The 113,588-nt window shown below is 67.3% G+C and carries 101 protein-coding genes, 4 tRNA genes and 1 pseudogene; 57 read left to right on the top strand and 49 right to left on the bottom strand.

Annotated features, from left to right (window positions below; translation table 11 throughout):
• The first annotated feature begins 340 nt into the window (after window positions 1-340).
• Window positions 341-414, top strand: a tRNA-Gly gene (locus VJ673_RS20400).
• Window positions 415-563: 149 nt separating this feature from the next.
• Here VJ673_RS20400 and VJ673_RS20395 read toward each other — a convergent pair.
• The 11 genes from VJ673_RS20395 to VJ673_RS20345 all read right to left on the bottom strand — a co-directional run bounded on the left by VJ673_RS20395 (window position 564) and on the right by VJ673_RS20345 (window position 7,346).
• Window positions 564-640, bottom strand: a tRNA-Val gene (locus VJ673_RS20395).
• Window positions 641-652: 12 nt separating this feature from the next.
• Window positions 653-729: transfer RNA gene (locus VJ673_RS20390), tRNA-Met, on the bottom strand.
• Window positions 730-765: 36 nt separating this feature from the next.
• Window positions 766-841: transfer RNA gene (locus VJ673_RS20385), tRNA-Gly, on the bottom strand.
• Window positions 842-990: 149 nt separating this feature from the next.
• Window positions 991-1,362 (bottom strand): hypothetical protein, encoded by a 372-nt coding sequence (locus VJ673_RS20380; RefSeq protein WP_324128002.1) that lies wholly within the window; start codon window positions 1,360-1,362, stop codon window positions 991-993.
• Window positions 1,363-1,533: 171 nt separating this feature from the next.
• The gene (locus VJ673_RS20375) at window positions 1,534-2,055 is read right to left on the bottom strand and encodes a superoxide dismutase family protein (RefSeq protein WP_324128001.1); all 522 of its coding nucleotides are present in this window, start codon (window positions 2,053-2,055) and stop codon (window positions 1,534-1,536) included.
• A gap of 130 nt (window positions 2,056-2,185) precedes the next feature.
• Window positions 2,186-2,689 (bottom strand): cytochrome C, encoded by a 504-nt coding sequence (locus VJ673_RS20370; protein WP_324128000.1) that lies wholly within the window; start codon window positions 2,687-2,689, stop codon window positions 2,186-2,188.
• Window positions 2,690-2,796: 107 nt separating this feature from the next.
• On the bottom strand, window positions 2,797-3,768 hold the full coding sequence (locus VJ673_RS20365; RefSeq protein ID WP_324127999.1) for an alpha-ketoacid dehydrogenase subunit beta: 972 nt from the start codon (window positions 3,766-3,768) through the stop codon (window positions 2,797-2,799).
• Between the two features lie 11 nt (window positions 3,769-3,779).
• The gene (locus VJ673_RS20360) at window positions 3,780-4,745 is read right to left on the bottom strand and encodes a thiamine pyrophosphate-dependent dehydrogenase E1 component subunit alpha (protein ID WP_324127998.1); all 966 of its coding nucleotides are present in this window, start codon (window positions 4,743-4,745) and stop codon (window positions 3,780-3,782) included.
• Window positions 4,746-4,862: 117 nt separating this feature from the next.
• Window positions 4,863-6,209, bottom strand: coding sequence for a GAF domain-containing protein (locus tag VJ673_RS20355; protein ID WP_324127997.1), 1,347 nt, complete (start codon window positions 6,207-6,209; stop codon window positions 4,863-4,865).
• A complete protein-coding gene (locus VJ673_RS20350; RefSeq protein WP_324127996.1) occupies window positions 6,206-6,718 on the bottom strand; it encodes a pyridoxamine 5'-phosphate oxidase family protein in 513 nt (170 codons plus the stop codon). Before VJ673_RS20350 ends, VJ673_RS20355 begins: the two co-directional genes overlap by 4 nt.
• A gap of 124 nt (window positions 6,719-6,842) precedes the next feature.
• On the bottom strand, window positions 6,843-7,346 hold the full coding sequence (locus tag VJ673_RS20345; protein WP_324127995.1) for a flavin reductase family protein: 504 nt from the start codon (window positions 7,344-7,346) through the stop codon (window positions 6,843-6,845).
• A 66-nt stretch (window positions 7,347-7,412) separates the two neighbouring features.
• Between VJ673_RS20345 and mutY the strand changes: the two genes are divergently transcribed.
• The gene (gene mutY, locus VJ673_RS20340; RefSeq protein WP_324127994.1) at window positions 7,413-8,513 is read left to right on the top strand and encodes an A/G-specific adenine glycosylase; all 1,101 of its coding nucleotides are present in this window, start codon (window positions 7,413-7,415) and stop codon (window positions 8,511-8,513) included.
• An 11-nt stretch (window positions 8,514-8,524) separates the two neighbouring features.
• Here the strand turns inward: mutY and VJ673_RS20335 are convergent, their stop codons facing one another.
• The 5 genes from VJ673_RS20335 to VJ673_RS20315 are packed head-to-tail and all read right to left on the bottom strand — an operon-like array spanning window position 8,525 to window position 12,891.
• On the bottom strand, window positions 8,525-9,124 hold the full coding sequence (locus VJ673_RS20335) for an LON peptidase substrate-binding domain-containing protein (protein WP_324127993.1): 600 nt from the start codon (window positions 9,122-9,124) through the stop codon (window positions 8,525-8,527).
• On the bottom strand, window positions 9,121-9,765 hold the full coding sequence (locus VJ673_RS20330; protein WP_324127992.1) for a flavin prenyltransferase UbiX: 645 nt from the start codon (window positions 9,763-9,765) through the stop codon (window positions 9,121-9,123). The genes VJ673_RS20335 and VJ673_RS20330 overlap by 4 nt, the downstream gene beginning before the upstream one ends.
• Window positions 9,766-9,781: 16 nt before the next feature.
• The gene (locus tag VJ673_RS20325; RefSeq protein WP_324127991.1) at window positions 9,782-10,954 is read right to left on the bottom strand and encodes an ABC transporter substrate-binding protein; all 1,173 of its coding nucleotides are present in this window, start codon (window positions 10,952-10,954) and stop codon (window positions 9,782-9,784) included.
• A 51-nt stretch (window positions 10,955-11,005) separates the two neighbouring features.
• Window positions 11,006-12,013, bottom strand: a complete 1,008-nt coding sequence (locus VJ673_RS20320) for a branched-chain amino acid ABC transporter permease (RefSeq protein ID WP_324127990.1) — start codon at window positions 12,011-12,013, stop codon at window positions 11,006-11,008.
• Complete coding sequence (locus VJ673_RS20315; RefSeq protein WP_324127989.1) at window positions 12,010-12,891, bottom strand: branched-chain amino acid ABC transporter permease; 882 nt, start codon at window positions 12,889-12,891, stop codon at window positions 12,010-12,012. Before VJ673_RS20315 ends, VJ673_RS20320 begins: the two co-directional genes overlap by 4 nt.
• A gap of 157 nt (window positions 12,892-13,048) precedes the next feature.
• On the opposite strand from VJ673_RS20315, the gene VJ673_RS20310 reads away from it, so the two are divergent.
• Together VJ673_RS20310 and mscL are read left to right on the top strand one after the other, a co-directional pair.
• Window positions 13,049-13,681, top strand: coding sequence for a trimeric intracellular cation channel family protein (locus VJ673_RS20310; protein WP_324127988.1), 633 nt, complete (start codon window positions 13,049-13,051; stop codon window positions 13,679-13,681).
• Between the two features lie 140 nt (window positions 13,682-13,821).
• Window positions 13,822-14,256 carry a large conductance mechanosensitive channel protein MscL gene (mscL, locus tag VJ673_RS20305; RefSeq protein ID WP_324127987.1) on the top strand — a complete coding sequence of 145 codons (435 nt, stop codon included), beginning with the start codon at window positions 13,822-13,824 and terminating at the stop codon, window positions 14,254-14,256.
• A gap of 19 nt (window positions 14,257-14,275) precedes the next feature.
• On the opposite strand, the gene VJ673_RS20300 is transcribed toward mscL, so the two are convergent.
• From VJ673_RS20300 to VJ673_RS20260, 9 genes are all read right to left on the bottom strand, one after another.
• A complete protein-coding gene (locus VJ673_RS20300) occupies window positions 14,276-14,980 on the bottom strand; it encodes a response regulator transcription factor (protein ID WP_324127986.1) in 705 nt (234 codons plus the stop codon).
• Window positions 14,981-15,048: 68 nt separating this feature from the next.
• Complete coding sequence (locus tag VJ673_RS20295) at window positions 15,049-15,690, bottom strand: MBL fold metallo-hydrolase (RefSeq protein WP_324127985.1); 642 nt, start codon at window positions 15,688-15,690, stop codon at window positions 15,049-15,051.
• Window positions 15,691-15,817: 127 nt separating this feature from the next.
• Window positions 15,818-16,918, bottom strand: a complete 1,101-nt coding sequence (gene modC, locus VJ673_RS20290; RefSeq protein ID WP_324127984.1) for a molybdenum ABC transporter ATP-binding protein — start codon at window positions 16,916-16,918, stop codon at window positions 15,818-15,820.
• Window positions 16,915-17,583 (bottom strand): molybdate ABC transporter permease subunit, encoded by a 669-nt coding sequence (gene modB, locus VJ673_RS20285; RefSeq protein ID WP_324127983.1) that lies wholly within the window; start codon window positions 17,581-17,583, stop codon window positions 16,915-16,917. Before modB ends, modC begins: the two co-directional genes overlap by 4 nt.
• 180 nt (window positions 17,584-17,763) lie before the next feature.
• Window positions 17,764-19,290, bottom strand: coding sequence for a methyl-accepting chemotaxis protein (locus VJ673_RS20280; protein ID WP_324127982.1), 1,527 nt, complete (start codon window positions 19,288-19,290; stop codon window positions 17,764-17,766).
• 103 nt (window positions 19,291-19,393) lie between these two features.
• Window positions 19,394-20,149, bottom strand: a complete 756-nt coding sequence (locus VJ673_RS20275; RefSeq protein ID WP_324127981.1) for a substrate-binding periplasmic protein — start codon at window positions 20,147-20,149, stop codon at window positions 19,394-19,396.
• Between the two features lie 169 nt (window positions 20,150-20,318).
• The gene (gene modA / locus VJ673_RS20270) at window positions 20,319-21,077 is read right to left on the bottom strand and encodes a molybdate ABC transporter substrate-binding protein (RefSeq protein ID WP_324127980.1); all 759 of its coding nucleotides are present in this window, start codon (window positions 21,075-21,077) and stop codon (window positions 20,319-20,321) included.
• An 82-nt stretch (window positions 21,078-21,159) separates the two neighbouring features.
• Complete coding sequence (locus tag VJ673_RS20265; RefSeq protein ID WP_324127979.1) at window positions 21,160-21,528, bottom strand: hypothetical protein; 369 nt, start codon at window positions 21,526-21,528, stop codon at window positions 21,160-21,162.
• A gap of 125 nt (window positions 21,529-21,653) precedes the next feature.
• Window positions 21,654-23,261: a methyl-accepting chemotaxis protein gene (locus VJ673_RS20260; RefSeq protein ID WP_324127978.1), complete on the bottom strand. Its 1,608-nt coding sequence runs from the start codon at window positions 23,259-23,261 to the stop codon at window positions 21,654-21,656.
• 237 nt (window positions 23,262-23,498) lie between these two features.
• Between VJ673_RS20260 and VJ673_RS20255 the strand changes: the two genes are divergently transcribed.
• The 9 genes from VJ673_RS20255 (at window position 23,499) to VJ673_RS20215 (ending at window position 33,658) form a co-directional block, all read left to right on the top strand.
• The gene (locus VJ673_RS20255; protein ID WP_324127977.1) at window positions 23,499-23,816 is read left to right on the top strand and encodes a cupredoxin domain-containing protein; all 318 of its coding nucleotides are present in this window, start codon (window positions 23,499-23,501) and stop codon (window positions 23,814-23,816) included.
• A 6-nt stretch (window positions 23,817-23,822) separates the two neighbouring features.
• Window positions 23,823-24,653 (top strand): FTR1 family iron permease, encoded by an 831-nt coding sequence (locus VJ673_RS20250; protein ID WP_324127976.1) that lies wholly within the window; start codon window positions 23,823-23,825, stop codon window positions 24,651-24,653.
• A gap of 108 nt (window positions 24,654-24,761) precedes the next feature.
• The gene (locus VJ673_RS20245) at window positions 24,762-25,493 is read left to right on the top strand and encodes a hypothetical protein (RefSeq protein WP_324127975.1); all 732 of its coding nucleotides are present in this window, start codon (window positions 24,762-24,764) and stop codon (window positions 25,491-25,493) included.
• Window positions 25,494-25,784: 291 nt separating this feature from the next.
• Window positions 25,785-26,621 carry a PhnD/SsuA/transferrin family substrate-binding protein gene (locus VJ673_RS20240; RefSeq protein WP_324127974.1) on the top strand — a complete coding sequence of 279 codons (837 nt, stop codon included), beginning with the start codon at window positions 25,785-25,787 and terminating at the stop codon, window positions 26,619-26,621.
• A 15-nt stretch (window positions 26,622-26,636) separates the two neighbouring features.
• Complete coding sequence (locus tag VJ673_RS20235) at window positions 26,637-28,709, top strand: putative bifunctional diguanylate cyclase/phosphodiesterase (protein WP_324127973.1); 2,073 nt, start codon at window positions 26,637-26,639, stop codon at window positions 28,707-28,709.
• Window positions 28,702-29,280, top strand: coding sequence for a hypothetical protein (locus VJ673_RS20230; RefSeq protein ID WP_324127972.1), 579 nt, complete (start codon window positions 28,702-28,704; stop codon window positions 29,278-29,280). Before VJ673_RS20235 ends, VJ673_RS20230 begins: the two co-directional genes overlap by 8 nt.
• Window positions 29,277-30,374, top strand: a complete 1,098-nt coding sequence (locus VJ673_RS20225; RefSeq protein ID WP_324127971.1) for a c-type cytochrome — start codon at window positions 29,277-29,279, stop codon at window positions 30,372-30,374. Before VJ673_RS20230 ends, VJ673_RS20225 begins: the two co-directional genes overlap by 4 nt.
• Window positions 30,371-31,951 carry a SulP family inorganic anion transporter gene (locus VJ673_RS20220; protein WP_324127970.1) on the top strand — a complete coding sequence of 527 codons (1,581 nt, stop codon included), beginning with the start codon at window positions 30,371-30,373 and terminating at the stop codon, window positions 31,949-31,951. The genes VJ673_RS20225 and VJ673_RS20220 overlap by 4 nt, the downstream gene beginning before the upstream one ends.
• Window positions 31,952-32,017: 66 nt before the next feature.
• The gene (locus VJ673_RS20215; protein ID WP_324127969.1) at window positions 32,018-33,658 is read left to right on the top strand and encodes an ATP-binding domain-containing protein; all 1,641 of its coding nucleotides are present in this window, start codon (window positions 32,018-32,020) and stop codon (window positions 33,656-33,658) included.
• Here the strand turns inward: VJ673_RS20215 and VJ673_RS20210 are convergent.
• The 3 genes from VJ673_RS20210 to VJ673_RS20200 form a co-directional block, all read right to left on the bottom strand.
• Window positions 33,655-34,137: a ProQ/FinO family protein gene (locus tag VJ673_RS20210; RefSeq protein WP_324127968.1), complete on the bottom strand. Its 483-nt coding sequence runs from the start codon at window positions 34,135-34,137 to the stop codon at window positions 33,655-33,657. The genes VJ673_RS20215 and VJ673_RS20210 overlap by 4 nt on opposite strands.
• 215 nt (window positions 34,138-34,352) lie before the next feature.
• Window positions 34,353-37,313: a formate dehydrogenase subunit alpha gene (fdhF, locus tag VJ673_RS20205; RefSeq protein WP_324127967.1), complete on the bottom strand. Its 2,961-nt coding sequence runs from the start codon at window positions 37,311-37,313 to the stop codon at window positions 34,353-34,355.
• On the bottom strand, window positions 37,310-39,103 hold the full coding sequence (locus VJ673_RS20200) for an NAD(P)H-dependent oxidoreductase subunit E (RefSeq protein ID WP_324127966.1): 1,794 nt from the start codon (window positions 39,101-39,103) through the stop codon (window positions 37,310-37,312). Before VJ673_RS20200 ends, fdhF begins: the two co-directional genes overlap by 4 nt.
• 529 nt (window positions 39,104-39,632) lie before the next feature.
• On the opposite strand from VJ673_RS20200, the gene VJ673_RS20195 reads away from it, so the two are divergent.
• A complete protein-coding gene (locus VJ673_RS20195) occupies window positions 39,633-40,577 on the top strand; it encodes a LysR family transcriptional regulator (protein ID WP_324127965.1) in 945 nt (314 codons plus the stop codon).
• Between the two features lie 18 nt (window positions 40,578-40,595).
• On the opposite strand, the gene VJ673_RS20190 is transcribed toward VJ673_RS20195, so the two are convergent.
• From VJ673_RS20190 to VJ673_RS20100, 19 genes are all read right to left on the bottom strand, one after another.
• Window positions 40,596-41,171 carry a chalcone isomerase family protein gene (locus VJ673_RS20190; RefSeq protein ID WP_324127964.1) on the bottom strand — a complete coding sequence of 192 codons (576 nt, stop codon included), beginning with the start codon at window positions 41,169-41,171 and terminating at the stop codon, window positions 40,596-40,598.
• Window positions 41,172-41,320: 149 nt separating this feature from the next.
• Window positions 41,321-43,741, bottom strand: coding sequence for a SulP family inorganic anion transporter (locus VJ673_RS20185; protein WP_324127963.1), 2,421 nt, complete (start codon window positions 43,739-43,741; stop codon window positions 41,321-41,323).
• Complete coding sequence (locus tag VJ673_RS20180) at window positions 43,653-45,149, bottom strand: M48 family metalloprotease (RefSeq protein ID WP_324127962.1); 1,497 nt, start codon at window positions 45,147-45,149, stop codon at window positions 43,653-43,655. The genes VJ673_RS20185 and VJ673_RS20180 overlap by 89 nt, the downstream gene beginning before the upstream one ends.
• The gene (locus VJ673_RS20175; RefSeq protein WP_324127961.1) at window positions 45,146-45,499 is read right to left on the bottom strand and encodes a hypothetical protein; all 354 of its coding nucleotides are present in this window, start codon (window positions 45,497-45,499) and stop codon (window positions 45,146-45,148) included. Before VJ673_RS20175 ends, VJ673_RS20180 begins: the two co-directional genes overlap by 4 nt.
• Window positions 45,496-46,896 carry a CHASE2 domain-containing protein gene (locus VJ673_RS20170; RefSeq protein WP_324127960.1) on the bottom strand — a complete coding sequence of 467 codons (1,401 nt, stop codon included), beginning with the start codon at window positions 46,894-46,896 and terminating at the stop codon, window positions 45,496-45,498. The genes VJ673_RS20175 and VJ673_RS20170 overlap by 4 nt, the downstream gene beginning before the upstream one ends.
• Window positions 46,897-47,045: 149 nt before the next feature.
• A complete protein-coding gene (locus VJ673_RS20165; protein ID WP_324127959.1) occupies window positions 47,046-47,333 on the bottom strand; it encodes a hypothetical protein in 288 nt (95 codons plus the stop codon).
• Between the two features lie 459 nt (window positions 47,334-47,792).
• Entirely contained in the window at window positions 47,793-49,340 is a 1,548-nt protein-coding gene (gene paaH, locus VJ673_RS20160) for a 3-hydroxyacyl-CoA dehydrogenase PaaH (RefSeq protein ID WP_324127958.1), read from the bottom strand.
• A 10-nt stretch (window positions 49,341-49,350) separates the two neighbouring features.
• A complete protein-coding gene (locus tag VJ673_RS20155) occupies window positions 49,351-49,524 on the bottom strand; it encodes a rubredoxin (RefSeq protein ID WP_324127957.1) in 174 nt (57 codons plus the stop codon).
• 152 nt (window positions 49,525-49,676) lie between these two features.
• Window positions 49,677-50,480, bottom strand: a complete 804-nt coding sequence (locus VJ673_RS20150; RefSeq protein WP_324127956.1) for an enoyl-CoA hydratase/isomerase family protein — start codon at window positions 50,478-50,480, stop codon at window positions 49,677-49,679.
• A gap of 16 nt (window positions 50,481-50,496) precedes the next feature.
• Complete coding sequence (locus VJ673_RS20145) at window positions 50,497-50,919, bottom strand: acyl-CoA thioesterase (protein WP_324127955.1); 423 nt, start codon at window positions 50,917-50,919, stop codon at window positions 50,497-50,499.
• 9 nt (window positions 50,920-50,928) lie between these two features.
• Window positions 50,929-51,699, bottom strand: a complete 771-nt coding sequence (locus tag VJ673_RS20140; RefSeq protein ID WP_324127954.1) for an alpha/beta fold hydrolase — start codon at window positions 51,697-51,699, stop codon at window positions 50,929-50,931.
• Window positions 51,700-52,491 carry an ABC transporter ATP-binding protein gene (locus tag VJ673_RS20135; protein WP_324127953.1) on the bottom strand — a complete coding sequence of 264 codons (792 nt, stop codon included), beginning with the start codon at window positions 52,489-52,491 and terminating at the stop codon, window positions 51,700-51,702.
• Window positions 52,484-53,242: an ABC transporter ATP-binding protein gene (locus VJ673_RS20130; RefSeq protein WP_324127952.1), complete on the bottom strand. Its 759-nt coding sequence runs from the start codon at window positions 53,240-53,242 to the stop codon at window positions 52,484-52,486. The genes VJ673_RS20135 and VJ673_RS20130 overlap by 8 nt, the downstream gene beginning before the upstream one ends.
• Entirely contained in the window at window positions 53,235-54,203 is a 969-nt protein-coding gene (locus VJ673_RS20125) for a branched-chain amino acid ABC transporter permease (RefSeq protein ID WP_324127951.1), read from the bottom strand. The genes VJ673_RS20130 and VJ673_RS20125 overlap by 8 nt, the downstream gene beginning before the upstream one ends.
• 13 nt (window positions 54,204-54,216) lie before the next feature.
• Window positions 54,217-55,083, bottom strand: a complete 867-nt coding sequence (locus VJ673_RS20120; RefSeq protein ID WP_324127950.1) for a branched-chain amino acid ABC transporter permease — start codon at window positions 55,081-55,083, stop codon at window positions 54,217-54,219.
• 78 nt (window positions 55,084-55,161) lie between these two features.
• Window positions 55,162-56,316, bottom strand: coding sequence for an ABC transporter substrate-binding protein (locus VJ673_RS20115; protein ID WP_324128003.1), 1,155 nt, complete (start codon window positions 56,314-56,316; stop codon window positions 55,162-55,164).
• 86 nt (window positions 56,317-56,402) lie between these two features.
• Complete coding sequence (locus VJ673_RS20110) at window positions 56,403-57,992, bottom strand: benzoate-CoA ligase family protein (RefSeq protein ID WP_324127949.1); 1,590 nt, start codon at window positions 57,990-57,992, stop codon at window positions 56,403-56,405.
• Window positions 57,993-58,202: 210 nt separating this feature from the next.
• On the bottom strand, window positions 58,203-58,670 hold the full coding sequence (locus VJ673_RS20105; RefSeq protein WP_324127948.1) for a DUF4863 family protein: 468 nt from the start codon (window positions 58,668-58,670) through the stop codon (window positions 58,203-58,205).
• A 42-nt stretch (window positions 58,671-58,712) separates the two neighbouring features.
• Window positions 58,713-60,290, bottom strand: coding sequence for a 3,4-dehydroadipyl-CoA semialdehyde dehydrogenase (locus tag VJ673_RS20100; RefSeq protein ID WP_324127947.1), 1,578 nt, complete (start codon window positions 60,288-60,290; stop codon window positions 58,713-58,715).
• Between the two features lie 324 nt (window positions 60,291-60,614).
• Here VJ673_RS20100 and VJ673_RS20095 point away from each other — a divergent pair, with 324 nt between their 5' ends.
• The 11 genes from VJ673_RS20095 to trhP all read left to right on the top strand — a co-directional run bounded on the left by VJ673_RS20095 (window position 60,615) and on the right by trhP (window position 75,119).
• Window positions 60,615-61,529, top strand: coding sequence for a helix-turn-helix transcriptional regulator (locus VJ673_RS20095; protein ID WP_324127946.1), 915 nt, complete (start codon window positions 60,615-60,617; stop codon window positions 61,527-61,529).
• A 34-nt stretch (window positions 61,530-61,563) separates the two neighbouring features.
• The gene (gene boxC / locus VJ673_RS20090) at window positions 61,564-63,231 is read left to right on the top strand and encodes a 2,3-epoxybenzoyl-CoA dihydrolase (RefSeq protein WP_324127945.1); all 1,668 of its coding nucleotides are present in this window, start codon (window positions 61,564-61,566) and stop codon (window positions 63,229-63,231) included.
• Between the two features lie 145 nt (window positions 63,232-63,376).
• Window positions 63,377-64,798, top strand: coding sequence for a benzoyl-CoA 2,3-epoxidase subunit BoxB (gene boxB / locus VJ673_RS20085; protein ID WP_324127944.1), 1,422 nt, complete (start codon window positions 63,377-63,379; stop codon window positions 64,796-64,798).
• 64 nt (window positions 64,799-64,862) lie between these two features.
• Entirely contained in the window at window positions 64,863-66,107 is a 1,245-nt protein-coding gene (boxA, locus tag VJ673_RS20080; protein ID WP_324127943.1) for a benzoyl-CoA 2,3-epoxidase subunit BoxA, read from the top strand.
• Window positions 66,108-66,296: 189 nt separating this feature from the next.
• The gene (pcaF, locus tag VJ673_RS20075) at window positions 66,297-67,505 is read left to right on the top strand and encodes a 3-oxoadipyl-CoA thiolase (protein WP_324127942.1); all 1,209 of its coding nucleotides are present in this window, start codon (window positions 66,297-66,299) and stop codon (window positions 67,503-67,505) included.
• Between the two features lie 67 nt (window positions 67,506-67,572).
• Window positions 67,573-68,154 carry a hemerythrin domain-containing protein gene (locus tag VJ673_RS20070; RefSeq protein WP_324127941.1) on the top strand — a complete coding sequence of 194 codons (582 nt, stop codon included), beginning with the start codon at window positions 67,573-67,575 and terminating at the stop codon, window positions 68,152-68,154.
• A gap of 636 nt (window positions 68,155-68,790) precedes the next feature.
• Window positions 68,791-70,659: a hypothetical protein gene (locus VJ673_RS20065; RefSeq protein ID WP_324127940.1), complete on the top strand. Its 1,869-nt coding sequence runs from the start codon at window positions 68,791-68,793 to the stop codon at window positions 70,657-70,659.
• A gap of 304 nt (window positions 70,660-70,963) precedes the next feature.
• The gene (locus VJ673_RS20060; protein ID WP_324127939.1) at window positions 70,964-72,145 is read left to right on the top strand and encodes an FIST signal transduction protein; all 1,182 of its coding nucleotides are present in this window, start codon (window positions 70,964-70,966) and stop codon (window positions 72,143-72,145) included.
• A 20-nt stretch (window positions 72,146-72,165) separates the two neighbouring features.
• The gene (locus tag VJ673_RS20055; RefSeq protein WP_324127938.1) at window positions 72,166-72,840 is read left to right on the top strand and encodes an esterase/lipase family protein; all 675 of its coding nucleotides are present in this window, start codon (window positions 72,166-72,168) and stop codon (window positions 72,838-72,840) included.
• 165 nt (window positions 72,841-73,005) lie between these two features.
• The gene (locus VJ673_RS20050) at window positions 73,006-73,557 is read left to right on the top strand and encodes a phasin family protein (protein ID WP_324127937.1); all 552 of its coding nucleotides are present in this window, start codon (window positions 73,006-73,008) and stop codon (window positions 73,555-73,557) included.
• Between the two features lie 179 nt (window positions 73,558-73,736).
• Complete coding sequence (trhP, locus tag VJ673_RS20045; RefSeq protein ID WP_324127936.1) at window positions 73,737-75,119, top strand: prephenate-dependent tRNA uridine(34) hydroxylase TrhP; 1,383 nt, start codon at window positions 73,737-73,739, stop codon at window positions 75,117-75,119.
• 12 nt (window positions 75,120-75,131) lie between these two features.
• Here the strand turns inward: trhP and VJ673_RS20040 are convergent, their stop codons facing one another.
• Window positions 75,132-75,692 carry a DUF3592 domain-containing protein gene (locus tag VJ673_RS20040; protein ID WP_324127935.1) on the bottom strand — a complete coding sequence of 187 codons (561 nt, stop codon included), beginning with the start codon at window positions 75,690-75,692 and terminating at the stop codon, window positions 75,132-75,134.
• 140 nt (window positions 75,693-75,832) lie between these two features.
• Here VJ673_RS20040 and VJ673_RS20035 point away from each other — a divergent pair, with 140 nt between their 5' ends.
• The 12 genes from VJ673_RS20035 (at window position 75,833) to metW (ending at window position 88,585) form a co-directional block, all read left to right on the top strand.
• Entirely contained in the window at window positions 75,833-77,458 is a 1,626-nt protein-coding gene (locus VJ673_RS20035; RefSeq protein WP_324127934.1) for an ABC-F family ATPase, read from the top strand.
• A 192-nt stretch (window positions 77,459-77,650) separates the two neighbouring features.
• Entirely contained in the window at window positions 77,651-78,061 is a 411-nt protein-coding gene (locus VJ673_RS20030) for a hypothetical protein (protein WP_324127933.1), read from the top strand.
• 109 nt (window positions 78,062-78,170) lie between these two features.
• On the top strand, window positions 78,171-80,156 hold the full coding sequence (locus VJ673_RS20025) for an AsmA family protein (protein WP_324127932.1): 1,986 nt from the start codon (window positions 78,171-78,173) through the stop codon (window positions 80,154-80,156).
• A gap of 96 nt (window positions 80,157-80,252) precedes the next feature.
• On the top strand, window positions 80,253-80,636 hold the full coding sequence (locus VJ673_RS20020; RefSeq protein WP_324127931.1) for a PTS sugar transporter subunit IIA: 384 nt from the start codon (window positions 80,253-80,255) through the stop codon (window positions 80,634-80,636).
• 126 nt (window positions 80,637-80,762) lie between these two features.
• Window positions 80,763-81,032 (top strand): HPr family phosphocarrier protein, encoded by a 270-nt coding sequence (locus VJ673_RS20015; protein ID WP_324127930.1) that lies wholly within the window; start codon window positions 80,763-80,765, stop codon window positions 81,030-81,032.
• A gap of 3 nt (window positions 81,033-81,035) precedes the next feature.
• Complete coding sequence (gene ptsP / locus VJ673_RS20010) at window positions 81,036-82,763, top strand: phosphoenolpyruvate--protein phosphotransferase (protein ID WP_324127929.1); 1,728 nt, start codon at window positions 81,036-81,038, stop codon at window positions 82,761-82,763.
• A gap of 13 nt (window positions 82,764-82,776) precedes the next feature.
• A complete protein-coding gene (gene siaA, locus VJ673_RS20005) occupies window positions 82,777-84,801 on the top strand; it encodes a biofilm regulation protein phosphatase SiaA (protein WP_324127928.1) in 2,025 nt (674 codons plus the stop codon).
• Window positions 84,802-84,803: 2 nt separating this feature from the next.
• Window positions 84,804-85,346 carry a biofilm regulation protein kinase SiaB gene (siaB, locus tag VJ673_RS20000; protein WP_324127927.1) on the top strand — a complete coding sequence of 181 codons (543 nt, stop codon included), beginning with the start codon at window positions 84,804-84,806 and terminating at the stop codon, window positions 85,344-85,346.
• 164 nt (window positions 85,347-85,510) lie between these two features.
• Complete coding sequence (gene siaC, locus VJ673_RS19995; RefSeq protein ID WP_324127926.1) at window positions 85,511-85,891, top strand: biofilm regulation phosphoprotein SiaC; 381 nt, start codon at window positions 85,511-85,513, stop codon at window positions 85,889-85,891.
• A 1-nt stretch (window position 85,892) separates the two neighbouring features.
• Entirely contained in the window at window positions 85,893-86,738 is an 846-nt protein-coding gene (siaD, locus tag VJ673_RS19990) for a biofilm regulation diguanylate cyclase SiaD (RefSeq protein ID WP_324127925.1), read from the top strand.
• 126 nt (window positions 86,739-86,864) lie between these two features.
• A complete protein-coding gene (gene metX / locus VJ673_RS19985; RefSeq protein WP_324127924.1) occupies window positions 86,865-87,992 on the top strand; it encodes a homoserine O-succinyltransferase MetX in 1,128 nt (375 codons plus the stop codon).
• A gap of 2 nt (window positions 87,993-87,994) precedes the next feature.
• A complete protein-coding gene (gene metW / locus VJ673_RS19980; RefSeq protein WP_324127923.1) occupies window positions 87,995-88,585 on the top strand; it encodes a methionine biosynthesis protein MetW in 591 nt (196 codons plus the stop codon).
• Window positions 88,586-88,652: 67 nt separating this feature from the next.
• Here metW and VJ673_RS19975 read toward each other — a convergent pair whose 3' ends face one another.
• Entirely contained in the window at window positions 88,653-88,970 is a 318-nt protein-coding gene (locus VJ673_RS19975) for a hypothetical protein (protein ID WP_324127922.1), read from the bottom strand.
• A gap of 224 nt (window positions 88,971-89,194) precedes the next feature.
• Here VJ673_RS19975 and VJ673_RS19970 point away from each other — a divergent pair, with 224 nt between their 5' ends.
• The 20 genes and pseudogenes from VJ673_RS19970 to VJ673_RS19875 form a co-directional block, all read left to right on the top strand.
• Window positions 89,195-91,879, top strand: coding sequence for an EAL domain-containing protein (locus VJ673_RS19970; protein ID WP_324127921.1), 2,685 nt, complete (start codon window positions 89,195-89,197; stop codon window positions 91,877-91,879).
• Between the two features lie 94 nt (window positions 91,880-91,973).
• Window positions 91,974-93,287 (top strand): AmpG family muropeptide MFS transporter, encoded by a 1,314-nt coding sequence (locus VJ673_RS19965; RefSeq protein WP_324127920.1) that lies wholly within the window; start codon window positions 91,974-91,976, stop codon window positions 93,285-93,287.
• Window positions 93,288-93,300: 13 nt separating this feature from the next.
• Window positions 93,301-94,026: a uracil-DNA glycosylase family protein gene (locus tag VJ673_RS19960; RefSeq protein WP_324127919.1), complete on the top strand. Its 726-nt coding sequence runs from the start codon at window positions 93,301-93,303 to the stop codon at window positions 94,024-94,026.
• Between the two features lie 284 nt (window positions 94,027-94,310).
• Window positions 94,311-94,904 carry a Pvc16 family protein gene (locus VJ673_RS19955; RefSeq protein WP_324127918.1) on the top strand — a complete coding sequence of 198 codons (594 nt, stop codon included), beginning with the start codon at window positions 94,311-94,313 and terminating at the stop codon, window positions 94,902-94,904.
• Window positions 94,901-95,662, top strand: coding sequence for a hypothetical protein (locus VJ673_RS19950; protein ID WP_324127917.1), 762 nt, complete (start codon window positions 94,901-94,903; stop codon window positions 95,660-95,662). The genes VJ673_RS19955 and VJ673_RS19950 overlap by 4 nt, the downstream gene beginning before the upstream one ends.
• Window positions 95,663-95,805: 143 nt before the next feature.
• Window positions 95,806-97,986 carry a phage tail sheath family protein gene (locus VJ673_RS19945; protein ID WP_324127916.1) on the top strand — a complete coding sequence of 727 codons (2,181 nt, stop codon included), beginning with the start codon at window positions 95,806-95,808 and terminating at the stop codon, window positions 97,984-97,986.
• A gap of 16 nt (window positions 97,987-98,002) precedes the next feature.
• Window positions 98,003-98,464: a phage tail protein gene (locus VJ673_RS19940; RefSeq protein ID WP_324127915.1), complete on the top strand. Its 462-nt coding sequence runs from the start codon at window positions 98,003-98,005 to the stop codon at window positions 98,462-98,464.
• Window positions 98,465-98,469: 5 nt separating this feature from the next.
• On the top strand, window positions 98,470-100,053 hold the full coding sequence (locus VJ673_RS19935; protein ID WP_324127914.1) for a hypothetical protein: 1,584 nt from the start codon (window positions 98,470-98,472) through the stop codon (window positions 100,051-100,053).
• The gene (locus tag VJ673_RS19930; protein WP_324127913.1) at window positions 100,046-100,519 is read left to right on the top strand and encodes a phage tail protein; all 474 of its coding nucleotides are present in this window, start codon (window positions 100,046-100,048) and stop codon (window positions 100,517-100,519) included. Before VJ673_RS19935 ends, VJ673_RS19930 begins: the two co-directional genes overlap by 8 nt.
• Window positions 100,520-100,531: 12 nt before the next feature.
• A complete protein-coding gene (locus tag VJ673_RS19925; protein WP_324127912.1) occupies window positions 100,532-101,251 on the top strand; it encodes a CIS tube protein in 720 nt (239 codons plus the stop codon).
• The gene (locus VJ673_RS19920; RefSeq protein ID WP_324127911.1) at window positions 101,251-101,415 is read left to right on the top strand and encodes a hypothetical protein; all 165 of its coding nucleotides are present in this window, start codon (window positions 101,251-101,253) and stop codon (window positions 101,413-101,415) included. Before VJ673_RS19925 ends, VJ673_RS19920 begins: the two co-directional genes overlap by 1 nt.
• Complete coding sequence (locus VJ673_RS19915; protein WP_324127910.1) at window positions 101,402-102,454, top strand: phage late control D family protein; 1,053 nt, start codon at window positions 101,402-101,404, stop codon at window positions 102,452-102,454. Before VJ673_RS19920 ends, VJ673_RS19915 begins: the two co-directional genes overlap by 14 nt.
• Window positions 102,451-103,095, top strand: a complete 645-nt coding sequence (locus VJ673_RS19910; RefSeq protein ID WP_324127909.1) for a phage baseplate assembly protein V — start codon at window positions 102,451-102,453, stop codon at window positions 103,093-103,095. The genes VJ673_RS19915 and VJ673_RS19910 overlap by 4 nt, the downstream gene beginning before the upstream one ends.
• Window positions 103,089-104,753: a hypothetical protein gene (locus VJ673_RS19905; RefSeq protein ID WP_324127908.1), complete on the top strand. Its 1,665-nt coding sequence runs from the start codon at window positions 103,089-103,091 to the stop codon at window positions 104,751-104,753. Before VJ673_RS19910 ends, VJ673_RS19905 begins: the two co-directional genes overlap by 7 nt.
• A 56-nt stretch (window positions 104,754-104,809) precedes the next feature.
• Window positions 104,810-105,199 carry a GPW/gp25 family protein gene (locus VJ673_RS19900; RefSeq protein ID WP_324127907.1) on the top strand — a complete coding sequence of 130 codons (390 nt, stop codon included), beginning with the start codon at window positions 104,810-104,812 and terminating at the stop codon, window positions 105,197-105,199.
• Window positions 105,200-105,219: 20 nt separating this feature from the next.
• The gene (locus tag VJ673_RS19895; protein ID WP_324127906.1) at window positions 105,220-107,436 is read left to right on the top strand and encodes a putative baseplate assembly protein; all 2,217 of its coding nucleotides are present in this window, start codon (window positions 105,220-105,222) and stop codon (window positions 107,434-107,436) included.
• A gap of 10 nt (window positions 107,437-107,446) precedes the next feature.
• Window positions 107,447-109,894: a phage tail protein gene (locus tag VJ673_RS19890; protein ID WP_324127905.1), complete on the top strand. Its 2,448-nt coding sequence runs from the start codon at window positions 107,447-107,449 to the stop codon at window positions 109,892-109,894.
• Window positions 109,891-110,829 (top strand): hypothetical protein, encoded by a 939-nt coding sequence (locus tag VJ673_RS19885; protein ID WP_324127904.1) that lies wholly within the window; start codon window positions 109,891-109,893, stop codon window positions 110,827-110,829. The genes VJ673_RS19890 and VJ673_RS19885 overlap by 4 nt, the downstream gene beginning before the upstream one ends.
• Window positions 110,830-110,838: 9 nt before the next feature.
• Window positions 110,839-113,355, top strand: a complete 2,517-nt coding sequence (locus VJ673_RS19880) for a coiled-coil domain-containing protein (RefSeq protein WP_324127903.1) — start codon at window positions 110,839-110,841, stop codon at window positions 113,353-113,355.
• A gap of 18 nt (window positions 113,356-113,373) precedes the next feature.
• Window positions 113,374-113,588 (top strand): annotated as a pseudogene (locus VJ673_RS19875) (hypothetical protein); the annotation flags it as partial.

Raw genomic sequence — 113,588 nt, 5'->3', positions numbered from 1 at the left:
CGCTCAGCCCTTCGTCGAGCGATTCGTTCTGACCGTTGATGGTGACCTGGATCATGCGCGTGCCGGAAAATGCGTAAACGGCCTTGAAGTTTAGCATGTGCGCAGCCGGCGATTCCGCTCCGCTAGTGCCCTCGCGGGCGGTGACATGCTTGCCGGATCCCGGGTTCCGGTCCAGCCAGCGGGCGGAGCCGAAAGACCGGGCGGCGGGTGCCCAAGTGTGCGGACGGTCCCGACTGTCCTCGGCCGGCTCGGCAAACGGCGCCGGCCGAGCGCCCGTCGTTGCGCAACGCCCTGCCTGTCATTAGAATGGCGCCCTGCCCGATGCAAATCGGGCCTCCGAGCGGGCGTCGTATAATGGTAATACCCTAGCTTCCCAAGCTAGAGCCGTGGGTTCGATTCCCATCGCCCGCTCCAGTCGAATTCAGTGAAAAAGCCAGCCTTCGGTGCTGGCTTTTTTCGTTTTCGGCCCTGGAAGATGTCGACACGGTCCACGAGATCGCGCATTTCCGGGCAGGAAACGCCGGATGGGACGGGATGCGATCGAAGGGGAGAATGGCAAATGCTGGTGCGTCCTGACGGATTCGAACCGCCGACCTCCACGATGTCAACGTGGCGCTCTAACCAACTGAGCTAAGGACGCACGTGCAGGAATTGGTTGCGGGGGCAGGATTTGAACCTGCGACCTTCGGGTTATGAGCCCGACGAGCTGCCAGACTGCTCCACCCCGCGTCCGTGAGTGCTGCTGCATGCCGGTTCATTGCTGAATGGAGCGGGAAACGAGTCTCGAACTCGCGACCTCAACCTTGGCAAGGTTGCGCTCTACCAACTGAGCTATTCCCGCTTTTCCGGCTACCGATCGTTCTGGCACAAGCGATCAGTGAAGGGGGCGCATTATAAGGCCCCGGCGCCGCTTTGCAACACCCTTTTGAGAACTGGATGAAAAAAGCCGCCCCGTGGGGCGGCTTTTCGTTCGGCGCGCGGCAGTCTGACTTACTTGGTCGCCGGCGCCGCCGAGCCGGCCTTGGTATCGGACTTGGCGCCCATCTCCGAGTCAGTCTTCGCGGCCGAGTGCTTCTTCGTGGACTTCTTGACGTGCGAGGTGGTCTTGCCGGTATCCGGCTTGGACATCGGGGTTTCGCTGGCCGAGGACGGAGTAGCGGGAGTGGCCTTCTCGGCGGGGGTCGCCTTCACCGCCGGTGTCGCGGGAGTGGCCCTTTCGCCGGCGCCTGCCGGGGCGGCGGGGGTGGCCGGAGTCGCCTTCATGGCCGGCGTGGCGGGGGTGGCGGGCGTGGCGCCCTGCTGCGCGAAGGACGCCGTCGCAAAACCGGTGACGATGGCCAGGGCAATGATCTTCTTCAGCATGTCGGTACTCCTCGATGAACGGTGGGTCGATCAGGGGGCGTTCCAATCGTGCCCCTGAGCGAATAACGCGCGGCAGGTCGAGGAGTTATCGGCCCGAGTGTAAGCCAGGATGAATTTGTAACGGGCGAGACATATGGCGGCGGGCGCCGGAGCGCCACGCTACCGCGGAATTCACTTGGAGATCACGCCGCACGCGACGCGGGCGCCGGAGTTGCCGGTGGGCTGGGTCGTGAAGTCGTCGGGCGCCGCGTGGACGATGACGGCGCGGCCGACGATGTTGCCGTTGCCCTTCGAGGTCAGCGACAGGCCATCGACGGTGGTGCTGAGCTTGGCGTTGCCGGCGGCGTCGGCGACGAGCATCGGCAGGTCGCCCGCGTGATGTTCGGGTTTGTCCGGCTGGCCGTGCGGCATCCCGGTGGGGTTGAAGTGGCCCCCGGCGCTGGTGGCATCGGGCGCCGAGCAGTCGCCCTTCTCGTGGATGTGGAAGCCGTGGCCGCCCGGAGCCAGGCCGCTGAGGCGCGCTTCGACGATCACGCCGCCGTCGATTTCGGTGAAGCGGACCTGGCCGGTCGCGGTACTGCCTTGCGTGGGGACGAGGGGAACTTCGATCACGACGGGGCCCTTCGTCGATATGCTGCAGGAGGCGAGCAGGGCCGAGGCGAGGAGCAGCGGGGTCAGGGAGCGAGGGGTCATCGTTGTGCGTCCTTTGTCGGGTGGATGCAACACCGCGAGACGGCGAGGGTGCCAAGTCTCGCCGTTTGATCATGGCCTATGCCGTTGAGGATTGGAAGCGCAGCACGACACGCAAGGCACGCGAAGGCCGTCAGCGTGACAGCGCGCTCGTCGTGACCCGTTGCGGCGGCTGCGGCACGAAGACGAAATGCGGCGTCGGGATGGGCTCGCCGGGGGCGAGTGCCTGTGGCGCCGGTGTGCCGGCCGGGCCGAGCGCGCGCAGGTAGCGATAGACAGCAACGAGGTCGGCTTCACTCATCGCGCGCAGCGAGGACCAGGGCATCGGCGGGCGGCCTTCGCGCCGCACACGATCGAGCCAGCCGGCTTCGTCGAGGCTGCCGGCGACGAGACGGAGGTTGGACGGATAGGTGACGCCCCAGGGCCCGGCGAAGCCGACCGGGGAGCCGGTGAGACGCTCGGTCTCGGGGACCTTGCCGTCGCGCGGGATGTAGCCGTCGGTGTGACAGTCGTTGCAGCCGGCGACACTGGCGAGGTAGCGGCCGCGGGCGACCGGATCGGCGCCATCGTCGGCCGCAAGAACGCTGGCGCTGGCAGTGGCGAGGAGGATCAGCGGAAGAAGGAATGGGGGTTTCATGATTGCTCCGGAGGTGTGGGGCGACGACATCCGCAGCCTAGGCAGGGGGCGGAGGCGCCGCTCTTAAGGCTTCGCTCGCAAAATCCTAAAAAAGTGTTAAACCCGACTCATGCATACTCGCGCTGCTCGACGAGCGCGCGACCGGCAGCGGCGATGCCTTCGGCCTGCGGCACGAAAGCCTGTTCGAGCGGCCACGACGATGGCGCCGGAACATCCGGCCCGGTCAGGCGGCGCACGGGGGCCTTGAGCGCGGCGAAGGCATGCTCGGCGACCAGTGCGGCGACTTCGGCGCCGACACCGCACAGACGGCTCGCCTCATGCACGACGAGCACGCGGCCGGTTTTGCGCACGGAGGCGAGGATCGCGGCCTCGTCGAGGGGCTTGAGCGAGCGCAGGTCCAGCACTTCGGCCGAGATACCCTGCTGCGCGAGCGCGTCGGCGGCAGCGACGCAGTGCAGCGCGGTCTTCGCATAGCTGACGAGGGTCACGTCGCGGCCTTCGCGCAGCGTCGCGGCATGGCCGAGCGGGACGAGGTGCTCGCCTTCGGGGACCTCTCCCGCCTGGTAGCCGAGCGCGAGGTCCATGAAGAAGAGCACCGGGTTGTCGTCGCGGATCGCGGCTTTCAACAGGCCCTTGAAGTCGGCCGCCGAGGACGGCATGACGACCTTGAGGCCGGGGCTGTGCACGAACCAAGCTTCGAGGTTGTGGTTGTGCTGCGCGCCGACCGTCCAGCCGGCACCGGTCATCGCCAGCACGACCATCGGGAACTTGAACTGGCCGCCCGAGAGGTAGCGGAGCTTGCCGGCGCTATTGACGATCTCGTCCATCGCGAAGCACAGGAAGGGCGCGAAGAGGAGGTCGACGATCGGGCGCAAACCGCTCGCGGCGGCGCCGGCGGCCGTGCCGGCGATGATGCCTTCAGCGAGCGGGGTGTTCCGGACGCGGGCAGCGCCGAATTCGGCGACGAGGTTCGCGCGCTTGGTGGCGACGCCTTCGCCGAACATCAGCACGCTCGGGTCGCGACGCATTTCTTCGGCGAGCGCCTGGGTGATGGCTTCGTTGACGGTGATCACGGACATGGCGGGGCTCCTTACGCGTAGACGTCGGTGACGAGTTCGGACAGTTCGGGGTACGGCGAGGCGTTCGCGAAGGCGGCGGCTTCGTCGATCGCGGCCAGCACACGAGCCCGGATCTGCGCGAGGCGGAGGTCGTCGAGCGTGCCGGCGAGGCGCAGGCGGTTCGCGAGGAGTTCGATCGGATCGCGCGCTCGCCACGCGGCAAGCTCGCCCGGATCGACATAGGCCTGGTCGTCCGGCTCGTAATGGCCGCGTGTGCGGTAGGTCAGCGTCTCGAGGAAGGCGGGCTCACCGGTTTCGCGGATGCGGGCGGCGAGGCGCGAGGCGGCGGCGTGGACGGCTGCCACGTCGTTGCCGTCGACGGTCTCGGCGATGAGGCCGTGCGAGGCCGCCCAGTCGCGCACGTGGGCCATCGGCATCGTCTCGCGGCGATGGACGAAGGCCTGCCACTCGTTGTTTTCACAGACGTAGAGGATCGGCAGCTTCCACACGACGGCGAGGTTCAGCGATTCATGGAAGACGCCTTCGCAGGCCGCGCCGTCGCCGAAGAAGGTCGCGACGATGCCCTCGTCGCCGGGCGTCATAGTGCGGGCGAGCGCGACGCCGGGAGCGAGCGAGAGTTCGCCGCCGACGATGGTCGAGGTCAGCACGACGCCGAGTTCGGCCGCCGAGATGTGCAGCGAGCCGCTCTTGCCCTTGCAGTAGCCGGTGCGCTTGCCGAGGACTTCGGCGAGGAGCCGCCCGGGGTCCGCCCCGCGGGCGAGCAGGTGGCCGGCGCTGCGGTGATTGGTGAGGATGCGGTCCTCGTGGGCCAGCGCGCGGACGACGCCGACCGCCGCCGCTTCCTGCCCGACCGAGGTGCAGGTGCCGGGCGCGCTGCCGCCCGCGGCGATGCCGGCAACGGCCTCCTCGTAGGCGCGGATGAGCATCATCGTCTCCAGCAGCGCGAGCGGGGACGGGTCGTGGGGGGTGGGTTGCATGAGTCGCCTCCAGGTGTCGATGGACGACCCGGCGGGGCCGGGCTTGATCGCACTGTAGGCGTCGAAAAGGCCGTCGGAAGCGGCTTAAGGGACTCTTAGGGTTCGCTGAGGGAAGATTTAGGAAGGACCGACTTCGACGAGCGTCAGCGGCCGCGTCGCGGTGAGTTGCAGCCGCCCTCGCCCGGCCTTGTCGAGACGCACGCAGGCGCCGCGTTCGTTGAGGCGGCGGCGCAGCAGGATCAGGCGCGCTTCGAGGTTGTCGCTCAGGTCCGGCAGGCGGATGCGCGAATCGAGGCGCAGTTCGCGGTTGCTGAAAGTGTTGCGGCCGGTCTCGACGTGGTCGCGCACGAGCGCCCAGAAGATCGACCCGGCAACGCCCTTGATCAGGTAGTCGTCGTCGAGGAAGACGCTGTCGTCCGCGGCGTAGTGACGCACGACGACCGGGGCGCTGTCGGCGCAGCCGGCGGCGGGCTCGGGCGCCGGGATGTCCTCACCCGCGTCGGCCCCCTGCAGGGCGAGCATCGCGGCGCCGAGCTGGCCGCCGAGGGCGACGAGCGCGTCCTCGTCGTCGTAGCCGAAGCGCAGGTTCTGCGTGCTCTCGACGTAGAGCACGCCGAGAAGCCGCCCGGCGGCGCGGATCGGCACCGCGAGCTGGCTCGCGGATTCGGCGAGGCCGGGCAGCGGGATCTCGGTCTCCAGCGCCGCGGCGAGCCCATTCGCAGCGGCGGCGGCGCGGATCGCACGGCCGTAGGTGTACTCGAGGGTCATGTAGCCGATGCGGATCGGCGTCGCCTCACGCGCGGCGACGCCGATCACACCCTGCCCGAGCGGGATCTCGGAGCCGACGCCGGACTGCGCGTAACCGCGGCTCGCGATCGTGTAGAGGTGCGAGCCCGAACCGTCGAGCAGCAGGAGCATGGCGTGACGGACGTCGAACTGGCTTTCGAGACACGCGAGCGTCTCGTTGAAGAGCGCGTCGAGGTCACGACAGGACGCGAGACGCGTCGCGGTCGCACGCAAGGCCGCGAGCAGGTTCGCACGCGGCGGCGGCGACGGTGCGAGGGCGACACCGGGCACGCGTTCGACGTCGAACACCCGATAGACGTCGGACCCGAGCAGCCGAAACACGCCGCTCATGCCGGTATGCGAGGCGATGCCGGCGAGCTTCGCCTTCATCCGTTCGAAGAGCGGCCCGGCGGTCTCGGTGCGCAGGTAGCGCAGTTGCAGCCGATAGCGCTCGGCGGTGTGCGGATGCGTGACGACCAGCCGCGCATTCGGGTTTTCGAGGATGTTGCGCCGCGTGGTGTTGAAGAACTGGTAGGAGAGCGCCACGTGCTGGCCGTCGACGTATTCGGTCTGCGACAGGTAGGCGACGTTGGGCGTGCCGTCGGCCGAGCAGGTCGCCATGATCGCCGGCACGACCCCTTCGAGGCAGTCGCGGATCGCGTCGAGGCGCTGGCTCATCGCAGGTCTCCGAGCGGCGTGCCGGCTTTCGGGCCGGGCGTCTGCGAGAAGGCGGCGGCGGGCGTGAAACTCACGGCGACGACTTCGCCGCCGCTGCAATCGAGCAAGGTGCGCGTAAAGAGCGGGCTGTAGCCGAGCGCACCGAGTTCGGCCGTGAAGGCATCGCGATAGCGTTCGATGTGCCGCAGGTCGCCGTCGATCAAGGCTTCGGCGACGGCGTCCTCGCCCTTCAGCTGGACGGTGCGGTGAGTGTGCGGCTCGCTGAAGGCGACGGCGATGCGGCTGTTGGCGCGAAGGTCGTCGAGCACTTCGCGCGATTGGGCGACGACGACAAAGACCGTGACGCGCGAGCGGTCGTCGGCGACGCGGCAACCGATTGCGCGCGTGACACTGGGGAGGCGCTCTGCGTTGCAGGCACCGACGCTGATCGACACGCCGGCGGTCGCGAGGAAGGCCGCATGCTCGGCATCGATCAGCGCACCGCGGGCGGAACGGGAATCTTCGGGCATCGGCGCACGCTGGGGTTGGGGACCGGGAGCTCGTCCGCTCGGGCGGACGATGCATGCCGGTCGCACGCCGGCATTCCAGATCAGTATAGCCGCTCGCTGTGCCGGTGCGAGGGCTCGCGCGCGATCAGAGGGGAGCGAGGCGGCGGTAGGCGCCGCTGTGATAGATCAGCGGCGAGCGCTCGGAAACGCGGTCGAAGCGGACGACTTCGGAGATGAACACGAGGTGGTCGCCGCCCGCGTGGCGCGTCGTGTTGCGGCATTCGAAGCGCGCGCAGCAGTCCTTCAGCAACGGCACGCCATACAGGCCGTCGTCGATCTCGATGCCGGCGAACTTGTCGTCGGAGCGGGTCGCGAAGAGCTGCGACAGGTGTTGCTGATCTTCCGCCAGCACGTTCACGGCGTAGTATTCGCAGGCTTCGAACACCGGCAGACTCGCGAGGTGGCGCGACAAGCTCCACACAATGAGCGGCGGATCGAGCGACACCGAGTTGAAGGAATTGACCGTCAGGCCGATCGCCTCGCCGTTGGGCGCGCGCGTCGTGATGACCGCGATACCGGTGGCGAACATGCCGAGGGCGTCGCGGAAGGCGCGGGTGAAGTCCTGGTGGGAGAGAGGCGGCTGGGACATGGGCAGGTCAAGATGGATGTAATCGCGAATTATCGCTGCGCAAACGCCATCGGGCAACGAATCGGGATGCAAAAAGAGATGCAGATCATGGACACGGGCAAGGATTTTGCGGTAAGGCTCGCCGAATGGCACCGCGCGCACGGACGGCACGACCTGCCCTGGCAGAACACGCGCGACGCATACCGCATCTGGCTGTCCGAGATCATGTTGCAGCAGACGCAGGTCGACACGGTGATTCCCTACTACGCGCGTTTCCTCGCGCGCTTTCCCGACCTCGCGAGTCTCGCCGCGGCGCCCGTCGACGACGTGCTCGCGCTATGGAGCGGGCTGGGCTACTACGCCCGTGCGAGAAACCTGCACAAGGCCGCACAGGCGGTGATGGCCGAGTGCGGCGGCGAATTCCCGCGCTGTCCCGAGGCGATCGCGGAACTCCCGGGGATCGGGCGCTCGACCGCGGCGGCGATCGCGGACTTCGCCTTCGGCGCGCGCGCGGCGATCCTCGACGGCAACGTGAAGCGCGTGCTGTGCCGAGTCTTCGGCATCGACGGTTTTCCGGGCGAACGTGCAGTCGAGCAGCAGCTGTGGGCGCTCGCCGAAGCACTGCTGCCGGCGCAGGACGTCGGCACCTACATCCAGGCGCAGATGGACCTCGGCGCGACGGTATGCACGCGCGGCCGGGCGGCCTGCGAGCGCTGCCCGATGGCCGACATCTGCGTGGCGCGTCGCGAGGACCGCGTCGGCGAGCTGCCGGCGGCGCGGCCGCGCAAGGCGGTCCCGCAGCGTCAGGTGCGCGTCGCTGTGATCCATGCCGGCGGGCGCGTGTTGCTCGAACGGCGTCCGCCGATTGGCATCTGGGGCGGCCTGCTCGCACTGCCGGAGATCCCCGAGGGCGAAGCGGACGCCGCGCGCTGGCTCGGGACGCGTTTCGGCCTCGCGGCGCGCGATGCGATCACGCTCGCGCCCTTCAACCACACCTTCACCCATTTCCGGCTGGAGATCACGCCGATCCTCCTCGATGTCGGCGACGCGGCGCAGGCGGCAGCCGACGCGGACCATCGCTGGCTCGCACTCGGCGAACGGGACGCGGCCGGGCTACCGACGCCGGTGCGGCGTATCCTCGACGCGCTCGCCGACGGGAATCTTGAAGGGGATCTTTTCAGCCGCTGAGGGTGAGCGCTTCAGGCGCCAAACACGCCGCGCTGGTCGAGGTACTGGCGGATGACGTCGAGCCGACCGAGCGTATCGTCGTATTCGAGCAGCGCCTGCTTGGCCTTGAAGGGGATTGGCAGCAGCTCGGCGAATCGGTTGCCGACCCACTCGGCGTCGTCGAAGTGATGCGGGGGCGGCAGGCGCTCCTCGCCGACCTCCGCGAAAATCGCCTGCAGCAACGCAACGAGCGGCGCGTACGCTTCGGGCAGCGGCACGGCCGCGACCTCCGGGAGCCACTCGACCTCGCCCAACAGCAATCCGTTGGGGCCGGTTTCGGTGCGCAGGATGCGGTAGCGGCGCTCGCCGCGCGTGACGAGGTCGAGCACGCCGGTCTGCGGCATGTCCCAGTCGACGATGCGCGCGCTGACACCGATCGAATGCGGCACGGCCGGCGCGCCGACCTCGCTGCCCTCGGCGATCAGGTTCACGCCGAACACCGCGTCGTCCTTGAGGCATTGGCTCGCCAGGTCCATGTAGCGCGCCTCGAACACATGCAGGGGCAGCACGCCGCCGGGGAACAGCACCGTCTGCAAGGGAAAGAGCGGGAGCAGGCCCGTCGGATCGCTCATGATTGTCCTTGCACGTCCGCGTCGCCCTCACCCCAGCGCTGCATCAGCCGGTGCGGCACGCGGATCTGGTCAAGGACGCGCGCGACGACGAAATCGACGAGGTCGTCGACCGTCTGCGGATGGTTGTAGAAGCCGGGGCTCGGCGGCAGGATCACGACACCGAGGCGTGCGAGCTTGAGCATGTTCTCGAGGTGGATCGGCGAGAACGGCGTCTCGCGCGGCACGAGCACGAGCTTGCGGCCTTCCTTGATCGCGACGTCGGCCGCGCGCTCAATGAGGTTCTGGCTCAGTCCCGCCGCGATCGCCGCGAGCGTGCCCATCGTGCAGGGACAGACGACCATCGCGTCCGCCGGATTCGAGCCCGACGCGAGCGGCGCGAACCATTCCTCGCGCCCGAAGACGCGCAACTGCCCGGGCGCGGCCTTGAAACGCTCGATCAGCGCCGCTTCGACCTCGGCGGGGCGCGACGGCAGCTCGAGGTTCATTTCCTGCCGCGCGACGATCTGCGCGACCTGCGAGTACAGCAGCCACACCTTGCACCCGCCCGCGAGCAGGCAATCCACGAGGCGCAGGCCGTAGGGCATGCCCGAGGCGCCGGTGAAGGCGACGGCGACGGTCTGCGGCTGGACGGAGGCGGTCATCGGGCTCAGATCTCTATCATTTCAGATAATCAGTGAGGATCACCCAGCGCCCGTTCTGGATCTGCGCGATGCGGCCGAAACGGTTGCCGAGGTGGTCTTCGCGGCTGAAACGATACTCCGGACTGCCGAAGAAGTCGCGCGGGGTGTGCAGCGATTCCATCGCCGCGGTAAAGCGCTCTACCGTCAGATCGGGACCGGCTTTGTCGGCGGCCTTCACGAAGAGGTCGGCGACGCTGTAGCCCATCGCACTCCAGACGTTCGGCGCCGTGCCGAAGCGTTCGCGGTAGCGCTTGATCCAGTCGGCAAGCTGGCGGTTCGCGCCCTCCTCATAGGGGTGCGGCAGCACGCTCACGCCGTACAGGCCCTCGACCGCCTTGCCGCCCAGCTCGTGCGTCTGCGACGAATAGCCGGACGCGGTGACGAGCATGTCCACGTTCCAGCCGATCTTGCGCGCCTCCGAAACCGCCGCGACGGTTTCGCGCACGACAGTCGCGAGCACGACGAAGTCGCAGTCGGCCGCGCGCAGCCGCGCGACCTGACTGGATAGGTCCGTAGCGCCGCGCTTGTAGCTCGTCTTCTCGACCAGCGGCTGCTTCAACTTCGCGAGCCCCGCCTCGACGCCCTTCATCACTTCGAGCCCGTAGTCGTCGTCCTGGTAGAGCAGGCAGGTCTTCTTGTAGCCGCGCGTCTGCACCATGTTGCGGGTGGCCGCTTCCATATAGTCCTGGTAAGGCGCGAACATCTGGAACTTGAGCGGATGGACCGGCGAATAGGTCGATTCGTGGGGCGAGAACGGGAAGAGATGCGGACGGCCGGCCTCGATGACGATCGGCATGGTCGCCATCACGACCGGCGTACCGAGGTCGGCCAGGAAGGCGAAGACCTTGTCGCGCTGGATCAACTTTCTCGCCGCCAGCACGCCCTTCTTCGGGTCGTAGCCGGAATCCTCGACCACCAGCCTGAGCTTGCGGCCATGCACGCCGCCCGCGGCATTGGCGTCCTCGAAGCGCAGCAGCATGCCGTCGCGCACCGGCGCGCCGAGCAGCGCGATCGGGCCGGACAGATCCTGGATGCTGCCGACGAGGATCTCGTTGCGGCTCACGCCCGGCGTCTCCGCGGCAGCGACGGTGCCGCCAGCACCGGCGATGGCGAGACCGAGCACGGCGAGAAAGCGGCGGATGGGCGTCATGGGCAGGACCTCGGACAAATGCGGAAGACCCCGATTATCGCGAATAATCGATCAGGCGGTGTCGGTCAGGTCCGGGTCTTCGCCTCGCGTCCGTGACGCCGTCAGGCCGCCCGGTCGCAACAGGATGAGGGCTACGACAACGGCCCCGAAAAGCAAGGACTCGAGCCCGGCCGGCGTCGCGGTGCCGGCCGGCAGCAGCTCGGTCAGGACCGAGATCGCCTGCGGCAGCGCCACGACGACGAGTGCGCCCCACAGGGCCCCCGCGAGCTCGCGTGCGCCGCCGATGAAAGCGAGCATCAGCAGCTCGAAGGACAACATCAGCCCGAACTGCTCCGGACTGACGAAGCCGATCCAGTGCGCGTACAGCGCGCCGGCGAGCCCCGACAAGGCGCCACCGAACGCGAAGGCCGCGCGTTTGGCGCGCGCAACGTCAACGCCACACGCGGCCGCCGCCGCCTCGTCCTCGCGCACCGCATGCCAGCTGCGTCCGAGGCGGGACGCGACACAGCGGCGGGCTGCGATCCACGCCAGCGCGAGTGCGAGCGCAGCGGCGAGCGCCTGCGACCACGACGCGTCGACGGGAAAGCCCGCCAACACGAGCGTCGGCACGGCCAGGCCTGCCGCGCCGTGCGTCAACGCTTCGGCGCGCACCAGGGCCTCCTCGACGATCAGCGCGAAGGCGAGTGTGCTCATGGCGAAATAGAGGCCCCCGAGGCGGCGCGCCGGGAGGCTCGCGAGCCAGCCACCGGCAGTCCCGGCCGCGACCGCCACGGCCATCGCGAGCGGTGCGGGCACGCCGCGCACCACGAGCAAGGCCTCGACGTAGGCACCGAGCCCGAGCAGCGCCCCCTGCCCCAGCGAGATCTGTCCGCACTGGCCGACGATGACGATCATGCCGAGCCCGGCGATCGCATAGGTCGCAACGAAAGCGGCCTGCGAGAGCGCATAGTCGGCGCCGAGCACGAAGACCGCCACGGCGGCAACGAGTGCACCCGCCGACAGCGTCCGAAGCCTCCTCGCGACGGCGGCTGCGTGCTGTGGCGACGCCTGACCGCTCATCGCCGCCTCCGCCAGCCGGCCGCGAGCCCGTCCGGGAAGACGAGCAGCGCAGCCATCAGCAGCACGTAAGGCACGACGTCCTTCGCACCTTCGGGCAGCATCAGGCCGGCGAGCGACTCGACGACGCCGAGGAACACCCCCCCCGCGAGCGCGCCCGGCAGGCTCGCCATGCCGCCCAGCACCGCCGCGGGAAAGGCCTTCAGCGCGATCAGCCCCATGTTCAGATGTACGAAAGTCACCGGCGCGAGCAATAGGCCCGCCACCGCCGCCAGCCCCGCACCGAGCGCCCACGCAAAGGTATGCATGCGTGCGACCGACACGCCCATCAACTCGGCGGCCGCGGCGTTTTCGGAGCACGCGCGCAGCGCGAGGCCGGCGCGCGTGCCGCGGAAGAAGAGCGTCAGCGCCGCCCCGAGCAGCACGGTCGCACCGATCACGACGAGATGCTCGGCGGCGAGCACCAGCGCGCCGATCTGGAGCGTCTCGCCGGCGAAACCGACCGGCAGCCGATGCATCGAATGACTCGCCGCCGGCACCGAGGAGATCGCGCCGCGCAGCATCAGGCCGAGGCCGAAAGTCAGCAGCAACGCCGTCAGGTGCGACTGGCCCAGCGCGCGACGCAATACAGTGCGTTCGAGCGCCGCACCGAGCAGCACGAGCGCCGTGACACCGCCCGCCATCGCGAGCGGCAGCGGCCAGCCCGCCCCCTGATTGAGCGCGAGCGCGGCAAAGGCCCCGGCCATCAGCAGATCGCCCTGCATGAAGCTCACCGTCTCGGTCGCCTTGTAGATCAGCACGAAGGACAGTGCGACGAGCCCGTAGATGCAGCCGACAGCGATGCCGCTCGTCAGGACCTGGACGAGGACTAGCGCGGACACGGCAGGGGATGGGCCACCGGGCAGAGGTCGGGGCGGGGCGGGAAATAGGTCATCGGCAGATGGGGAAGTCTGGGCCCACCGATGCCGCCGGCAGGCGGCGCGGCGGGCACGACGGGCCCGCCATTATGCCAAGGCCGACGTGCAGCGCGCCGATGTTATGCTCGCCGCCATGCTCAACGTCGAACCCCTCCTCCATGGCATCGGACTCGCCGGCGTCGCGGCCCAGGCGGCCGCTGCGGTGCTCGAAACGGGACGCAAGCCCTTCGACATGTTCGGCATGGTCGTCGTCGCGCTCGCGGCGGCGCTCGGCGGCGGATCGCTGCGCGACCTGCTGCTCGACCGCACGGTGTTCTGGGTCGCCGACCAGTCCTACCTGATCGCCGCGATGGCCGCAGGGATCGGTGCCTTCGCGCTCGCGCGCGTGATATCGCTGCCCGCGCGCCTCTTCCTGCTGCCCGACGCGCTCGGGCTCGCGCTCTTCACCGTGAGCGGCACACAGGCTGCGCTCGCGCTCGATGCCCCCTGGCTCGTCGCGAGTTTGATGGGGGTCGTCACGGGGGCCTTCGGCGGCATCGTGCGCGACGTGCTGTGCAACGAGGTGCCGCTGATATTCTCGGGCGAGCTGTATGCGACCGCGTCGTGGGCCGGCGCGCTGCTCCTCGTCGCGCTGGCTGCACTCGACGTCCCCCCCGGCATGTCCGCATTGGCCGCGGGCGGTGTGGTGCTGGCGGTGCGTCTGGCGGCGATGCGGTTCGGCCTGCGCCTGCCGACCTTCATCGCGCGCGGCTGAGCACGCGGCATATCCTCTTGCCATTGGGAGGGGACTAGGCAGGACGCAAAACGTGGCACACTGGCGAGGCCCGCCGCAGCCGCGGATTTTCGCTGCCGCGGGCGCCGTCGACAACCAACAAGAATCGGGAGGTTCCGGAAATGAGCTTCTTACGCGAATTCAAAGAGTTCGCCATGCGCGGCAATGTCGTCGATCTCGCGGTCGGCGTGATCATCGGCGGCGCATTCGGCAAGATCGTCGAATCCTTCGTCAAGGACGTCGTGATGCCGCTGCTGGGCCGACTGCTCGGCCAGGTCGATTTCAAGCACCTCTACATCAACCTCGGCGACAAGACCTACGAGTCGCTCGAAGCCGCCGAGAAGGCCGGCGCACCGCTGGTGAAGTACGGCGCCTTCATCAACACCTGTGTCGACTTCATCATCGTCGCCTTCGCGATCTTCGTCGCAATCAAGGCGATCAACCGGCTCAAGCGCAGCGAGCCGCCGGCGCCCGAAGCGGAACCCGCACCGGCACCCGAAAGCGACGAAGTGAAGCTGCTGCGCGAAATCCGCGACACGCTGCGCGAACGCACGTAGCGTCCGGCCCCTCGGGGTTTCAGGCCGCTTCGCCCGCCTCGGCGCCGACGCGTTCGAGGCGGTAGCCGAAATTGTAGGCCGGCACGAGACGGTAGCCGCGCTCGGGGCGCAGTTCGAGCTTGGTGCGCACGCGACTGATGTGCGTGTCGACGGTGCGCGTCGCGACCGTCGGGCTGCGTCCCCACACGGCCTCCAGCATGTGGCCGCGCGACACCAGCCGTCCGAGGTTGCGGAAGAGGAAGACCGCGAGGTCGAACTCCTTGTCGGTCAGCTCGAGCCCGGCTCCGTCGAGTTGAGCCTGCTTGTGCGTCACGTCAAAACGGTAGGGGCCCACCTCGACGACCTGCTCATTGCCCTGCGAGCGGCCGCGCCGCAACACGGCGTCGACCCGGGCGAGCAGTTCCCAGCGGCGCACCGGTTTGACGATGTAGTCGTCGGCCCCGCCGCTGAGCGCCGCGACCACGTCCTCCTCGGCGTCGCGTGCGGTCACGAACACCACCGGCGTGTCGTTGTTCCGCTCCTTGCGCAACCACTCCAGCACTTCCTGCCCGCTCAGCTGCGGCAGGATGCTGTCGAGCAGGAAGAAATCGAAACTCTCGCGCGCGGCAATACGCATGAAGTCGCGCGCGTCGGCAAAGCAGTACACGTCGTGGCTGGCATCGCGCAGCCACAGGGCGAGCATCTCGCTTTGCAGCGTGTCGTCTTCGAGGATCGCAATTCTCACGTTTGCCTCCCGTACGTGGCTAGGGCGCGCCCTCCCGGCACGCCGGATTTCGACGGCTTGGGATCGACTCAGGCGTAATCGCCGACATAGGGGTTGGACTCGCGCTCGTCGCCGAAGGTCGACATCGGACCGTGTCCGGGGACGAAATTGACGTCGTCGCCGAGCGGAAAAAGTTTCTCGCGGATCGAGCGGATCAGCGCCGCATGGTCGCCGCGCGGGAAATCGGTGCGGCCGATCGAGCCCGCGAAGAGCACGTCGCCGACCAGCGCGAGGCGCGCTTCCGGGTGGAAGAACACGACGTGCCCGGGTGTGTGGCCGGGGGTGTGGATCACGCGCAGCGTCTCCTCGCCGACGGTCACCGTGTCGCCGTCGTGCAGCCAGCGGTCGGGCTCGAAGGACTCAACGTCGGGGAAGCCGAACATCTTGCTCTGCTGCGGCATGCCGACGATCCAGAAGCGGTCTTCCTCCTGCGGGCCTTCGATCGGCACCTTGAGCTCGCGCGCGAGTTTCGCCGTGCCGCCAGCGTGGTCGATGTGGCCGTGCGTGATCAGGATCTTCTCGACCGTCACGCCGAGCTCGGCGACGGCGGCATAGATGCGTCCGAGATCCCCGCCCGGGTCGACGACGGCCGCCTTGCGGCTGCGGTCGCACCACAGGATCGTGCAATTTTGCTCGAACGGAGTCACCGGGACGATACGCAACTGGATCATGACGAAAGGGACTGCATCTGGATTCGGTTAGGGGGACAGTGTAGCGCGGCTCGCTGCGCCGCGCAGATTGGCGTAAATCCCTATGCGGCTCGCTGACGCACACAGGCAGGCGGCGTGCCCGGGCCTCTCAGCGCAGCAGCGCGACGCCCTTCACCTGTGCGAAGAGTTCCATCCCCGGCGCGATCGCGAGCTGCACGGCAGACCGCTTGGTGATGCGCGCGAGGAGCGGCGCGCCGCGCAGATCGAGGCGTACCAGCACGCGACCCGGCGCGTCGTCATCGAGCGAGACAACACGCGCCGGCAGCACGTTGAGGATGCTCGAATCGTGACGTTCGGCGAGCGCGAGGCTCACGTCGCGCGCGAGCACCCTCGCACGCACCGTTGCACCGAGCCGGGAATCGAGCCCCGCCAGCCACAGCGGGAGGCCGGCGAATTCGAGCCGGGTCAGCGCGTAGGCCTCGTCGTGCGCGGCGACGGTCGCGTCGATCACGACGAAGGCGTCCTCGTCGCGCGCGAGCGGCAGGTCGAGGCGCGCCATCACCTCGCCGATCGGCCCGGCGGCGAGCACGCGGCCGCCATCGAGCAGCACGACGTGGTCGGCGAGCCTCGCGACTTCCTCGGGCGCATGGCTGACGTACACGACCGGGATGTCGAGCGTGTCGTGCAGGCGTTCGAGGTAGGGCAGGATCTCGGCCTTGCGCCGCAGGTCGAGCGCCGCGAGCGGCTCGTCCATCAGGAGGAGGCGCGGGCTGGTCGCGAGCGCGCGGGCGATCGCGACGCGTTGGCGCTCGCCGCCCGAGAGCTTGTCCGACATGCGTTCGAGCAGCGGTTCGATGCCGAGCAGCGCGATCGCGTGATCGAGCGACACCCTCCGCTCGGTCGTGGCAACGCGCTTCAGACCGAATTCGAGGTTGCGCCGCACCGACAGGTGGGGAAAGAGGCTCGCCTCCTGGAAGACGTAGCCGAGCGGCCGCCTGTGCGTAGGCATGAAGATGCCGCGCGCGTCGTCCTGCCACACCTCGCCGCGCACTGCGAGGTAACCGCCGGGCGCGCGTTCGAGCCCGGCGAGACAGCGCAGCAGCGTCGTCTTGCCCGAGCCGGAGGCGCCGAAGAGCGCGCTGACGCCGCGTCCGGGCAGCGCAAGTTCGGCCTGCAGCGAAAAACCGGGCCAGGTGATGCTGAATCGCGTATCGATCGCGTTTATGAGCGACACGTCCGTCGCACTCATCGCGCCACGCCCCGCCCGCGGCTGTACAGGACCCACAGCACCGCGAAGCTGAAAAGCAGCATCCCGGCCGACAGCCAGTGCGCCTCGGTGTATTCGAGCGCCTCGACATGGTCGTAGATCTGCACCGAGACGACGCGGGTACGCTCGGGAATGTTGCCGCCGATCATCAGCACGACGCCGAACTCGCCGACCGTATGCGCAAAGCCGAGCACCGCCGCGGTCAGGAAGCCGGGCCGCGCGAGCGGCAGGACGACGCTGACGAAGGTGTCCAGGGCGCCTGCGCGCAAGGTTGCCGCGACCTCCAGCGGGCGCTCGCCGATGGCCTCGAAAGCCTGTTGCAGCGGCTGCACGACGAAAGGCATCGAATAGAAGACCGAACCGACGACGAGGCCGGCGAAGCTGAACGGCAACAGGCCCAGCCCGAGCGCCTGCGTGAGCTGCCCGACCGGCCCCTGCGGCCCCAGCAGCAGGAGCAGGTAGAAGCCGATCACGGTCGGCGGCAGCACCAGCGGAAGCGCGACGACCGCGCCGATGACGGGCTTCAGGCGCGAACGTGTGCGCGCGAGCCACCACGCGATGGGCGTGCCGCCGACGAGCAGGATCGCCGTCGCCACGACCGCAAGCTCCAGCGTCAGCCGGATCGCGCCGAGGTCGCTCGGACTCACCGCGGCCTCCTTACGGAAAGGGGCGCGGCGACGAGCAGCAAGGAGAGGGCATGGATGGCGGGCAAAGGCGGTGCTCCTGACATCGGCAACGGATGACGTTGCCGAAGCGAATAGCATGCCACGACTTCCGTCCGCCGGGACGCATCACGCGCATTGCCGCCGAACCGGCCGAGCCCGCCCTTACACGTGGAAGCGGTCGACGACCCCGTTGAGTTGCTCGGCCAGACGCGCGAGCGACTCGGATGCCTGCGCGGTCTGGTCCGACGCCGCAGCGGTGTCGCTCGCCACGTCGTTGATGCGCTGGATGTTGCGCGAGATGTTCTCGACCATCGTCTCCTGGCGTGCCGCCGAATCCGCGATGTCGCGATTGACCGCGCCGATGCGTTCGAAAGCCGACGCAATCGTGTAGATGGCCTGACCGGCGTCCTGCGCCTGGCGGCCGGCTTCGCTCGCGGTCTTCTTGCCCTGCTCCATCGCGTGCTCGGCCTTCTCGACGCCGGCGCGCAGTTGCGCGATCACGTTGCCGACCTCGACGGTCGACTCGTGGGTGCGCGTCGCGAGCTTGCGCACTTCGTCGGCGACGACCGCGAACCCTCGTCCCGCCTCGCCGGCACGCGCGGCTTCGATCGCCGCGTTGAGCGCCAGGAGGTTGGTCTGTCCGGCGATCTCCTTGATCACGCCGAGCACCGCGGCGATCTTGTCGCTGTCGCGCGTCAGCTCCTGGATCACGCCGCCGACGTTGTCGACCTCGTGCAGCAGCGCCTCCATCGAATGCACGGCCTGCAGCACCACGTCGTGTCCCTTGCCCGCCTCGGCCTGCGCGCTCGCCGTCGCCTCGGACGCCTCCACGGTGCTGCGCGAGATGTTGCGCGCATGGTCCGCGAAGGTCTCGACGGTCTGCGTCACCTCGCCGACCTGGTCGCGTTGCGCGCAAGCAGCCTGGTTGCTCTCCTCGGTCGTCCGGCTCGTCTGCTCCGCCGCCACGGCCAGCTCGGACGCCCCGGTGCGGACCTGACGGATCACCGACTGGATGTGTTCGACGAACACGTTGAACCAGTGCGCGACCTCGCCGATCTCGTCCTGGCGCGCTTCGTCGAGCCGGCGCGTGAGATCCGCGTTGCCGCGCGCGATCTCGCGCAGCGCGTCGGACACCGCGCGCAGCGGGCGCAGCACGAGCAGGCGCAGCGTCGCCGACAGGGCGAGCACGAGCACGAGGTCGAGCACCAGGATCTGGATCCCGAGCAGATAGATCTCGCGTTGCAACGCCTTTTCGACGTTCGCGTAGGAGACGTAGATACTGAGCCGGCCGACCTCGGTCTTCTTGCCGTGCTCCTCGAAATACAGGGTTTCCTCGCGCACTGCGTCGAAGCCGGCCTGCGGCTTGTCGCCGGGCACGAGCTTGCCCGCGCCGTCGCGCACCAGTCCGAGCGTACCCTCGGCATCGGTCTTCAGCGCGATGCCGCGGACGAATTCCGCCGCCATCTCGGCTTCCTGGATCTTCGTGACCAGCGGCTTATCGAAATTCCACACCGCGGCCGGCAGGCTGTAGCCGAGCCGTCCCATCACAGTGTCCACCTGGCCGTCCAGGTCGGTGACGAGCGTATCGCGGGTCAACTTATAGTTGATCGCCCCGAACACCAGCAAGAGCAGGGACACCACGACCAGGAACACCGCACTGATGCGGAAGCTGATGCTCTTCGTATTCATCGCAAATCTCTCCCGCGCTTCGCAACCCGGGTCACGAAAGAATTTCGTGCCGCCCGCAGGACAGCTTGCTGTCGAGCAGGCGACCCGTCCGCCATGGCGATAATCAGTTCGCCTTGACGTGGTACTTCTTCAGCACGTCCTGCCAGCCGGCATCCGTCTTCATCTCGGCGATCGCGGCATTGACCTGCTTGAGCAGCTCGGGGTTGCTCTTCGCGATCAGGATATGACGCGTATAGGAACTCTGTGGCGTACCGGAGAGGTGGAGCTTGCCTTCGATGCCGAGCTGCGGCACGAGGAAGTTCAGCGAGGAACCCGGCAGAAAGGTCACGTCGATCCGGCCTGCGACGATCTTCTTCAGGTTGACCTCTTCGCTCTGCGAATCCTGGCGCTCGATCTGTCCGGCCTTGACGAGATCGTCGATGCCGACGTAATTGTGCCCGAGCACTCCGCCGAAAGTCATACCCTTCAGCGACTCGGGGCTCGCGTACTCGACCTTCTTCGCAAGCGACGAAACAACGGCGTTCTCGTCCGAGAAGAGTGCATCCGACCAGCGGTAGGTCGTCTTGTCCTTGTCCTTGAACCAGGCCGGGAACACCCAGGGCACGGCGTCCTTGAAGTCCGCCGCGGCGACCGCCTGGTCGACGCGCGCGCGCGGCAGTACCGACACCTTCACGGTCAGCGCGCCTTTCGACTTCTTCGTCAGGTAATCCGCGAGTTCATAAGTCAGCCCCTTGCCGTCGGCCGTGACGAACGGGGGCTCGGAGTGGTAGGTGTAGAGCGTCAGGTCGGCCGCGAAGGCCGAGGCCATCGACATCGCAAACGCTCCCGCCGCAAAGGCGAGCTTCTTCAAACTGATCATGCGCACTCCTCGTCAGGAAAGAAATTCTTCACGCGAATCCGCGCGAGCACCTGAGTGAAGCACTCGAACTTGGCCGTGCGGCCAGGTCCGCGGGAAGAATTGTAAAATTATATTATCCCTTTAGTCATACCGGTCATGGCGGAATATACGGATGGCGCGTCAAATTCCGTTACAGGCCATAACCGTAGGACTTGATGATCGCCGCCGCCTTCGGGCCCCGCAGGTAATCGGCGAGCGCGCGCGCGGCCGGCTTGTCGCGCCCCGCGGCAAGGATCACGGCGTCCTGACGCAGCGGCTGGTGAAGCTCTGCAGGAATCTGCCACATCGAGCCGCCCGTCGGACGGCCGTCGGCCCACACCTGCGACAAGGCGACGAAGCCCAGTTCGGCGTTTCCGCTGGCCACAAATTGATACGCCTGAGCGATGTTTTCGCCGGTCACGAGCTTCGCGGCGAGCTGATCGGCGAGCCCGAGCCTGCGCAGCACGTCCATGGCGGCGGCGCCATAAGGAGCGGTCTTGGGATTGGCGATCGACAGGTGGGTGAAGGCACCGCGTTTGAGCACCTCGCCCTTGTCGTCGACGAAGCCGGGCTGCGCCGACCACAGTACGAGCCGGCCGATCGCGTAGGTGAAGCGGGTGCCGGCCACGGCGGCGCCCTCCTCCTCGAGCCTCAAAGGGGTCGCGTCGTCGGCGGCGAGCAGAACCTCGAAAGGCGCCCCGTTCTTGATCTGCGCGTAGAACTTGCCGGTCGCGCCGAACGCGAGCTGCGCCTTGTGGCCGGTGTCGCGCTCGAACTCGGCGGCAATCTTCTGCATCGGCGCGGTGAAGTTCGCTGCGACAGCGACACTGACTTCGGCGGCATGCCCTCCTCCGGCGACGGACAGCAAGGGCAACAGCAGGGCATAAACGAGACGTTCGCGTCGGGGCATCGCAACTCCTGGCATGGGATTTCTGCTTCACCGGAGCGAAGAGCATGCCACAAGCCGTAAGGGCGTTACGGCCGGCCGGCGTTTACTGCTTGGCGATCGTCGCGTCTTCGATCAACAGCGGATACAGGTAGCCCGAACCGAAATCGCGATCGAGCTGGACGCGGCCGGTGACGACGACTTCGTCGCCGACCACGGCGGTGTCCTTGCTGGTCACGATCAGGTTGTTGGTGCCCTGCTCGCCCGAGCCGTCGCGCACGTGCACGAAGTTGCGGCCCATGATGCCGTTGTTGACCTTCACGACCTTGCCCGAGACCTGCACCTGGCTGCCCGACAGCGCGGCCATTTCCTGGTGGACCGCCGCGACCGTGCGCACGGCCGGATCGGCGGCCGAAGCGAGGCCAGCGCCGAGGGCGAGGATGGCGGCAAATGCGAGGGCGCAAACTTTCTTCACGAGCAAACTCCTGCGGTAGGGTCCGGCGCCGGACCTATGAAAAGGGAATTTCAGTGAGCGCATTGTACGCCGCGCGCACCGCTATGCCGAAGGAATCACACCAGGAAGGTGCGCAGACCTCCGGGTCAGGCGAGGTGGAAACGGCCGGCTGTGACCTGCAGTTGCGACGCGACGGATTCGAGCTGCTGCGCGGCGGAGGAAGTCTCCTTCACGGCCGCGCTGTTCTCCTCGCTCATCTGCGCGGTCTGCTCGACGCGACGGGCGATTTCGTTGCTCGCGACCGACTGCTCGTGCAATGCGCTGGTGATGTCGACGATCGCCGACATGACGTTGCCCGATTGCGCGTTGACGGCGTCGATCGCATCGCCGACATCGCGCGAGAGCGCATTGAAATTGCCGATCTGCGTAACGACCTGCTCCATGCTCGCCACCGCGCCTTGGGTCACGCTCTGCACCTGGCCGATCATGCCCGTGATCTCCTGCGTCGAGCCGCTGGTGCGCTCGGCGAGCTTGCGCACTTCGTCGGCGACGACCGCGAAGCCGCGTCCCTGCTCGCCCGCGCGCGCCGCCTCGATCGCGGCGTTGAGGGCCAGGAGGTTGGTCTGGTCGGCGATCTCGCGGATCACGCCGACGATCGACGAGATGCCGTTCGACAGGCCGCCAAGCTCGCGGATCTGTCCCGCAGTGCGATCGACGGCGGCGGCGGTGACGCGGCTGTTGTCGAGCATCGCGGTCATCGTCGTTTGGCCGTGGGCCGCGTGCCGACCCGACTCGGCCGCGGCGACGCGCACCTCTTTGGCGTGATCGGAGACCTGCGCGATGCTCACCGACATCTCTTCGACGCTGGCCGCCATCGACGACGCAGCCTGGGACTGCATCTCGGTGGACGTCGCGAGCTCGGTCGTCGTCGCCGACAGTTGCTGGCTCATCGCCGCGAGCTGGTCGGAGTGCGTCTGCAGACTGCCTGCGATCTCGCGCAGGCTGTTCTGCATCGCGGCGCAGGAGCGCAGCAGTTCGGCGAATTCGTCGCTGCCCCGGACCTCGACGTCGCGGTTGAGGTCGCCCGCCGCAATCCGCCGCGCGACGGCCTGCGCAGCGGCGAGCGGGCGGACGATGGAGCGGACGACGAAGAGCGAATAGACGAAGAGGCCAAGCGCGCCCAGGAGCGAGATGACGATGACCGTCAGCAGCGTCTTCGTGCGCGCCGCGTCGAACTCCTCGTCGGCCTGCTTCGCCTCGCGCCCCATCGAATCGGCGACCTTCGCCAGTTCGTCGTGGACGCGCTGTACCGCGGCGTCCGCTTCGTCGTCGATGGCGTGGATGTCCGCGGGAAGCTCACTCTCAGCGCCGAGCTTGGGCAGGAGACGCTTCTCGAAGAGCTCGACGACCTTCTCGACGGACTTGCGCGCCTCGGCGATTGCCTGGCGCTCGTTGGGCGAATCGGCCTCGCGCTCGAGCTGCGCGAGATCGTTCAGCGCCTCGGTGCGGCGTTCGGCGAATTCCTTGCGGGCGTCGTCGAGGTTGCGGTTGATGATCGCGTCGGCGAAGACCTGATACAGCTGCGCGCCGAGCGAAGCGGCTTCGGCCGCATGAGCCTGACTCTGCGTCTTCGCGAAGCCGTCGTCCTGCAGACTGGCGAGACGGTTCATCGCGAACAGCGCGACGCCGATCAGGGCAACGAGTGTCGCGACGGAAATTGCCACAAAGGCCGCCAGCCGGAATTTGACGCTCATGGAAGCCTCTTGTTATGGATTTGAACGCCGAGGCTAATCCGTTTGACCGATAGCCACAATAAAACGATGGCCAATTTGGGGAGTCCGGTGAGGAGGCTGAAACGCCCGGCTCGCACGGGCTTCAGGGCCGGTCGAGCGCATCCGGGGAACTACGTAAAAGGTCGGTATTTTCCGAAGAACTCTTCCCAACAAGGAATGCGAATTGTTATCATTCATCAACCCTTCTCGGAGTGCGACATGAAACGACTGATTCTCGCCCTGCTGTGCCTGCCCGCCATCGCGCTTGCCGCCGGTCCCGAAGTGCAGCTCGTGATCAAGGATCATCGCTTCCAGCCCGAGGAGGTCCGCATTCCGGCCGGCCAGAAGGTCAAGCTGGTGATCCAGAACCAGGATTCGACGCCGGAAGAGTTCGAGAGCCACGAGCTCAACCGCGAAAAAGTGATTCCCGGCGGCACCACCGCCAGCGTCTTCATCGGTCCGCTGAACCCGGGCAAGTACCCGTTCTTCGGCGAATTCAACGAGAAAACCGCGCGCGGCGTGGTGATCGCGGAGTAATCGATCATGCTCGGCGCCGCCATCATCGTCTTTCGCGAATCACTGGAGGCGGCGCTGCTGGTCGGAATCGTCGCCGCTGCCGCTCGCACCCTGCCCCATCGTAATCGCTGGGTGGCCGGCGGCATCTTCGCGGGCATTCTGGGCTCGGTCGCGGTCGCGATGGCCGCCGGCACGATCGCCGAGATGGCCGACGGCATGGGGCAGGAGGTGCTCAACGCGATCGTCCTCGGGCTCGCCGTGACGATGCTCGGATGGCACAACATCTGGATGTCGCGCCATGCGCGTGAGATGGTGAGCGACGCGAAGAACGTGGTACGCGAGGTGGCCGAAGGTTCGCGCGAGCTGTCTGCGATCGCCGTGGTGATCGCGATGGCGGTGCTGCGCGAGGGTTCTGAGACCGTGCTCTTCCTGTTCGGCCTGATGTCGCAGGACCAGTCGCTCGGCCAAGTGCTGAGCGGTGGCGCCCTCGGGCTCGTGGCCGGCGTGCTGCTCGGCCTCAGCATGTATGCTGGGCTGCTGCGCGTGCCGGTGCGCTGGTTCTTCACGGTCACCGCCGGCCTGGTGCTGCTGCTCGCGGCGGGCATGGCCGGACAGATGGCCCACTTCCTGATCCAGGGCGACTTGCTCCCGGCGCTGGCGGATCCGTTGTGGGACACCTCCGCATGGCTGTCGGCGACTTCGGCGGCCGGGATCCTGCTGCACGTGCTGGCCGGCTACGACCCGCGTCCGAGCGCGATGCAGGCGATCTTCTACCTCGGCACGATCGCGTTGATCGCGGTCGGCATGTACCTGGTGCGCTCGCCCGCGACCGGCAACGGGCGCCCCGCGACGACCTGACTCTCCCTACCCCTAGATGAGACGCGCGATCCGGCCGGCCCTGCCGGCCCGGGAGGGTGTTCGCGCGCCGAAATTTCCGCCTCCCCGCAAAACTCCAAAGGAAACACGATGAAAAAACAGCTTATCGCTGCTGCGATTGCCGCCTTCGGCGCGAGCCTCGCGCACGCCGGCCCGGCCGACTACGTCTTCACGCCGAACGTCGAATACGGCGAGCGCGAGATCGAATTCAATGCCGGCTCCTTCCGCGACCACGGCAAGGAAGACGAGACGGCGGGCGTCCTGACCTTCGGCATGGGCGTGACGCAGTTCTGGTTCACCGAGATCGGCGTCGAGTACGAGCGTGAGCGCGGCGAGAGCTTCCGCCGTGAAGCCTTCGAATGGGAAAACAAGTTCCAGCTGACCGAGCCGGGCCAGTACTTCGTCGACCTCGGCGCGCTGGTCGAGATCGAGCGCCCGCGCGATCACGACGAAGGCTGGGAGCTGAAAGTCGGCCTGCTGACGCAGAAGGACTTCGGCATGTACCAGGTGAACTTCAACGTGCTGGCCGAGCGTCACTACGACTCGGCGGAGAAGAGCCGCACCGGGCTGGGTTACCAGTGGCAGGCGAAGTACCGCTGGCTGCCGCAATTCGAAGTCGGCCTGCAGGGCCTGGGCGAAGTGGGCGAATGGGGCAACTGGAACAGCGCGCACGACCAGGAGCACAGCGTCGGCCCGGCAATCTTCGGCAAGATCCAGACCGGCAACCACACGGCGATCAAGTACAACGCCGCCTACCTCGTCGGCCTGACGAAGCCGTCGCCCGACCACACGCTGCGCGCGACGGTCGAATTCGAGTTCTGACCCGCCACGACCGCGACGTTTTCGAAGCCCCGCCAGGCGCTGCCGGCGGGGCTTTTTCATTGTTGCGAGTCCCCGATCACGACAAGCCCGCGCGACGTCGTGTAAGCTTTAACGATTAGACACAAAAAACAGAATCGCGCGCCGTGACGTAACGGAGAAGCGGGTCGGCAGGGGACAAGCGGAATGAGTTTTAAGACCAAGGATATAGGGTCTGGGGGAGTTGTGCGCCCTCGCTGCGCAGGACCCGAGGGTGCACGCCGGCGCGTCCTGCTCGGATGGCTGGCAGGAGGATTGGGCCTCGCGCTCGCCGGGCGCGCGATCCCCGAGGCGCGGGCGTCGGAAGCGCCGCTGGTGATGGGCATCTTCCCGCGGCGTCAGGCGACGCTCACCAACGAGCTCTACGGGCCGCTCGCCGCCTATCTGAGCCGCGAACTCGGCCGCGAGCTGCGGCTCGTCACCGCGAAGGATTTCGACGCGTTCTGGGAAGGCGTCGAGCACCGCCGCTTCGATATCGTCCATTACAACCAGTTCCACTACGTCCGCTCCGCCGACAAGTACCGTGTGATCGCGCACAACGAGGAGTTCGGCACCGGCACCGTCGCCGGCGCGCTCTATGTGCGCAAGGACAGCGGCATCACTTCGATCAGCCAGTTGCGCGGGCGCAAGATCGTGTTCGGTGGGGGCACCGACGCGATGATGAGCTACATCCTGCCGAGCTACCTGCTGCTGCAGGCGGGGCTGAAGCCCGCGGACTATGAGACGGTGTTCTCGAAGAATCCGCCGAACTCGCTGATCTCGCTCTACCACAGCCAGGCCGATGCGAGCGGCGCTGGCGACATCCTGATCGATCTGCCGGTCGTGCGCGAGGCGATGGACACGAATACGGTCATGCATCTGGGCATGACCGAGCGCGTGAAGCACCTGCCCTGGGCGGTGCGCAAGGACATGCCGCAGGCGCTCGCGACGCGCATCCAGACGCTGCTGGTCGGACTGGGCAAGCACGACGAAGGGCGCGCGATCCTCGCCCGCGCGGAGATGACCGGTTTCGGCGCGGCGCGCGACGCGGACTACGATCCGCATCGCCGCATCATCCACAAGGTCATGCCGGATCTCGTCATTCCGCGCTGAGCACGGAGAAGCTTCTTGCGCCTCGCGAGCAAGTTCATCCTCATCGTGGCCGGGATCCTCTCGGTCACGCTGGCGCTGAATGCCTACTTCTTCCTGCAAAGCCAGAACCGCCTCCTCGAGCAACAGCTCGAGGAGCGCGGCCGCGTGCTGGGCCACCTGATCGCGTTGATCAGCCCGGAGGCGATCCTCGGGCTCGACTTCCTCAGCCTCGACGACTATGCGCGCGAGGTCAGCCGTCAGCGCGACGTGGTCTACGGCGTCATCGTCGACAACGACGACCAGCCGCTGACTTCCTATGTGAACGGCGACGACGCGCGGGTGCGCCGCGGCCTCGGCGTGGACGGCCCCGCGCCCGACCATCTACCGCCGCCGCGCATGCAGAAGCTCGTCAAGCGGCTCGCGGCGCTGCCCGACGTGATGCCGATCGAATTCCCGATCGTCCATGACGGGCACCAGCTCGGCCGCCTGCGGGTGGGCATCAGCCGCGCGGAACTCGCGGCGCAGGCCCGCGAGCAGCTCGTGCAGCAGTTCGCGATCTACGCAGCCATCATCCTGTTCCTGAGCGCGGCGATCTACCTCGTATTCAAGTTCAGCGTGATGCATCCGGTCAAGCGCCTGATCGAGGTGTCGCAGGACCTGGGCCGCGGCGAATATACGCTCGTGCCGGTGAATTCCCGCGACGAGTTGGGACGGCTCGGCGAGACCTTCAACGCGATGACGCTCGAGATCCAGCGCGAGCAGGCGAAGCTGCATTACCAGGCGAACTACGATCCGCTGACGGCGCAGCCGAACCGGATGCTGGCGATCGAGCGGCTGCAGCAGGAGATCCGCTCGGCCCACCGCCAGCAGCAGCGTTTCGCGCTGATGTTCATCGATCTCGACGACTTCAAGATCGTCAACGACACGATGGGGCATGCGGTGGGCGACCAGTTGCTCGCGCACGTCAGCGCCCACATCCGCTCGCGCCTGCGCGAGGAGGATACGCTCGCACGCCTCGGCGGCGACGAGTTCCTGGTCCTGCTGCCACGGCTCGCGCAGCCGAACGAGGCGCGGGAAGTCGCCCGCCGGCTGCTGGAGGCCGTCTCGGAACCGGTCTCGCTCGACGGGCACGAAGTGGTCGTCCATTGCAGCATCGGCATCGCCTTGTACCCCGACGACGGCGACACGGTCGAGTCGCTGATGGCCAACGCGGACAACGCGATGTACCAGGCGAAAAAACCCGGTCGGCCGCCGATCTGTTTCTTCACCGCCGAGATGAACGCGCAGGTGCGCGAGCGCCTGCAGCTCGAGCAGGAGCTGAACAAGGTGCTCGCGCGCGGCGGGCTGCAGCTCGCCTTCCAGCCGATCTTCCGCGCCGACGACGGCGCCTATGTCGGCGCCGAGGTGCTGCTACGCTGGCTGCATCCGGAACAAGGCTTCATCAGCCCGGCGACCTTCATCCCGCTCGCCGAGAGCACCGGGCAGATCGTCGCGATCGGCAAATGGGTGATGCGCGAGGCGGGGCGGCAGTTGCGCAGCTGGCTGGATACGGGACTGGGGCCGGGCTATCTGGCGGTCAATATCTCGCGCGTGCAGCTGCGCGAGGACCTGGAGCAGCTGGTGCATGAGGTGCTCGAGGACAACCGGCTGTCGCCGCACTCGCTGGAGCTGGAGATCACCGAGAACATCCTGCTCGACGACCATCAGCAGATCAACGATGTGCTGGGGCGGCTGCACGGGCGCGGACTCCGCCTGAGCCTCGACGACTTCGGCACGGGCTATTCCTCGCTCAGCTACCTGCGCCGCTTTTCGTTCGACACGCTGAAGATCGACCGCAGCTTCGTCTCGCCGCTGTGCGAGGACGCCGAGGCCGCCGCGCTGGTGCGCGCGATCGTCGCGATGGCGCACAGCCTCTCGCTCAAGGTGATCGCCGAGGGCGTCGAGAGCCGCGCACAGCTGGAGTTCCTGAAGGGTCTCGGCTGCGATTACCTGCAGGGCTACCTGCTGTCGCATCCACTCGACGCCGATCATTTCACCGCCTTCCTGAGCCGGATCGCGCACGAACCGGCTCCGTGGGGCGACTGCCCCCTGTCGCTGACCCATGGATAGGGCACCGGATGCCGCGCTTGCGAAGGTGCGCGAGCGGCGGAGAGCGGCGCGGCGGGCGCGCCTCGTCGTCGTGCTGCGCGGCACGCTGGGTGCCGCCGCCGTCATCGGCTTCGCGGTGTGGGCCCATCTCGGTTCCGGCCAGCCGGTGTTCTCGCCGCACGGCAAGCCCGAGGCCGGCTGGGAGGCGTTTCACGCGGCCTACGACGTCGACACCTTCGGCCGCGACGGCTATTTCGTCCGCGCGATCCAAAGCGGCTACAACCTGATCCACCACACCTACCGCTACGCCTGGCGTTTCACGCGCAAGGGCGCGCTCGATCGCCCGAACGCGTGCATCGACTGCCATAGCGAAACCGACCTCGCCTACGCCTTCGCGAGCGGCGACCGCTACGATGCTGCCCTCGGCCGCCGCATCTCTTTCGAGGAGCATGTGATGCGCTGCTACGCCACGCATCTGGACGGCTTCGTACCGACGATCTACGACCCGGCCGTGCGCGACATCCGGATCTTCGCGCGCATGGTCGCGCATCACCTGCAGCTCGGCGAAGGCGCGCGGGAGGCCCCGCAATGAGGCCGCTGCCGGCAGGATGGGCGAAGGCGCTGCGGCTCGCGCTGCTGTTCGGCGCACTGCTCGGGCTTTATGCGCTCGCTGTCGCGCGCCACGAGGAGCGCGCACAGATCCGCGAGCAGGCGGTGGTGCTGACGCCGAGCTGCGCCGACAAGCTCGACCGCTACGGCCTCGCGGCCGGCCCCGACTACGTCTCGACCTACATGCTCGCGCGCGGCTGGCACCCGGATCCGCGGCGCGGTTACAGCGAGCAGGACGTGCGCGCGATCCAGCGCGGCTGCAACATCATCGATGACCTGCAGGGGCAGCTCGCCACCGACCCGGGCCGCGAACGCTGGAATTCGACGCGCTTCGTGCGCGGCACCCACACGAGCTGCGACCACTGCCATCAGGGCATCGGGGACAAGCAGACGGCGGCCGGCGTGCCGCAGACCGGCTCGCTCAGCCTTGGCGCATCCTGGGTCATGGCCGACATGTACGACCAGTTCACCGGCATCCTGCTGCCCTTCGAGCTGCGCCAGATGCAGTGCTACATCAACTCGTCGAACGGCTACAAACCGAACGTCGCCGACGACCTGATCCGCGACGTCACCGCCTACAGCCGCTTTCTCGCCGCGGCGCTCGACCTGCGTTTCGGCAACCGTTACGCGGAACAGGGCATCGACGAGGTGACCGCTTCGTCGACCTTGAAGCGCGGCGACGACTATGTGCGCGGCGCTGCCTTGTTCAAGGAGAAATGCGCGCGCTGCCATGGCCCGCAGGGGCTGGGGACGGTCGTCGAGGGCAAGGTCGTGTATCCGGCGTTGGCGGGCCCGAACTCGTTCAACCATCAGTCGCGCAACAACTTCTCCTTCGTGTCGACGATCCTGCCCGGCTTCATCTGCCGCAACATGCCGCTCGGCGAGGAAGGCACGCTCTCCAACCAGGACTGCCGCGACATCGGCTTCTACGTCAGCAACCTGCCGCGTCCGGCCGGCGACAAGGAAGGGCCGCTGGCGGCGCTGTGGAACCAGTTGATGATGCGGGTGATGCCACCGATGATCCATGCCGTCGAGACCTGGCGCCACGCCGACACAAGCGGGGAAAGCGGGGCATGATCGCGCGCCTGTCCTCGTGGGCCTCGCTGGGGGGCCGTTCGCTCGGCAGCGAGCTGCTGATCGGGCTGACGCTCGCGGTCGTCGTGCTGCCGCAGGCGATCGCGTTCTCGACGACGCTCGCCGGGCTACCGTCCTACTTCGGCATCTACTGCGCGATCTGGGGCGTGCTGTCCTCCGCGCTGCTGAACCCGTCGCGCGTGTTCCACGGCGGGCCCAACAGCACGCAGTCGGCGGTCGTCGGCGTGACGCTGCTGCCGGTCGCGCCGCAGTTCGGGCCGGACTACATCGGCTGCGCGCTGACGCTCTTCCTGCTCGCCGGGCTGATCCAGCTGCTGTTCCTCGCGATCCGCCCGCTCGGCCGCATGCTCGACTTCGTCAGCGAGCCGGTCGCGAACGGCATGATCTGCGGCATCGGCGTGTACATGATCCTGAAGTCCTTCCCGACCTTCGCCGGCCTGCCGGTGAACACCCAGGTCGAATGGCGCCTGTGGATCGCGTGGCAGAGCTTCCTCTCGGTGCTCGAGATCGGCAACATGCACGCGATCCACATCGGCCTGATCACGCTCGTCGTCACGATCGTCGCGCGGCAGTTTCATGCGCTGCGCAACTGGGGGATCCTGCTCGGCATCCTCGCGGGGACGCTGTATTCGCAGTACCTGAACGCGCATTTCGGCCTCGGCGAGACGCTGGTCGAGCAGACGGCGAACATCTCGCCGGCGGGCTTCGTGTATCCGTCGCTGCCGCTCTTCGCGCAGGAGGCGATGCCCGACATCATCAGCATCATCCCGGGCGCGGTGACGCTCGCGCTGCTGGGCCTCTTTCAGACGGTCGCGGCGATGCGGATGATGAACCGCAAGAGCGGCCAGTTCGTCGATGCGCGCCACGGCATCTTCGCCGACGCGGTGAGCAACTGCGTGCTGCCCTTCATCTCCGCGCTGCCGACCTGCGCGTCGTTCAACCGCATGTCGCTGATGCAGGCGATGAATACCGGCAGCCGCGTTGCCGCCGCCTCGTCGGCGCTCTTCCTGCTCGCGCTGGTGAGTTTCTTCGGCGAGTACATCGCGATCATCCCGGTGCCGGCGATGGCAGCGATCATCATGGTCGTCGGCGCCAACATGATCGACTGGTCGGACATCCGCGCGCACTTCGAGCACCGGCCGGAAGCGATCGTGTTCAGCGCGTCCTTCCTGTCGGTGCATATCTTCGGCCTCTTCGGCGCGGTGATCTGCGGCTCGCTGCTGGCGCTCGCCTACGCGAAGTGGGAGAAGGCGCATCCGAACGTCGACCTCGAGGGCAATGTGCTGCGCATCCGCGGCAACATCTATTACGGATCGCTGCCGGTGATCGAGTCGCTCTACCACCGCGCCAACAACGACCCGCGTTTCGAGGAACTCGTCGTCGATTTTTCGGCCGTCCATCACATCGATCCGGAAGGCATCCGCTGGCTCGCCGAAGTGGGCAAGAACGGCAAGGTGCGCATGGCCGACCGCCGCAGCGGGCAGGACCGTCGCGGCGACCGGCGCGGACGTGTGGGCGGCCCGACTCGCAAGGACAGGCGCAAGCGGCAAGCGCTGTAGGCTCCCTGGCCCGCGCCCGTCCGCCGCGGGTTAATATGCCATCGGTCAGGATTTGCGGCGGTCAGGATGGCGCGGATACACCCCGATGGATGGCGGCAGTTGCCGGCGAGCGGTGCGCTCGCGCGCGAGCTGGAGACGCTGGCGACGCTCGCCGAGGGCTTGCCGGACGACCACACGGTCTATCACGGCGTGCATTGGACGCGCGTGAACCGCGATCACGCGGTGTTCGGCGAGATCGACTTCATCGTCGTCGGCCCGAGCGGCCGGCTGCTGCTGATTGAGCAGAAGTCGGGCTTCCTCGACGAGACGCCCGAAGGCCTCGTCAAGACCTACTCGAAGACGAAGAAGAACGTCAGCGTGCAGATGGCGCGCAGCGCGGACCACCTGCGCGAGCGCCTCGGCGTCTTCCTGAAGGGCCATCAGCCGCGCCTCGACGTACTGCTCTACTGCCCCGACTACACGGTGCGCCAGCCCGGGAGCGCCGGCCTCGATCCGGCGCGCATCGTCGATGCGACCCGTCGCCCGCATCTCGTGGCGATCGTGCAGAGCCTGTTGCGCGACGAGCTGCGCGACCGCGTCGTGCTCGACAACATCGAGCGCTTCCTCGTCGATCAGTTGGAGCTCGTCCCGGAGGTCAATGCGGTCGTCGGCCAGGCCGAGGCACTCTATACGCGGCTCGCCGGCGGGCTCGCCGAATGGGCCCGACGCATCGAGATGACACCTTTCCGGCTGCGCGTCACGGGCACCGCGGGCAGCGGCAAGACGCAGCTCGCGATGGCCGTCTTCCGCGACGCGCTCGCCGCCGGGCGCCGGCCACTCTACGTTTGCTACAACCGCCCGCTCGCGGACCATATCGCGCTGATCGCCCCGCCCGGCGGCGAGATCGCGACCTATCATCAGCTATGCGACCGCGTGCTGCGTGCGCACGGGCAGGCGCCCGATTTCGGGCGGCCGGACGCGTTCGCGCGCCTGGAGGAGGCGTTTCGCGCGCTGGATCCGGGCGACGCGTGGCATTTTGACGAGCTGATCGTCGACGAGGGGCAGGACTTCCGCGAGGAGTGGCGCGACGCCTTGCTGCGGCTGCTGCGGCCCGAGGGGCGTGCGTGGTGGTTGGAGGATCCGATGCAGAACCTGTACGGGCGGGCACCGGTGGATCTGCCGGGATGGGTGCGCATCACGAGCGGGCGCAATTACCGCAGCCCGGCCGACATCGTGGCCGCGCTCAACCGGATGCTGCCGCTCGCGGAGCCGGTGGAAGCCGGCAGCCCGCTTGTCGGGTCGGAGGTCGAGTTCCTGGTCTGGAAGGACGCGGCGCAGCTCGTCGAGGAGACCAAGCGGGCGATGACGCGCGCGATCGGCCTGGGTTTTCGCCGCGAGATGATCGCGACGATCACGTTCCGCGGGCGCGAGCATTCACGCTTTACGCCCTACGATCGGCTCGGCGCGCACCGCTTGAAGGCGTTCACCGGGCGCTACGATCTGCTCGGCAATCCGGTCTACTCGGACGGCGATTTCCTGATCGATTCGGTGTATCGCTTCAAGGGCCAGGCGGCGCCGTGCGTGATTTTCACCGAGATCGACTTCGAGACGCTCGACGAGCTGACGGTGCGCAAGCTCTTCGTGGGAGCGACGCGCGCGAGCATGAAGCTGATCCTCGTGCTGTCGGAGCGGGCGGCGGCGCAGTTGACCGCCGCGCTCGACGATTAGCGCTTGGAGAACTTGCCGACGAGCTGGGTGAGTTTCTCGGCCTTGCGGCGTTCGGCTTCTTCGGCTTCGCGCTGGGCCTTTTCCTGTTCGGCGGCGACCTTCTTGCGCTTGGCGACTTCAGCGAAGCGTTCCTTGAGGGTCTGGCTGGCGTGCTGGCGCTGTTCTTCGGTGACTTCGCCGCTTTCCTGACCGTCGAGGTCGAAGCGGGCGGTGGCCTTTTCGACAGCCTTCAAGTACTTGGTGGTCGCGGTGTGGATGCGCATCGCGTTGCGGATGACCTTGCGGTCGAGGTCCGGGAAGCGTTCGGCGATGGCTTTGTCGATCCGCAGCGCGAGCGGTTTGACTTCGCGGAAGGTGGGCGAGGTTTCCTGAAGCTTCAGCAGGAGGGCGCGGGCGTCGATGCCGGCGGGCTTCGCCTTGGCCGGGGTCTGCACTGCGGTTTCTTCGGCTTGGGCTTCGGGAGTGATTTCGGTAGTCATTTCGGGTAGCAACGGGAACTGCGGACGAAAAGAGGCATCATCGCATGAAATGCGGGGTTCGGGCGGGGATGTGGCTACTGCGCCACCGCTACCACGGCCAATGTGTGGCTGCTCGACCACGGGGGCGGGGGGCTGTTGCTGGGGTGTTGATGCAGCACCACGGCGGCGGGTGGCGGCAGGAAGCGCTGTTGCCTTCGCCCGCCGGTGAACGGGCTTCAGGTCTGGATGATTGTTTCTGGAGTCAGTTTTACCGCGCAATACTTGAATTCGGGGATTTTGCCGAAGGGGTCGAGGGCGGGCTGCGTCAGCAAGTTCGCCGCCGCTTCGACGTAGCAGAAGGGCATGAAGATCGAGCCGAGCTGCATGGCGCGGTCGGCGCGGGCCTCCAGGGTGATGGCGCCGCGGCGGGTTTCCAGTCGTACCAATGCGCCTGATCCGAGTCCCTTGGCTGCGAGGTCGTCGGGGTGGACGGAGCACCAGGGCTGGGGTTCGAGGGCATCGAGGACGTTGGCGCGGCGGGTCATGGAACCGGTGTGCCAGTGTTCGAGCACGCGGCCGGTGGTGAGGACCATCGGGTAGTCGGCGTCGGGGAGTTCCGCCGCGGGCAGCGGCGTGACGGGGACGAAGCGGGCGCGGCCGTCGGCGGTCGGGAAGTCTTGTTCGAAGAGCACCGGGTAGGACGGGCCGTCCTCGGTGAATTTCGGGGCGATGACCGCGCTGTCGCGCTCGAGCTGGGCCCAGGTGATGCCGGCGTAGCTGGGCATCGCGTGGCGCAGTTCGTCGAAGATTTCGGCGGGGCCGGCGTAGTTCCACGGCAGGCCCAGGCGCTGCGCCATCTGCTGGATGATCCACCAGTCGGGACGCGCGTCGCCGGGGAGCGGCAGCACGGGTTGCGAGAGCTGCACGAGGCGGTCGGTGTTGGTGAAGCTGCCGGTTTTCTCCATCAGGCTGGAGGCGGGCAGGATCACGTCGGCGAGCATCGCGGTCTCGGTGAGGAAGAGGTCCTGCACGACGAGGTGGTCGAGGCCGCCGAGCGCGGCGCGGGCGTGCGCGAGGTCGGGGTCGGACATCGCGGGGTTTTCGCCTTCGATGTACATGCCGCGGATCTGGCCGGCGAGCGCGGCGTCCATGATCTCGACGACCGTCAGGCCAGGCTTGTCGGAGAGCGGGGTGTCCCACAGCGTCTCGAACTTGGCACGGATCGCCGGATCACTGACGCGCTGGTAGTCGGGGAACATCATCGGGATGAGGCCCGCGTCGGACGCGCCCTGGACGTTGTTCTGGCCGCGCAGCGGGTGCAGGCCGGTGCCGCGGCGGCCGATCTGACCGGTCATCAGCGCGAGCGCGATGAGGCAGCGCGAGTTGTCGGTGCCGTGGATGTGCTGCGAGATGCCCATGCCCCAGAAGATCATGCTGTTGGGGCCCTTCGCGTAGAGGCGGGCGACTTCGCGGGCGGTTTCGGCCGGGATGCCGGTGATGGGTTCGACGCGTTCGGGCGGGAATGCGAGGGCTGCGCTGCGGAAGGCCTCGAAACCTTCGGTGCGCGCGGCGATGAAGGCTTCGTCGGTGAGCCCTTCTTCGATGATCACGCAGGCGAGCGACAAGAGCAGCGTGACGTCGGCGTCGGGGCGGAATTGCAGGAAGCGGTGGGCGTGGCGCGCGAGCGGGGTTTCGCGCGGGTCCATCAGGATCAGCTTCGCGCCCCGCTCTACTGCGTTCTTCATGAAGGACGCGGCGACCGGATGGTTCGCGGCGGGGTTCGCGCCGATGACGACGATCACGTCGGCGAATTCGACGTCGCGCACGGGGTTGGACACTGCGCCGGAGCCGATGCCTTCAAGGAGCGCCGCAACCGAGGAGGCGTGGCACAGGCGCGTGCAGTGATCGACGTTGTGCGTGCCGAAGCCGGTGCGGACGAGCTTCTGGAAGAGGTAGGCCTCTTCGTTGCTGCCTTTCGCGGAGCCGAAGCCGGCGAGGGCATGCGGGCCGTGAGCGGCCTTGATGCGGGCGAGGCCGGCGGCGGCGGCGTCGAGCGCTTCTTCCCAGCTCGCTTCACGGAAGGCGGCGAGGGGGTTAGACGGGTCGAGGTCGACGGACTTCGGAATGCCGGGCTTGCGGATCAGCGGTGTCGTCAGGCGGTGCGAATGGCGCGGGTAGCCGAAGCCGTAGCGGCCTTTGACGCACAGGCGGCCGGCGTTGGCGGGGCCGTCGCGGCCGACGACGTGGATGATCTTCGCCTGCTCGCCTTCGCCGGCGACGTGGTAGGTGGTCTGGCAGCCGACGCCGCAGTAGGGGCACAGCGAGTCGATTGCACGGGTTGCCGACGAGGCTTCACGAGCCGGTGCGATGCTCCCGGTCGCAGACCCGCTTGCATCCTCACCGGACAGCGACTTCGGGGCGAGCGCAGCCGAGGCTGCAGACGCCGTTCCGGCGCGGGATGTCGAGGTTCCGGTCGCGGTCAGTGCGCCGGATTCGTCAGTGACAGGTTCGTCTGCAAACACGCCACGCGACCGCGACGGCGTCGCGACCGGGACTCCCGGCGCGTCGACGAGCGCCGCAGGCAACAGCGCGCCGGTCGGACAGGCCTGCACGCATTCGCCGCAGCCGACACACGTCGATGTCCCCATGGGATCGTTGAAGTCGAACACGATCATCGTGTCGACGCCTCGGCGCGCGAGGCCGATCACGTCATTGACCTGCTCCTCGCGGCAGGCGCGCAGGCAGCGCGTGCATTGGATGCAGGCGGCGAGGTTGACGGCGATGCCGGGGTGGCTGCGGTCGGGCGCGGGGTTCTCGCGGCGGACGAAGCGGCTTTCCTTCACGCCGAGTTCGCCGCACCAGTGCGCGAGTTCGGAATCGGCCTTCTCGGTCTCGGCGGGCACGTCGGCGCGCAGCAGTTCCAGCACCATGCGTTGGGAAGCGCGCGCGCGTTCGCTCTCGGCCTTGGCCTTCATGCCGGGCTTGGGCGCGCGGCAGCACGAGGGCGCGAGTACGCGCTCGCCGTCGATCTCGACGACACAGGCGCGGCAGTTGCCGTCGGCGCGCAGGCCGTCGGTGTAGCACAGGTGCGGGATGTCGGTGCCGGCGCGGCGCGCGGCCTGCAGGATCGATTCGCCGGGTGCGGCGTCGATCTCGCGGCCGTCGAGTTCGAAGCGGATCATGTCGGCGGCGTTCATGCTGCGCCCTCCTCTTTCGCTGCACCCACTTCCTGCGGGAAGAAGCGCAGCACCGATTGCATCGGGTTCGGCGCGGCCTGGCCGAGACCGCAGATCGAGGCATCCATCATCGTGCGTCCGAGTTCCTTCAGGAGCCCGGCATCCCATTCCGGCGCCTTCATCAGCCCGGCCGCCTTCGCCGTGCCGACGCGACAGGGCGTGCATTGGCCGCAGGATTCGTGGGCGAAGAATTCCATCGCGTTTTCGGCCAGCAGGCGCGCCTGGTCGTGCTGCGAGAACACGACGATCGCCGCCGAGCCGATAAAGCAGCCGTAGGGCGCGAGGGTGTCGAAGTCGAGCGGAACGTTGGCGAGGCTCGCAGGCAGGATGCCGCCCGAGGCGCCGCCGGGGAAGTAGCCGTAGAGCTCGTGGCCGGGGAGCATGCCGCCGCAGTGTTCGTCGATGAGTTCGCGCAGCGTGATGCCGGCATCGGTGACGACCACACCGGGCTTCGCGACGCGGCCGCTGACGGAGAAACTCCTGAGGCCCTTGCGGCCGTTGCGGCCGTGGCTCGCGAACCAGTCGCCGCCGCGTTCCACAATATCCCTCACCCACCACAGCGTCTCGAGGTTGTGCTCGAGCGTCGGGCGGCCGAAGAGGCCCACTTCGGCGACGTAGGGCGGACGCAGCCGCGGCATGCCGCGTTTGCCTTCGATCGACTCGATCATCGCGGATTCTTCGCCGCAGACGTAGGCACCCGCGCCGCGTCGTAGCTCGATCGGAGGCAGATCCGGCCATTCGACGCGCACGCGGTCGAGCTCTTCGGCGAGCAGGCGCCGCAGCGCGGCGTATTCGTCGCGGATGTAGATCCAGATGCCCGCAATGCCCACGACGCGGGCGGCGATCAGCATCCCTTCGATGAAGCGGTGCGGATCGGTCGCGAGGTAGTGCCGGTCCTTGAAGGTGCCGGGTTCGCCCTCGTCGATGTTCACGGCCATGTTGCGCGGCGCGGGTTGGGCGGCGACCGTGCGCCACTTGCGCGCGGCGGGGAAGCCGGCGCCGCCGAGGCCTCGAAGTCCCGCTCCGTCGAGCGCAGTGATGATCGAATCGGCGTCACGCTCGCCGCTGCGCACTGCCTCCCACAGCGCGTAGCCGCCCGTGGCGCGATAGGCGTCGAAGCGGATCGCGTCCGGCAGCGCCTCCTCGCGCTCGCCGCTCGCGACGATTGCCGCGACTTTGTCGGCATCCGCACTGAGCACCGGCTTCTGCCCGACGACTGCGACGGGCGCACTGTCGCAGCGGCCGACACAGGGCACGCGCTGCACGCGCACTTCGGCGCCAAGGCGGGTCGCAAGCGACGCGGCCAATTCGGCGCCGCCCGCCATCGCACAGCCGAGCGAATCGCATACGCGCACGGTGAGCTTGGGCGGCGCTTCCGCGCCGGTCGGCACGAAGTCGAAATGGTGATAGAAGGTCGCGACCTCGAAGACTTCCGCGCGCGCGAATTTCAGCGCCTCGGCAAGCGCTGCGAGGTGGTCTGCGAAGAGGGCGCCGTGGGCGTCCTGCAGGCGGTGCAGGTATTCGATCAGACGGTCGGGGCGCGGAGTGACGCCGGCGTCGAGGTCGGGCGCGAGCGCCGCGGCGGCTGCGGCCAGTGCGGATTCGGGCAGCGGTTCGCGCTTGCGGCCACGCTCCCCGCCACCCTTTCCGGCTTTTCCACCACGACCTCCTCCTGAACCGTCACGGACGGCATCCGGGCGCTCGCCCTGCCCTGCCCGTCCCTTGCCTTGCTGATCCACGATGTTCGTCATGCCGTTCGCCATCTTTGCGGTTGCGTCGCGCGGCGGAGTGGAATGGAAGCCCACACTGCAACGCCACGGAAGGTCGACCGAACCATATTGCACCTCATTCGACAAGGAAAGCGGATTCTGCCGAAGGCCTGTTCGCTTTTTCTGAATGCCTCGCAAGGGCGCACGTGCGGGGTACGGCATGCGCTGGTCGGTTGGCTGGACGCGCTCGATCCGCTGCACCACCACGGCCTGCGCGGTTGGCACATGCCAGGACGGCGATCGAAAAGCATCGGGCCAACGCCGCGCGATGCGGGTTGGCTCGGGGTGGTTGCTCGCACGCCGGTGGGCGCAGCGTCCGACGGTGGCGGTTCCGGTAGGAACGCCGGGCCGAGGCATCCAGGCTGGGTGGGGCGGAAGCACCGTCGCTTGTGGCGTCGGCGGGATGTGTCGGCTGCGGATGGGTCCATTAGACGCCGGTACGTACGATCTGGAAAATACCGAATTCAGATCCAGCGATCTGTTATCCAGATACTTGGCTACAATCGGCGGCATGGAACTGCGCCAGCTGCGGTATTTCGTCGCCATCGCCAAGTTCGGCAGCCTGTCGAAGGCGGCCGAACAGGTCTACGTCGCGCAATCGGCGCTGAGCCATCAGCTCGCGCAGCTGGAGGACGAACTGGGCGCGCCGCTCTTCCATCGTTCGCGGCGGGGCGTGGAGCTGACGGAATCGGGGCGCATCTTCCTCGCGCACGCAACCGCGATCCTGCGCCAGGTGGAGGACGCGCGCGTGGCCGTGCAGGCGGTGCGCGGCGAGCCGACGGGCAAGGTGGTGTTCGGCATTCCCCACAGCGTCTCCGCGGCCCTGGCCCTGCCGCTGTTGCAGGCGGTGCGGCAGCTGCTGCCGAAAGTCGAGCTGGAGCTGACGGAGGAGCTCACCGGCAACCTCGTGCCGCAGTTGCGCGCCGGCCAACTGCACTTGGCGGTGCTCTTCGACGACGGCCTGATCGGCGAATTCACGCAGCAGCCGCTGCTCGACGAGCGCCTGATGCTGATTTCGCCCGCACAGGCACCGGACCGACCGCGCAAGAAGTCGATCACGTTGGGGGCAGCGCTCGCGCTGCCGCTGATCCTGCCCGCACCGCCGCACGGAGTGCGGCCGATCATCGAGCAGGCGGCCCGCGAACAGGGGCTGCCGCCACCGAATGTGGTGGCCGACATCAGTTCGATCAGCATCCTGCGCACCAGCTTGCTCGCCGGGCTGGGCCACACGCTATTGCCGCCGATGCCGCTGCGCCACGAGCTGGATGCGGGCCTGCTCACGGGCACGGAGGTGACACGGCCGGCGCTGAGCCGGCGCGTGGTGTTGTGCGCCTCGCGTCACCTGCCGCTTTCCGCGGCAGCGATGGCGGTGGCCGCGCTGACCGGGCCGCTGTGTCGCGATCTCGCCCATTCGGGGCGCTGGCAGGGGGCGATGCCGGTCGCCGCGCCGGATTGACGCGGGGCCGCTCGGCGCTCAGCCTCCGAGGAGGCTCTTCTTCAGATCCGCATCGGCGGGCTTGTCGCCCAGCCACACGCGCAACAAGGCCTTCGCGAAGGCGCCTCCCGCGATCTCCCCGCGCGCCTCACCATTCACGCTGACTGCGACGCCGTCGGTGCTGAAGTCGATCGCCACCACCGTCCCCTGGCGCACTTTTCCGATCGACTTCATGAGCGTGGCGAGCTGCCCCGCCGGCCCCTTCAGCGCCTCCAGCTCGGCGGCGCTCAGGTTGTTGCGCAGCCCCTCGTCGAGGGCCTCGTGCAAGGTTTGTGCATCGAGGTCGCGCAGCAGATGCAGGCTGATCCGCCGCGGCCCGGTAGCCTCATAGACGGCTTCGGGCGTCGTCGCCCGCGCCCCCGTGTAGAGCGCGCCGACATAGACCTTGAAGAACATCTTCGTGCGGATCCCCGCGCCGTTGAGCTGGAGTTCCTGGCTGCCGACCCGGATTCGGTCCTCCACGTGCACACCGGCCACCTCTGCCGCGTGCAACGTCGGTGTCGCGGACAGCGCGGCGATCAGGGCCGCCATGCGCATGCAATGCCGTGCTTTCATGTTCCTGTCCTCCTCCTGTGCCTGACTTGTGTCGGCGGCATTATTGTGACGCTCGCTGTCCGGCGATCAATCAGGGCGCCGTTATCCGCGGAATGCGTACCCGGAAAAAGTACGACGCAGCGGCGCCTGAGCCGCGCACAAGCCCCCTGTCAATGGTCAAGCATAGCCATCTCGGTTTGCAGCATCGAGTTCAGCGATGCGATGTAGTCCGCGAAGTAGGCCATGATTCTGGCGGTCTCGGCCGGCCGGTGTTCGATTGCCTGCGCAAGCCATTCGTCATCGACCGAGGTCAAGTCGCAGTCGGTTGCGATCTCCGCGTCGATGGCACGCATCCCCATGATTCGTCCACTGATCACGCCCCCGCAGCCGACCTCCGCGATGACCTTCTTCCACGCGACGTCGGCGACCGTCTGGCTCACGCGGTGGCGAAGCACGACCGTTCCGCGTCGAACAACCCAGAACCGCTCGGCACCGCTCGCTTGATCGAAACGCCGCGATGGAAGCGCCGTCAATGAAGCGAGAACAGGCGGCCAACCACGGACGTCGTTGCTCGCCCCTCCTTCCCGGAGAACCGCCTGATCCTCGACGTAGTTGATCGCACGCTCGGTGGTGTCGAACACGTGCTCCGACCGGATAAGCGTTTCACTCCTGCCTTTCCGCGGGCCATCGATGACGTGATCGAAGCGCAGCAGCTGTGCGAGCCCGGACTTGAGCAGTACGTAGCTGAGCAAGACCACAAAGCTATATTCCTGAAGCCGCTCGACCATCAGCTTGATCTCGTGGATTCCAGATTCGTCGAACTCATGCGCCATGTCGAAGTCGATGATCACGTACTGCCGGCCGTCGGACCGTGGCGGATGCGCGGCAACACGGGCCCGCACCTCGTCGACCATACTCATCGCCATCTTATGGGAGAGGAAGAAAAAATCCCCATGCAGCTTGATGATCTGGCACCGCTCGCGCGCGGCGCGGGCAATTGCCGCTTCGGCTGCCGGGCGCAGTTGCAGCGAGATGCGCTCGCTCGCCGAATAGCTGCGGTGTCGCTGCGACTGGCCGATCTTGAAGAGAAAGATGCTCATGCTGCAGAGCATCCCCACGGCAATCGCGCGCATCGGGTCGAATTGGTGGAGCGAGCAAGCCACCACGAGCACGGTCAGCCCGTTGAGGACCGTTTCTCCACCCCCTTCCTTCGGCCCCGGCGTGGCACGATGCGCCCGGAGCATGTCCCGCGCGGTTGCGGCGAAGGCCCGTGCATATCGCCCGAGTTCCGCCAACTGCGAAGACAGCAGCAGGATGGCAATGTGGAGCATCAAGCCGACCACGACCGCTTTCGGGAAATACTCCGACCAAACCAGCCACGGGCTCCCGACGAGCAGCGCCGAAAGCACCGCTGTATAGACCAGTCCTCCGACCCACGTCCGCCCGTCCGCAGCCAGCGCCGCCTCCGCCCGGGCGTCCGATGCAGCGCTGGGAATGCCGCCGAAGAGCCCGGCCACCGCATTTCCCAGCCCATGCCACTGCAATTGCCGGTTTTCGTTGTCACTGCTCACGATTAGGCGTTGGCGCGGCGACAGGTCGCGCTTGAGCAGTTTGTGCCGCGTCGCCACATGCGAATTCGTCGTATCCAGGGAACCGACGACCGCCAGCATCAGGACGGCGGGCGCGAGATCCCATAGCAGCGTGGGCGTGCGCGCGATCGACGAACCGGCCTCGCGCATCGCCGCCACGACGTCGGGCACCACCCAGAACTGGGCGATCGCCCCCAGGGTGCCGCCCCTGTCGGCCGCCGATTGCGGCAATGCGTAATACAGGGCGATGCCCAGCACCGTCGCGAAAACCATGCCCCAACTGACGATCCAGCGCTGCTTCTTCAGCACAGGGAGGTTCGCGAATTTTCCCAGCGCCCAGATCGTGACGGCGACAGCGAAGGTTGCCGACGCGACAATCGCAGCTGCCGGCGGCCCGCGGAATATTTCGCGCCCCTGGGCCAGCAACATCGTGCACGCCACGCCGGACATCAGCCCGACGATGACCGGACGCGCAATGTAGCTCTGCAAGGACGCCAGTCGTGCCATCCCCATCGCCCCCTGCAACAATCCCGCAGCGATCATCACCACGAAGATCATGCCGAGCACCGAAAGGGGATCAGCCCCGGAGGCGAGCAAGGCTGCCGCGGTTCCCGACAGGACGGTCGCCGAACCGATTCGCGGGCCGGTAAGCGTGATTTGCCCGCGTGCGCCCAGGCCCACGAAGAGCCCCGCGACAATTGCCGAGTAGAAGCCGGCGACCCGTGCGAGGCCGGGGAAGTCGTGCGCGAGCGGCCCGAACGCGGCAATCCCCAACGCGACGCATTGTGGAACCGCCACGATTGCGGCGATCAGACCGGCCGTCGCTTCCTGTCGCGGGTGCGTCACCGGTCCTCCGCCTGCGAGTTTTGGCGGCTCAGGGGTTTCGCCGGGAGTCGGTAGTTCGGGAAGACGCTCACTTTCCAAACAGCTTCCCGGTAATCTTGTTTGCGAGCCGCTTCCCCTCCTCCTCAGAGCGGCGCTTCCGTTCTTCGGGGTTAGCATTGTTGGCGCACGCCTGCAGCAGCGCGGAGCCAGCGGTCATGCATTCACGAACGTATTTCTCGGTCACGTCCTTGTTCAGATCGTGGACCAAGAATGCGATTTCGGGCAGCAACACCGGCGGGCGGCCAAGCGCATCAAAGCCAGCCTCGACCGTCTGGATCGCCTGCTGACCGTTGCCCGAGCGCTTGAGCTGATTCGACAGTGCCCTGGCGGGGATCCAGGAGCCTGCGGACAGACGCATGCCCTCCGTCAGGCAGGCGCGCGCCTCGCTGACCTTCTGTGCGGTCGCCCAGCCATCGCAGACGGCCATGTGGGTGATGAGCAGATCGGTCTTCTCGCGCTTGAGATCGGTCGTCGCCTTCAGCGCGGCCCCGGCATTGGCGACGGCGAGCTGTTCGCGGACCCGCGCGACACGCTGGTGCGCTGCAAGCAACGCGGCAACCTCCGGGTCCTTCCGTAGCTCGATCAGTCCGACGCGCGGGCTGTGCCGCCCGCGCAGCGGTGATTCGCTCCATACCTTTTCGAAGTAATCGCTCACGAAATCGGCGCGGGAAGCCGAGTCGTCATGGGCGTTGGACAACGACTTCGCCCAGTCCTTGAGTTGACCGGACAATTTTTCCCCGGGGCGGACCTCTGTCGCCTCCTTCGCCGTCCCGGCCCCCTCGAGCGCGCCCAATCGCTCGAGCATTGCCTTCGGTCCGCGCGCCACAGAGAGGCCGAGTTTCGCGACCACATCCGTCGCGAACTGATCGGCCTCACGCTCTTGTCCGCGTTTCCAGCTGGGGTGAAACACGTCGTTGGTCAGCGCGCTGCCGCAGTTGACGCCGCGCACGAGGGAGGTTGCCGCGCGCACTTTGGACGAGAGCCCTGCTGCAATCGACACGACTTGGTTGGTCGCAGTCATCGCGTCGGCGTAGGTGTCGGATTCATAGTGCCCCAACAGGACATGGGCAATCTCGTGCGCGAACAGGCCGACAAGTTCTGCATCATCCTCGGCCTGCATGAGCCAACCGAAGGACACGGTAATCAGGCCGGACGGCCGCGCCTCGGCCTGCAAAGACAGATCCGACAGGATTTCCACCCGGCAGCAGGACGCGGGCATTCCGGCCACCTCCAGAATCTCGCGCACCATGCCATTTACGTAAGCGTTCAGCGCGTTCCGGTTAATCACCCCATAGGAATTGAGGAGCGCGAGGCGCAAATCGGCGGCTTGTGCCTCGGCATCCCCCGTGGGAGCGACCAGCGCGCGCCGGATCACCGTGCCGTCCGGAAATTGACTGTCGCGGGTAGGTGTCGAGAGTGCGCTCGCGGCACTTCCATCGTCCGCCATGGGTGCGCGCACGCTCGAACCCGTCACGCAGCCGCCAAGCAGCAAGCCCGCAGCGATTGCACGGACTAACCGGATCATTTGGTCTTGCAACCTTCGCCGATTCCGCGAGCAGCAGCGGTACTCGCGACTTGTTGATGCTGATCGCAGCGGGCCGCCGGATAATTGATCTGGGCCTTGAGCGCACTGACCCAATACGGTTTGCCACTCACCCGGATGCGGACATAGTCGCCCGACTCCTCCTCGATCGGCGTCGGCGTTGGAAGTTCGGCGCGTGGAGTCCGCGCCACAACCTGTTCGCCTTCGGAGTCAGCATACAGGGTCACGACGTCACCCCTGAACTGAGTGATTGCCTTGCCGCCCTCGGCGATAACGCCCGGGGCCCATGCACTCAGTAGGCATACCATCCCAGCGGCCGACCACCTCATCATTGCATCTCCTGTACAACCGGCATACCGAACAAGACCTTCTCGACCGATTCGCCGATCTCAAACAATTCCAGAGCCAGCGCAGCAGCGACGACCTCGATGTACGAAAACACCCCCAGATCGAGCCACCAATGACCGATGATGGTCAGGACGCATGCCACGACGATCGCACGTGCGAACAACAACAGCCGCCACCCGAACACGACCAGCAGCTCCCGACCGCGTCGGACCAGCGTTCTGCCCGCTCCTACGCGCGCTGCGGCATGTTCGATCCTCGCAGCCAGTGCGTGATACCCAAAAGAAAAGATCGATGCCGACACCGCGATCAAGGCGGCAATCCATAGCAGGTATCGCCAATGCTCGGGATCGAACTTGAATTTCACCGCACGCTTCCACGACGCCCCATACGTCAGCAAGTTGTCGTAGGCCATGGCATGGAAATAGACACCAGGAATTCGTCCATGCAGCGGCGAACTCAGAAAATCGCCGGTCGAAGCCAGGCTGGCACCGTAGAACACGACCCGTCCCTCAAGCTTCCCCGCCAGTTCGCGACTCTGCCCTTCGTCAGGCGCGCGCAGTTCATAGGCGCGCACCGTCGCGTGGAAGGCGCAGGCCGGGTTCGACGACGGCAACAGGAGACGAAAGAGCTCGCTGCGCTTTCCGCGTTCGTACGGATCGCACACTGGCTCCCCGGCGCGATTGACGATGCGGTTTTCGTCGGCCGTCGATGCGCTCGCGACCCCCCAAACGACCGACATCGGGGTCGGGGCAAGTTCGGGGGCGGCAGCGCTTTCCAAACCGGGCCGATCGAGCCCCTGATACAGCCCCAGCGCCGGCGAAACCACGCTTTCACCATCCGGCTCCGCATGAACCAAGGCATAGTCCCGCGCGAGGTGATCGATGTCGTCGGCCTCGTAGTCGACCGCCACGGGGATGGCACAGTCCCCCTGGAGCTCTTCGCGAATGCCAATCGACCCGGGTGCCATGTCGCGCGCCAGAAACACCGGGATGCCCTGTGACCGGATGTCGCAAAGCGTCTGCGCGAGCCGTTTGATGCTGGCATCCGCACGCCGATCCACGAAGAGCATATCGACGAAGATGGCCTTCGGGCGATACGTCGCAATCGCCTCCAGTTGATCGGCATGATAGCCATACTTTGGGGGCCAGGTCGCCTTGGATTGCGCAAGCGAAGGCTCGTCGACGAGCACCACGCCGATCTTGTCCGCGCTGCCCTGGCCGTAGCCGAGTGCCAGCAGGGGCGCCACCAGGCGGGCGGTTGCACGCGAGGCGTATTCCGAATCAAACAGGAACTGGCCAACCCAGATGACGAAAAACCCGCCCAGGACCGCGCAAACAGCGCGACGCAGCAGGTGACGCAAATCTTCCACCGCAAAAGCCAAGTCTTGCCCCTTTCACTTCTCGAAATTGGACGACGCGTCGCTGCGGAGAGGGACATCCATGCCACCCCGTGATGCCGCCCGTCGCGGATCAGAATCGCCACGGAGATCGGGCGGAGAATTCACGCGAGCGGAAAACCCGCCCGAGCCACTCAGGCGGGCGTCGGCCCTTCGATCAGTTGAACGTACCAGTCGAAACCGCGCGTGCCGATGAAGAAACGGATTACGCCCGCCAACACGAGACCGAAGGCCCCAAACAGCACCATCAGCCCCAGCGATCCGACGAATACGACCACGAAGCCAATGAGAATCAGCAAGTCCCCCAGGACACGCTCGGATTTGACAAAGGTCTCGCCGACGAGTCCGGCCAGGACTATAAATCCCGTCAGTTCTCCGAGCACGAGCGGCGCCAGACAGAGGCCGACAAATCCACTTCTCATAGCCTCTACGCGTTTGGCCTACACTTCCTTTGAAACCGCCATGCATCTCCCCCGATGAATACCTGAAATATGTATGTTTTTGTAAATTGTATGTCGTAAGGAGAGAAATCGGAAGATGACGGATTGAAGCCAATCCAATTAAATTAAATTAAATTACCTTAATTGGATTGGCAGTCTTGTGACCTGCGCGATAGCGGGAAAAAGCCGTTAGCAACATCCTGGCCGTCGCCGCGCCCGGTCATCGAGGCCCGGGGCCTCACGAAGGTGTGCCAGATGAGTGAGATGCACCCGGGTCCGTCGGGAAGCGGAAAGTCGACCGCTGCTGAACATCCTCTGTAGGAAGGCAAGGAGGTGCTGCAGGAGCCGGCCGGCCCGCTGTTCCGTGAAGGCGCCGAAGGTGGCGCGCACGGAGATCGACGTAGGGCGCAATGCCCTGCGTTTATTGCGCCCTACGCGATCTCACATTGCATGAAAGCGCCCCTCGGGCCGCAGTGCAATCCTTTGCAGCAGCGGCGAAAGGCGGTAGCGCTCTTCTCCGTAGTGCGTCCCCAGGTTCTCCAGCACCTGCGCGACGAAGCCGACGCCGAGCTCATCCGCCCACGCGAGCGGGCCTTTCGGGTAGTTCGTCCCGTAACGCATCGCCGTGTCGATATCGGTGGCGGTGCCGATACCTTGCAGGACGCCATCGGCCGCTTCATTGGCGAGCATCGCGACGGTGCGCAGGCCGACGAGGCCGGCGATGTCGTCGAGGCGGGCGATGCTTGCGCCGGTGCGCTGCAGGATGCCGACGACGGCGTTCCAGGCGCCTTCGCTACAGGCGTCGCCGCGGGCGAGCGTGAGGCGCGGGGTCGTCGCGTAGTCGAGCGCGAGGTCGAGCAGGACGAGGTTGGCGAAGCCTTCGTCGTGGGCGCGGAGGGAGGCGGTGCGGCCATCGGCGAGCGCGAGGCGGGCGGCGCCGATTTCGATCCAGCCTCGGGCGCGACCGGTAGCCTCATCTTCGCCAGGCAGGCGCCGAATGGCTACGCCGGCGGCTTCGAGTCGGGCGATGAGCGGGGTGGCAGGGCCGAGGTCGCCGACAACCGTGACCGAGGTTTCGCCCTGCTGCGGCGACTCGCTCTGCGGCGAGGCCGGCAGTGCGCCTTCGGCATAGTCATAAAACCCGCGCCCACTCTTGCGCCCCAGCCGGCCAGCGGCGACGAGTTCCTGCTGGATCAGGCTGGGCGTGAAGCGTTTGTCGCCGAAGTAGGCATCGAAGACGGATTTCGTGACCGCGAAGTTCACGTCGTGGCCAATCAGGTCCATCAGCTCGAAGGGGCCCATCGGGAAGCCGCAGCCCTCGCGCAATGCCGCGTCGAGCGTCGCGGGGTCGGCGGCGCGCTCGTTGAGCACACGCAGGGCCTCGGCGTAGTACGGGCGGGCGACGCGGTTGACGATGAAGCCGGGGGTCGAGGTCGCGTGCACCGGGACTTTGCCCCAGGCCTTTGCGGTGGCGTAGAGGGTGTCGGCGATCGCGCGAGTGGTCGCGAGGCCGGAGACGATCTCGACAAGCTTCATGCGCGGCGCGGGGTTGAAGAAGTGGAGTCCGGCGAGGCGTTCAGGGCGGTCGAGGGCGGCGCCGATCTGCGTGATCGACAGCGAGGACGTGTTGGTCGCGAGAATCGCGTCCGGGCCGAGCAGATCTTCGAGTTCCTTGAAGAGTTTCTGCTTGATGTCGAGGTTCTCGACGATCGCCTCGATGGCTAGGCCGGCGTCGCGGGCGGCGGCGAGGTCGGTGACGGGGATCACGCGGGTGAGCGTCGCCTCCGCGTCCGCTTCGGCGAGCTTGCTCTTGGAGACGAGGAAGCGCAGGTCGCGGGCGATGCCGTCGCGGCCCTTCTCGACCGCTTCGGCGCGGGTGTCATACAGGTAGACACTGTGGCCGGCGGCCGCGGCGACGTGGGCGATGCCGCTGCCCATCGCACCGGCGCCGATCACGAGCACCTTCACATCGGGGGTGAGCGCGGTCATCGTACGCCTCTCACTCTTCCGATTCGGGTGCCGGGTTGAAGTGCTCCTTGCCGTTGCCGCAGTCGGGGCAGACCCAGTCGGCGGGAACGTCTTCCCACTTCGTGCCGGGCGCGATGCCGTCGTCGGGCTGACCTTCAGTCTCGTTGTAGGGGAAGTAGCAGGCGCTGCACTGGTAGGTGGCCATGATGCCGTTCTCTCTGTCGTTGGAGTTGGGGGACTGCCGGGCGCTCTGCGGCGCCGTATTGGGAGTATTTGTGAGGCGGACGGACCGAAGGCGGAATCTGGCAACTGAGCGGCGAGTGGGCCGACAGGCGCTTCGTCTTCCGCCTTACTGGTTCATATCGGCAAGCCGCTCGGGAAGTTCGGGGTGCGCCGCTCGCGCACGGCAGCGAGGCCTTCGCGCACTTCGGGGCCACTGAAGCCGAGCATCTCCAGCGCGACGGAGTTGTCGAAAATCGGGCCGGCCTGGCGCAGCCAGTTGTTGAGGCTGTGTTTGGTCCAGCGCAGTGCGGTCTGCGGGCCGGCGGCGAGCTTTTTCGCGATATCGAACGCGGTGTCGCGCAGTTGATCGCCTTCCACCGCCATCGACACGAGGCCGATGCGTTCGGCTTCCTCGCCGCTCACCTCGTTCGACAGCAGGAGATGCAGCTTTGCCTTCGCCATGCCGCACAAGAGCGGCCAGATGATTGCGGCATGGTCGCCGGCCGCGACGCCAAGTCGCGTGTGGCCGTCGATGAGGCGCGCGTTCTTCGCAGCGATCGAGATGTCCGCCAGGAGTGCCACCGCCAGCCCGCCGCCGACCGCCGGACCGTTGATCGCGGAGACGATCACTTTCGAGCAGTTGATCATGTTGTAGACGATGTCGCGCGCCTCCTTCCACACGCGGGCGCGGTGCTCGAAATCGTCGACCATCGCCGCGACGAGGTCGAGCGTGCCGCCCGCGGAGAAGCCCTTGTCCTGGCCGCGTACGATGATCACCGACACCGCCGGATCGCGGTCGAGGTCGCGCCAGATGTCCGCGAGCTCGCCGTGGCCGGTGGCGTCCGCGGCGGGGAGCTTGCCGGGTTCGCCGAGGATCACTTCGGCGATACCGTGATCGTGGAGTTCGACCTTGAGGGCGGTGTAGCGGCTGTAGTCCATCGTCAGTCCTTCGGTTTCAGTCCTTGGGCGGCGCGAGATATCGGCTGAAGCGCTCGCGCCATTCGTCGTCGATCTGCATCGCGCGTGGCGCACCTTCGAGGTCCGCCCACACGACGGTCTGCAGCGCCTTGAAGCGCACCTTGCCGTCCTTTTCCGCGCTGATCGCGAGCTTCATCGAGCTGCCGCCGAGGCGTTCGATGCCGAGCGTGAAGGTCAGCTCGTCGCCATGCACGCTGGGCGCGAGGAAGTCGGCTTCGAGGTGGCGCATCGGCACGCCGCGGTGCATTTCCGCATGCAGCTTGTAGAAGTTGATACCGAGGCCTTCGTCGAACCAGTCCTCGACGAGCTCGTTGCACAGTACGAGGTACTGCGGATAGAAGACGATGCCGGCGGGGTCGCAGTGATGAAAGCGGATGAGTTTCTTGCGCTCGAAAAGCATGTTGGGGTCCTAGTCGAGGATGCGGGTGACGAATTCGCCGACGGCCTCGATCACCGCCTCGGGTTGGTCCTTGTGTGGCGAGTGGCGGCAGTCGGCGAGCTTGACCAGATCCACGTCGCGCCCGAGGGCGGCGACGCGGTCGATCTGGTCCATGGTGCCATATTCGTCGTCCTCTCCCTGGATCGCGAGCACCGGGCAGGCGATCTTGGGGACGTACTCCTCGACGTTCCACGCCCGGAAATCGGGGTGCAGCCAGATGTCGTTCCAGCCCCAGAACGCGGCCTCGACGTCGTGGTGGTACTTGCCGAGGCGCGCCGGCAGGTCGGTGGTTTGCCAAGCGATCTTGGCCTGGGCGATGCTTGTCACGGAGATGTCCTCGACGAGCACGTGCGGGGCCATCGCGATGACGCCGGTGAGTTTCACGTCGGTGCCGCCCGCGCAGATCAGCGCGATCGAGGCTCCGTCGGAATGGCCGAGAAGGATCGGGCGGTCGAGTTGCAGGGCGTCGAGGAGCGCTGGCAGCACCGTCAGGCCTTCGTCGTGCATGTAGCGCGTCGTGCGCGGCAGTTCGGCGGGATCGGAACGGCCGTAGCCCGCGCGCGAATAGACGATGGCTTCGCAGCCGGTCGCGTCGGCGACTTTCTGCGGGAAGTCGCGCCACATCGCGATCGAACCGAGCCCCTCGTGCAGGAACACGATCGCGGGCGCGCCCTCGCGCGGGTGGGCGGAAGGGAGGCGGACGTATTCGAGACGCTTGTCGCCGACCAGCACGTGCTTCATTCAGACCCCCAGGTGTTTCTTGATGAGCTCGGGATTATTGCGCACCTCCTCGCTCGGCCCGTCGAACACGACCTGGCCTTTTACGAGGATCATCGAGCGGTCCGTCAGGGCGGTGATCGCAGAGTGGTTCTTGTCGACGATCACCGTCGCGATGCCGCTGTCGCGAATCTCGCGGATCACGCGCCAGATTTCCCGCACGATCAGTGGCGCCAGACCTTCGGTCGCCTCGTCGAGGATCAGCAGGTCCGGGTTCGTCATCAGCGCGCGGCCGATCGTGAGCATCTGCTGCTCGCCACCCGAAAGCTGACCGCCGCCGTTCGTGAGTCGCTCGGACAGGCGCGGGAAAGTCGCCATCACGCGCTCGAAAGTCCAGTCACGCTGGCCTTCGACGCCGGCCCGTGCGGCCATCAGCAGGTTCTCCTTCACCGTGAGGTTCGGGAAGATGCCGCGGCCTTCGGGTACATAGGCGATGCCCAGCTTTGCGATCTTGTGCGTCGGCCCGCCCGTCATGCGCTGGCCGCGCACGAGCACCCCGCCCGCCTTGGGCGTCAGGAACCCCATCATCGTGCGGATCAGCGTGGTCTTGCCCATGCCGTTGCGGCCCATCAGCCCGAGCGCCTCGCCCTTGCGGATGTGGAAGTTCACGCCGTGCAGGATATGGCTGGAACCGTAGTAGGTGTGCAGGCCGATCGCTTCCAGCAGCAGCTCGCGCGTGTCGGCTGCGGCCGCCGCAGCGGCTGTGACGGCAGCGAGCAGCTCGTCGTTCAGTACCGGCATCGTCATGTCATTCATGCTCCGCCTCGTGTCCCAGATAGGCCTGCTGCACATCGGGGCTGTTGCGAATCTGCTCCGGCGAACCCGATTCCAATACCTGGCCGTTGACCATCACGGTGATACGGTCGGACACCGCGAACACCGCGTCCATGTCGTGCTCGACGAGCAGGATCGCGCGCGTCGTCTTCAAGCGGTTGAGCAGCGTGACCATCTGCGCGGATTCCTCCGACCCCATGCCGGCGAGCGGCTCGTCGAGCAGCAGCACCTCGGCGTCGGTCGCGAGCACCATCGCAATTTCGAGTTGGCGTTGCTCGCCATGCGACATCGTGCCGGCGACACGGTCCTCGCGCCCCGACAGGCCGGCCTCGGCGATCGCGGCGCGTGCACGTTCGACCGCTTCCGGCATCCGCAGTGCGTCAGTCAGGAGACTCCATGGACGAGGGCGGCGCGACTGGGCCGCGAGCCGGCAGTTTTCCAGCACCGTGAACTTCGGGAAGATGTTCGTGCGCTGGTAGCTGCGGCCGATGCCGATGCGCGAACGCTGGTAGGCCGTCAAAGCCGTGATGTCCTCGCCCTTGCAGCGAATCGTGCCTTCGGACGGCGGGAGGTCGCCCGACAGCATGTTGATGCAGGTCGATTTCCCCGCCCCGTTGGGCCCCAGCAATGCGTGCAGCACGCCGCGTTCGAGCTGGATATTGACGTTCTGGTTCGCCGTCAGGCCGCCGAAACGGCGCGTCATGCCCTCGGCGGATAGCAGGACTTCAGACATTGCTCTTTCCCCCGTTGAGGCGTGCCAGGATGCGGGCCGGCGTCGCGGCCATGCCGCCTGGCATGAAGAGCACCGCCGCGACGATCGTGAGGCCCATCAGCAGCTGCCAGTGCTTCGTGACGCCGGTGAAAATCTCCTGCAGACCGACCAGCGCCACCGCGCCGGCAATCGCCCCCGCGAGGTTGCCCATCCCGCCGAGGATCACCATCAGCAGCACGTCACCCGACTTGTGCCACGACAAGTACTCGGGCGTGACGAAGCCGAACAGTACCGCGTACAGGAAACCCGCGAGCCCCGCCAAGGCGCCGGCCAGCGTGAAGGCGGCGAGCTTGTAGCGGAAGGTCGCGTAGCCGAGCGAGAGCATGCGGTGCTCGTTGCTGCGGATCCCGACCAGCACGCGGCCGAAGGGGGAGCGCAGCACGAGCTTCAGCAGCGCATAGACGAAGAGCATCGCGCCGACGACGAAGTAGTACAGATGCAGCGGCTCGTTGAGGTCGAACGGCGCCCAGCCGGCGATCGCCGCGTCCGGCTTGAAATTGAGGTAGATGCCGTCGGAGCCGCCGCCCAGCGGCGTGTCGTGGAACACGTAGTAGGCCATCTGCGCGAAGGCGAGCGTCACCATGATGAAGTAGATGCCCTTGGTGCGGAGCACGAAGAGGCCGATCAGGAGAGCCACCAGCGCCGCTGCGCCGACGGAGGCAGGGAGTGCGAGCCACAGGTTCGCCGGATCGTACTTCGGTGTCAGCAGCGCCACCGCGTAGGCGGCGACACCAAAGTAGGCCGCATGGCCGAAAGACACCAGCCCGGTGAAGCCCACCAGCAGGTCGAGGCTCATCGCGAAGATCGCGAGGATCAGCACCTTCGCGATCAGTTCGCTGTAGAAGGTTGAACCGAAGGCCGGGAAGGCCAGCACGCCGGCCAGCACCGCGAGCTTGAAGATCGTGGATGTACGGGAATTCATCGTCTTCTTCCTCTCAAGCCTTCCTGAAGATGCCTTCCGGGCGCCACAGCAGCACGAGCGCCATCACGAGATAGACCATCAGCCCCGCGAGATCCGGCAGCAGCACTTTGCCGAAGGTGTCCGCGAAGCCGATCACGAGCGCCGCCACGAGCGCGCCCCACACCGAGCCGACGCCGCCGATCACGACGATCACGAAGGAAATGATCAACACGCTCGAACCCATGCCCGGATACACCGACGAAATCGGCGCCGCGAGCATGCCCGCGAGCGCCGCGAGCGCGACACCTAGCGCGAACACCGTGCGATACAGCAGGTTGATGTCGATGCCGAGCGCCTTGACCATGTCGCGGTCGTGGCTGCCGGCGCGGATCATCATGCCGAGGCGCGTCTTCTGGATCAGCCAGTACAGCCCGCCCGCGAGCGCGAGGCAGACGACCGAGATCACCAGCCGATACACCGGGTAGCTGAGGTTGTCGGAGAGCGGGATGGACGCCGAGAAGAGCTCCGGAATCGTCACGCCATGCACCTCGTCGCCGACCGCGAGGCTACGCAGCTCCTCGAAGATCAGGATCAGGCCATAGGTCAGCAGCACCTGCTCGAGGTGGTCGCGCTTGTAGAGATGCGAGAACAGCGCCCATTCGAGCAGCGCGCCGAACGCGAACGCGAGCGGGATGCCCAGCGCGATCGACAGCATCAGGTTGCCGGTCAGGCTGGTCAGCGCGAACGCGAGATAGGCACCCACCATGTAAAAGCTGCCGTGCGCGAGGTTGATGATGCCCATGATGCCGAACACCAGCGTCAGGCCGCTCGCGACCAGGAACAGCAGCAGGCCGTACTGCAGCGAGTTCAGCACCTGGATCAGGAAGGAAACGAAATCCATGAGTCTTCCCCTCCAGGCACCCTTTTTCGGGTGCCCGGATACGTATGGAATGAAGCGTGTGGAAGGACCTGCTAAGGCTTACATGCGGCAGCCGCGCGCCGGATCGGCGAGCCCTTTCTGCGCGACGCTGACGAGCTTGTTGTCGCGGCCTTCGACCTTGCGCAGGTAGATGTCCTGCACCGGGTTGTGCGCCTTCGACAGCGTGAAGGCGCCGCGCGGGCTGTCGATCTTCGCCGTCTCCATCGCCTTGGCGACGGCGTCCTTGTCGAACTTGCCGCCCTTCAGGCCGTCGAGGCCAGTCTTCAGCATCTGCGCGGCGTCGTAGCCCTGCACGGCATAGACGTCAGGCTGTGCCTTGTACGACAGCGCATAGGCTTTGCGGAAAGCCTGGTCCTTCGGGTTGGTCAGGTTGTCGGCGTAGTGCAGTGTCGTCAGCAAACCTTCGCCGGAGCCGCCCATCGCGTCGATCGTGCCGTCGGTGAGGAAGCCCGAACCGTAGAGCGGGATCGATTTCTTCAGGCCCGCCGCGTCGTAATCCTTGACGAATTTCACCGCGCCCCCGCCGGCGAAGAACACGAACACCGCGTCCGGCTTCAGCGAAGCGATCTCGGTCAGGAAGGGCTGGAACTCGACGTTCGGGAAGGGCAGATAAAGCTCCTTCGTGACCTTGCCGCCGGCCTTCTCGAAGGCTTCCTTGAAGCCCGCCACGGACTGCTCGCCGAATGAATACTTCCACGTCACCGTCACGACGTTCTTGTGGCCGCGCTCGGCGACGATCTTGCCCATCGCGTAGGCGGGCTGCCAAGCCGAGAAGGAGCTGCGGAACACGTTCGGCGCGCACAGCGGGCCGGTGAGTTCGTCGGCGCCGGCGTTGGGGATGATCAGCAGCGTCTTGGTGTCGCGCGCGACCTTCGCCATTGCGAGTGCGACGCCCGAATGCACCGTGCCGACGAGCACATCGACACTGTCGCGCTTGACGAGCTTCGATGCGTTCTCGGTCGCCTTCGACGGATCGGACTCGTCGTCGACGACGAAGTATTCGACCTCGTAGCCGCCGAGCTTGCCGCCCTGCTCCGCGACGTACTGCTTGAAGCCGTTGGTGATCGCGGTGCCGAGCGCGGCGTAGGTGCCGGTGTAGGGCAGCATCAGGCCGACCTTGATCTTCTCGGCGGCCTGCGCGGCCCCGAGCGGCACCAGCGCGCTGGCGATCACGCCGAGCGTCAGTTGCGTCATCGTGCGGCGAATCTGGGCTACTTTCATGGTTGTCTCCTCCACGGGATGGCTGGGGTCTCGCCCCTTGTATGTGTTCGGATGCCGGATCAGCGCGCCGCGAGCGCCCGCAGCTTGAATCTCTGGATCTTGCCGGTCGCGGTCTTCGGGAGTTCCTCGACGAACTCCATCCAGCGCGGATATTTGTAGGGGGCGAGATGGGCCTTCACGTGCGCCTTGATCTCCGCGGCGAGCGCGTCCGAGGGCTGGAAGCCGGATTTCAGGACGATGAATGCCTTGGGCTTGATCAGCCGCTCCTCGTCCTCGCAGCCGACGACGGCCGCTTCGAGGATCGCCGGGTGCTGGATCAGGCAGCCTTCGACTTCGATCGGCGAGACGTAGATGCCGCTGACCTTGAGCATGTCGTCGTTGCGCCCCGCATAGACGTAGTAGCCCTCGGCGTTGCGCGAGTACTTGTCGCCGCTGCGGGTCCAGGGCCCCTGGAAGGTCGCCCGTGTCTTTTCGCGGTTGTTCCAGTAGAGGGCGGCGCTCGATGGGCCCGAGATCTGCAGCTCGCCCGGCTCGTCCGCGCCTTCGACGACATTGCCTTCGTCGTCGATGAGGCGCACCTGGTAGCCGGGGACGGGCTTGCCGGTGGTGCCGTAATGCACGTCGCCGGGGCGGTTCGACAGGAAGATGTGCAGCATCTCGGTCGAGCCGATGCCGTCGAGGATCTCGACGCCGAAGCGTTCGGTCCAGCGCAGGCCGATCTCTTCGGGCAGCGCTTCGCCGGCGGAGGTGCACATGCGGATCGCGAGTTCCTCACGACGCGGGCAGTCGGCGTCGGCAAGCATCGAGGCGTAGAGGGTCGGCACGCCGTAGAAGATCGTCGGGCGGTGCTCGCGCAGGCGCTTGAAGGCGGCGGCAGGCGTGGGGCGCTCTGCCATCAGGATCGCGGTGGCGCCGACCGACAGCGGGAAGGTGAGGCCGTTGCCGAGGCCGTAGGCGAAGAAGAGTTTCGCGGCGGAGAAGACGACGTCGTCTTCGCGGATGCCGAGGATGGGCTTGGCGTAGAGTTCGGCGGTGTGGATGAGGCTGCCTTGGAGATGCACCGTGCCTTTCGGCGCGCCGGTGGAGCCGGAGGAGTAGAGCCAGAAACAGGGGTCGTCGCAGGTGGTGGCGACGGCTTGGAACTTGTCGGAGGCTTTGTCCATCAAGGCGCCGAGCGCGTCCGGCCCCTCGCCGCCCGCGACGATGATGCGTTCGAGGGATTCGATCTTGCCGAGGAAGGGGGCGAAGGTGTCGTACAGCGGCGCGGAGACGACAGCGACTCGGGCGCGGCTGTCGGTGAGCATGTATTCGTAGTCGGACGGCGTGAGCAGGGTGTTCACTGCGATCGGGACGACGCCAGCTTTGATCGCGCCGAGGAAGACGGTCGGGAAGTCGATCGTGTCCTGCACGCACATCAGGATGCGTTGTTCGCGCGCAATCCCGAGATTGCCGAGCACGTTGGCGAAGCGATTCACGCTCGCGGCGAGTTCGTCGTAGCTGTAGCGGCCCTGGTCGTCGATGTAGGCGGTCTTGGCGCCGCGCCCCGCGTCGAGGTTGCGGCCGATGAGGTCATCCGCGGCGTTGTACTGGCGCGGCAGGGTGATGGTCGGCGGACTGGTGCTATGGTCCGCTGCACTCAGGGTGGTCATTCCGTGCTCCTCCGTTTTTCCGGCTGGTGGCCGGGGGTCTCGCTTGCCGGTCTTGATGCCGGCGCTGTTCGTTCGTTTGTTGCTTCAAACCCGCCCCCGTCACGGGGTATTCCGCGCCTCGTTGGCGCAAGCGGACGCCTCGGCACGAAATACCCCGCGCCGGGGGCTGCGCCGTGCCACTCTGGACTGCCGTGCTACTGCTGCGCTCCCCTATTGCCGCGTGAAATAGATCGAACCCTTCGGCAGCAGGTAGAGCACGTAGGCGCGTCCGTCGGTGACGGTCGGCCGGTGTGCGCTGCCCGGTCCATACACGAACCACCCTGCCCCATGGCCGTCGAACTTCGCGTCGCCTTCGAGCGGCATGATCATGTCGATCTCACCATTGGGATGGGAGTGATGCGGGCCGACGACGTCCTTCATCTCGACGACATCGACGCTGAAGTCGTGGATTGCGTCACAGGGGGCGATGACGCGACCGAACTTAATGCCGCCGTGCTCGCGGTCGCACATCCAGCCGCCAGCGACCGCTTCCTTGCAGGCGGCGGCGATGGCCTGGAATTCAGGGCCGGTCGCCGGGAAGCGCTCGTTGAGGAAGGCCGCGAGCTGGGCATCGAGCGGATGACCGGCGATTTCCTTCGTGACATTGGCGATCAGTGCCTGGAATTTCTCTGGGGTCATGATCTGGTTCTCCGTCGGGGTCGGGGATGCTTTTCTTGTCGTTCAGGCGCCGAGCAGCGCGGCGTCGGCGGCGTCGCGTGACAGGGCTTCGAGCAGCGCGGGGCCACCCTGGACGACGCAGCGGCGGTGATACATCGCCAGCCCGCGCAGTCCGCCGAGCTCTTCGCCGCCGCCAGCGCGGCCCGGTCCGCCGTGCAGACAGCTCGGCATCACGTTGCCGTGGCCGGTATGGTTGGCGCCGACCGCCGCATCGACGACCATCACGCGGCCGTGCAGATCGGCGATGGCCGGGACGAGTTCGGCGAGGAAGGCCGTGTCGCCGGAATACACCGACGCGACGAGCGAGCCTTGGCCGCGGCGGGCGAGCGCGATTGCGTCGGCGGCGTCGGCGTAGGGAACGACGGTCGCAACCGGGCCGAAGACCTCCACGTCGTGGACGTGGCGCGCATTGATCCCCTTGTCGCAGAAGAGCAGCGTCGGCTGGACGAAGGCGGAAACGGCGGGGTCAGCATCGACAGGCGCAAAGTCCGCGCCGCCGCCAAACACGACTTCGCATTCTTCCTTGAGCTTCGCGAGTCCCTCGAAGGCCGCCGCCTGCTGGGCTTTGCTCACGAGCGGACCGACGCGCACGCCTTCGCTGCGGGGATTGCCGACCTTGAAGCCGGCGAGCTTGCCACCGACGGCGTCCGCCAGCGCCCGGGCGACCGCAGCCGGCGCGAGGATGCGGCGGATCGCAGTGCATTTCTGACCGGTCTTGATCGTCATCTCACGGACGACCTCCTTCACCGCGAGATCGAACTCCGGCGTGCCCGGCTGGGCGTCCGGCCCGAGGATTGCGGAATTGACGCTGTCCGCCTCGACGTTGATGCGCACCGAGCGCGCAACGACATTCGGATGCGTCCTCATGCGCGCCGCGGTGTCGGCCGAGCCGGTGAAGGACACGAGGTCGCATTCGGTGACGTGGTCCAGCAACTCGCGAGCCGAGCCGCAGACGATCGAGATCGCGCCAGGCGGCAGGATGCCCGCCGCGACGACGTCCTCGACCATACGTTGCGCGAGCCAGGCGGTCGGGGTCGCGGGCTTCACGAACACCGGCACGCCCGCGAGGAGCGCCGGCGCCGCCTTCTCCCACAGGCCCCAAGCGGGGAAGTTGAAGGCGTTGATGAACACCGCGACACCGGTGAGCGGCATCAGGAAGTGCTGGCCCTGGAAGACCTCGGTCTTCGCGAGCGGCACGCGGGCGCCTTCCTTCAGGTGACGCGCGGCGCCCAGGGCCTTGCCGGCACGCGCATAGCTTTTCAGCATGAAAATCGCGCCATCGACATCGAAGCCCGCATCGCCTTCGGTCGCGCCGGAGTTGCGCAGCGAGATGTCGAAGTAGTCGGCGCGCTTCGCGGTCAGTACTTCGGCGATCGCGCCGAGCATCGCGGCGCGTGCCTCGTAAGTCTGCGCCCGCAGCGCGGTGCCTCCTTCGCGGCGCGCGAAGTCGAGTGCGCGGGCGAGATCGATGCCCTCGGAGGACACCCTTACCAGCGCTTCGCCGGTGACGGGGTCGGTCAGCGCGATACCTTCTCCTGCGCCTTCGACCCACTGCCCGTATACATAGTTGGCGAGCTTCACTTTGTCTCCTCTCTCTGTTGTTTGCCTGCCCGGTCTGGTGCCGGATCAGTGCATTCCAACGGACGCTGGGGGCGCCCTTGTGGACATAGAATACACCCGCAAAATACTTCGTCAAGCATTTTACTGCATTGATTTCTGATCTCCGTGCGATCAACTGCAGTTTTCACCGCATATATCTATGCGGACCCCGACCTTAATGAACTTTTACTGCATCTAATTTTAGGTCTCGCTCGACTAAAACTGCACTTTAGGTGTTGACGTATCGAAATCACTGCACTATTGTTCAACTCAACGAATGCAGTTCGCTGCAGAAAAGGAAGCAAGATGAATCACAAATCCGACATCGATCTCGCGCAGGAAGCCGCCCAGCCGGCGGCGGAAAGCACGAACGCGGCCGAAAGCGGCAATATTCTGCCGACGCTCGGCAAGCGTGTCCGCGAGCTACGCGACCGTCGCGGCATGACGAGGAAGCTCGTCGCCCGCGAGGCCGGCGTGTCGGAACGCCATCTCGCTCACCTGGAAGCGGGCGACGGCAACGTGTCGATCGTGCTGCTCGACAACATCGCCCGCGCACTCAATGTGTCGCTCGTCGAGCTGCTCGCGCCGGAAGCCGAGGACACGGTCGAGAAGCGCCTGATCCGCCGCTTCCTCGAGCGCCTGCCGCAGAACCGCCTCGAAGAAGTCGTGTTCCGCCTGATGCGCGACTTCGGCCACGAAGAGGCCGTGCGCCGCAAGCGCATCGCACTGATCGGCCTGCGCGGCGCGGGCAAGACGACCCTCGGCAAGCGCCTCGCGCAGGAAGAAGGCATGCCCTTCATCGAACTCGACCGCGAGATCGAGAAGGAAACCGGTATCCCCGCGCGTGAAATCTTTTCGCTGTACGGCCAGTCGGGCTACCGCCGCATCGAAAAGCGCACGCTCGACCGCGTGCTGCGCGACAACCCGCGTGCGGTGATCTCGATTGGCGGCGGCGTCGTGTCGCAGCCCGAGAGCTTCGAGCTGCTGCTCGGCCAGTGCATGACGGTGTGGGTCAAGGCGGCACCGGAAGAACACATGGCTCGCGTGCTGTCACAGGGCGACCTGCGGCCGATGGCGGGCAACGACGAGGCGATGGAGGACCTCAAGCGCATCCTCGAGGCGCGCTTGCCGCTCTACGCCAAAGCCGACACCGCGCTCGACACCACGGGCGAGACCGTCGAACAGAGTTTCACCAAGTTGCGCCAGCTCGTGATGGGCTGAGCTCAAACAACAGAGAGAGAAGAGGAGACAGACAATGGAAGCAGTCGCGAAGAAGCCGGTGGCCGAATTGGTCGATTACCGCACGGAGCCGTCGAAGTACCGTCACTGGTCGCTCGCGACCGACGGCGAGATCGCCACGCTGACGCTCAACATCGACGAGGACGGCGGCATCCGCCCGGGCTACAAGCTGAAGCTCAACTCCTACGACCTCGGCGTCGACATCGAGCTCCACGACGCCCTTCAGCGCGTGCGCTTCGAGCATCCGGAAGTGCGCACCGTCGTCGTCACCTCGGGCAAGCCGAAGATCTTCTGTTCCGGCGCCAACATCTACATGCTGGGCCTCTCGACCCACGCGTGGAAGGTGAACTTCTGCAAGTTCACGAACGAGACGCGCAACGGCATCGAGGATTCCAGCCAGCACTCGGGCCTCAAGTTCCTCGCCGCCTGCAACGGCACGACCGCCGGCGGCGGCTACGAGCTGGCGCTGGCCTGCGACGAGATCGTGCTGGTCGACGACCGCAACTCCTCCGTGTCGCTGCCCGAAGTGCCGCTGCTGGGCGTGCTGCCCGGCACCGGCGGCCTCACCCGCGTCACCGACAAGCGCCGCGTGCGCCGCGACCACGCCGACATCTTCTGCACCATCTCCGAAGGCGTGCGCGGCAACCGCGCCAAGGACTGGCGCCTGGTCGACGACGTCGTCAAGCAGCAGCAGTTCGCCGAGCACATCCAGGCCCGCGCGAAGGAACTCGCCGCACAGTCGGACCGTCCCGCGAACGCCAAGGGCGTGGCCCTCACCCGCCTCGAACGCACCACCGACGCGACGGGCTACCACTACGAATTTGTCGATGCGACCATCGACGCCGACGGCCGCACCGTGACCCTGACCGTGCGCGCCCCGTCCGCCGTCACCGCAAAGACCGCCGCCGAGATCGAAGCCCAGGGCATCAAGTGGTGGCCGCTGCAGATGGCACGCGAACTCGACGACGCGATCCTGAATCTGCGCACCAACCACCTCGACGTCGGCCTGTGGCAGCTGCGCACCGAGGGCGACGCCCAGACGGTGCTCGACATCGACGCGACGATCGACGCCAACCGCGACAACTGGTTCGTCCGCGAGACGATCGGCATGCTCCGCCGCACCCTCGCCCGCATCGACGTCTCGTCGCGCAGCCTCTACGCGCTCATCGAGCCGGGCTCCTGCTTCGCCGGCACGCTGCTCGAAATCGCGCTCGCTGCCGACCGCAGCTACATGCTCGACACCACGGAAGCCAAGAACGTCGTCGGCCTCTCCGCGATGAACTTCGGCCCCTTCCCGATGGTGAATGGCCTCTCGCGCATCGCCGCCCGCTTCTACCAGGAAGAAGGCCCGATCGCCGCCGTCAAGGCGAAGGAAGGCAGCCTGCTCTCGCCCGCCGAGGCGATGGAGCTCGGCCTCGTCACCGCGATCCCCGACGACCTCGACTGGGCCGACGAGATCCGCATCGCGATCGAGGAACGCGCAGCGCTCTCGCCCGACGCGCTGACCGGCCTCGAAGCGAATCTCCGCTTCGGCCCCGTCGAGACGATGAACACCCGCATCTTCGGCCGCCTGTCCGCGTGGCAGAACTGGATCTTCAACCGCCCGAACGCCGTCGGCGAAAACGGCGCGCTGAAGCTCTTCGGCTCCGGCAAGAAGGCGCAATTCGACTGGAACCGCGTGTAAGACAAACGAATCGCTCCCGCGCCGCGCGGCAGGCCGTCCCGCTGCCGTTGCAGCCGGCGCCCTGGCGCGGACGGGAGCCCGCAGCAAAAGCGAGGCACGTCGCCCCCGAAGGCGCGGCCCACCCCCAAATCGGAGGAGTACAGAGATGATCAACTACAGCGAACGCATCCCCAACAACGTCAACCTCAACGAAAACAAGACCCTTCAGCGCGCCCTCGAACAATGGCAGCCGTCCTTCCTGAACTGGTGGGACGACATGGGCCCGGAGAACTCGACCAACTACGAGGTCTACCTGCGCACCGCCGTCAGCGTCGATCCGAAGGGCTGGGCCGATTTCGGCCACGTCAAGATGCGCGACTACCGCTGGGGCATCTTCCTCGCGCCGCAGGAAGGCGAGAAGAAGATCACCTTCGGCGAGCACAAGGGCCAGGACGTGTGGCAGGAAGTCCCGGGCGAATACCGCTCGACCCTGCGGCGCATCATCGTGACTCAAGGCGACACCGAGCCCGCATCGGTCGAGCAGCAACGCCACCTCGGCCTCACCGCCCCGTCGCTGTATGACCTCCGCAACCTCTTCCAGGTGAACGTCGAGGAAGGCCGCCACCTGTGGGCGATGGTCTACCTGCTGCACGCCCACTTCGGCCGCGACGGCCGCGAGGAAGGCGAAGCGCTGCTCGAACGCCGTTCGGGCGACGAGGACAATCCCCGCATCCTCACCGCATTCAACGAGAAGACGCCCGACTGGCTCTCCTTCTTCATGTTCACCTTCATCACCGACCGCGACGGCAAATACCAGCTCGCCTCGCTTGCCGAATCGGCCTTCGACCCGCTCGCCCGCACCTGCAAGTTCATGCTCACCGAGGAAGCGCACCACCTCTTCGTCGGCGAATCGGGTGTGGCCCGCGTGATCCAGCGCACCTGCGAAGTGATGAAGGAACTCGGCACCGACGACCCCGTGAAGCTGCGCGCGGCCGGCGTCATCGACCTGCCGACGCTGCAAAAGTACCTCAACTTCCACTACAGCGTCACGAGCGACCTCTACGGCGCCGAAGTCTCCTCGAACGCCGCCACCTACTACACGAACGGCCTCAAGGGCCGCTTCGAGGAAGAGAAGATCGCCGACGACCACAAGCTGCAGGACTCGGACTACGAAGTCATGGATGTGTCCGGCGACAAGATCGGCAGCCGCAAGGTCGCCGCACTGTCCGCACTGAACGAACGCCTGCGCGACGACTGGATCGCCGACGTGCAGGCGGGCATCGACCGCTGGAACCGCATCCCGGCGAAGTTCGGCTTCGACTTCCGCTTCACGCTGCCGCACAAGGGCTTCCACCGCCGCATCGGCATGTTCGCCGACCTGCACATCAGCCCCGACGGCCGCCTGATCTCCGAAGCCGAATGGGCGCAGCAGGAAAAGCACTGGCTGCCGACCGACAGCGACCGCCTGTACGTGCATTCGCTGATGGGCAAGTGCCTCGAACCGGGCAAGTTCGCGAACTGGATCGCGGCCCCGGGACGCGGCATCAACAACCAGCCCGTCAATTTCGAGTACGTGCGTTTTAACTGATACCAAAGAGAAGAACGGGAGCGGGCACCCGCCCGCCTCCCGTCCCCCGTGGAGAGAGACCGCCATGAACGCGCCCGCAGAGCACGCCGCCATCGCCCGCCAGCACCTCATCGACCCCGAGATCTGCATCCGCTGCAACACCTGCGAGGAGATCTGCCCGGTCGATGCGATCACCCACGACAGCCGCAACTACGTCGTCAAGTTCGACGCCTGCAACGGCTGCCTCGCGTGCATCTCGCCCTGTCCGACGGGCGCGATCGACTCCTGGCGCAACGTCGAGCAGGCCACGCCGCACAGCCTCGCCGACCAGTATTCCTGGGACTACCTGCCCGACACGACCGAGCTCGACCAACTCGACGCGAAAGTCATGGGCGCGGAAGAGCTTCCGGCAGAGGTGCAGCAGATCACCGAAGTCGCGACCGCCGGCCAGGGCGGCCCGGCGCTCGCCCCGTGGTCCGCGTCCCACCCCTACGTCAACATCTACACGCCGGCCGCCCCCATCACCGCGACCGTCACCGGCAACTATCGCCTCACCGCCGAGGACGCCTCCAGCGACATCCACCACATCGTGCTCGACTTCGGCACGACGCCCTTCCCGGTGCTCGAAGGCCAGTCGATCGGCATCATCCCCCCTGGCACCGACGCCAACGGCAAGCCGCATCTGCTGCGCATGTATTCCGTCGCGAGCCCGCGCGAAGGCGAGCGCCCGCACTACAACAACCTCGCGCTGACCGTGAAGCGGGTCGTCGAGGACCACGAAGGCCAGCCCGCACGCGGCGTCGCCTCGAACTACGTGTGCGACCTCAAGAAAGGCGACAAGGTGCAGGTCACCGGCCCCTACGGCTCGACCTACCTGATGCCCAACCATCCCGGCTCGTCGATCATGATGATCTGTACCGGCACCGGGTCCGCCCCGATGCGCGCGATGACCGAACGGCGCCGCCGTCGCATGGACCGCAAGGAAGGTGGCGAACTCGTGCTCTTCTTCGGCGCCCGCGCCCCGGAGGAACTCCCCTACTTCGGCCCGCTGCAGAAGCTCCCGAAGGACTTCATCGACATCAACTTCGCCTTCTCGCGCGTACCGGGCGAGCCCAAGCGCTACGTGCAGGACGCGATCCGCGAACGCGCCGACAAGGTCTTCCAGATGCTGCAGGAGGACAACTGCTACATCTACATCTGCGGCCTCAAGGGCATGGAAGCGGGCGTCCTCGAAGCCTTCCGCGACATCTGCCGCGCCAAGGGCGCCGATTGGGACACGCTGCGCCCGCAGCTCCTCGCGAAGGCGCGCTTCCACGTCGAAACGTATTGAAGACCAATCCGGCAATCGAATACCTCCGTTCGCCGCGCGCCTGTCCAAGGGCGCTGGCAGGCGTTCGAGGTCTTTGATTGCCGAATGAACCGTAGGGCGGAAAAGCGCAGCGCCTTCCCCCGTACGCGACGCGCGGAAATGACCACACCCGAACCGGCAACCTCGCTTTCATCCTTCAGGACTCATTTGATGCCCCGCCACGTCTACATCTGCGACGCCATCCGCACCCCCTTCGGCCGCTACGGCGGCACGCTCTCGTCGGTGCGCGCCGACGACCTCGCGGCGCTGCCGATCAAGGCCCTCATCGCCCGTAACGCCACCGTCGACTGGGCGGCGATCGACGACGTCATCTACGGCTGCGCCAACCAGGCGGGCGAAGACAATCGCAACGTGGCGCGGATGGCGGCACTGCTCGGGGGCCTGCCCGTCGACGTGCCCGGCAGCACGGTCAACCGCCTGTGCGGCTCCAGCCTCGACGCCATCGGCATCGCCGCGCGCGCGATCGCTTCCGGCGAGACGGAGTTGATGATCGCTGGCGGCGTCGAAAGCATGAGCCGCGCGCCCTTCGTCCTGGCCAAAGCCGACTCCGCCTTCTCCCGCAGCGCAAAGATCGAAGACACGACGATCGGCTGGCGCTTCGTCAATCCCTTGATGAAGGCCCAGCACGGCATCGACTCGATGCCCGAAACCGCCGAGAACGTCGCGACCGATTTCAATGTCAGCCGCGCCGACCAGGACGCCTTCGCCCTGCGCAGCCAGCAACGCTGGGCCGCCGCCGCCGAGCGCGGCTTTTTCGCCCGCGAGATCGTGCCCGTCGACATCCCGCGCAAGAAAGGCGAGCCGATCCGCTTCGCCGCCGACGAGCACCCGCGCCCTGAGACGACGCTCGAGGCGCTCGCGAAACTGAAGGGCGTCGTACGTCCCGACGGTAGCGTCACCGCCGGCAATGCCTCGGGCGTCAACGACGGCGCCTGCGCGCTGTTGCTCGCGTCCGAAGACGCCGTGCGCCGCTTCAATCTGACGCCGCGCGCCCGCGTCCTCGGCACGGCGGCGGCCGGCGTGCCGCCGCGCATCATGGGCATCGGCCCCGCCCCCGCGACGCAGAAACTCCTCGCCCGCCTCGGCATGCAGATCGCGCAGTTCGACACCGTCGAACTCAACGAAGCCTTCGCCGCACAGGGCCTCGCGGTGCTGCGCCAACTGGGCCTGCCCGACGACGGCGAGCACGTGAACCCCAACGGCGGCGCCATCGCGATCGGCCATCCGCTCGGCGCCTCCGGCGCGCGCCTCGTCACCACCGCGCTCAACCAGCTCGAAACGACGGGCGGCCGCTTCGGCCTCGCGACGATGTGCATCGGCGTCGGCCAGGGCATCGCACTCGCGATCGAACGGATGTAAAAAGCCGCACCACCGCCGCCACAACCACGACAATAGAGCACAGCCGACGCAGCACGGGAGACAAGACGTGAAACCGGAAGCCATCCAGATCATCCGCGATGAGCACCTCGCAATCAGCGCCGTGCTCTACTCGCTGCGCTACCTCGTCAAGGAAATGAGGAAGGGCGCGGCGCCCAATTTCCCGCTGCTGCGCGCGATCCTCGACTACATCGTCTCCTACCCCGACCGCTGGCATCACCCGAAGGAAGACAAATACCTCTTCGCCGCGGTCAAGAAGCGCACCCGCGACGCCGACGGCCTGATCGGGCGGCTCGAACGCGAGCACGAGATGGGCTACCCGATGGTCGAGGACCTCAAGCGCCAGCTGGTGGCCTTCCAAGGTGGCGACACGGCCGCGGGCGAAGCCTTCTTCGACGCGGCGGACCGCTACGCCGAACTCGAATGGCAGCACCTTCGCACCGAGGAAGAGGTGTTCATGCCGATCGCCGAGCGCGTGCTCTCGCCCGAAGACTGGGCCGAGATCGCCACGGCATTCCGCGAAAACGACAACCCGCTCTTCGGCATCAAGCCCAAGGACGAGGCCGAAACGCTCTACCGCCGCATCCTGAGCCTCGCGCCCGCGCCGATCGGTTTCGGCAAGGCGGACTGACCCCCGCCGCTCCCACTCACGCGACGGGACCCGCTCCCGCGCTTCTCACGCACTTCCCACGCACGCCTCAGCGGCCTCGCCCTGGCCTGCGCGGGCCAGTCCAACGGCATCCGACGTAGGCCGCACGCCTTAACCAAATTCCAACGCCATCTTGATGCCGATGGCTTGGCCCCTATTTCCCCGGCACTCTGCACCGACTCGCCCGCTAGGCGTAAAAGTACCGCTCTCCAGGCCTATGCCGCCGCTGTGCGGTCGTATACCGCTCAAGCATTTGCGTCAGATCCCCTCTCCGGTCGATCGTCTTGCCGCCCGGCAAGTCCGGTGCAGTCACGGCCCCAATACACGCGATCACAATCTCTTTAGCATATGCAAATCGCCGACAACATTGTCATTTTTATTGCATTTGAGTAGCATTCGTCGCCTTGAAGCACCTCAAACAGTAGCTCAGCAAGCAAAACGGCAGGACAGCAAGCGAGTCCGGAAACGCCTTGCTCGTCGCGCTGCCGCAATAACCGGGCGAAAGGCCGAGCGCATGACATAAGAGTTGCATCGCAGCGCCGAACGACATGACGCCAAGATGCACGCATCGTACGAACAGTCCGCTTAACCATCTGTAACGAAAGGGCGAATCAATCCATGGCAATTCTGACCGGCTCGAAGAAGAACGACACCCTCAACGGTGGCACCACCGACGACCAGCTCTATGGCCGCCAGGGCAACGACGTACTCAATGGCGGCGACGGCAACGACCTGTTGTTTGGCGAAGCCGGTAGCGACTCGCTCAACGGCGGTATGGGCAATGATTATCTCGACGGCGGCACCGGCGCTGACACCATGGCCGGCGGTTCCGGAAACGACATCTACGTCATCGACAACATCGCTGATATCGTCACCGAACTCGCAAACGAAGGCACGGATACCGTCCAAAGCAGCATCAGCTATACGCTCGGCAACAACCTCGAAAACCTCGTCCTGACGGGCACCGGCAACCTGTCCGGCACCGGCAACGCGCTGGCGAATGAGTTATATGGCAACGACGATAACAACACGCTAAATGGCCTGGCGGGCGCCGACACAATGGTTGGGGGCGATGGTGACGATACCTACGTAGTCGACAACGTTGGCGACGTCGTCATCGAGAACACCGGCGAAGGCACCGACACCGTCCAGAGCAGTGTGAGCTACACCCTCGGTGCCAACGTCGAGAACCTCACGCTCATCAGCTACACCGGGGCGATCAACGGCACCGGCAATGCGCTCAATAACGTCATCAACGGCAACGACTCGGGCAACATCCTCGATGGCGCCGCCGGCGCCGACACCCTCACCGGAGGCTCCGGCAGCGACACTTACATCGTCGATAACGCGGGCGATATCGTCATCGAGGCTGCCTACGACGGACTCGACTCCGTCATCAGCTCCGTCAGCTATACGCTCGCCGCCAACGTCGAGAACCTGACCTTGGTCGGCTCAAGTCTGACCGGCACCGGCAACACGCTGAACAATGTCTTTACGATCAGCGACGCCAGCAACACGATCGTCGATGTCGCCGGCGGCGGCACCGACACCGTCCAGAGTTCAGTGAGCTACACGCTCGCTGTCGGCAGCAACGTCGAGAACCTCACGCTAACCGGCTCGGCCGCGATCAACGCCACCGGCAACGAGCTCGCCAACGTCCTCACCGGCAACAGCGCGGTCAATACCCTGACCGGTGGTCTGGGCAATGACACCTATGCCGTGAGCACGGGCGACGTCGTCATCGAGAACACCGGCGAAGGCACCGACACCGTCCAAAGCAATGTGAGCTACACCCTCGGCGCCAACGTCGAGAACCTCACGCTCATCAGCTACACCGGGGCGATCAACGGCACCGGCAATGCGCTCAATAACGTCATCAACGGCAACGACTCGGGCAACATCCTCGATGGCGCCGCCGGTGCCGACACCCTCACCGGTGGCTCCGGCAGCGACACTTACATCGTCGATAACGCGGGCGATATCGTCATCGAGGCTGCCTACGACGGACTCGACTCCGTCATCAGCTCCGTCAGCTATACGCTCGCCGCCAACGTCGAGAACCTGACCTTGGTCGGAACGGCGACCATCAATGGCATCGGCAACGCTGAAGCGAATACGCTGGCCGGTAATGCCAGCAACAACGTTCTGACAGGCGGCAGCGGTAATGACGTCTTCCGGTTCGAGACGGCGCTCAACGCCAGCACGAACCTGGACACCATCACCGACTTCGCGACAGGCGTAGACCACATCCAACTGGAAAATGCGATTTTCACGTCGCTCACCAACACCGGTACATTGAATGCAGATTGGTTCATCGGCGGTGCCGGCGTCACTGCCGCCGCCGACGCCAACGACTATCTGATCTACAACAGCACGACCGGAGCGCTGTACTACGATCAGGACGGCAACGGCGCCGGCCAGGCGGTCCAGTTCGCAACGCTGTCGGGCAGCCCGTCCCTGTCAGCGTCGGACTTCCTGATCAGCTGACGATCCTGCGAGCAGGCGGGGAAATATCACCTCGCCTGCAGTGCAGGCAATCGCTTACGTAGACGCGCCGGGGTGTTTGTCCGGCGCGTTTTTTTCGCATCCCGGCCGACGATGCCTCCCAATCCTCCGCGCCCCGGTCGTACGGGGCCACACCACCAGCGCAGACGTACGCAGTCGCAAGAGACCATGATCCGGGCATCTGGTTTGCTTCGGGCATCGCATCCGCGCAGTTTTTTTGGCGCCCCTCAAAACGCGCCGCCCGCGCGCCTGTCCAACAGGCGGTGCCCCTGACGGAGTATTGGACATGTCCCCAGCCTCCTTCGTGCTTGCCCACGCGGCCAATTCCGACTGGAAGTTCGCGCTCACCCGCGCACGCGACCAGTTGCAGTCGCAGATCGCCGAACGCCACTCACGCCACCCCGATGCACGGCCCTTCACCCTCGGCTGGTGCTATCTCGGCGACTACTACGCCGACGAGGCCGAAGCCATTCTGTCCGCGCTGCAAGCCGAATTCCCGGACGTGTCCTGGGTCGGCGCGAGCGCGCTAGGGGTGTCGGCGACCGGCGTCGAGTACTTCGACGAGCCCGCCCTGGTGCTGATGCTGGCCCCGCTGCCGCGCACTGCCTTCCGCCTCTTTTCCGGCCTGCAGCCGCTGCCCATGCACCCGACGGACTTTCCCGCCCACACGGCCCTCGTCCACGCCGAAGGCAGCACGCCAGACCTGCAGGAGCTGCTGCAGGAACTCGCCGTCCGCACGACGACCGGCTACCTCTTCGGCGGCCTGTCATCGGCCCGCAACCGCACACTGCATATCGCCGACCACGTGCTCAGCGGCGGACTGTCCGGTGTCGCCTTCGGACCGGAGGTCGACCTGATTTCGCGCGTCACGCAAGGCTGTCAGCCGATCGGCACGATCCGGACGATCACCGGCAGCGAAGACAATTACGTGCTGCGCCTCGACGGCCGCCCGGCGCTCGCCTGCCTGCTCGACGACCTCGGTCTCGACACGGAACTGCCGACCGAGGAGATGCTCGAAGCGCTGTCCGGCACGTTGGTTGGCCTCAGCACCGGCACCGGCGATGTAGCCGCCGGCGCGGGCCAGTTCGGTCCCGACACGCTCGTGCGCCACCTGATCGGCGTCGATCCGCAAAACCAGGTGCTCGCGATCGGCGACGAAGTGACAGAAGGCATGCATCTCGCGTTCTGCACGCGCGACGCCCAGGCCGCCCGCGCCGATCTCGTGCGCATCGCACTCGAAGTGCGCACCGAACTCGCCGGCAGCGGCAAAGCCATCGCCGGCGCGCTCTACGTCAGCTGCTCCGGGCGCGGCGGCCCGCACTTCGGCGGCCCGCACGCCGAACTGCAGACCGTACGGGACGTACTCGGCGACGTCCCGCTCGCCGGTTTCTTCGCCGCCGGCGAAATCGCGCGCGACCATCTCTACGGCTACACCGGCGTGCTGACCGCCTTCGCCATGCCCGAGTGATCGCACTAAGCTCTCCCAACATGAACGCACGCCCCGAATCCGTTGTCCTCGTGCATGGGCTGTGGATGCACGGCCTCGTTCTGACGCCGCTGCGGCGCCGGCTCGCGGCTGCCGGCTTCGACGCGCATACCTGGTCCTACCCCTCGGTCACGCGCAGGCTCGCGACCAACGCTCAGGCCTTCGCCGGCTACCTGGCAGGGATCGACGCCGAAACGGTGCACCTCGTTGGCCACAGCCTCGGCGGGCTGATCATCCTCTGCGCACTGCAGCGGCGCCCCGACCCGCGCGTACGCCGCATCGTGCTGATGGGCTCGCCCTACAGCGGCTCGCGCGGCGCGACCGACCTGCTGCGCGTGCCGGGTCTGTCTCTTCTCGTCGGCCCCTCGGTCCAGGACTGGCTTGCCGGCCCGCCCGTGCCCTGCCCGCCCGGCGTCGACATCGGCGTGATCGCCGGCACGCATGCGCTCGGCCTCGTGGGCACGCTGGTCCGCCTTGAATCACCTAACGACGGCATTGTCACCGTCGCCGAAACCTTCTGTCCGGCCGCCTGCGATGCGGTGACAGTGCACGCTAATCATTCCGGCATGCTCTTTTCCCGCCCCTGCGCCGACCAAGTCGTGAACTTCCTCCGCACCGGTGCGTTTGCCCGCGAAGTCCCGACGGCACAGGATTTCCGGCCCACTGAGCGCACTTAGAAACGCCACGGCGTGCCCCCCGGGTCAGGCATTTTGTGCACCGCACAATAAAATTCTTGACTCGAATCTCATCCTGACTACAATGCAATTGTGCAGCGCAGCAAAACACCGTCACCCTCGACGGAAATTACTGACGATCAAAGATTCACCCCAGGAGAGAACGCCATGACCATCACGCCCGACACCCTCGCCGCTTCCATCAAGAGCGCCCTTGCCACTTCGGAAACTGCCGCCCTCAGCGGCTTCGAGGCTGCCGAACGTCTGGCCGCCCTGAACCTCAACACCGCCCGCTCGCTGTTCGAAGACGGCATCGCCGCCGTGCGCGCGCTGACCGCCGCCAAGACCCCGAACGACCTCGTTGCCCTGCAGACTGCACTGGTGCAACCGGCCGCCGAAAAGGCCATGACCTACTTCCGCAGCAGTTATGAAATCGTCGCGCAAGGCGTTGAAGAAGCGATCAAGCCCTTCGAAGCCCAGTACGCCGAACTCAACAAGGCCGTCGCCGAAGCGCTCGAGAAGGCTGCGAAGTCGGCTCCGGTCGGCTCCGAAGTCGCCGTCGCCGCCGTGCAATCGGCCATCGCCGCCGCGAACTCGGCCTACGACAACCTGAACAAGGCAACCCGCAAGGTCGTCGCGATCACGGAAGCCAACGTCGCCGCGACCGCCAAGGCCGCCGCGCAGGCCGTCACGCCGCCCACCGCGAAGAAGACTGCCTGATCAGCTCGCAAACTCGGCGCGGGGCCCCGCCCCGTCCGATGCAGCTGTCGTTTCGGCGCCTCCGGGCGCCGAAACCTTTTGTACCGGCGGATACCCACCCCGCGCGACGGCCCCTAGCGCGCCGCCCCGATTTGCGTCACGCTTGCCGCCCCGGCAAACCATCGCCCGCGACAACAACGATGACCTCCCCCCGACGCCCCGACGCTCAACGCTCCACCCCCGAACTCCTCGCCCCCGCCGGCTCGCTGCAGATGATGCGCACCGCCTTCGCCTACGGGGCGGACGCCGTCTACGCCGGCCAGCCGCGCTATTCGCTGCGCGTGAGGAACAACAGCTTCGGCAAGCTCGAAGCGCTCGAAGCCGGCATCAACGAGGCCCACGCCGCCGGCAAGGCCTTCTACCTTGTCAGCAACATCTACCCGCACAACAGCAAGGTGCGGACCTTCGTCGAGGACATGGCCCCCGTCGTGGCCCTCAAACCCGACGCGCTCATCATGGCCGACCCGGGCCTCATCATGATGGTCCGCGAAACCTGGCCGGACGTGGAGGTGCACCTGTCGGTGCAGGCCAACACGACGAACTACGCCGCGGTGCGCTTCTGGCAGTCGGTGGGTATCAAGCGCATCATCTTGTCGCGCGAACTCTCGCTCGACGAGATCGAGGACATCCGCCAGGCCTGTCCGGACATGGAACTCGAAGTCTTTGTGCACGGCGCGCTGTGCGTCGCCTATTCGGGCCGCTGCCTGCTGTCGGGCTACTTCAATCACCGCGACCCCAACCAGGGCACCTGCACCAACTCCTGCCGCTGGGACTACAAGGTCCATGATGCGAACGAGGACGGCGCCGGCGACCTGCGCCGCTGCGGCAGTGAGGGCGGGCAAGACGGCACGGCCAAGGCGCTCGGCGGCGGCGAACGCCACGAGGCCGGCCAGCGCGTCTATCTGCTCGAGGAAGGCACTCGTCCTGGCGAACTGATGCCGATCGAAGAAGACGAGCACGGCACCTACATCCTCAACTCGAAGGACCTGCGCGCGGTCGAGCACGTGGAGCGGTTGGTGAAGATTGGCATCGACTCGCTGAAGATCGAAGGCCGCACGAAGAGCCCCTACTACGTCGCTCGGGCGAGCCAGGGCTATCGCCGCGCGATCGACGACGCGATGGCAGGCCGCCCCTTCGACATGCGGCTGCTGGGCGAACTCGAAGGCCTTGCGAACCGCGGCTACACGGACGGTTTCTACCAACGTCACCACACGCCCGAACACCAGAACTACCTGCGCGGCCACTCCGAATCGGGCCGCGGGCTGCTCGTCGGCGAACTGCTGGAAGTCGATGCGGCGACGGGCTTTGCCCACGTCGAGGTCAAGAACGGGTTCGGCATCGGCGACCGGCTCGAATTCATCCAGCCGGCCGGCAATGTCGTCGCGCCGCTTGAAGCGCTTGAAGACGCCGACCGCCGGCCCATCGCACGCATCCCCGGCGCCGGCAAGCGCGTCTGGGTCAAGCTGCCGGAAGGCCTGCGTCCCCCGGCCGGCGAGCCCTGCTTCATCGCGCGGATGCTGTAATTCCGCGCGGCCTCAGGACAGGTTCGAGTCCTGCTGGCGGACGCCCAGCGGTACGTTGTTCCACGCCAGCATCCCGGCGAACAGCGAGATGCCGCCCGCAATGGCCATCGCGAACGCGGGCAGCGCAAACAGCGCCACGCCCGCCCGCACTTCGCGGTTCACCAGCGATTCCCGCGGATTGGACGGATTCACCCACACTTCCAGCTCGGTCTGGCTGCGCAGACGCTCGAGCACCTCCTTGCCGCGCCGGTGCGAATACCGGCCATCGAGCGGATCCAGGCGGCCGCCGGCATATTCGATCTTGTCGTAGACATAGCGGTAGCGCACGCCGATGCGCTCGAGCGGCGGACGCAGCAGCGCGGTCGGCGGTTCCACCGTGACGGCTTCGAGCGTGGCGGTCACCGGTTGCCAATGCCGGCTACGCAGTGCATCGAAAAGCGGCAATACCCCGTACGTAATGCTCCCGACCATGCCCAAGGTCAGCAGGAACACCCCCACCAAGGGAAAGGCGATGCGCAGGATCACGCCGATCGCGTGCGCCCGGTAGCCGGTGGAGGTCTCGGTATCACCCATCGCGGCAGTTTGCCCGCGCTTCCATCGTCACACCAAAGACGTGCTTCACGTTCCCTCACTATCCGGCGCGCGCACGAACATGCAGCACACTTCTGGAGTACAATGCAAGGCTTTGTTTTATCTGTAAAACAGGATTCGCCGTGCTCGTCGCAGCCAACATCACCATGCAGTTCGGGGCCAAGCCCCTGTTCGAGAACGTCTCCGTCAAGTTCGGCGAAGGCAACCGCTACGGCCTGATCGGCGCCAACGGCGCAGGCAAGTCGACCTTCATGAAGATCCTGTGCGGCGCGCTTGAATCGTCCGCCGGCAACATCTCGAAGGATCCGAACGAGCGCATGGCCTACCTGCGCCAGGATCAGTTCGGCTACGAGGACATGCGCGTGCTCGACGTCGTCCTGATGGGCCACGAGGAAATGTGGGCCTGCATGTCGGAGAAGGACGCGATCTACGCGAACCCAGAGGCGACCGAAGAAGACTACATGCACGCGGCCGAACTCGAAGGCAAGTTCGCCGAATACGACGGCTACACCGCCGAATCGCGCGCGGGCGAGCTGTTGCTGGGCGTGGGCATCGGCACCGAGCTGCACAACGGACCGATGAAGAACGTCGCGCCCGGCTGGAAGCTGCGCGTGCTGCTGTGCCAGGCGCTCTTCGCGAACCCCGACATCCTGCTGCTCGACGAGCCGACCAACAACCTCGACATCAATACCATCCGCTGGCTAGAGGACGTGCTCAACCAGCGCAACAGCACGATGGTCATCATCTCGCACGACCGCCACTTCCTGAACCAGGTCTGCACCCACATGGCGGACTTGGACTATGGCACGATCACCGTCTACGCCGGCAACTACGACGACTACATGGAAGCGTCGACCCTCGCCCGCGAGCGCCAGCAGGCCGCGAACTCGCGTGCGAAGGAGAAGATCCAGGACCTGCAGGAATTCGTCCGCCGCTTCTCGGCCAACAAGTCCAAAGCCAAGCAGGCCACCAGCCGCCTCAAGCTCATCGACAAGTTGAAGCCCGAGGACGTCAAACCGTCTTCCCGCCAGTACCCATGGATCCGCTTCGACTACGACGACAAGGACAAGCTGCACCGCCTCGCCTGCGAAATCGAAAACCTGTCCTTCGGCTACGAAGGCATGCAGAAACCGCTCATCGACAAGTTCACGATCGCCATCGAGGCGGGCGAGAAGGTCGCGATCATCGGCGAGAACGGCGTCGGCAAGACCACGCTGATGAAGCTGCTGGTCGGCGTCCTCGAACCGCAGAAGGGCACCATCAAATGGGCTGAGAAGGCCAAGCCCGGCTACTACGCACAGGATCACTCGGCCGACTTCGCCGGCACCGAGAAGCTCACCGAATGGATTGCCGAATACGCGCGCGTGACCGCCTCGGTCACCGGCGAGGACCTCGAGACGCTGATCCGCGGCACGCTGGGGCGCCTGCTCTTCTCCGGCGACGAAGTGCGCAAGCCGGTGAACGTTATCTCCGGCGGCGAACAGGGCCGCATGCTCTTCGGCAAGCTGATGCTGTCGCGCCCGAACGTGCTGCTGATGGACGAGCCGACCAACCACCTCGACATGGAATCGATCGAGTCGCTCAACACCGGCCTCGAAAAATTCACCGGCACGCTGGTCTTCATTTCGCACGACCGCGAGTTCGTGTCCTCGCTCGCCACCCGCATCATCGAAATCAAGCTCGACGGCAAGATCATCGATTACCGCGGCACTTACGAGGAATACCTCGCCAGCCAAGGCTTGGAGTAAGCGCTATCGCCTCCCCGAACCGCCAGCGCAGCCCGGGGAGGCTGCAGTTTTCCTACAGCATCTGACGAAAGTTTCCGATGCTTGCATATTGCATATACCCCATTTGTGGGGGTATACTCGCCCGCCTATGACGTCCCGATTGTGGGGCTCTCTCTTGGGCGGTTGGTCTTGGTCACGACACGAGCAATCCGATTGCTGTGCGCAGCACTGCTGGCGATGGCCGCCATCGCGTCCGTTCGCGCCGACTATCAGGACTGCCGAAGCTGCCATTACGCCGTCCTTCCCGAAAGCACGGCTCCGGATTTCACGAACTACTTCAATACGCCCGGCCACCATCCGGTACACGTAGCCTATCCCGTCAAGGCCGAATACAACGCCACCGACGCGGTGGTCGCCGACATCCTGTTCTTCGACCGTAACGGGGACGGCATCCCGGATCCCGACGAAGTGCAGATCTTTCGGTCGATCGACGGCGACATGATCGAATGCTCCTCCTGTCATATCGAGCACGGCGTCGGCCCTCCCGCGGCCGACCACCCGATCGAATACGTGCGCGCCGCGACCACCAACAACGCCCTCTGTGGCTTCTGCCATAACCTCTGATCGGCGCGTCGCGACCCCGCCATACGTACGGTAACAAGAACTCTCTTCGGGAAACTCCGGGTAGAGGGAGCGCGGTCATAAAGCCGTACCCCTACGGTGAGCGTACGCGATGGCCGAATCTCCACGCCCCCACGCCCGTCGTGTATGGCGTGTCCTGCTGGCGCTACTGCTGATCCTGGTCGGCGGCCTCGCCCTGGGCGAAATCGCCGGCTGGCCCTTCCTGCGGTCCCCGCTCGAAAGCCGGCTGACCCAGCGCTTCGGGCGTCCGATGCGCATCGCCCCGCCCTTCCGGCTTCATCTGCTGGGCGCCGTGCGTATCCACGCGGGCGGTCTGTGGATCGCCGCGCCGGAAGGTTTCGACGTGCCCCATCTGGTGGATGCCGACGCCATCGATCTGAGGCTGCGCTACGAGGACCTGCTTGCACTGCGCGAGTCGAGTCAGCTGCATATCGACACGATCGACGTTGCCCGAATCGACGCCCAATTGCATCGCCGAGCCGATGGACCGGCGACCTGGCAGTTCGGCGAACCGCGCCCGGACAAGCCCGCGACGCCTCCGCCGACGATCGCCCACCTGGCGGTCCGTGATGGCACCATCGATGTCGACGACGTTCCGACCTCCACACGACTCAATGCCACCTTTGCGACCGACGAGGGCGCGGCCGAAGGCACGCCGACCTCGCGCGCGACCGTGCGCGGCCGGCTGCGAGGAAAGCCGCTCGACGCGACGCTCAGTGCCGCGGGCTTCCTGCGGCTCGCAGAAAACACCGCGGGCGCGCCGCCGGTACCGGTAAAGGGCCGCGTCGCCTACGGCGGCGTGCATGCCGAATTCGACGGCACAGTCGCCGATCTGTCCGGCGCCCGCGACCTGCGCGGCACCTTCGCTGCAAGCGGGCCCTCGCTGGGCGTGCTCGGCCAGCTCTTCGACATCGTGCTACCGACGACCTCGGCATTCTCGCTGCGCGGTACGCTGGAAAAGGACGGTGAGCTGTGGCGCGCCCATATCGACAATGCGCGCGTCGGAAACAGTGCCGTCCACGGCCACTTCAGCTACGACGCGCGCAAGTCCCCGCCCCGCCTGGAGGGCGAACTGGGCGGCGAGCAGTTCATCCTGGCCGACCTCGCACCGGCCTTCGGGACGCGCAATCCCGACGGTACGCCGGTGCGGCCGCCGCCCGGGCGCGCGCTGCCGGATCGCGAGCTGAACCTGCCGGAGCTGAAGAAGATGGATGCGCGCGTCGCCGTCGATCTCCACCACGTAGACCTCGGCAGCGCCTTCTCGCAACCGATTTCGCCGCTGCGCGCGACCCTCAACCTGGAAGGCGGACGGCTCGCGCTGACCGGCATCGATGCACGCACCGCGAAAGGACATCTGCACGGCGAGATCGCGGTCGACGCCGACCGCCGCTTGCCGGAATGGGCGGCCAATCTGGGTTGGGAAGACATCCGGCTCGAGGACTGGATCGGCGCTTCGCGGACGCGGGCCAACGAAGCCAAGGCGAAAGGCGAAACGAAGACGCCGCCGCCCTACTTCACCGGTTCACTGCACGGGCGTGCAAAGCTCACCGGCAGCGGCCGATCGACGGCGGCGCTGGTCGGTTCGCTCAACGGCGAGATCACGCTCGGCGTGCGCAAGGGCAGCATCTCGCACCTCGTCATTGAAGTCCTGGGCCTCGACGTTGCGCAGGGGCTGGGGATGGTTCTGCGAGGCGACGAATCCCTGCCCGTGAGCTGCGCCGTCGCCGACTTCGTCACCCACGATGGCCAGCTCACGCCGCGCGTCGCGCTGGTCGACACGCCCGTCACGCTGGTGCTGCTCGACGGCAAGATCAATCTCGCCGACGAAGCGCTCGACCTCCGTTTCACGGCCAAGCCACGCAACGTCTCGCCCTTCACGCTGCGCACGCCGATCCGCGTGCGCGGTCATTTCGTCGCCCCCCAGGTCGCGCCCGAGGGCGGGCCGCTCGCCGCCCGCGCCCTCGCAGGCATCGCGCTCGGCTTCGTCAATCCGCTCGCCGCGATCATCCCCTTCATCGATCCGGGCGACCCAGTCGCCTCCCCCTGCCAGCAGTCGCTCGCGAAACTGCGTCCCTGAAGCCGGCGCCGGCGGCCGTCGTCGCGCGTTCATACGCGTACGCGTGCCGGGCGCCGGTCTCGGCTACAATCGTTGAAATCACCAGCAGCGAACGACATGATCGGCATTTTCCTGATAACCCATGGGACGCTCGGCGAATCCCTCATCCAGTGCGCGTGCCACGTCCTCAACAAGCGTCCGGCACAGATCGCGCAACTGGGGCTGTCAGGCCAGGACGATCCACTCGACATGCTGCCGATTGCACGTGACATGCTGGGCTGGGTCGACAAGGGGCACGGCGTGCTCATGCTGACGGACATCTACGGCGCCACGCCTTCGAACGTCGCCGCCAAGCTGCTCGACCCGGGTCACATCGAAGGCATCGCCGGCGTCAATCTGCCGATGCTGCTGCGGGTGCTGACCTACCGCGAACGCGACATGCAGACGCTGGTGCAGCGCGCGGTGACCGGCGGATGCGATGGCGTGCTGCACATCAAGTAAGAAACCGTGGAGAAATCGTCGCGAACGAACGACGACACACATGAGACACGCAAGGGAGGAATGAACGAATGAGCAAGGCAGCAACCGTCACGCACAGTCAATCCGTTTTCGAGTTCTGAGCCGCCCATGCCCAAAGCCGAAGTCGAAATCATCAACAAGCTGGGACTGCATGCGCGTGCCTCGGCCAAACTCACGCAGACCGCCAGCAGCTACGGCTGCGACGTCTGGCTCGAGCGCAACGGCCGGCGCGTCAACGCGAAGAGCATCATGGGCGTCATGATGCTCGCGGCCGCCCGCGGCGCGACGATCACGGTGGAAACGGCGGGCCAGGACGCCGACAGCGCACTGCAGGCCATCCTCGACCTGATCGCCGATCGCTTCGGCGAAGGGGAGTAAGGCATGGCCTTCACCCTCCACGGCCTTCCGGTCTCGCAGGGCATTGCCATCGGCCACGTCCATCTGGTGTCGCACGCGATGCTGGAGGTCAACCACTACCACGTCGCCGCGAAATACCTCCCCGAGGAGGTCGAGCGCCTGAACGAGGCGGTGGCGACCGTGCAGGGGGAACTGATCGGCCTCAAGGCCTCGACCGCCGGCCAGCCGCACAGCGAGGTCGGCGCCTTCGTCGACCTGCAGCTGATGATGCTCGCCGACCCGATGCTGCTCGAAGCGGCACGCGAGCTCGTCACGACGCGGCGCTGCAACGCCGAATGGGCGCTGGTGCAGCAGATGGAGCTCGTCGTCGACCAGTTCGACCAGATCGAGGACCCGTACCTGCGCGAACGCAAGGCGGACGTCGTGCAGGTCGTCGAGCGCCTCGTGAAGGTGCTGCTCGGCCAGCCCCAACACTTGCCGCCAAAGCGGCGCGACGGGCTGGGCACGATCATCGTCGCGCACGACCTGTCGCCGGCCGACACGATCGGTTTCCGCGACCACAACATCACCGGCTTCGTCACCGACGTCGGCGGCCCGACGAGCCACACGGCGATCGTCGCGCGGAGCCTGCGCATCCCGGCGGTCGTGGGCCTGCATCACATCCGCCAGCTCGTCGAGGAAGACGAACTGCTGATCATCGACGGCACGCGCGGCGTTGTGATCGTCGGCCCGGACGAGAACATCGTCGAAGAATACCGCTTGCGCCGCAGCGAGCTCGAGCTCGAACGCTCCAAGCTCAACCGCCTGAAGGACACCCGCGCGACGACGCTCGACGGCGAGGACGTGAACCTCCTCGCCAACATCGAAGGCCCGAAGGATCTCGGCCAGGTGAAGGCGGTCAGCGCCGACGGCGTCGGCCTCTACCGCACGGAATTCCTCTTCATCGGCCGCGATTCGCTGCCCGACGAGGAGGAGCAGTACGAAGCCTATCGCACGGTGTTGAAGTCGCTGCCCGGCAAGCCGGTGACGATCCGCACCTTCGACGTCGGCGCCGACAAGGCGCTCAACGGCGTCGGCGCGCGCTTCGAACCGAACCCGGCGCTGGGCCTGCGAGCGATCCGCTACTCGCTCGCCGAGCCGCAGATGTTCCTGACGCAGCTACGCGCGTTGCTGCGCGCGTCCGTGCACGGCCAGCTCAAGATCATGATTCCGATGCTCGCGCACGCGCACGAGATCGACCAGACGCTGCGCCTGATCGAAAAGGCCAAGGCCGAGCTCGACGTCGAGAAGATCAAGTACGACCCGCGCGTCGAGATCGGCGGCATGATCGAAGTGCCGGCCGCGGCGCTCGCGCTCGGCATGTTCATCCGGCGCCTGTCCTTTCTGTCGATCGGTACCAACGACCTGATCCAGTACACGCTCGCGATCGACCGCTCCGACGAGGCCGTCGTGCACCTGTACGACCCGCTGCACCCGGCGGTGCTGAAGCTCATCGGCGGCACGATCCAGGCCGGCGCGCGCTTCGGCCTGCCGGTGTCGGTTTGCGGCGAAATGGCGGGGGACCCCGCCTACACGCTGCTGCTGCTCGGCATGGGCTTGCGCAACTTCTCGATGCACCCCGGCCACATCCTTGAGATCAAGCAGCAGGTCCTTCGCGCCGACGTCGACGAACTCGCGCCGCGCGTGCAGCGCATCCTGAAGATGGACGAACAATCGAAAGTGCGCGAAGCGGTGATGCGGCTGGCGGGCTAGGAACGAAGGCGACATGGGACTACGCTGGAAATCAGGGCTGTGGCTGACTGCACTGCTCGCCCTGCTGTTGTTGATCGCGCTGCTCGCCGGCCGGACCGGACTGGACGTCTTCCGCCAACACTTCGGCGCCGCCTACGCGCGTAACCACGCGCTGCTGCAGGCGCAGAAGCTCGTCACGCCAATCACGCGCGAACTGAGCCTTTCACAGCGCCTGGCCGAACTCGGGAGCGTGCGCGCCTACCTGCGCGACGGCCACGATCCCGCGACGGCGTTTGCCGACCTCGAACGCTTTCGCGCGGCCTTCGCCGACGGCTCGGCCTTCCTGATCGCGAATCCGTCCGGCCGCTACCACTTTACCGACCACAACGATCCCGCGGCGGCGCAGGAGCCGCGCTACACGCTGCAGCCCGACGAGCCGAAGGACGCGTGGTTCTACGCGACGGTCCGCAGCGGCCGGCCCTACACTCTGAACGTCAACGTCGATGAGACGCTACGGGTCACGAAGATCTGGTTCAACGTGCTCGTGCACGAGGACGAGGACAAGGGCGGCCAGCAACGCGTGCTCGGACTCGCCGGCACCGGGCTCGATCTGACGCGCTTTCTCGCGGAATTCGTCGCGACCGGCGACCCCGGAGTCACGAGCCTGGTCGTGGATGGCACGGGAGCGATCCTCGCTCACCCGGACCCGAAGCTGATCGAGTATTCGGCGCTGACCAAGGCGACGCCGGAGCGTACGCTCTACCGCCTGATCTCCCGCGACGCCGACCGCGCCGAGCTCGAGCGCAGCTTCGCCGAGTTGCGGGCAGCCAAGGGCGGCAGCCGCACGCTGGAAGTCCGTTTCGACGGCCAACCGCGTATCCTCGGCGTGGCCTACGTGCCTGACCTCGACTGGTACGTGCTGAGCGCGGTCGACGCAGGCGCCGCGCGTGTCATCGACGAGGCCGCGCTGTGGCCGATCGCGCTCGCGACCCTGGTGCTGATCCTGCTCTTCGCTGCGGCAGTCAGCATGGGCGTGGATCGCATGATCCTGAACCCGCTACTCCGCCTCACCGAATCCGCCCGACGGCTGGCGGCGGGGGACTATGGCTTGCGCCTCAGCTCGCGTCGCAACGACGAACTCGGCGAACTGACCCGCGTGTTCGACGGCATGGCGCGCCAGATCGACGCCCACACCCGCGACCTCGAGAGCCGCGTCGCCGAGCGCACGCAGGACCTCGCCGCCGCGCACGACCGCATCGCCGAAGCCCATCGCCAGATCCAGGACAGCATCCGCTACGCGGGCCTGATCCAGGACGCGATGCTGCCGCGCGACGCCCTCGCCCGCGCGCTGCCGGAACGCCATTTCGTGCTCTGGCAGCCGCGCGACACGGTCGGCGGCGACCTCTACCTCTTCCGCGAGGATGCCGACGGCTTCGTGATCGGCCTCGTCGACTGCGCCGGTCACGGCGTACCGGGTGCCTTCATGACGATGATCGCGCACGCCGCCTTCGATCGGGCGGTGCAGGAACTCGGCCTCGCCGATCCGGCGGCACTGCTCGCGCATATGGACGTGGCGGTGCGCGCGCTGCTGCCCGACGATACCGTGGGCCGCCATCTCGCAACGAACATGGATGCGGCGCTGTGCCGCGTCGATCACGTGCGCGGGCAGCTGAGCTTCGCGGGCGCCCACCTCGACCTCTATCACTGCGCCGACGGCGTCTGCACGCGCCTCCGCGGCGACCGCCGCAGCCTGGGCGAGCGGCGTCGCGGCCACTATGAGAACCACGTCATGTCCGTCGAACCCGGAGCGGCGTATTATCTGACGACAGACGGTTTTCTCGATCAGGCAGGCGGCATGCACGGCTACGGCTTCGGCGCGCGCCGCTTCGCCGAGACACTCGCCGCGCTTGACGCTCAGCCGATGCGCGCACGCCAGGAAATTCTGCTGCGCGAGCTGGGCGAGCACCAGGGCGATCGCCCTCAGCGCGATGACATCGCAGTATTGTGTTTTACGATTCCCGGCCGGGGCGATGCGCCCGGCACGACTTACGGGGAGTGAGGATGGAACAGGTCGACGTATTGACGCTACGTGAGGCATTCACGCGCCAGGGCATCATGCTGGGCTTCAACGGGCCGTTTTCCGCGACGCTGATGGAGGAAATCGGCAAGGCCCTGCGCAAGCACATGGAAGGGCTCGCCGAGTCGCCGTCGGCTGTCACAGACGTGTTCTCGGCCTACATCGAGCTGAGCCAGAACATCCGCCACTATGCCGCTTCGCGCGGCGTCAGCGGTGCCGCAGCGGAGGCGACGATCATCGTGTCGCGCGACGAGGACGGCCGCTACGTGGTCAGCGCCGGCAACGTCGTGCTGACCGAAGACGGTGAGGGGCTCGTACAGCGCATCGCCGCCCTCGCAGCGATGGACAAGGCTGAACTGAAGGCCGCATTCAAGACCCAGATGCGCGCCCCGCGCGACCCGGACGCAAAGACCGGCGCAGGCCTCGGCCTGATCGACCTCGCGCGTCGCGCGAGCGCGCCGCTGCAATGCAATCTCAAACCCCTGGACGACGCCCACGCCTTTTTCAGCCTGCGCGTCGTGATCTGAATGCCGTGAAGAAATCGTAACGAGCTGTACCGAGCGCCGAATGCGCAAGAACGGGTGAACAACAAAAAACATCAAACAGACGGGCGAGGCGTCAGCACATGAACGACGCAGCAATCGGTACAAGACCAAGAGAGACATTCACAGGCTCTGATTCGAGGACTGACGTGAACGACATCAACATTGCCGGCAGCGAATCGACCCCGCGCATCCGTGCGGACGGGAGCGCCGGACGACTGGAAATGAGCGGAGACTCGTATCCGGAAAACTCCTTCGAACTGTTCCAGCCCGTCCTTGAGTGGGTTGGCGCCTTTCTCGACGGCGGCGGAACACGGCCGCTCGCCGTCGACCTGCAGCTGCTGTATCTGAACACGAGCAGCGTGCGCGCGATGATGGAAATCTTCGACACCCTCCAGGAAGCCCACGAACGCGGCCGCGCGGTGTCGGTAACCTGGCGCTACGACCGCAAGAACGAACGGGTTGCCGACCTCGCGGGGGAGTTCAAGGAAGACTACACCTTCCCCTTCGAGATCGTTCCGGAGTCCTAGCATGAGCGGCGCCACCCTCCCGAGGTCGGACGAGGAGCGCCCGCTGTTCGAGCGCATCGAGGAGCTGCTCGCCGATCCGGCGCAGCAGGACAACCCGCTGCGCACGCCGCTCACCGAGCTGATGGCGGCGTTCTACGACCAGCTCAACCAGATGGACCGCATCACGCGCATCAGCGACCGCTACCAGGCGGCCGAACGCGCACGTGGCGCGGGCCATGCGCTCAACTACCGCGACCAGTTGCGCCGGCTCGAGAAAATCGTGCGTATCAGCGACCGCTATCAGGGCATGCTGCGCGAGCTCAACCAGCGCCTCGAATGGCTGTCCAACCGCGACGCACTGACCGGTCTGCCCAATCGCCGTCACGCACTTGCACGACTCAACGAGGAGCACGGCCGTGCTCAACGCAGCGGCAAGGCCGTCGCGATCGCGCTCGTCGACATCGACCACTTCAAGAGCATCAACGACAGCTGGGGCCACGAGGTCGGCGACCAGGCGCTCGCGGCGGTAGCCGCGCGGCTCGCCGCCTCGATCCGGGAATACGACATGTGCGCACGCTGGGGCGGCGAGGAGTTCCTAGTGCTGCTGCCCGAGACCGTCGCGTCCGCGCTGCCCGACAGCGCCGAACGACTGCGCGCCTGCATCGCGGCCGATCCCTTCGTGATCGGCGACCGCCAGCGCACGATCACCGTGTCGCTCGGCGTCGGCTGCCTGCAACCGGGTGAAGACCTGACCGCCTTCATGAAACGCGTCGACGACGCGCTCTACCGCGCCAAACACAAGGGCCGCAACCGCTTCGAGCTCTCGGCGCCAGCGGCCGAATTTGACAATCCGCCCGCCGCAGGCTAGTTTTCTGCCTTCAGCGCCGATTTGAACCACAGCTTGCGGGCGCTCAATAAATACGGCTAAAGCGAGGACGACCCAGTCCGCGTTTTTCAAGCCGGCTGGGTTTTTTTCGTTTACAAGAACACGATCATGATCCAACCCCAATCCGTCGGCATCGTCGCCCCGCAGCGGGCGCACTTCGGCGATCCGCTCGCCTTGCGCAGTGGCGGCATCCTGCCCGAATACGACCTCGTCTACGAGACCTACGGCGAACTCAACGCCGCGCGGAGCAATGCCGTGCTCGTCTGCCACGCGCTGTCGGGCTCGCACCACGTCGCCGGCCATTACGCCGACCAGCCCAACAGCACCGGCTGGTGGGACAACCTCGTCGGCCCTGGCAAGCCGCTCGATACGCGCAAGTTCTTCGTCATCGGCGTGAATAACCTCGGCGGCTGCTATGGCACCACCGGCCCGAGCTCGATCAACCCGACGACGGGCAAGCCTTGGGGCGCGGAATTCCCCTTTGTTACGGTCGAGGACTGGGTCACAGCCCAGGCACGGCTCGCCGACCAGCTCGGCATCGAGCGCTTCGCCGCGATCGTCGGCGGCAGCCTCGGCGGCATGCAGGCGCTGTCGTGGACGCTGCAGTACCCGGAACGCGTCGCCAACGCCGTCGTGATCGCCTCCGCGCCCAAGCTCACCGCGCAGAACATCGCGTTCAACGAAGTCGCGCGCCAGGCGATCCTGACCGACCCGGACTTCCACGGCGGCGACTATTACGCGCACGGCGTCGTGCCGGCTCGCGGGCTGAAACTCGCGCGCATGATCGGCCATATCACCTACTTGTCCGACGACTCGATGGGCGACAAGTTCGGCCGGAGCCTCCGCCACGGCAAGGCGATCTACAGCTACGATGTCGAGTTCGAGATCGAGTCCTACCTGCGCTATCAGGGTGACAAGTTCGCCGGTTTCTTCGACGCCAACACCTACCTGCTGACCACCAAGGCGCTCGACTACTTCGACCCCGCCTTCGAGCACGCGGGCAACCTGCCGGCGTCGCTCGCACGCGCGACGGCGGACTTCCTCGTCGTGTCCTTCACGACCGACTGGCGCTTCGCCCCGCCGAGGAGCCGCGAGATCGTCTACGCGCTGATGCACAACCAACGCAACGTCAGCTACGCCGAGATCGACTGTGCCGCCGGCCACGACTCCTTCCTGCTCGACGACGCCCAGTACCACGCGCTGCTCACCGCCTATTTCGATCGCATCGAGGTCTGACCATGAGTGCCTACCGTTATGACTACGAAGTGATCACGCAGTGGATTTCGCCGGGCGAGAAGGTGCTCGACCTGGGCTGCGGCGACGGCAGCCTGCTGAAGCACCTGCGCGAAGTGCGTCAGGTGCAGGGCTATGGCGTGGAGAACGATCCGGACAAGCTGATCGCTTGCACGAGGAATGGCGTGAACGTGATCCAGATCGACATGGAAAAGGGCCTCGCGGGCTTCGAGGACGGCTTCTTCGATCACGTCATCATGAGCCTGTCGCTGCAGGCGATGCACAACACGCTGGGCATCCTCGCCGAGATGCTGCGCGTGGGCCGCGAGGCGGTCGTGAGCTTCCCGAACTTCGGCTACTGGCGCCACCGCCAAGCCATCCTCAATGGCCGCATGCCGGTGTCGGAGAGCCTGCCACACCAGTGGTTCAACACGCCGAACGTACGCTTCTTCACGATCTCGGACTTCGATGCACTGTGCGAGATGAACGGCATCGTCGTGCATGAGCGCCTCGCCTTCGACGGCGAGACGGTGATCGTCGACGAGCCCAACTTCCTCGCGAGCGTCGCCGTTTACCGGCTCGGCCGCGCTGCCTGACCGCCGGTCCTGCACAAAACAAAAGGCCCGCGAGACGGGCCTTTTGCGCGGCGTCGGAGAAAAGCGCTCAACCGACGACGAAGTGCGCGACGTCCACGCGCACGACCGGCCGATCGAGGGCGACTGCGGTGGCGGCGGCGAACTTCTTCGCCCATTCGCCGCCCTGGCGGAAACGGTCCTCGCCGGCGTACTTGGCGACGTTGAGGATCATATCGAGGATGAGGATCTTGCCCATCGGGTTCGACGGCGTGCATTCGAGCGTTTCGAATTCGTGCGACAGCCACGCGCGCGCGCTGTTCTTGTCGAGACCGGCCGCATCGTCCTGGTGCACCATCATCTCGTATTCACGCTCGGCACCGAATGCCACCGTGATGTGCTGGCTCATCTCCATCTCCTCAAGTTTTTTCGTTGTGTTTTGTCGGGAAGCCCGAGCGTGCATTCTCGGGCGAGCGGCGGACGCAGGCAAGTCCATACGCCTGCGTATCGCTGCAGTGCATGATTGTATGCCAAGGCGCATGGCTGTCAGAATCACCCCATTTTGGGTACCGAATTTGCTGGAAGCCGCCATGCAGGGCGCATCCGGCTCCGACTGGATGTTCCGAGCTTCCCATGTGTCATAAGAGCTTCGTTCGCGCGCTGCTGTCTCGGACCGCCGCATTCGGCGTGCTGTGCGTTACTGTCACGCTGCCTGCCTGGGCGGTGGAGACGGGCTCGCCCGAAAGCTTCTCGGTGGGCGCGGCGTTCGGCCTGCTCGCCCTCGGCGCCGGCATCGGTGCGATCGCAACTTCGCTCGCGGGGCGCCGGCGTGCGCGGCCCGACGACAATGCGGGGGAGGAGGCGCTCGCCGAAGTCGAACGCCAGAGCGCCTACTTGCACGCGATTCTGAACCAGCTGCCGCAGGGCATCAGCGTCTTCGATGAACACCTGCGGCTGCGCTACTGGAACCAGGGCCTCGCCGAGGTGCTCGATCTGCCGCCCGAGCTGCTGCGGCCCGGCGTCGGTTTCGACGAGCTCCTGATGGTGCCGGCCACGCGCGGCGAATACGGGCCGGGCGACCCGGCAGAGCTGGTGCGTGTGCGACGCGAGCTCGCGCTGCGCTTCGAACCGCATCGCTTCGAGCGGGCGCGGCCGAACGGGCGCACCCACCTCGTCGACGGCGAGCCGCTCTTGATCGGCGGCAAGGTCGCGGGCTTCATCACGACCTACACCGACATCACCGAGCGCCGCCACACCGAGGAGGCGCAGGAGCGCCAGACGCGCTTGCTGCAGACCATCATCGACAACATCCCGGGCGGTGTGTCGCTGATCGACGGCAACTTGCAGCTGATGGCCTGCAACGAGGAGCTCAAGCGCCTGCTCGACTTCCCGCCCGAGCTCTTCGCGAAGGGGCTGCCGTCGCTGGAGACGCTGTTCCGCTTCAACGCGCAACGCGGCGAATACGGCCCGGGCGACCCGGACGAGATCGTCGCGGAGCTGCTGGAGCGTGCGCACCATCCGGTTGCGCACGGTTTCGAACGTCGCCGCCGCGACGGCACGGTACTCTTCGTTCAGGGCCGGCCGCTCCCCGACGGCGGCTTCGTGACGATCTATACCGACATTTCCGCCCGTAAGCGTGACGAGGAACGGCTGCAGCTCGCGGACAAGGTGTTCGAAAACTGCCCCGAGGCGATCGTCATCACGGACTTGTCGCAGCGCATCCTGTCGGTGAACCCCGCCTATACCGCGATCACCGGCGTCGCGGCGCAGGAGGCGCGGGGCATGTTGTTCCGGCCCGAAGAGTCGGAATCGCTGGGCGGTTCGATCGCGGTGTGGAGCGTCGTCAACGCACACGGCGGGTGGCAGGGCGAGACGCGCGGCCAACGTCGCGACGGTAGTTATTACCCGCGCTCACTGACGATCACCGGCGTACGGGATCCGGCCACGCGCCAGCTGACGCACTTCATCGCGATGTTCTCGGACATCACCGAAAGGAAACGCGCCGAGGCCGACATCCAGCAGCTCGCCTACCAGGACACGCTGACCGGGCTCGCCAACCGCTTCTCGCTCAGCGCGCGCCTGCAGCAGTCGGTGGCCGACGCGCGCCGCAACGCGCAGCAGCTTGCGGTGGTCTTCCTCGACCTCGATCGCTTCAAGCACATCAACGACTCGCTCGGCCACGCGGTCGGCGACGAGCTGCTGCGCCAGGTGGCGCTGCGCCTGCGCGGGGCCGTGCGCGAGGTGGACACCGTGGCACGGCTCGGCGGCGACGAGTTCGTCGTCGTCCTGCAGAGCATCAACGGCGCGAACGACGCCGCGCACGTCGCGGCGAAGCTCCTCAAGCAGCTGTCCGCCCCCTACGTCGTGCAGGGCACGGAATTGCATACGACGCCGTCGATCGGGATCAGCCTCTTCCCCGACGACAGCAGCTGTCCGGACGCGCTGATGCGCAACGCCGATACCGCGATGTATCACGCGAAGGCCGCGGGACGGGCGCGCTTCCAGTTCTACACTGAGGAGATGAACCAAGCCGCGACCGAGCGCCTGGATCTCGAACGCAAGCTCCGCGGTGCGCTCAAGCGCGGCGAGTTCGAGCTGTGGTACCAACCGCAGTTCGCGTCCGCGGATGGGCGGCTCACCGGGATGGAGGCGCTGATCCGCTGGCGCCACGGCGACGACGGCCTGATCCCGCCGGTGCGCTTCATTCCGATCGCCGAGGAGACCGGCATCATCCTCGACATCGGCAACTGGGTGCTCGGCGAAGCCTGCCGTCAGGCGCGGCGCTGGCGCGACGAGGGCCTGCCGCCGCTGCGGATGTCGGTGAACCTGTCGGTGCGCCAGCTGCGCGACGCGACCATCGTCGATATGGTGAAGAGTGCGCTCGCGGACTCGGGACTGGACCCGTCGCAGCTCGAGCTCGAGATCACCGAAAGCTCGGTGATGGAGCGCCCGGGCGAGGCGATCGCGCTGCTGCAGCACCTGAAGGATCTCGGCCTGCAGCTCGCGATCGACGACTTCGGCACCGGCCACTCGTCGCTCTCCTACCTGAAGCTCTTCCCGCTCGACCACCTGAAGATCGACCGCTCCTTCGTGTCCGACATCGAACACGACGCCAACGACGCGATGATCGTTGCCGCGGCGGTGTCGCTCGCGCACAACCTCGGGCTGACGGTGATCGCCGAGGGCGTCGAGACACCGGTGCAGATCGAGCGCCTGCGCGAACTGGGCTGCGACGAGCTGCAAGGCTACCACTTCAGCAAGCCGCTGCCGGTCGCCGAGGCGGGCGCTTACATTCGCGAGCATTCGACGCTGGTTTGACGCCCCCGATCGCACCCGCCGATCTGGGATAATGCAGCCTGACGTCCCGCCCCGAATGCCCTGCCGGGTCCCTCTCGTGCCCCTCGTGCCTCCCGTGTCCCGATCGCCCTCCGCCTCCCATTCCCGCCGTCCCGCCTGGCTCGCCGCCCTGCTCAACCGCCGCATGCTGGTGTGCATCTTCACCGGTTTCTCGTCCGGCCTGCCGCTCTACCTGCTGCTGAACCTCGTGCCCGCGTGGCTCAAGACCGAAGGGCTGTCGCTGAAGGCGATCGGCGCCTTCGCGCTGATCCAGTTCCCCTACACCTGGAAATTCGTCTGGGCGCCGCTGCTCGACCGCTTCGGACTGCTGACGTGGCTCGGACGCCGCCGCAGCTGGATGCTGGTGTCGCAGCTGGGGCTCGTCGCCTCGATCGCGTGGCTCGGCCAGCTCTCGCCGACCGAGAACCTGACGCTCGTGATCGGCATCACGGCGGTGCTCGCCTTCCTGTCGGCGACGCAGGACATCGCGCTCGACGCTTTCCGCCGCGAGATCCTGCCGGACGTCGAGCTCGGGCTCGGCAACGCGATCCACGTGAACGCCTACCGCATCGCGGGCCTCGTGCCGGGTTCACTGTCGCTGATCCTGGCCGACCGCCTGCCGTGGAGCATCGTCTTCATCGTCACGGCCCTCTTCATGCTGCCCGGCGTCGCGATGACGCTGCTGTCGAAGGAGCCGGCCGCGGCACGAGGCGCCCCACGCACCTTGCGCGACGCGGTGGTCGAGCCCTTCCACGAGTTCTTCACGCGCCACGGCCTGCGCACCGCGCTGCTGGTGCTCGGCTTCATCTTTCTCTACAAGCTCGGCGATTCGCTGTGTACGGCGCTCGCGACGCCCTTCTACCTCGACATGGGTTTCACGAAGACCGAGATCGGGCTGATTGCGAAGAATGCCGGGCTGTGGCCGGCGGTGATCGGGGGCATCCTCGGCGGCATCTGGATGGTGAAGCTCGGGATCAACCGCGCGCTGTGGCTCTTCGGCGTCGTGCAGATCGCAAGCATCCTCGGTTTCGTGTGGCTCGCATGGCTCGGAGCGGCGCCTTCGGACGGCGCGCGGCTCGCCGCGCTCGCGATCGTGATCGCGTCCGAAGCGGTCGGCGTGGGCCTCGGCACGACGGCCTTCGTCGCCTACATGGCGCGCACGACGCACCCCTCCTATACAGCGACCCAGCTCGCGCTCTTCACGAGCCTGATGGCGATGCCGCGCACCTTCATCAACGCTTCGGCGGGCTGGCTGGTCGAGCGCATGGGCTGGTACGACTTCTTCTGGCTGTGCTTCTTCCTCGCGATTCCGGGGATGCTGCTGCTCGTCAAGGTCGCGCCGTGGAACGGCGAACCGAAGGCGGTCGCGGGCGCGCCGGAACGCGCCTGACGGATTCTTCCTCATGCCCCGACACGCCTCCGCCCCCCTCGTCGCGGCCGCCCATGAGCTCGCCCGCAGCGTCGATGCGATGCGCTTCTCGTCGCCGGTGAGCCACGTCTACAATCCGCTCGACTACGCTTGGGACATTCACGAGCAATACCTGCGCCGCTATGGCATGGGCAGGAAGCGGGTGATTTTCGTCGGCATGAACCCCGGCCCCTTCGGCATGGTGCAGACCGGCGTGCCCTTCGGCGAGGTCGACGCGGTGCGCGACTGGCTGGGGCTCTCGGGAGCGGTCGGCACGCCCCGAGTCGAGAACCCCAAGCGCCCCATCGAGGGCTTTGCCTGCCCGCGCTCGGAGGTGAGCGGCCGGCGGTTGTGGGGGCTCTTCCGCGAGCGCTTCGGCAGCGCTGAGGCTTTCTTCGCCGAACACTTCGTCGTGAACTACTGCCCGCTCGCGTTCTTCGACGGCGGCCGCAACGTCACGCCCGACAAGCTGCTCGCCGCCGAAGCGGGACCGCTCCTCGCCGCCTGCGACGAGCATCTGCGCCGCGTCGCCGCCACACTCGAGCCCGAATGGGCAGTCGGCGTCGGCGCCTGGGCCGAAAGCCGGGCGACCGTCGCGCTCGCCGGCCGGAAAGTGAAGATCGGCCGCGTGCTGCATCCGAGCCCCGCGAGCCCGGCGGCGAACCGCGGCTGGTCGGAGGCGGCGACGCGCCAGCTCACGGAACTCGGCGTCTGGAAGTGACATCGGCCGGGTGCCGCCCTATCAATCCGCTTGTCATCGCACGCGCCGCACCGCCACATTTCGTGTAACACAATAACCTGCCATCAAACACGTATTTCGCGTACCAATTGTGCCGTATGTCCCTCCGTGCGCAAGGGTAAATAGCAAAACTCTGTTGCATCTCGAAGTTTGCCGACGCGTTTCGGCTGTGACATTTTGATAACCCGATAGCAATAAAACCCGCCCTTCATAGGGCCGCTATCGGATCGTCGCAACGCTGTCTCATGCATCAGGGGAGGGGAACGGTGGCGTCGCATCTCGGCATACTCGCGGTTCTGCAGGCCCTGCGCGAACGCCTGTCGATTCGCATGGCGGCGCGCCTCGGGGGCAATCCGCAGGTCGAGATCCTCGGCTCGCAGTCGCTGAGCGGCACGCCGCAGCCGAACACCGACACGCTCGGCCTCTACCTGCACCGCATCTCGGTCGATCCCTTCAGCCGCAATCGCCACCTGCCGCCGAGCGAAGGCCGCCGCGCGCCGCGCCCGGAGCTGCCGGTGAACCTCCATTTGCTGCTCGTCGCGTGGTGCACGCATACCGAACAGGAGATCGGCTACCTGTCGACGGCGATCCAGATCATCGGCGGCGGGCTGACGCTGGGCAGCGCCGACGTGAGCCTCGCCGATCCCGCGTGGGGCCACGAGGACGTCGTGCAGGTGATGCCCGAGGAGATGAGCACGGAGGACCTGATGCGGCTGTGGGACAGCCTGCCGGGCGACTACCGGCTCTCGGCGCCCTATCTGGTCAAGACCGTGCGGCTGGGGCCGGACGTCGAGGCGGACGAAGGGCCGCCGGTGCGCACATTGGTGTATCCGATGGACGGCCGGGGAGGACGGGCGTGATCGTCGAGACCCTGGTCCTGCATGCGAGCGACTTCATCGAATGGCTCGATGCGAGCGGCCCGCTGGGGATCGCGCGGCGCAGCGTGGACGCGCAGTCGCTCGAGGTCCGCCTGTCGCAGGCGCCCGCGGACCTGAAGCTGATCCACAAGCCGGCCGGCACGGCGCTGTGGCGGCGCGAGCCGCAGGAGTTGCTACGGGCGGTCGATGGCGAGGCGAATGCGGACGATCTCGTGCCGCCGGTCGAACCGCTGTACCCGGTCCAGGGCGAGGTGCGCGACCCGGCAGGGGTGTTCCTGCCGCGGCGCTTCGCGTTCAACGCCGGACGGCGCGCCGGGCATCGCCTACGGCTTTTCCGCTCGGCGCTCGGCACGCGCTTCGGCAAGGCCGGCGGCCTTCACGGCCGCACGACGCTCGACGACGGCACGCCGGTGCCCTGGGCGCTGCTGGAGCTGCGCGTGACGCCGCCGCTGGCCGATCCAATCGACTTCGTCGCGCTGAGCGACGCGCACGGCGAGTTCCGGCTGTCGCTCGAACGCCTGCCGGCGTTGACCAAGGATGCGCCGGCGGACAGCTACCCGGGCGTACTGAAGCTCAGGGCGGCGACCGACGGCGGCGACCCGGACATGCTGCCCGCCGTCAGCGTGCGGACGACGGGCGGCGCGCCGTTCAAGGCCCAGCTCACGGTCGGAGTGGCGCCCGGCCGCGTCGCGACGCTGACGAGCCCGGGGCGCGACGCGGTGGTGCTGAAATTTGCCTGAGGCGAGGCCTCGGGCGGTAAGGACTAGAACAGACCTGCCGGACGAGCGGGCGGGAAACACGGTAGTCAGCAAGACGGCAAGCGGCGCGCAGCTGCGCGTCATTCGCAGGTTGTGAGACGAGCAAGGCCCCGGAGGAGAACGACATGCCCGAGTATCTAGCACCTGGCGTCTTCGTGGAGGAGACGAGTTTCCGCAGCAAGTCCATCGAAGGCGTGGGCACCAGCGTCGCAGCGCTGGTCGGCCCGACGCGGACCGGCCCCTTGCGCGGAGTGCCCGAGGTGCTGACGAGCTATGCGGACTTCGAGCGCATCTTCGGCGACGCGGCCGATCTCGCGATCGGCGAGGGCGGCACGGGCGTGCTCAACCACTCGGCGCACGCCGCGCGCGCCTTCTTCGACAACGGCGGCAAGCAGCTTTTCGTCGCGCGCGTGATCGCCGGCGTGAATGCCGCGGGGCCCGGCGAGGACGGCATGTGGCCGAATGCGGCCTTTGCCGAGGACGCCGGCAAGACCGTCAAGTTCTTCAGCCGATTCCCCGGCAAGATGGGCGAATACACGCTGGAGCTGCGCTGGCGCGACAGCGAGAACCTGCTGCGGACGACGAATCCCGCGAGCGCGACGGGCGACGCCCTGTTCTTCGTCGAGGCCGAGGGCGTGCCGCTCTCCGCAAAGGTCACGGGCGGCATCGCCGACGCGGCCTTCCCCGTGAACATCAAGGCGGTCGTCAAGCTCGACGGCACCAACCTCGCGATCCAGGGCAATCGCACCGAGATCGTGTCGATGGCCGACCCCGCCAATCCGGCACCGGTCGCCGCGACCGAGCTCACGGCACTGAACCCGGCGCAGTTGCCGGCGGGGACGAAGTTCACGCGCATCTTCGCGAAAGCGCCCGCTTCCGGCGCGCTCGCCGACGGCACTTCGGCCGAGCTGCAGCTCGCCGACGTCACCGATCTGTCGGCCTACACCAGCGGCGTGGGCTGGGGCGACCTGCGGGTGCTGCGCGGCACGCTGGACGCGACCGGCGAAGTCTTCACGGTGACCGGCGACACGACGCTGAACCCGGGCGTCGCGAACCCGATCACGCTGCCGCTCGCGGCGCTCGCGGCCAAGCCCGGAGCGGCGCGCGCGATCATCGTGCTCCGCAGCTTCGACCTCGACGTGCGCAACGGCGGCGTGAAAGGCGAACTGATCTACACCTACGGCGGGCTGTCGACGGCGCCGACCGGCGCCGCGAGCCTCGCCGCGCGGCTGCCCGTCGCGCCGGACCGCCGCGCCGAGGCGCTGATGTCGCCGATCGCCTGCGTCGTCGCCGACGATGCGACCGGCGACGAAATCCAGAGCGCGCTGATCGCGCTGTGCGACGCCGCGGCGCTGAACCCCGGCGCCGCCTCGCTCGACGAGCCACGCTACCTGATCGCGCTGTCGGGCGCCGCCGACGGCACCGAGCCCCTGGCGATCGACTACGCCGGCGAGACCGACGAGATCAAGGGCAGCACGGGCCTCAAGGCGCTCGAAGGCGTCGAGGACGTGTCGATCGTCATGACGCCGGCCGCGGCGGAGGCCGACGAGGACGTGCATACCGGCGTCGTGCTGGAGGTGCAGAAGCATTGCCGGCGCATGCGCTACCGCGTGGGCATCGTCGATTCGCGCTTCGGCCAGAGCATCGGTGAGGTGCGCGCCTTCGCCGGACAGTTCGACGACTCGCGCCTCGCGTTCTACCACCCGTGGGTCGTGATTCCGGACCCGACCGGCGTACGGCGCGACATCGCGGTACCGCCTGCGGGCTTCATCGCCGGCGTCTACGCCCGCACGGACGTCGACCGCGGCGTGCACAAGGCGCCGGCGAACGAGATCGTGATGGGGGCGCTGCGCTTCGAGCAGCAGATCAACGCCTTCCAGCAGGAGCTCCTCAACCCGAACGGCATCAACTGCCTGCGCTCCTTCGTCGGGCGCGGCCATCGCGTGTGGGGCGGGCGCACGCTTTCGAGCGATCCCGAGTGGAAGTACGTGAACGTGCGGCGCTACTTCCTGTATCTGGAGCGCTCGATCGAGAAATCGACGCAGTGGGCGGTGTTCGAGCCGAACGGCGAGGCGCTGTGGGCCAACATCCGCACGAGCGTCGAGGACTTCCTCTTCACCGAATGGCGCAACGGGCGGCTCCTCGGCGGCACGCCGAAGGAGGCCTACTTCGTGCGCTGCGACCGCTCGACGATGACGCAGAACGACATCGACAACGGGCGCATGGTCTGCCTCGTCGGCGTCGCGGCGCTGAAGCCCGCCGAGTTCGTGATCTTCCGCATCGGCCAGAAGACCGCCGACGCCTGACCCCAATGAGGAGTGAATGATGGCCATCTTTCGCGAAACCCCGTATTCGGCATTCAACTTCCTCGTCGATCTCGAACCCGGACAGGGCAGCGAGGTGCGGGCGGGCTTCTCCGAGGTGTCGGGGCTCAACGCCGAGATCACGGTCGCCGAGTACCGCGCCGGCAACGATCGCACGAACTACGTGCGCAAAGTCCCGGGCATCCACAAGGCGGGCGACGTGACCCTGAAGCGCGGCGTGATCGGCGCGCAGAACCTCTATGAATGGCTGGAAAAGGGCCGCACCGGAAAGATTTCGGAGGCCAAGCGCGACATCGTCGTGAAGCTGCAGTCGGAAGATCGCGCCGACGTCGTCGTGAGCTGGAAATTGCGTGGCGCGATGCCGATCAAATGGACAGGGCCGACGCTAACCGCAAAGGGCGGCGGCGACGTCGCGATCGAAGAACTCGTCTTGTCCGTCGAGACGATCGAACAGGAGTGATTCCCGTGGTTATCGCCGACAAGCGCATCGAGCTGGACGCCCGCCCGGCGCCGGGACGGCTCGCGCCAGTCGAGGTCGTGATGATCGGCCACTGCCCGTCCATCGACGGCAGCGCCGAGTGGAAGCGCCTCGCGCGCGATGCCGCGGTGCTCGCGGAGATCGCCGCGCTGGGCTTCACCGCCGAGGTCACGCGGCTGCGCGTGCTCGACGAGGGCATGAGCGAAGCCGAACCGGGCGACGGCGCCTTGCAGGCGCTCTACCGCCTGCCGATCCCGATCCGCTCGCTCGGCTATTTCCAGTCCCTGTTCCCGGAGGCTTTCGACACCGACGGCGCGTATCGCAGCGCGCTGGCGGGCCGCGCCGCGTGGCTGCCGACAGCGGTGCAGGACTTCTTCGAGGGGAGCGACGCCGGCGAACGCGACACGCGCACGCTGTGGATCATCCGCGTGCCGGAGACCGACGGCGTGCGCGCCTTCCTGCCGCGCTCGGACGCCAACCTGCTCGAACCCTCGAAGCTCGAGGCCTTCGAACGCGCGCTGCTGATCGAGCGCGCCGGCATCATCGCGCTGCCCGACCTCGAACGGCTGCTGGTGCCGTCGGCGCTGCCGGACGTGCCGCGGGTGCGGCTGCCGAACGCCGAGGCGATCTTCCTGCCCTGCGGCATCGAGATCGACGACAGCCACCGCGAACGTCGCCGCTCCAACGAAATGCCCGCCATCGGCGAGACCTTCGCGCCGATCGACATCGTCGCGCCGATCGCACGCACGCTCGCGCGCCTACGGCCCGACATGCAATGCCTACTCGCGCTGCCGCTGGCGATGCGTCCGCGCGACGAAGTGCCCGCGCCTTCGCCCGAATTCCTCACGCAGATCACGAAGCTCACGAGCAAGGTCGGCAGCGACGACGAGGGCGGCGACGCCGAAAAGCTGCGCCACCTGCAGTTCGTGTGGCCCTACCTGCGCGGCCCCGAGCATCCGCTCGGCTCGCCCTGCGGGCTGGTGGCGGGCGCACAGGCGCGTGTCGCGCAGCGTTACGGCACCTGGCGCTCGATCGCGGGACGCCCGCTACCCGGCTCGCTACTGCCCTGGCCGCCGGTCACGCAGCAGCAGGCCACCGCGCTGCGCGAAGTGCCCGGCATCACGGTGATGGTGCTGCACGCCGGCAAGCTGCAGGTCGACGACGAGGCGATGTGCGTGCCCTGCCTGCCGCTGTCGGCGCTGCGCCGGATGAGCCCGGAAGACCGCGCGCAGGAACACTGGCGTTCAGCCGAGGTGATGCGTTTCATGGGATGGTTGCGGCGCGAGCTGCACACGATCGGCGACCAGCTCGTGTTCGACATCGATCCGCAGGACCCGCGCGTCGAAATCGCACTGCGCTCCTTCTTCGACCGCCTGCACGACGCGGGCGCGCTGCGGGGCGCCCGTCCCGACGAGGCCTACCGCATCCGCCAGTTGCCGCAGACCGATTCGACGCTCGCGTTCGAGATCGAGATCGCGCCCGCCTATCCGATCGACAAGCTGCGCATCACCTTCCTGCACGACCGCCACGCGGCGACGGCCGACACCCGCATCGAGGCGATCGATGGCTGAACACGCCGACACGCCGCGCGAGTTCATTCCCTTTCGCTTCCGCGTCGCGCTGTACGACGGCCAGGGCGGAGGCCTGCTGTGCCGCGGGGCGTTCAGTGAGGTGTCGGGGCTGGAAGCCAACATGGCGCCGAAGGCGCTGAAGGAAGGCGGGCGCAATTGGGGCGAGGTGCAGCTCGCCGGCCCGACGACCTTCCCGCCGATCATCCTCAAGCGCGGCATCACGGAGGTCGCGGACCTGTGGAACTGGTTCGACATGAGCACGCGCCAGGCGAACTACGCGCTGCGCATGAGCGGCACGATCGACGTCTTCCACCCCGAGAAGCCCGACCAGCCGCTGCTGCGCTGGCGCATCACGAACGCGATCCCGACCAAGTTCAAGGGGCCGGACCTCTCGGCGACCGCGAACCAGGTCGCGATCGAGGAGTTGCAGCTTGCGCACGAAGGCCTGGAACTGGAACGCCCCTGAGGAGATGCGCAGATGCCCGCCATGCAGATCGCCCGCGCCAAGCTGATCCCGATGAACGGCGACCAGGTCGAGACCGACGAGTCGAAGCACATCGACGTGCAGTTCAACCCGGCGACGCTGCGCGTGACGCTGTCGAACACGTTGAAGGCCGACAACAAGAGCGGCAGCGGAGGCAGCGGCGCGGCGGCGCAATTCGTCGACAAGAGCGAGTCGACGCTCGCGGTCGAGCTCGTGTTCGATACCAGCATCGCGGCCCAGCTCGGCTCGGACACGCGCGCGAACCGCGAGACGGTGGTGGCGAATACCGACGTGCGCACACTCACGAAGCGCATCGCCGAAGCCTTCATGAAGCCGCAGGACGCCGACTCCGACCGGCCGAAGGCGCCCCAGCGCTGCCGCTTCCAGTGGGGCAGCTTCCAGTTCACGGGGATGCTGTCGAGCTACTCGGAGACGCTCGATTTCTTCGCGCCCGAAGGCATTCCGCTGCGCGCGACGCTCGCGCTGACTTTCAAGGAAGACCGCTACCAGTTCGCGCTCGACCCCTCGGTGCAGGCGGCCGAACGCGCGCGGCCGACTTTCGCCCCCGGCGGCGACGGCCAGGACGCCGCGAGCGCCGCGCAGGCCGCCGGCAAGGACCCGCGCGACTGGCGCAGCGTCGCCGACCTCAACCGCCTCGACAACCCGCGCTTCACGCCCTTCGCCGGCGTGATGATTTCCCTCGGAGGCCGCTGATGCCGATCGTGATCGACGAACTCGTCGCCGAAGTCCGGCCCGATCCCGAGCCCGCAAGCAGCGCCGGCGCCGAACCGCTGCCGCCGGAGGGCAAGGCCGCCGAGGCGCTGCGCGATGCGCTTGCCGTGACGCGCGAACGGGAGGCGCGACTTGCCATCGACTAGTCCGGCGCTCGTCAGCGTCCGCCCGCGGCTGCGCATCGACGGCGCCGACCGGGCCTCGCTCGGGGTCGCGGCGAGCGCGTTGTCGGTGCATCTGCCCGCGAACGGCATGGCGAGCGCGGAGCTGCGGGTGATCAACTGGCATCCGGCCGAAGGCGGCGGCCAGCCCGACTTCGCCTTCCAGGACCTGCGTCTGGGCAGCCGGTTGGAGATCCTGCTCGGCGAGAGCGCCGACCACGCGGTCTTCGCCGGCGACATCACCGCCTTCGAGGAGCGCTACGGCGATGGCGCGCCGCAATTGGTGATCCTCGCCGAGGACGCGCTGCACAAGCTCGCGCGGGCGCGGGCGAGCCGCGTCTTCGAGAACAAGGGGCTCGCCGACGTCGTGCGCGAGATCGCCGGCGACGCCGGCCTGCAGGCCGACGCCAACATCGACGCCGGCACGGCCGACTGGCTGCAGCACAACGAAAGCCACCTCGCCTTCCTGCTGCGCGTGCTGGGTCCGCATGACATTCCGCTACGCATCCAGGACGGGCGGCTGCGCGCGCGCCCCGAGGAGGCCGACGCGAACCCGATGCGGCTCGATGCGGGCGCGAATGCGCAGCGCGTGCGCATCGTCACGGACCTCAACCGCCAGCCGCGCGAAGTGCTCGCCGACGGCTACAACCTCGGAGCCGATTCGGGCGCGAACGGCAGCAATTCCTCGCTCGCGCCTGCACCGGCCGGCCGCAGCGCCGCGGCGACGCTCGCCGAGCTCGGCTGGGAAGGCCGCTCGCCGCGCCCGCATCCCTTCGCGCGCTCGCAGGCCGAGGCCGAATCGCTCGCGACCGGCGCCTTCCGCCGCGACGCGCGGCGCTTCCTGCACGGCGAGATCGTGTGCACCGGCACGCCGGAGCTGACCTGCGGGCGCGAAGTCGAGCTCGCGGGCGTGTCGCCACGGCTCGCCGGCCGCTATCGCATCGCGGACTGCTGGCACCACTTCGACAACGCACAGGGGCTGTCGACGCGGCTGCGCGTCGAACGGCCGGAGTGGAATCCGTGAGCGGCAACCGCCACAGCCCCGGCCTGCTGCAGGAACTGCACCTCGGCGTGGTGCTCGACAACGCCGATCCGAACAATCGCGGTCGGGTGAAGCTGCGCCTGCATGCGACGGCACTCGAAACCTGGGCCTCCGTGATGGTGCCGAGCGCGGGCAGCGGCTACGGCGTGAGCCTGCTGCCGCGCATCGGCGAGCAGGTCGTCGTCGCCTTCGTCGCGCCCGACCTGCCGATCGTGCTCGGCGCGGTATGGAGCGGCGGCGACAGCCAGCCCGGGGATGCGCGCCCGGTCGACGAGCGCTACTTCATGCAAAGCCCCGCGGGCATCAAGGTGCTGCTCGACGACCAGGAGCCGAAGGTGAAGATCGAGACGCCTGCCGGCAATCACCTGACGATCACCGATCAGGGCGGCGGCAAGATCACGATCGAGGAAGGGGGCGAGAAGGTCGAGATGTCGCCCGGCAGCATCAAGATCACGACCGCCGGCGAGGTGAAGATCGAGGCGGCGCAGGTCACGGTGTCGGCCGGGATGGTCAAGGTCGATGCCGGCCTGAGCAAGTTTTCCGGGGTCGTGCAGTGCGACACGCTGATCAGCAATGCTGTCGTGTCGGCGAGCTATACGCCGGGAGCGGGGAACATATGGTGACGCCGATCGCGCCGGTCCTCGAGAACGGCCGCGCGAGGCCGATGCTGCACGTGGTGCCGCCGCCCGCCGCGCCCAAGGCTCACCGCCCGCGCCTCGTCGCGCCCTTCTTCGCCGCAGACGGCGACGGCGCGACGCTGCATCGCTACTTCGACGAGGATTTCGTCGCGCGCTTCCTCAACGACGCCCACGCCGGGCGGCTCGCGGGCACGGCCGCGCAGGACTGGTTTCGCGCCGACCGCTTCGGCCGCTTCCGCGACGAGCCGACGCTGCGCCTGCCGATGCATCGCAGCTTCTACATGCTGTGCTGCGAGGTCCAGTGCGCGGCCCCGGGCGCGCCGGCCTTCGATCCGAAGAAGGTGCTGTCGGCCGGGCTCGTCGTGCGCCGCGTGCCCGCCGACGGCACGCCGCAGCGCTGGATGATCGCGGACGGGCAGCCGCTCGGCTGGCGCGACGGCGAGATCCCCGAGCACGACCCCGATGAGGTGCGCCGTCTCGTCGCGCGCCGCCTGCTGCCGCCACGCTTCCCCGAGCCGCCCTACTCCGGGGAGGAGATCGCGCCGCTGCGACCGCTGCTCGTGCGCCGCCGCGACGCGCTCGGGATCGAGCGCAATCACACGCTGCTGTGGGGCTACCTGCCGCTGGGCGGAAGTGCGCGCGAAGTCGCGAGCGGGCCGCTGCCGCAGGCGAACGGCACCGAGGTGCCGGATTTCGGTCTCGAACACGCGTGGCCGCTCGGCAGCCGCGGCGCGAAGGCGTGGGGCGAGGCGGACGGCCTCATCGTCGCCGACGGCGTCGCGACGGCGGGCCTCGTCGAGCTGCTGCAGACGCTGGTGGCGCAGTTCCGCATCGACGACGCCAACGACGGCGACAACGCCGGCCTCCGCAATCTGCTCGGCGCGCTGCGCTTTCACACGCTGGAATGGCGCGTCGTCGACGACAAGCTGTTGCCGCAGCTCGTGCAGGTCGATGGCGAGATCGTGCTCGAATGGATCGAGCGCAGCGCGCCCGCGCTCGTGGAACTCTTCGCACGCATCGTGCGCCGCGAAGCCGTGGCCGGCGCCGTCGCGTTGCCGGACGGACGCGGCGGAACGCGCACCGATCGACTCTTCATTACGGAACAGCAGGCAGCGGACCTGCGCAGCCTCGTCGCGCTGCGCACCGGCCGCGCGCAGGTGCGCTTCGACGACGGCCTGCCCCTGCCACGCTACGGCCAGACCGACGGCGACCGCTTCGTCGCCGTGCCCTTCGTGCGCTGGGAGGACGAGTGCGGCTGCGAACAGGTCGCGTGGGGACCGGCGAGCCGCGTGTTCCGCGTCGCCTCGCCCTTCGACCCGGAGGCACAGCGGCCGACGACCGTCGTGCTGCCTTCGCTCGACGACTTCAAGCGCGGGCTGCCGCGCGGCGTCGCAATGCTTGCGCCGAAGTCGCTCGCGGATGTCTTGCGCAAGATCAGCCCGGGCATCGACATGAAGGGCGACGGTCCTGGCAACCGCTCGGGCGCGTGCTGGAGCTTCAGCTTCAGCCTGCCGGCGATCACGCTGTGCGCGATGCTGATGCTGATGGTCGTGATCAACATGCTGAACCTGTTTCTCGGCTGGCTGCCGTGGGTCTTTCTGGCCCTGCCGCGGCTGTGCCTGAAGGCGCTGAAGGGGAAGTGAAGGGCAGGCAACACCGACAACAGAGCGAGTGAGACAAGAGAGGAGGCCCATAACAAATGCTGACTCCGGAATCCCGGTTGATGAGCTTCCCGCTGCTGCCCGGCCTCGACGAGACCGGGCGCCCCGCATGGCGACGCGGCAACGCCAGCGTGCGCGAGGTGATGCTGAACATCCTGCTGACCCGCCCCGGCGAGCGCCTGATGCGCCCCGAGTTCGGCGCCGGCATCCGCAACTTCATCCACCACCCGAACAACGAGACGACGCGCGCGCTGATCGCCGACGCCGCGCTGCGCGCGCTGACGCGCTGGGAGCCGCGCGTCGCGATCGACGAAGTACGCGTCCAGGCCGATCCGCAGCGCCTGTCGCATGTGAACCTGTCGGTGCGCTACCGGCTGCTCGCCGACGGGCGGCCGGACATGCTCGAACTGGCGCTCAATCTGGGCTGAACGACGACGGAACCGAATCCATGGCGCTTCCCAAACCGCTTTTTGGTCCGCTCTTGGGACAATTCCCGGTCCCGGACCTCGACGACCGCCGCTTCGACGAGCTCGTCATCGAGCTGCAGGCCCGCCTCGCGCGCCACGTGCCGGAGATGGCGCCGCTGTCGCCGGGCGACCCGGTACATGCGCTGGTCGACCTCTTCGCGTGGCTCACCGAGACCGTCATCTACCGCGCGAACCAGATCCCGGACCGCCAGCGGCTCGCCTTCCTGAACCTCTTGCAGATCCCGCTGCGACCTGCGCGGCCGGCGAGCGGCATCGTCAGCATCGACGCGACGGGCCGCGCGCTGCCGCCGCTGCTCGCGACCGAATCGGCGCTGAAGGCGGGCACGACGAGCTTCTCGACGGTCGGCGAAGTCCAGCCGACACCGCTCGCGCTGCGCATCGTCGTCAAGCGCACGCTCGACGAGGCGGCGCTTGCGGCCGAAGGCATCAGCCTCGACCAATTGCGCGCGCAGTACGGCGTCGAGCCCGCGGCCTTCCGGCCGGTGACGCTAGTGCCCGCTCACGACGCGCTGACCGCGGCGGGCACGCGCGACGGCGCCTTCCACCTCGCGGTGTGCCTCGCGAAACCCGCCTTCGTCGCGCAGGCCGAACTCGTGCGGCGCGAACTCGCGGGCATCGTGCTGAACGTCGGCTTAGCGCCTTTGACCGAACTCGAAGGCCTGCTTGCGACGGGACTCCGCCCGAGAAAGCTCGACTGGGAACTCGCGTGGTGGCCCGATCCCGACACGGCACCCGAGCGGGTCCAGTACCTGCCGCTCGAAGTCGTGAGCGACAGCTCGGCGGGCGGGCGCAAGACCGGCGTCGCGCGCCTGCGCCTGCCGCGCAACGCCGACATGCTGCGCGCGACGGCTGCACTCGACCCGCAGTTCGCCGGCCTCGGCGAGACGCCACCGGAAGCGCCCGCCGATCTGCGCCCCGGCCAGCTCCTCTTCTGGCTGCGCGTGTCCTGCACCGACGAGCCGAACCTGACGCTCGGCTACCTCGGCGTGAATGCCGTCGACGTGATCGGTCAGGGCCTTGCGCGCGACATCGTGCTCGGCGCGGGCACGGGCCGGCCGGACCAGCGCTTCGAGCTGCCGCATGCCGACGTCGATGCGGCGAGCGTCGAGGTCGATGTCGAGCATCTGCAGCGGTTCCGGCCCTGGACCCGGGTCGCGCATTTCGCGGGCGCGGGGCCCGACGACACGGTCTTCGTCGTCGATGCGGCGGATGGCAGTGTACGCTTCGGCGACGGCATCCGCGGCAAGCGTCCGCCGGCGAACGCGCGCATCCGCGCGGCCTTCTACCGCCACGGCGGCGGCGCAAACGGCAACCTGCCGGCCGGCAGCATCAAGGAGATCCACGGCGGCAGCGACCGCCTCGCGCTGCGTCATGAATGGCCGACGCGCGGCGGCGTGGATGCCGAGACGCTGGATGAGGCCGAGCGCCGCATCCCGGCCTTCCTCTCCCACCGCGACCGTGCCGTCACCGCGGAGGACTTCGGTGTGCTCGCGCGCGACAACCCGATCACCCCGGTCGCACGCGCCGAGGCGGTCGCGGGCTTCTTCCCCGGCGCGAGCCTGAAGGCGGTGCGCCGCAGCGTGCCGGGCGTGGTCAGCGTGTTCGTGATGCCGCCGGCCCCGCAGGCGCTGGCCGCCGCGCCGCGGCCGAACGCGGGCCTGCTCGCCGACGTGCACGACTACCTCTCCGCGCGCTGCATGCTCGGCACCGAACTCTACGTGCTGTCGCCGCAGTTCGTGCCGGTGGCGGTCGCGGTGTCGCTCGAAGTCGTCGATCCGGCAACCGAGCAGCAGGTCCATGCCGAGGTCGAGCGGGCGCTGCTGCGCTACCTGTGGGCGCTGCCGCCGGGCGGTCCACGCGCCACCGGCTGGCCGCGCGGCAAGGCGGTCGAGATCAACGAGCTGCGCACCCAGGCGGGCCGCGTCGAAGGGGTCGAGGCGGTCAATGCGCTGCGCCTTTTCTATCAGGACCAGAACCAGGACCCGCCCGTCTGGCTGGAGCTCACCGAGTCGCAGGCGCTGCCGCTGCTGGATTTCCAGCTGCCGGAGCTGATGGCGGTCGCGATCCGGCCGGGCGAGGACCGCCCCGCGCCGCCGCGCGGCTTCGGGCCCGGCACCCCGCCGCCCGACGAGGGTTCGCGCGCGGTGCCGGTGCCGGTGATTCCGGATCTGTGTTGAGCGCCGCTCGATGAACAGCAACGGCACACGTTTCCTGCTTCTCGACGGCGCGGCGGACTTCCGCAACGCGAGCCGGCAATGCAGCTGGGACACCGAGCAGCGCGCCTTCACGCTGACGCGCCAGGACGCGCCGCGCATGCCGCATCTCGCGCCGGCGCGGGCTCGCGAGCTGCTGGCGGCGGCGACGCCCTGCGTGCTCGACGACCACGGCCAGATCGGACGTCTCTCCGACGACGGCACGCGCTTCGAATGCACGCTGTCGTGGCCGCCGACGGCTTGGCAGCCCGTGCTCGCGGCGCTCGACGACGCCGAGACCGGGGCGCCGGACCTCGAAGCGCTGGTGCTCGACCCGGTCGATGCGCCCGCCGGCCGCTTCACCGACCTCGCGCTCGGCGGCAGCGGCCTCGTCGCGCTGCCGTGGAGCGACGGCGGCACGGAAAACGGGCTTACGGCCGTGCATCTGCGCCGCCGCTGGCAGACCCACTGCGCGCTCCCCTTCGCCCCGCGCCGCGCTTGCGTCGAAGCGACGACAGGAGCAGACCGTGTCTGGCTCCTCGGCGCGACGCGGCTCGGTCTCGGGGTCGGCGCCCCGCTGCCGCAGCCCTACGTCGGCCGGCCCGAGCGCTTCGAGCCGCTGCAGGCGAACCCCGACCCGCTGCGCCTGCTGTGGGACGTGGACCTCCCCGACCACCGCGGCCTGCTCGGCCTCGCCGCCGACGACGAGCGTCTCTACGTGCTGACCGAGCACCCGGACGGCACGGACGCGGCCCCCTTGATGCAGGTCTTCACCCGCCCGCTCGCCGCCGGCCCGACCGAAGCCTTCCGCATCCATCGCCTGCCCGCCGGCCTGCCGCTCGCGACCGACATCGCGGGAATCGGCGGCGGCCGCTTCCTGCTGCTCGTGCCCTTCGAGGAAGGCGACGCACGCGGCAAGCTGCGCGACTGTCCGCTCTTCGTCCTCCCCGAATCCGAAGAGGACACGACGGCCGACCTCGTCCCCGAACGCTGGCCGCGCCGTTCCGAAGCCACCGCTTTTTCCTCTGAACGCTCCGCCGGCATCCGCTTCGTCCGCCACCGCGACGGCCACCCGCGCACGCTGACCGAAGACGGCCCGATCCGCCTCTACCGCCTCGCGCAGGCCCGCTTTGCGCCGTCCGGCACCGTCACGCTGTCCGAGATCCTCGACTCGGCGATGCCCGACACGCTGTGGGACCGCCTCTACCTCGACGCCTGCATCCCGCCGGGCTGCCGCATCGACCTTGCCGTGCAGACGGGCGACGACCGCGAGCACCTGCCCCCGGAATGGATCACGCAGCCGCAGCCGGTGCGGACGCCGCACGCCTCCGAGCTCGCCTTCGCCCCCGGCCGCGCGCCGCAGGACGACAGCCACGCAGGTCTGTACGAGTTGCTGGTCCAGCGCAACAACGGCGCCGTACGCGAGGTGCGCGGGCGCTACCTGCGCCTGCGCATCACGATGCACGGCGACGGCCGCCACAGCCCGGCGCTCTTCGCGCTGCGTGCCTACTACCCGCGCTTCTCGTGGCAGACGCACTACCTGCCGGACCACTTCCAGCAGCAGGAGCGTCCGCTGCCGCTCGAAGGCGCGGAAGCCACGCCCGCCAACGGGGCGGATCTGCGCGAACGCCTGCTCGCGAGCTTCGAAGGCCTGCTGACGCCGCTCGAAGACCGCATCGCCGCCTCCGAAATCCTGCTCGACCCCGCCGCGACCCCCGCCGGGCGCCTGCCCTGGCTCGCCGGCCTGCTCGGCACGACGCTGCCTCGCCACTGGCCCGAGCCGCGCCGCCGCCGCTGGCTCGCGTCTCAAGGCGAGATGCAGCAGGCGCACGGCAGCTACCGCGGGCTGCTGCTGGCGCTCGACATCCTCACCGATGGCGCCGTCGCGCGCGGCGCGGTGATCCCGGTCGAGCACTTCCGGCTGCGCCGCACGATGGCGACCATCCTCGGCGTCGACATGGACGACCGCGACCATCCGCTGACGCTCGGCACCGGCCTCTCCGGCAATAGCATCGTCGGCGACAGCCTGATCCTGTCGGACGACCAGGCGCGCGAATTCCTCGCCCTCTTCGCGCCCGAAGTGGCCGAAACGCGCGGCGAGGCGGCGGTCGTCGAGCGCTTCTTCGACGAGGCTTCGCGACGTATGACGGTGATCCTGCACGGACCGGCGAAGCGCCTCGAAGCCGTCGTGCGCGACGCGCTGCCCGCCCTCGTGCCCGCGACCGTGCAATGGGCGATCCGCACCAGCGACCACCCCTTCGTGCTGGGCCTGTCGCCGCTGCTGGGCATCGACACCTGGCTCGAAACCCCGCCGCCTCCGGGGCGCATCGTGCTCGACCGCACGCGCCTCGGCCGCGGCGACCTGCTGCACAACCCGGTCGCGCTCGACCCCGAGCACGCCGCGCCGATCGACACGACCGCCAGTGAAGGAGACAGGGCATGAGCGAGCCCGACGACAACTGCGACGCAAGCCTCGCCGGCGACGGCCGTTTCGAGGAAGCGCTGAAGCGCGTGAGCTACGAACCCGGCATGCTGCTGGGGCTGGAGGCGACGCGCGCCGAACAGGACTACCACCGCCGCCGCGCGACGCGCCACGGCTACTGGTTGCACGGCGCGGGCACGGTCGCGGGGCTGCGCGTGAGCCTGCGCGCGGAGGATCCCGGCAACGACACCGACGAAGTGCGCGTGCGCCTCGTCGTGAGCCCCGGCGTCGGCGTCGATGGCCTCGGGCGCGAGATCAGCGTCTCCGAACCCTACTGCGTCGATTTCGGCGCCTGGCTCACCGCGCAGCACGAGGACGAGGAGCTGTGGGGCGCGCTGATCCGCGACGGCTACGCGGAACCCGACAACCTGCTGTGGTTGAAGGTCACGATGCGCTACCAGGACTGCGCGAGCGGGCTGCAGCCGGTGCTCGCGACCGAGGTCAATGCCGGCACCGACCCGGTCCAGCCCTCGCGCGTCGCCGACTGCGTGCTGTTCGAACTCGTCGCCGAACGCCCCGAGGACGCGCCCGCCGAAGAACACCTCTTCGCCGCCCACGCCCGGATCAAATCCTACGACGAGATCGAAACCAAGCTCGGCGAACGCGAACGCGCCCAGGTCGAAGCCGCCGCCGGCGCCGCCCGCAACCAGCTCGAACTCGGCGCCCGCCTGCTGCACTCGCTCGGCGACGACAACCAGTCGCTGGTCGCCCGCCAGGCCTTCCTGACCGACCCGGCCCAGCTCGCCCGCACGCTGCTCGCACGCATCGCCGTGCGCCTCACGCCGCCCGCGCCCGACCCCGGCCTCGTCGTCAATCCGCGCCGCATCGAGGTCGACAACCTCGTGCGCCCCTTCCTCTTCAACGCCGCCGCGCTCGCTCGGCTGATCCGCGCGTAAGGAGCCGCCATGGCCAACATCCGCTTCACCCCGCTCCGGATCGGCACGACGAACGCGGCCGGCGAACGCATCTCCAGCATCGACCCGCTGCTGTCGCGCACGAACTACTTCGACGGCCAGCTGCTGAAGGCCTCCGACCTCAACCGCGACCAGATCTACCTCGACGAACGTCTGCTCGAACTGGGCCAGGTCTTCGGCGCCGGCATCGTGCGCGGGCTCGACATCACCCTGCAATCCGGCCACCTCCTGGAAGTCTCGCCCGGCATCGCGATCGCGCCCTCGGGCCGCGTGCTGCAGCTCAACAACCAGCCGCTGTCGATCAACCTGCTCAACAGCGGCCTGATCGCGACGCTCAACGACGGCCGCTTCCGCAGCTATGCGCGTGGCCTCTACGCGCTGGCGCTGACCCACGCCCAGGTCGTTGACGGCGTCGCCGAAGCTTTCCCGAAGGATCTCGCCGCGCCGCGCGTCCCCCACATCGCCGCGTGGGCGGAAGGCGTCGAGCTGCGCCTGATGCCGCTGCCTTTGCCGCTGCCGCGCCAGGACGAGATCGCGGTCCGCGCGACCCTCGCCCGCGAGCTGCTGTCGGGCGGCGAACGCCTCGCGCTGCCCTCCGACGACGCCGTGCCGTTGTGCCTCATCGCCGTCGAGCGCGGCCGCATCCTGTGGCTCGATCGCGGTCTGCTGCGCCGCCCACAGCGCACGCTGAACACGCCGAACGCGATCCAGCAGGATCTCGCGGCCCACTACCAGGAGCTGATGCTGACCGTGCTCGCCGCCCGCCAGAGCGCGGGCCTCCGGGGTGCCTTCGCCGCGAGCCAGTACTTCCGCGTGCTGCCCCCCTGGGGGCCGATCCCGCAGGATTGCGTTGACCCGGTCGGCGGCCGCCAGCAGTTCTTCCCCAAGGACTACGAGGTCGCCATCGCACCCGTGCGCCGCAGCGAGCTCGAAGCGGTGCTCGCCGACTCCGCCCACCTCGCGCCGATCGACCTCGAACGCGACGCCGACTGCGACATCATGGTGCTGGTGCCGATGAGCGACACCGCCTTCGCGCTGCGCGCCCGCCAGCTCGAAGCGCCCGCCGAGGTCGTGCCCCGTGGACTCGGACGCCTCGCGCGCCTCGACCGCCTCGCGTTGCGCATCCTGCCGCAGCCGCCGATCCACCGCATCGACACCGACGCCGACGTCTGGCGCGCGATCTGGGCGGACGCGAATCCCGCCGAGCTGATGTACGTGCGCCGCCCGCCGCGCACCGCCGAGACCGCCGTCAGCGCCGTCGTGCTCGCGCTCGGCATGACGCTACCGCCGCCGGGCGCGGCGCTGCCGCCCGACGCCGCGCTGCTGGAAGAACAGCTCGACGCCGCGCTGGAAGACGTCGACGCCGCCGAAGAGGCGCGCGGCGCGCTGGAGGCCGAGATCGCGCGTCTGAAAGTCCGCATCGCCGAGCTCGAAAAGGCCGTCGCGGCCGGCGGCGGCGACCAGCGCCTGACCGACGCGCTCGCCGAGATCGAACGCCTCAAGCTCGCCCTCGCCGCGGCGCAGAAGGAAATCGAGACCCTGAAGTCCGACGACCGCAACGCCGCGGTCCTCGCCAACGCGCTGGAAGCCGCCAGCGACCGCATCGACGCGCTGAAGGCCGAACTCGACGCCGCGCGTGCCGAGATCGAGCGCCTGAAGACCGCCGCGTCCCCGGTCGACGAGACGCTGAAGCAGCGCATCGAGGAGCTCGCCGCGGCCCTCGACGCCGAGCGCGCAAAATCCGCCGTGCTGGAGCAGGAAGGCGCGACGCTCGCCGCCCAGCTCGACGCGGCCCGACGACGCGTCGCCGAGCTCGAAGCCGAACTCAAGGACGCGCTCGCGAAGCTCGAAGCGGCCGGCGGCACCGACGCCGACCTGCAGGCCGCGCGCGAGGAGATCGCGAAACTCAAGGCCGAGCTCGACGCAACGCGGGCCAGCCTTGAAACCACCCGCGCCGAACTCGCCGACACCCGCGCAAAACTCGACGCGAGCCTCGCCCGCGAAGCCGCGGCCCTCGCGCGTGTGGCCGAACTGCAAGACGCGCTCGCCCAGGCGAACAACGAGATCGCGACCCTGCGCGCCCGCGTCGCGGAGCTCGAAACTCAGCTCGCGAACGCCAACGCCGCGATCGAGAAGCTCAAGATCGAGGCCGCGCAGTCGAGCGACCTCGCGATCGAGCTCACGCTGGAGCGCCTCGCTCGCGCCCGCGGCGCGGACGATGCCGGCCTGAAGGCCGCCCGGGGCGCCGACTCGGTGATCGGCGGCAACGAGCCGGCGCGCATCGCCGCCGTGCAGATCGTCGGGCTCGCCGACCGCCGCCTCGACCCCGCGTTGTGGCCCAGCACGCTCGCGATCGCCCGCGCGGACCTCGTCGGCTTCGAGAAAATCCGCGACCGCCTCTTCGACGCCGCCGGCAACATCGACCTGCCGAAATTCTTCCTCGAAGAAGGGCAGAACTTCGGGCTGTCCGGCACGCATCTGGATCTGTGGAAACAGCTCGCGGGCTGACGAACCAGGGAGCACATCATGGCCACCCCGTCCTTCCTCTCGCCGAGCTTGCTGGCCGCACTCGCGCTGCGGCCGGCGCTGACGCTGCTGCCGCGCATACCGCTCGACATCCGGCTGCACGAACCCGAAAAGCGCCCCGACGACCCGCGCCGCCTCAACCTCTTCCCGGGCCGCGCGCTCGGCGAGCGCGAGTTCGAGCGCCTGCAGGCCTACGTCGACGACCGCGTCGCGCC

Source organism: Aromatoleum sp., assembly GCF_035254505.1.
Lineage (GTDB): Bacteria > Pseudomonadota > Gammaproteobacteria > Burkholderiales > Rhodocyclaceae > Aromatoleum.
Note: the sequence above shows the minus strand (reverse complement) of the source record. Positions and strands in the feature narration are given on the sequence as shown.

Excerpts from the sequence above, each read along its gene's own strand:
- VJ673_RS20380 (WP_324128002.1), bottom strand. The coding sequence starts at position 1,362 with ATGCTGAAGAAGATCATTGCCCTGGCCATCGTCACCGGTTTTGCGACG.
- VJ673_RS20375 (WP_324128001.1), bottom strand. The coding sequence starts at position 2,055 with ATGACCCCTCGCTCCCTGACCCCGCTGCTCCTCGCCTCGGCCCTGCTC.
- VJ673_RS20370 (WP_324128000.1), bottom strand. The coding sequence starts at position 2,689 with ATGAAACCCCCATTCCTTCTTCCGCTGATCCTCCTCGCCACTGCCAGC.
- VJ673_RS20365 (WP_324127999.1), bottom strand. The coding sequence starts at position 3,768 with ATGTCCGTGATCACCGTCAACGAAGCCATCACCCAGGCGCTCGCCGAA.
- VJ673_RS20360 (WP_324127998.1), bottom strand. The coding sequence starts at position 4,745 with ATGCAACCCACCCCCCACGACCCGTCCCCGCTCGCGCTGCTGGAGACG.
- VJ673_RS20355 (WP_324127997.1), bottom strand. The coding sequence starts at position 6,209 with ATGAGCCAGCGCCTCGACGCGATCCGCGACTGCCTCGAAGGGGTCGTG.
- VJ673_RS20350 (WP_324127996.1), bottom strand. The coding sequence starts at position 6,718 with ATGCCCGAAGATTCCCGTTCCGCCCGCGGTGCGCTGATCGATGCCGAG.
- VJ673_RS20345 (WP_324127995.1), bottom strand. The coding sequence starts at position 7,346 with ATGTCCCAGCCGCCTCTCTCCCACCAGGACTTCACCCGCGCCTTCCGC.
- mutY (WP_324127994.1), top strand. The coding sequence starts at position 7,413 with ATGCAAAAAGAGATGCAGATCATGGACACGGGCAAGGATTTTGCGGTA.
- VJ673_RS20335 (WP_324127993.1), bottom strand. The coding sequence starts at position 9,124 with ATGAGCGATCCGACGGGCCTGCTCCCGCTCTTTCCCTTGCAGACGGTG.
- VJ673_RS20330 (WP_324127992.1), bottom strand. The coding sequence starts at position 9,765 with ATGACCGCCTCCGTCCAGCCGCAGACCGTCGCCGTCGCCTTCACCGGC.
- VJ673_RS20325 (WP_324127991.1), bottom strand. The coding sequence starts at position 10,954 with ATGACGCCCATCCGCCGCTTTCTCGCCGTGCTCGGTCTCGCCATCGCC.
- VJ673_RS20320 (WP_324127990.1), bottom strand. The coding sequence starts at position 12,013 with ATGAGCGGTCAGGCGTCGCCACAGCACGCAGCCGCCGTCGCGAGGAGG.
- VJ673_RS20310 (WP_324127988.1), top strand. The coding sequence starts at position 13,049 with ATGCTCGCCGCCATGCTCAACGTCGAACCCCTCCTCCATGGCATCGGA.
- mscL (WP_324127987.1), top strand. The coding sequence starts at position 13,822 with ATGAGCTTCTTACGCGAATTCAAAGAGTTCGCCATGCGCGGCAATGTC.
- VJ673_RS20295 (WP_324127985.1), bottom strand. The coding sequence starts at position 15,690 with ATGATCCAGTTGCGTATCGTCCCGGTGACTCCGTTCGAGCAAAATTGC.
- modC (WP_324127984.1), bottom strand. The coding sequence starts at position 16,918 with ATGAGTGCGACGGACGTGTCGCTCATAAACGCGATCGATACGCGATTC.
- VJ673_RS20280 (WP_324127982.1), bottom strand. The coding sequence starts at position 19,290 with ATGAATACGAAGAGCATCAGCTTCCGCATCAGTGCGGTGTTCCTGGTC.
- VJ673_RS20275 (WP_324127981.1), bottom strand. The coding sequence starts at position 20,149 with ATGATCAGTTTGAAGAAGCTCGCCTTTGCGGCGGGAGCGTTTGCGATG.
- modA (WP_324127980.1), bottom strand. The coding sequence starts at position 21,077 with ATGCCCCGACGCGAACGTCTCGTTTATGCCCTGCTGTTGCCCTTGCTG.
- VJ673_RS20260 (WP_324127978.1), bottom strand. The coding sequence starts at position 23,261 with ATGAGCGTCAAATTCCGGCTGGCGGCCTTTGTGGCAATTTCCGTCGCG.
- VJ673_RS20255 (WP_324127977.1), top strand. The coding sequence starts at position 23,499 with ATGAAACGACTGATTCTCGCCCTGCTGTGCCTGCCCGCCATCGCGCTT.
- VJ673_RS20250 (WP_324127976.1), top strand. The coding sequence starts at position 23,823 with ATGCTCGGCGCCGCCATCATCGTCTTTCGCGAATCACTGGAGGCGGCG.
- VJ673_RS20245 (WP_324127975.1), top strand. The coding sequence starts at position 24,762 with ATGAAAAAACAGCTTATCGCTGCTGCGATTGCCGCCTTCGGCGCGAGC.
- VJ673_RS20230 (WP_324127972.1), top strand. The coding sequence starts at position 28,702 with ATGGATAGGGCACCGGATGCCGCGCTTGCGAAGGTGCGCGAGCGGCGG.
- VJ673_RS20225 (WP_324127971.1), top strand. The coding sequence starts at position 29,277 with ATGAGGCCGCTGCCGGCAGGATGGGCGAAGGCGCTGCGGCTCGCGCTG.
- VJ673_RS20220 (WP_324127970.1), top strand. The coding sequence starts at position 30,371 with ATGATCGCGCGCCTGTCCTCGTGGGCCTCGCTGGGGGGCCGTTCGCTC.
- VJ673_RS20215 (WP_324127969.1), top strand. The coding sequence starts at position 32,018 with ATGGCGCGGATACACCCCGATGGATGGCGGCAGTTGCCGGCGAGCGGT.
- VJ673_RS20210 (WP_324127968.1), bottom strand. The coding sequence starts at position 34,137 with ATGACTACCGAAATCACTCCCGAAGCCCAAGCCGAAGAAACCGCAGTG.
- fdhF (WP_324127967.1), bottom strand. The coding sequence starts at position 37,313 with ATGAACGCCGCCGACATGATCCGCTTCGAACTCGACGGCCGCGAGATC.
- VJ673_RS20200 (WP_324127966.1), bottom strand. The coding sequence starts at position 39,103 with ATGACGAACATCGTGGATCAGCAAGGCAAGGGACGGGCAGGGCAGGGC.
- VJ673_RS20195 (WP_324127965.1), top strand. The coding sequence starts at position 39,633 with ATGGAACTGCGCCAGCTGCGGTATTTCGTCGCCATCGCCAAGTTCGGC.
- VJ673_RS20190 (WP_324127964.1), bottom strand. The coding sequence starts at position 41,171 with ATGAAAGCACGGCATTGCATGCGCATGGCGGCCCTGATCGCCGCGCTG.
- VJ673_RS20185 (WP_324127963.1), bottom strand. The coding sequence starts at position 43,741 with ATGCTAACCCCGAAGAACGGAAGCGCCGCTCTGAGGAGGAGGGGAAGC.
- VJ673_RS20180 (WP_324127962.1), bottom strand. The coding sequence starts at position 45,149 with ATGATCCGGTTAGTCCGTGCAATCGCTGCGGGCTTGCTGCTTGGCGGC.
- VJ673_RS20175 (WP_324127961.1), bottom strand. The coding sequence starts at position 45,499 with ATGATGAGGTGGTCGGCCGCTGGGATGGTATGCCTACTGAGTGCATGG.
- VJ673_RS20165 (WP_324127959.1), bottom strand. The coding sequence starts at position 47,333 with ATGAGAAGTGGATTTGTCGGCCTCTGTCTGGCGCCGCTCGTGCTCGGA.
- paaH (WP_324127958.1), bottom strand. The coding sequence starts at position 49,340 with ATGACCGCGCTCACCCCCGATGTGAAGGTGCTCGTGATCGGCGCCGGT.
- VJ673_RS20155 (WP_324127957.1), bottom strand. The coding sequence starts at position 49,524 with ATGGCCACCTACCAGTGCAGCGCCTGCTACTTCCCCTACAACGAGACT.
- VJ673_RS20150 (WP_324127956.1), bottom strand. The coding sequence starts at position 50,480 with ATGGACTACAGCCGCTACACCGCCCTCAAGGTCGAACTCCACGATCAC.
- VJ673_RS20145 (WP_324127955.1), bottom strand. The coding sequence starts at position 50,919 with ATGCTTTTCGAGCGCAAGAAACTCATCCGCTTTCATCACTGCGACCCC.
- VJ673_RS20140 (WP_324127954.1), bottom strand. The coding sequence starts at position 51,699 with ATGAAGCACGTGCTGGTCGGCGACAAGCGTCTCGAATACGTCCGCCTC.
- VJ673_RS20135 (WP_324127953.1), bottom strand. The coding sequence starts at position 52,491 with ATGAATGACATGACGATGCCGGTACTGAACGACGAGCTGCTCGCTGCC.
- VJ673_RS20130 (WP_324127952.1), bottom strand. The coding sequence starts at position 53,242 with ATGTCTGAAGTCCTGCTATCCGCCGAGGGCATGACGCGCCGTTTCGGC.
- VJ673_RS20125 (WP_324127951.1), bottom strand. The coding sequence starts at position 54,203 with ATGAATTCCCGTACATCCACGATCTTCAAGCTCGCGGTGCTGGCCGGC.
- VJ673_RS20120 (WP_324127950.1), bottom strand. The coding sequence starts at position 55,083 with ATGGATTTCGTTTCCTTCCTGATCCAGGTGCTGAACTCGCTGCAGTAC.
- VJ673_RS20115 (WP_324128003.1), bottom strand. The coding sequence starts at position 56,316 with ATGACGCAACTGACGCTCGGCGTGATCGCCAGCGCGCTGGTGCCGCTC.
- VJ673_RS20110 (WP_324127949.1), bottom strand. The coding sequence starts at position 57,992 with ATGACCACCCTGAGTGCAGCGGACCATAGCACCAGTCCGCCGACCATC.
- VJ673_RS20105 (WP_324127948.1), bottom strand. The coding sequence starts at position 58,670 with ATGACCCCAGAGAAATTCCAGGCACTGATCGCCAATGTCACGAAGGAA.
- VJ673_RS20095 (WP_324127946.1), top strand. The coding sequence starts at position 60,615 with ATGAATCACAAATCCGACATCGATCTCGCGCAGGAAGCCGCCCAGCCG.
- boxC (WP_324127945.1), top strand. The coding sequence starts at position 61,564 with ATGGAAGCAGTCGCGAAGAAGCCGGTGGCCGAATTGGTCGATTACCGC.
- boxB (WP_324127944.1), top strand. The coding sequence starts at position 63,377 with ATGATCAACTACAGCGAACGCATCCCCAACAACGTCAACCTCAACGAA.
- boxA (WP_324127943.1), top strand. The coding sequence starts at position 64,863 with ATGAACGCGCCCGCAGAGCACGCCGCCATCGCCCGCCAGCACCTCATC.
- pcaF (WP_324127942.1), top strand. The coding sequence starts at position 66,297 with ATGCCCCGCCACGTCTACATCTGCGACGCCATCCGCACCCCCTTCGGC.
- VJ673_RS20065 (WP_324127940.1), top strand. The coding sequence starts at position 68,791 with ATGGCAATTCTGACCGGCTCGAAGAAGAACGACACCCTCAACGGTGGC.
- VJ673_RS20060 (WP_324127939.1), top strand. The coding sequence starts at position 70,964 with ATGTCCCCAGCCTCCTTCGTGCTTGCCCACGCGGCCAATTCCGACTGG.
- VJ673_RS20055 (WP_324127938.1), top strand. The coding sequence starts at position 72,166 with ATGAACGCACGCCCCGAATCCGTTGTCCTCGTGCATGGGCTGTGGATG.
- VJ673_RS20050 (WP_324127937.1), top strand. The coding sequence starts at position 73,006 with ATGACCATCACGCCCGACACCCTCGCCGCTTCCATCAAGAGCGCCCTT.
- trhP (WP_324127936.1), top strand. The coding sequence starts at position 73,737 with ATGACCTCCCCCCGACGCCCCGACGCTCAACGCTCCACCCCCGAACTC.
- VJ673_RS20040 (WP_324127935.1), bottom strand. The coding sequence starts at position 75,692 with ATGGGTGATACCGAGACCTCCACCGGCTACCGGGCGCACGCGATCGGC.
- VJ673_RS20025 (WP_324127932.1), top strand. The coding sequence starts at position 78,171 with ATGGCCGAATCTCCACGCCCCCACGCCCGTCGTGTATGGCGTGTCCTG.
- VJ673_RS20020 (WP_324127931.1), top strand. The coding sequence starts at position 80,253 with ATGATCGGCATTTTCCTGATAACCCATGGGACGCTCGGCGAATCCCTC.
- VJ673_RS20015 (WP_324127930.1), top strand. The coding sequence starts at position 80,763 with ATGCCCAAAGCCGAAGTCGAAATCATCAACAAGCTGGGACTGCATGCG.
- ptsP (WP_324127929.1), top strand. The coding sequence starts at position 81,036 with ATGGCCTTCACCCTCCACGGCCTTCCGGTCTCGCAGGGCATTGCCATC.
- siaA (WP_324127928.1), top strand. The coding sequence starts at position 82,777 with ATGGGACTACGCTGGAAATCAGGGCTGTGGCTGACTGCACTGCTCGCC.
- siaB (WP_324127927.1), top strand. The coding sequence starts at position 84,804 with ATGGAACAGGTCGACGTATTGACGCTACGTGAGGCATTCACGCGCCAG.
- siaD (WP_324127925.1), top strand. The coding sequence starts at position 85,893 with ATGAGCGGCGCCACCCTCCCGAGGTCGGACGAGGAGCGCCCGCTGTTC.
- metX (WP_324127924.1), top strand. The coding sequence starts at position 86,865 with ATGATCCAACCCCAATCCGTCGGCATCGTCGCCCCGCAGCGGGCGCAC.
- metW (WP_324127923.1), top strand. The coding sequence starts at position 87,995 with ATGAGTGCCTACCGTTATGACTACGAAGTGATCACGCAGTGGATTTCG.
- VJ673_RS19975 (WP_324127922.1), bottom strand. The coding sequence starts at position 88,970 with ATGAGCCAGCACATCACGGTGGCATTCGGTGCCGAGCGTGAATACGAG.
- VJ673_RS19970 (WP_324127921.1), top strand. The coding sequence starts at position 89,195 with ATGTGTCATAAGAGCTTCGTTCGCGCGCTGCTGTCTCGGACCGCCGCA.
- VJ673_RS19960 (WP_324127919.1), top strand. The coding sequence starts at position 93,301 with ATGCCCCGACACGCCTCCGCCCCCCTCGTCGCGGCCGCCCATGAGCTC.
- VJ673_RS19945 (WP_324127916.1), top strand. The coding sequence starts at position 95,806 with ATGCCCGAGTATCTAGCACCTGGCGTCTTCGTGGAGGAGACGAGTTTC.
- VJ673_RS19940 (WP_324127915.1), top strand. The coding sequence starts at position 98,003 with ATGATGGCCATCTTTCGCGAAACCCCGTATTCGGCATTCAACTTCCTC.
- VJ673_RS19930 (WP_324127913.1), top strand. The coding sequence starts at position 100,046 with ATGGCTGAACACGCCGACACGCCGCGCGAGTTCATTCCCTTTCGCTTC.
- VJ673_RS19925 (WP_324127912.1), top strand. The coding sequence starts at position 100,532 with ATGCCCGCCATGCAGATCGCCCGCGCCAAGCTGATCCCGATGAACGGC.
- VJ673_RS19920 (WP_324127911.1), top strand. The coding sequence starts at position 101,251 with ATGCCGATCGTGATCGACGAACTCGTCGCCGAAGTCCGGCCCGATCCC.
- VJ673_RS19905 (WP_324127908.1), top strand. The coding sequence starts at position 103,089 with ATGGTGACGCCGATCGCGCCGGTCCTCGAGAACGGCCGCGCGAGGCCG.
- VJ673_RS19900 (WP_324127907.1), top strand. The coding sequence starts at position 104,810 with ATGCTGACTCCGGAATCCCGGTTGATGAGCTTCCCGCTGCTGCCCGGC.
- VJ673_RS19895 (WP_324127906.1), top strand. The coding sequence starts at position 105,220 with ATGGCGCTTCCCAAACCGCTTTTTGGTCCGCTCTTGGGACAATTCCCG.
- VJ673_RS19890 (WP_324127905.1), top strand. The coding sequence starts at position 107,447 with ATGAACAGCAACGGCACACGTTTCCTGCTTCTCGACGGCGCGGCGGAC.
- VJ673_RS19885 (WP_324127904.1), top strand. The coding sequence starts at position 109,891 with ATGAGCGAGCCCGACGACAACTGCGACGCAAGCCTCGCCGGCGACGGC.
- VJ673_RS19880 (WP_324127903.1), top strand. The coding sequence starts at position 110,839 with ATGGCCAACATCCGCTTCACCCCGCTCCGGATCGGCACGACGAACGCG.